71 protein-coding genes and 3 tRNA genes are annotated in these 107,042 nt (G+C 42.0%); 30 read left to right on the forward strand and 44 right to left on the reverse strand.

Features of this window, described 5'->3' with window-relative positions; all coding sequences use genetic code 11:
- Positions 1–116 precede the first annotated feature (116 nt).
- The 8 genes from ACRD7A_RS14140 to ACRD7A_RS14175 all read left to right on the forward strand — a co-directional run bounded on the left by ACRD7A_RS14140 (position 117) and on the right by ACRD7A_RS14175 (position 10,868).
- Positions 117–1,721: an amidohydrolase gene (locus ACRD7A_RS14140; RefSeq protein ID WP_430811900.1), complete on the forward strand. Its 1,605-nt coding sequence runs from the start codon at positions 117–119 to the stop codon at positions 1,719–1,721.
- A gap of 180 nt (positions 1,722–1,901) precedes the next feature.
- Positions 1,902–2,903 (forward strand): fibrobacter succinogenes major paralogous domain-containing protein, encoded by a 1,002-nt coding sequence (locus ACRD7A_RS14145; protein ID WP_430811899.1) that lies wholly within the window; start codon positions 1,902–1,904, stop codon positions 2,901–2,903.
- Positions 2,904–3,029: 126 nt separating this feature from the next.
- Complete coding sequence (locus tag ACRD7A_RS14150; protein WP_430811898.1) at positions 3,030–3,641, forward strand: WG repeat-containing protein; 612 nt, start codon at positions 3,030–3,032, stop codon at positions 3,639–3,641.
- Between the two features lie 42 nt (positions 3,642–3,683).
- Positions 3,684–4,256 (forward strand): hypothetical protein, encoded by a 573-nt coding sequence (locus ACRD7A_RS14155; protein ID WP_430811897.1) that lies wholly within the window; start codon positions 3,684–3,686, stop codon positions 4,254–4,256.
- 300 nt (positions 4,257–4,556) lie between these two features.
- Positions 4,557–5,531, forward strand: a complete 975-nt coding sequence (locus tag ACRD7A_RS14160) for an ROK family protein (RefSeq protein WP_430811896.1) — start codon at positions 4,557–4,559, stop codon at positions 5,529–5,531.
- 36 nt (positions 5,532–5,567) lie between these two features.
- On the forward strand, positions 5,568–7,826 hold the full coding sequence (locus tag ACRD7A_RS14165) for a GH92 family glycosyl hydrolase (protein ID WP_430811895.1): 2,259 nt from the start codon (positions 5,568–5,570) through the stop codon (positions 7,824–7,826).
- A 613-nt stretch (positions 7,827–8,439) separates the two neighbouring features.
- Positions 8,440–9,594: a 4Fe-4S binding protein gene (locus ACRD7A_RS14170; RefSeq protein WP_430811894.1), complete on the forward strand. Its 1,155-nt coding sequence runs from the start codon at positions 8,440–8,442 to the stop codon at positions 9,592–9,594.
- Between the two features lie 5 nt (positions 9,595–9,599).
- On the forward strand, positions 9,600–10,868 hold the full coding sequence (locus ACRD7A_RS14175) for a flavin reductase (RefSeq protein ID WP_430811893.1): 1,269 nt from the start codon (positions 9,600–9,602) through the stop codon (positions 10,866–10,868).
- Between the two features lie 13 nt (positions 10,869–10,881).
- Here ACRD7A_RS14175 and ACRD7A_RS14180 read toward each other — a convergent pair whose 3' ends face one another.
- Entirely contained in the window at positions 10,882–11,463 is a 582-nt protein-coding gene (locus tag ACRD7A_RS14180; RefSeq protein ID WP_430811892.1) for an RDD family protein, read from the reverse strand.
- A gap of 188 nt (positions 11,464–11,651) precedes the next feature.
- The gene (locus ACRD7A_RS14185; RefSeq protein WP_430811891.1) at positions 11,652–14,486 is read right to left on the reverse strand and encodes a lamin tail domain-containing protein; all 2,835 of its coding nucleotides are present in this window, start codon (positions 14,484–14,486) and stop codon (positions 11,652–11,654) included.
- A 177-nt stretch (positions 14,487–14,663) separates the two neighbouring features.
- On the opposite strand from ACRD7A_RS14185, the gene ACRD7A_RS14190 reads away from it, so the two are divergent.
- Complete coding sequence (locus tag ACRD7A_RS14190; RefSeq protein WP_430811890.1) at positions 14,664–15,674, forward strand: aspartate-semialdehyde dehydrogenase; 1,011 nt, start codon at positions 14,664–14,666, stop codon at positions 15,672–15,674.
- Positions 15,675–15,747: 73 nt separating this feature from the next.
- On the opposite strand, the gene ACRD7A_RS14195 is transcribed toward ACRD7A_RS14190, so the two are convergent.
- From ACRD7A_RS14195 to ACRD7A_RS14205, 3 genes are all read right to left on the reverse strand, one after another.
- Entirely contained in the window at positions 15,748–16,860 is a 1,113-nt protein-coding gene (locus tag ACRD7A_RS14195) for an adenylate/guanylate cyclase domain-containing protein (RefSeq protein ID WP_430811889.1), read from the reverse strand.
- Between the two features lie 117 nt (positions 16,861–16,977).
- A complete protein-coding gene (hflX, locus tag ACRD7A_RS14200; RefSeq protein WP_430811888.1) occupies positions 16,978–18,201 on the reverse strand; it encodes a GTPase HflX in 1,224 nt (407 codons plus the stop codon).
- 107 nt (positions 18,202–18,308) lie between these two features.
- Positions 18,309–18,992 (reverse strand): energy transducer TonB, encoded by a 684-nt coding sequence (locus tag ACRD7A_RS14205; protein WP_430811887.1) that lies wholly within the window; start codon positions 18,990–18,992, stop codon positions 18,309–18,311.
- 709 nt (positions 18,993–19,701) lie between these two features.
- Between ACRD7A_RS14205 and ACRD7A_RS14210 the strand changes: the two genes are divergently transcribed.
- Positions 19,702–19,775: transfer RNA gene (locus ACRD7A_RS14210), tRNA-Ala, on the forward strand.
- Positions 19,776–20,235: 460 nt separating this feature from the next.
- Here ACRD7A_RS14210 and ACRD7A_RS14215 read toward each other — a convergent pair.
- The 14 genes from ACRD7A_RS14215 to ACRD7A_RS14280 form a co-directional block, all read right to left on the reverse strand.
- On the reverse strand, positions 20,236–22,023 hold the full coding sequence (locus ACRD7A_RS14215; RefSeq protein WP_430811886.1) for a hypothetical protein: 1,788 nt from the start codon (positions 22,021–22,023) through the stop codon (positions 20,236–20,238).
- Positions 22,024–22,040: 17 nt separating this feature from the next.
- Positions 22,041–23,645, reverse strand: coding sequence for a sodium:solute symporter family transporter (locus ACRD7A_RS14220; RefSeq protein WP_430811885.1), 1,605 nt, complete (start codon positions 23,643–23,645; stop codon positions 22,041–22,043).
- A 7-nt stretch (positions 23,646–23,652) separates the two neighbouring features.
- Entirely contained in the window at positions 23,653–25,083 is a 1,431-nt protein-coding gene (locus tag ACRD7A_RS14225) for an arylsulfatase (protein ID WP_430811884.1), read from the reverse strand.
- A gap of 12 nt (positions 25,084–25,095) precedes the next feature.
- The gene (locus ACRD7A_RS14230) at positions 25,096–26,592 is read right to left on the reverse strand and encodes a sulfatase (protein WP_430811883.1); all 1,497 of its coding nucleotides are present in this window, start codon (positions 26,590–26,592) and stop codon (positions 25,096–25,098) included.
- Between the two features lie 3 nt (positions 26,593–26,595).
- Entirely contained in the window at positions 26,596–28,065 is a 1,470-nt protein-coding gene (locus ACRD7A_RS14235) for a sulfatase (protein ID WP_430811882.1), read from the reverse strand.
- Between the two features lie 75 nt (positions 28,066–28,140).
- Entirely contained in the window at positions 28,141–28,977 is an 837-nt protein-coding gene (locus tag ACRD7A_RS14240; protein WP_430811881.1) for a T9SS type A sorting domain-containing protein, read from the reverse strand.
- A gap of 45 nt (positions 28,978–29,022) precedes the next feature.
- Positions 29,023–29,544, reverse strand: coding sequence for a BT_3987 domain-containing protein (locus ACRD7A_RS14245; RefSeq protein ID WP_430811880.1), 522 nt, complete (start codon positions 29,542–29,544; stop codon positions 29,023–29,025).
- 93 nt (positions 29,545–29,637) lie between these two features.
- Complete coding sequence (locus ACRD7A_RS14250; RefSeq protein WP_430811879.1) at positions 29,638–31,299, reverse strand: RagB/SusD family nutrient uptake outer membrane protein; 1,662 nt, start codon at positions 31,297–31,299, stop codon at positions 29,638–29,640.
- A gap of 11 nt (positions 31,300–31,310) precedes the next feature.
- Complete coding sequence (locus ACRD7A_RS14255; RefSeq protein ID WP_430811878.1) at positions 31,311–34,136, reverse strand: SusC/RagA family TonB-linked outer membrane protein; 2,826 nt, start codon at positions 34,134–34,136, stop codon at positions 31,311–31,313.
- 23 nt (positions 34,137–34,159) lie between these two features.
- Positions 34,160–35,923 (reverse strand): RagB/SusD family nutrient uptake outer membrane protein, encoded by a 1,764-nt coding sequence (locus ACRD7A_RS14260; RefSeq protein WP_430811877.1) that lies wholly within the window; start codon positions 35,921–35,923, stop codon positions 34,160–34,162.
- An 11-nt stretch (positions 35,924–35,934) separates the two neighbouring features.
- Positions 35,935–39,231: a SusC/RagA family TonB-linked outer membrane protein gene (locus tag ACRD7A_RS14265; protein WP_430811876.1), complete on the reverse strand. Its 3,297-nt coding sequence runs from the start codon at positions 39,229–39,231 to the stop codon at positions 35,935–35,937.
- A 24-nt stretch (positions 39,232–39,255) separates the two neighbouring features.
- A complete protein-coding gene (locus ACRD7A_RS14270; RefSeq protein ID WP_430811875.1) occupies positions 39,256–40,668 on the reverse strand; it encodes a DUF4978 domain-containing protein in 1,413 nt (470 codons plus the stop codon).
- Position 40,669: 1 nt separating this feature from the next.
- The gene (locus ACRD7A_RS14275; RefSeq protein ID WP_430811874.1) at positions 40,670–41,653 is read right to left on the reverse strand and encodes a glycoside hydrolase family 130 protein; all 984 of its coding nucleotides are present in this window, start codon (positions 41,651–41,653) and stop codon (positions 40,670–40,672) included.
- A 202-nt stretch (positions 41,654–41,855) separates the two neighbouring features.
- Complete coding sequence (locus ACRD7A_RS14280; RefSeq protein WP_430811873.1) at positions 41,856–42,869, reverse strand: helix-turn-helix domain-containing protein; 1,014 nt, start codon at positions 42,867–42,869, stop codon at positions 41,856–41,858.
- Positions 42,870–43,167: 298 nt separating this feature from the next.
- Between ACRD7A_RS14280 and ACRD7A_RS14285 the strand changes: the two genes are divergently transcribed.
- The 3 genes from ACRD7A_RS14285 to lacZ all read left to right on the forward strand — a co-directional run bounded on the left by ACRD7A_RS14285 (position 43,168) and on the right by lacZ (position 49,049).
- Positions 43,168–44,010 (forward strand): alpha/beta hydrolase, encoded by an 843-nt coding sequence (locus tag ACRD7A_RS14285; protein WP_430811872.1) that lies wholly within the window; start codon positions 43,168–43,170, stop codon positions 44,008–44,010.
- Between the two features lie 217 nt (positions 44,011–44,227).
- Positions 44,228–45,832, forward strand: coding sequence for a T9SS type A sorting domain-containing protein (locus tag ACRD7A_RS14290; protein ID WP_430811871.1), 1,605 nt, complete (start codon positions 44,228–44,230; stop codon positions 45,830–45,832).
- 70 nt (positions 45,833–45,902) lie between these two features.
- Entirely contained in the window at positions 45,903–49,049 is a 3,147-nt protein-coding gene (gene lacZ / locus ACRD7A_RS14295) for a beta-galactosidase, LacZ type (protein WP_430811870.1), read from the forward strand.
- Between the two features lie 523 nt (positions 49,050–49,572).
- On the opposite strand, the gene ACRD7A_RS14300 is transcribed toward lacZ, so the two are convergent.
- From ACRD7A_RS14300 to ACRD7A_RS14330, 7 genes are all read right to left on the reverse strand, one after another.
- Complete coding sequence (locus tag ACRD7A_RS14300; protein ID WP_430811869.1) at positions 49,573–50,442, reverse strand: Abi family protein; 870 nt, start codon at positions 50,440–50,442, stop codon at positions 49,573–49,575.
- A 396-nt stretch (positions 50,443–50,838) separates the two neighbouring features.
- Complete coding sequence (locus tag ACRD7A_RS14305) at positions 50,839–51,549, reverse strand: hypothetical protein (protein WP_430811868.1); 711 nt, start codon at positions 51,547–51,549, stop codon at positions 50,839–50,841.
- A gap of 10 nt (positions 51,550–51,559) precedes the next feature.
- A complete protein-coding gene (locus tag ACRD7A_RS14310) occupies positions 51,560–52,576 on the reverse strand; it encodes a DUF6371 domain-containing protein (RefSeq protein WP_430811867.1) in 1,017 nt (338 codons plus the stop codon).
- Positions 52,577–52,638: 62 nt separating this feature from the next.
- Positions 52,639–53,685, reverse strand: a complete 1,047-nt coding sequence (locus ACRD7A_RS14315; RefSeq protein ID WP_430811866.1) for an AAA family ATPase — start codon at positions 53,683–53,685, stop codon at positions 52,639–52,641.
- Positions 53,675–54,076 carry a helix-turn-helix domain-containing protein gene (locus tag ACRD7A_RS14320; protein ID WP_430811865.1) on the reverse strand — a complete coding sequence of 134 codons (402 nt, stop codon included), beginning with the start codon at positions 54,074–54,076 and terminating at the stop codon, positions 53,675–53,677. Before ACRD7A_RS14320 ends, ACRD7A_RS14315 begins: the two co-directional genes overlap by 11 nt.
- A gap of 106 nt (positions 54,077–54,182) precedes the next feature.
- Positions 54,183–54,962, reverse strand: a complete 780-nt coding sequence (locus tag ACRD7A_RS14325) for a hypothetical protein (protein WP_430811864.1) — start codon at positions 54,960–54,962, stop codon at positions 54,183–54,185.
- Positions 54,955–56,205, reverse strand: coding sequence for a tyrosine-type recombinase/integrase (locus tag ACRD7A_RS14330; protein ID WP_430811863.1), 1,251 nt, complete (start codon positions 56,203–56,205; stop codon positions 54,955–54,957). Before ACRD7A_RS14330 ends, ACRD7A_RS14325 begins: the two co-directional genes overlap by 8 nt.
- A gap of 1,086 nt (positions 56,206–57,291) precedes the next feature.
- Here ACRD7A_RS14330 and ACRD7A_RS14335 point away from each other — a divergent pair.
- The 10 genes from ACRD7A_RS14335 (at position 57,292) to ACRD7A_RS14380 (ending at position 79,044) form a co-directional block, all read left to right on the forward strand.
- Positions 57,292–61,281 carry a hybrid sensor histidine kinase/response regulator transcription factor gene (locus tag ACRD7A_RS14335; RefSeq protein ID WP_430811862.1) on the forward strand — a complete coding sequence of 1,330 codons (3,990 nt, stop codon included), beginning with the start codon at positions 57,292–57,294 and terminating at the stop codon, positions 61,279–61,281.
- A gap of 386 nt (positions 61,282–61,667) precedes the next feature.
- Positions 61,668–63,635, forward strand: a complete 1,968-nt coding sequence (locus ACRD7A_RS14340) for a glycoside hydrolase family 97 protein (RefSeq protein WP_430811861.1) — start codon at positions 61,668–61,670, stop codon at positions 63,633–63,635.
- A 383-nt stretch (positions 63,636–64,018) separates the two neighbouring features.
- Positions 64,019–66,307, forward strand: a complete 2,289-nt coding sequence (locus tag ACRD7A_RS14345) for a family 20 glycosylhydrolase (RefSeq protein ID WP_430811860.1) — start codon at positions 64,019–64,021, stop codon at positions 66,305–66,307.
- Positions 66,308–66,624: 317 nt separating this feature from the next.
- Positions 66,625–69,000 (forward strand): beta-N-acetylhexosaminidase, encoded by a 2,376-nt coding sequence (locus ACRD7A_RS14350; protein ID WP_430811859.1) that lies wholly within the window; start codon positions 66,625–66,627, stop codon positions 68,998–69,000.
- 131 nt (positions 69,001–69,131) lie between these two features.
- Entirely contained in the window at positions 69,132–70,163 is a 1,032-nt protein-coding gene (locus ACRD7A_RS14355; protein ID WP_430811858.1) for an acyltransferase family protein, read from the forward strand.
- 134 nt (positions 70,164–70,297) lie between these two features.
- A complete protein-coding gene (locus ACRD7A_RS14360; RefSeq protein ID WP_430811857.1) occupies positions 70,298–71,470 on the forward strand; it encodes a DUF418 domain-containing protein in 1,173 nt (390 codons plus the stop codon).
- Positions 71,471–71,529: 59 nt separating this feature from the next.
- A complete protein-coding gene (locus ACRD7A_RS14365; RefSeq protein WP_430811856.1) occupies positions 71,530–73,737 on the forward strand; it encodes a beta-N-acetylhexosaminidase in 2,208 nt (735 codons plus the stop codon).
- A gap of 180 nt (positions 73,738–73,917) precedes the next feature.
- A complete protein-coding gene (locus tag ACRD7A_RS14370; RefSeq protein ID WP_430811855.1) occupies positions 73,918–74,988 on the forward strand; it encodes a lysylphosphatidylglycerol synthase transmembrane domain-containing protein in 1,071 nt (356 codons plus the stop codon).
- Between the two features lie 90 nt (positions 74,989–75,078).
- Positions 75,079–75,900, forward strand: coding sequence for a substrate-binding domain-containing protein (locus ACRD7A_RS14375; protein WP_430811854.1), 822 nt, complete (start codon positions 75,079–75,081; stop codon positions 75,898–75,900).
- Positions 75,901–75,939: 39 nt separating this feature from the next.
- Complete coding sequence (locus tag ACRD7A_RS14380; RefSeq protein WP_430811853.1) at positions 75,940–79,044, forward strand: PAS domain-containing hybrid sensor histidine kinase/response regulator; 3,105 nt, start codon at positions 75,940–75,942, stop codon at positions 79,042–79,044.
- On the opposite strand, the gene ACRD7A_RS14385 is transcribed toward ACRD7A_RS14380, so the two are convergent.
- From ACRD7A_RS14385 to ACRD7A_RS14415, 7 genes are all read right to left on the reverse strand, one after another.
- Positions 79,045–79,341 carry a hypothetical protein gene (locus ACRD7A_RS14385; protein WP_430811852.1) on the reverse strand — a complete coding sequence of 99 codons (297 nt, stop codon included), beginning with the start codon at positions 79,339–79,341 and terminating at the stop codon, positions 79,045–79,047.
- Positions 79,342–79,356: 15 nt separating this feature from the next.
- Complete coding sequence (locus tag ACRD7A_RS14390) at positions 79,357–81,012, reverse strand: carbamoyltransferase C-terminal domain-containing protein (RefSeq protein WP_430811851.1); 1,656 nt, start codon at positions 81,010–81,012, stop codon at positions 79,357–79,359.
- 6 nt (positions 81,013–81,018) lie between these two features.
- Complete coding sequence (locus tag ACRD7A_RS14395; protein ID WP_430811850.1) at positions 81,019–81,999, reverse strand: hypothetical protein; 981 nt, start codon at positions 81,997–81,999, stop codon at positions 81,019–81,021.
- 87 nt (positions 82,000–82,086) lie between these two features.
- Positions 82,087–83,355, reverse strand: a complete 1,269-nt coding sequence (purD, locus tag ACRD7A_RS14400) for a phosphoribosylamine--glycine ligase (protein ID WP_430811849.1) — start codon at positions 83,353–83,355, stop codon at positions 82,087–82,089.
- Between the two features lie 17 nt (positions 83,356–83,372).
- Positions 83,373–83,930 (reverse strand): polysaccharide deacetylase family protein, encoded by a 558-nt coding sequence (locus ACRD7A_RS14405; RefSeq protein WP_430811848.1) that lies wholly within the window; start codon positions 83,928–83,930, stop codon positions 83,373–83,375.
- A gap of 67 nt (positions 83,931–83,997) precedes the next feature.
- Complete coding sequence (locus ACRD7A_RS14410; RefSeq protein WP_430811847.1) at positions 83,998–87,072, reverse strand: glycosyltransferase family 117 protein; 3,075 nt, start codon at positions 87,070–87,072, stop codon at positions 83,998–84,000.
- Positions 87,073–87,231: 159 nt separating this feature from the next.
- Positions 87,232–90,171 (reverse strand): glycosyltransferase family 117 protein, encoded by a 2,940-nt coding sequence (locus tag ACRD7A_RS14415; protein ID WP_430811846.1) that lies wholly within the window; start codon positions 90,169–90,171, stop codon positions 87,232–87,234.
- 116 nt (positions 90,172–90,287) lie between these two features.
- Here ACRD7A_RS14415 and ACRD7A_RS14420 point away from each other — a divergent pair.
- Positions 90,288–90,358: transfer RNA gene (locus ACRD7A_RS14420), tRNA-Gln, on the forward strand.
- Positions 90,359–90,401: 43 nt separating this feature from the next.
- Positions 90,402–90,472 (forward strand) — tRNA-Gln (locus tag ACRD7A_RS14425).
- Positions 90,473–90,586: 114 nt separating this feature from the next.
- Here ACRD7A_RS14425 and ACRD7A_RS14430 read toward each other — a convergent pair.
- The 5 genes from ACRD7A_RS14430 to rplM all read right to left on the reverse strand — a co-directional run bounded on the left by ACRD7A_RS14430 (position 90,587) and on the right by rplM (position 93,897).
- A complete protein-coding gene (locus ACRD7A_RS14430) occupies positions 90,587–90,757 on the reverse strand; it encodes a transposase (protein ID WP_430811845.1) in 171 nt (56 codons plus the stop codon).
- Positions 90,758–91,174: 417 nt separating this feature from the next.
- Positions 91,175–91,999, reverse strand: a complete 825-nt coding sequence (tsf, locus tag ACRD7A_RS14435; RefSeq protein WP_430811844.1) for a translation elongation factor Ts — start codon at positions 91,997–91,999, stop codon at positions 91,175–91,177.
- Positions 92,000–92,038: 39 nt separating this feature from the next.
- Entirely contained in the window at positions 92,039–92,860 is an 822-nt protein-coding gene (rpsB, locus tag ACRD7A_RS14440) for a 30S ribosomal protein S2 (protein ID WP_430811843.1), read from the reverse strand.
- Positions 92,861–93,049: 189 nt separating this feature from the next.
- Entirely contained in the window at positions 93,050–93,436 is a 387-nt protein-coding gene (gene rpsI / locus ACRD7A_RS14445) for a 30S ribosomal protein S9 (RefSeq protein ID WP_430811842.1), read from the reverse strand.
- A 5-nt stretch (positions 93,437–93,441) separates the two neighbouring features.
- Positions 93,442–93,897 (reverse strand): 50S ribosomal protein L13, encoded by a 456-nt coding sequence (gene rplM / locus ACRD7A_RS14450; RefSeq protein WP_430811841.1) that lies wholly within the window; start codon positions 93,895–93,897, stop codon positions 93,442–93,444.
- A 245-nt stretch (positions 93,898–94,142) separates the two neighbouring features.
- On the opposite strand from rplM, the gene ACRD7A_RS14455 reads away from it, so the two are divergent.
- Positions 94,143–94,622 (forward strand): nucleoside deaminase, encoded by a 480-nt coding sequence (locus ACRD7A_RS14455; protein WP_430811840.1) that lies wholly within the window; start codon positions 94,143–94,145, stop codon positions 94,620–94,622.
- Between the two features lie 14 nt (positions 94,623–94,636).
- Here ACRD7A_RS14455 and ACRD7A_RS14460 read toward each other — a convergent pair whose 3' ends face one another.
- From ACRD7A_RS14460 to ACRD7A_RS14470, 3 genes are all read right to left on the reverse strand, one after another.
- Positions 94,637–95,770 (reverse strand): hypothetical protein, encoded by a 1,134-nt coding sequence (locus tag ACRD7A_RS14460; RefSeq protein ID WP_430811839.1) that lies wholly within the window; start codon positions 95,768–95,770, stop codon positions 94,637–94,639.
- A 230-nt stretch (positions 95,771–96,000) separates the two neighbouring features.
- A complete protein-coding gene (locus tag ACRD7A_RS14465; protein ID WP_430811838.1) occupies positions 96,001–96,756 on the reverse strand; it encodes a LytR/AlgR family response regulator transcription factor in 756 nt (251 codons plus the stop codon).
- A complete protein-coding gene (locus tag ACRD7A_RS14470; RefSeq protein ID WP_430811837.1) occupies positions 96,743–98,614 on the reverse strand; it encodes a tetratricopeptide repeat-containing sensor histidine kinase in 1,872 nt (623 codons plus the stop codon). Before ACRD7A_RS14470 ends, ACRD7A_RS14465 begins: the two co-directional genes overlap by 14 nt.
- Before the next feature lie 269 nt (positions 98,615–98,883).
- Between ACRD7A_RS14470 and dusB the strand changes: the two genes are divergently transcribed.
- Positions 98,884–99,882 carry a tRNA dihydrouridine synthase DusB gene (dusB, locus tag ACRD7A_RS14475; RefSeq protein ID WP_430811836.1) on the forward strand — a complete coding sequence of 333 codons (999 nt, stop codon included), beginning with the start codon at positions 98,884–98,886 and terminating at the stop codon, positions 99,880–99,882.
- Here the strand turns inward: dusB and ACRD7A_RS14480 are convergent.
- From ACRD7A_RS14480 to rbfA, 3 genes are read right to left on the reverse strand one after another with little or no spacing between them, the layout of a single operon-like run.
- Positions 99,858–101,096, reverse strand: a complete 1,239-nt coding sequence (locus ACRD7A_RS14480; RefSeq protein ID WP_430811835.1) for an FtsX-like permease family protein — start codon at positions 101,094–101,096, stop codon at positions 99,858–99,860. The two genes, dusB and ACRD7A_RS14480, sit on opposite strands and share 25 nt — an antisense overlap.
- Before the next feature lie 7 nt (positions 101,097–101,103).
- A complete protein-coding gene (locus ACRD7A_RS14485) occupies positions 101,104–101,928 on the reverse strand; it encodes a class I SAM-dependent methyltransferase (RefSeq protein WP_430811834.1) in 825 nt (274 codons plus the stop codon).
- A gap of 2 nt (positions 101,929–101,930) precedes the next feature.
- The gene (gene rbfA / locus ACRD7A_RS14490) at positions 101,931–102,269 is read right to left on the reverse strand and encodes a 30S ribosome-binding factor RbfA (RefSeq protein WP_430811833.1); all 339 of its coding nucleotides are present in this window, start codon (positions 102,267–102,269) and stop codon (positions 101,931–101,933) included.
- 733 nt (positions 102,270–103,002) lie between these two features.
- Between rbfA and ACRD7A_RS14495 the strand changes: the two genes are divergently transcribed.
- The 3 genes from ACRD7A_RS14495 (at position 103,003) to ACRD7A_RS14505 (ending at position 106,923) form a co-directional block, all read left to right on the forward strand.
- Entirely contained in the window at positions 103,003–104,949 is a 1,947-nt protein-coding gene (locus tag ACRD7A_RS14495; RefSeq protein ID WP_430811832.1) for a hypothetical protein, read from the forward strand.
- 107 nt (positions 104,950–105,056) lie between these two features.
- Entirely contained in the window at positions 105,057–105,608 is a 552-nt protein-coding gene (locus ACRD7A_RS14500) for an RNA polymerase sigma-70 factor (protein WP_430811831.1), read from the forward strand.
- Between the two features lie 139 nt (positions 105,609–105,747).
- Positions 105,748–106,923, forward strand: coding sequence for a FecR domain-containing protein (locus tag ACRD7A_RS14505; protein ID WP_430811830.1), 1,176 nt, complete (start codon positions 105,748–105,750; stop codon positions 106,921–106,923).
- The last annotated feature ends 119 nt before the right edge of the window (positions 106,924–107,042 follow it).

Here is a 107,042-nt window from a genome sequence, read left to right on the forward strand (position 1 = left end):
TAAGGAAAGGTTTTTGAAAATAGACCTATGTTATCAACAACTAATCGGTTTTACAACGCATTATTAAACTATAGCCTTCTGATTATACCATATATTTTAATGGTGATATTGTAACAATGGAGAGTGACCAACCACAGTATGTTGAAGCTGTAGTGCAGGAAAATGGGAAAATAGTATTTGTTGGAACTAAAAAGGAAGGCCTTAAAAAATATGGTGGAGCAATACCGGTTGATCTTCAGGGGAAAACGATGCTTCCTGCATTTTTGGATGGGCACGGACACTTTTTTAATGTTGGTTTTACAGCAATGTGTGCCAATCTTTTACCGCATCCTGATGGACCGGGTGCAGATGTCGCTTCTATTATAGAGACAATGAATACGTATATGGGTAGCGAAGATGAAAAATTTATGCTTGAAAAGCTTGGATGGATTATCGGTAATGGATACGATGATTCGCAACTTGCTGAAAAAAATCATCCCAAAGCCAGCGATTTGGATAAGATAAGTTCTGACATTCCTGTTATTATTCTTCATCAATCAGGTCATCTAGGGGTTGTTAACACTAAAGGTTTAGAGCTTGCGGGTTATACTTCTAAAACACCTGACCCCAATGGAGGCGTTATTCGAAGAGATGAAAAAGGAAATCCAAATGGCGTATTAGAGGAAGCGGGAATGTATAATATACTTTTCCCCTTACTAGGGAAAATGGATGCAGAACTAGCAGTTAAAGCCATAAATAAAGGACAGGAAGAATATGCTAAAAAAGGCTATTTAACGGCACAAGATGGCAGAACAACTATTGAACAATTAGCTGCCTTAAGACAAGCGGCTGATGGTGGTCTATACTATATCGATGTAGTTGCTTATCCAGATATGACCTTGGGAACCGACTTTATAACAGAGGGAACATATATCCCTTCGCACAATTATAAGAACAGATTTAGAGTAGGAGGTGTGAAACTTACATTGGATGGATCGCCGCAGGGTAAAACTGCTTGGCTGACTAAATGCTACCATGTTAATCCTGAAGGTCGTACGGGCTGCTACGAAGGTTATCCTATTATGAATGACGATAAAGCTACTGAATTTGTTAAAACAGCATTTAAAAATCATTGGCAGATATTGGCACATACCAATGGTGATGCAGCTATCGATCAATATATATCCGCAGTAAAAGAAGCTGAGAAGGAGAATGCTTACGCTGACCGTAGAACAGTTATGGTTCATGGGCAAACCTTGCGTAAAGATCAGATTCCTGAATTGGTTGATCTTAAAATTTTGCCATCTCTTTTTCCAATGCACACATTTTATTGGGGTGATTGGCATCGCGAATCAGTATTAGGTGAATCAAGAGCTGATTATATATCTCCCTGCAGAGATGTTATCGATGCCGGACTAACAATTACTTCGCATCATGATGCTCCAGTTACTTTTCCTAACTCAATGCGTGTTTTAGATGCTACGGTAAACAGGGTTACACGAAGTGGTAAAATATTGGGTGCAGACCAAAGGATTACGCCTTTCGAAGGACTAAAAGCTTTAACAGATTGGGCTGCTTATCAATATTTTGAAGAAGAAACAAAAGGTACGCTTACCGAAGGTAAACTTGCAGATTTTGTTATTCTGGATCAAAATCCGCTTAAAATAGATCCGATGGATATTCACAATATAGAAGTATTGGAATCGATAAAAGAAGGAAAAACTGTTTATAAAGCTAAATAACTGTTGTCAATATTTTGTACAAGTAATGGCAGGCGTGTGGTAAATATTAAGGTTTCTTATCCGTTTATTCGCGTGGCGGTTTGACAGGAAATCACAACGCAATCAGCCACTACTCATTCTATTTACAGTTAGCAACCTAAGTCAAATACAGATATTTCAAATCATACCAAAATCAGAGATATGAAACCAGAAAAGTACATTTTAATTTTATTTGCAGCTTTACTCATAATTAGTTGTGAAGAAGAAAGGCTTGCGAATCCGACAATATCAACAGTTAAGGTAAATAATATTGGAGCAAGTGAAGCCATAGGTGGCGGAACAATAGATGCTGATGGTATTTTACCCGTATTATCTCGTGGTGTCTGTTGGGGGCTTATTTCTAATCCAACCTTGGGCGACAGCTATACTATGGATGGTAAAGGAGTTGGGAGTTATGAAAGCATGCTTACTAACTTAAATGCAAATAGACAGTACTTTGTTAGGGCATACTACACGAATGAAAACGATACTGTATATGGTGACCAGTTGGAGTTTACAACAGTAGATTACATAATGTTTAATCCTGGCCTAAAGTATGGGAGTGTGGAGGATATAGATGGGAATGAGTATAAAACAATTCAAATTGGAGATCAAATTTGGATGGCGGAAAATTTAAAAACAACAAGATATCAGAATGGTGATCCAATTGATCATCTTACTGATATAAACAAATGGGGGCATTTTCAAATAAATACAGGCGCCTATATTTATTACGATAATGATATCATTAATAAAGATATTCATGGGGCTCTCTATAATTGGCATGCAGCCGCAGATACCAGAAATATAGCACCAGCTGGCTGGCGTGTTCCAAGCAAAGATGATTGGCAGAAATTAATAGATTATTTGAATTCCTATGCCAATGATAATTATGGATATAAATTACGTGAAACAACTTCAGCACACTGGTACTTTAATGCACAGATGAGAATGGTTTCAACCAATAGTACTGGTTTGACCAGCATACCTTCGGGTAAAGCTGTTGGTGGGAAATTTATGGATAAAGGTAATTCTTGTGCGTATTATTGGACCAGTACAGGTACTTTGGATGGTTCCAGTTGTATATACTTACACGATAATATTATAATTGATTATATGCAGCCTAATGCCAGAGGCTTCAGCATTAGATGCATAAAGAATTAAAGCAGCTGCTAACCCATTGCATAATGTATATGGGCGATGTGTTGCTTGCAAAGCCTCTACAGATAAGACAAGCGCCAAAGTGTTGGTCTGAATTTGATAATAAGCAGCTAAAACTTTATAATCGTTATGACTACCGAAAGAAACAAGATGAAGTGTCTGAAATTTATTATCGTAAGTTTTTTGGCAATCATATCATGCAAGCAGCATAGTGATAGTGAACATAGCAACTGTCAGTATTTTGACAAAACATCGGTCGATACAAGCGCAGCGGATATGTTAATCGCAATTACGGACGAAGACTATCTTCAATATGGTGCACGCATTGCGTTTGTCAATGCGGATAAGGATACCATAATTCCCTATGGTAAATATACATATTTGGGAAGTGATACATTAAAGCATTATGCAAATGTGATGGTATACAAAAATGATAGCCTACATGGAAGATTTGTGGCAATTGACAGAAATGAGAATATACTCTACGATATTGTTTTTTTCGATAATGGACCCGACTACTTTCATGAAGGTTTAGTACGAGTATTAAGAAATGGCAAGATGGGCTTTGCCAACAAATATGGACAAGTTGTTATACCCTGTGAATATGATTTTGCCAGGAGGTTTAAAAATGGAAAAGCTGAAGTTACTTATAGAGCAACTCAATTTTTGGATTCCGAAGAGCACAAACAAGTGCTTAGCGACGAGTGGTTCCAGATCGACAAAAGCGGTAACAAAATATGATAAGGGTGCATTGTACCCTGCAAAAGCCAAAAACTAAATAGTATGAGAGGAATTTTATTACTTACCCTGTTTCTGATCACTCTTTTATCCTGCGATAAAGAGCAAGATGGTGAAGTGACGAAGCTGAACGATTTATTTTTGGTTACGGGCATGCATGTTGTGGATGCTTACGGACATGTAATGCAGATCTATGGTAATCCCAACGACTCCAACAGGGAGAGTACTGTTGACAATGAAGGTGTTATAGGTGGTAGTAATTATAGCTACGCTTTTTATCCCAACCCGGTTTCCGATATATTGACGATTCAAACACCTGTGGAAAAAATAGAATCGCTTTGGGTTGTCAAAGGAAAAGTATCTTCCAATTATAGAAATATTGACTTCACAGATTACTTTACTACAGAGACCCTCGATACCGTTGATATAGATAGAAATAGCGTAGTAAAACTTAAAGACATTAACGCAACGAGGGTATTGAATATTAATCTATCTGAAGAAGTTGAAGATGGTTTCTATAAGGTGATTTTTAAGACAGAAAGCTCTGTGCATTGGTTTTCAATTATTAAAACCGGAGAAGACATCGAAACCGTCGAACAAAAATATTTTCCCTGGTAAGAGATACAAAACTGTACTTTCAATCAGACAACGGTGGTCTCTTGTTCAAATTATGCATTTCTCCTGTTAAAACCCCTGCATTGATGAGGATGCAAAGGGGTGGCTGCGTATTATTTATCTACATTTGAGTCGATGATTTTCGGGCTGGCCAGCCATGGTCATGTGCGAATCATTTAATTGAGGTATGAGTTTTTTCGATTAGTCTTATCTTTAGGGCTACTAAAAAGCAGGTGAGTCCTGTGTAATTAAGTGAAAACCAAAAAACAATATCTGTTAATTAAACAACTAAAGACATTTAAAATGAAGAAAGAAGTAGCAGTAGGAATTGATATCGGCGGTACAAATACAGTAATTGGAGTGGTAGATCGTAAAGGCAATTTATTGGCCGAAGCTTCTACACCCACCTTAACCAATACCGATGTAAAGAATTATCTGGATGTGTTGTCAGCCAAGATCAACGAGACTGTTTTTAATTTAGGCGAAGACGTTGAGGTGATGGGTATCGGTGTAGGTGCTCCCAGCAGTAACTATTACACGGGTGAAATTGTGGGTGCCTCCAATCTGGGATGGGGCGATGTGGTTCCTTTCGTGGAATTGCTACGCGGCTATTATGATTATCCGGCCATTGCTTTAACCAACGATGCCAACTCAGCAGCGCTGGGTGAAATGATGTACGGTGGAGCCCGCGGAATGAGTAACTTCTTTATGCTTACCTTGGGTACTGGTGTGGGAAGTGGTATTGTTATCAATAACGAATTGGTGCTCGGGCACGATGGTTTTGCCGGTGAGCTGGGCCATGTGATCACAGAGCGTAACGGACGCGAGTGTGGCTGTGGCCGCAAAGGCTGTCTGGAGACCTATGCATCGGCCACAGGTATCTGCCGTACTGTATCGGAATTGATGGCTACTACAAAGATACCAAGTGACTTGCGTAAGGTGCCATCAGGGCAGTTTACTTCAAAGATGATTTATGATGCAGCCGTAAAGGGCGATGAACTGGCCAAGGAGGCTTTTGAGCGTACCGGTGAGATGCTGGGGCGTGCCATCGCCGATTTTGTGGCTTTCTCAAGTCCCGAAGCCGTATTTCTGTTTGGTGGCCTGGCGCAGGCTGGCGATTATATTATGAAGCCTACCAAAAAGTATATGGAGGAGAATATGTGCTTCCTGTACAGCAACAAGGTAAAACTACTGCCCTCGGAGCTGGATGGTGCTAAGATTGCTGTGCTGGGTGCCAGTGCCGTAGTATGGAAAGAGTTGGAGCAGCTAGAGCAGTAACGAGTAATCGTATCAATCTACTTAAAATTAAGTAAAATGAAGTATAAAATTTTAGCAATAGTACTACTTGCCGGTGTCTTGGGTGCTTGTCAGGCTGATAATAACGAGGAGCAACTTGTTGATTACGTCGATCCCTTTATTGGCACCGGTGGCCATGGCCATGTATTCCCTGGTGCCACTACGCCCTTTGGCATGGTGCAGCTAAGCCCTGTTAACGGGGTGAGTGGCTGGGACTGGGTGAGTGGTTATCATACCTCGTCCAGCGAGCTCGTGGGTTTTGCCCATCAGTGCCTGAGTGGCACCGGTATAGGCGATCTGGCTGATCTGCTGATACTGCCCAGTAATAAAAGTGTAGCATCGGATACTATCGGTGGGGGAAAGAATTTTCTCCAAAATTATAAGGGTACTTATAGCCACGATAAAGAGTGGGCCCAGCCCGGTTATTATGCTGTTGATCTGCTTAATAGCGGGATTAAAGTTGAGCTCACGGCCAGCAAGCGCGTAGGGATGCACCGTTACACCTTTGGTTCCGGCGATGCACGTTCTGTGATTGTGGATCTGGGGCATGCCATCAACTGGGATAGGGCAACGGATACCTATATTGAGCAGGAGTCGCCAACGCGTTTTGTGGGTTACCGCATGTCTTCGGGATGGGCGAGTGAGCAAAATCTGTATTTCGTCATCGAGACCAGCGAGCCGGTCAGTGCTTTTCAGGTGATTAAGGGGGGTGCTCTGCTGGATCAAAGCAGCCTTAAAGGTACTGATGTAAGGGCCTCATTATCCTTTGATACTTCCAATGCTAAGCCTTTGTTGCTTAAAGTTGGGTTGTCATCGGCCAGTATTGATGGAGCGCGCATGAGTATTGAGAAGGAGATACCCGGTTGGGACTTTGATGCACAGCGTCAGCTGGCAGCTAATGTTTGGGAGGACGAGCTGCAGAAGATTAAAGTAACATCGCCCGAAGAAGATGTGAAAACCATCTTTTACACGGCCTTGTATCATAGTATGATTGCTCCTTTTACGCACAGCGATCATAATGGTGAATACAAAGGATTGAATGGTAAGGTGAATAAAGCCGAGGGCTTCGATCGTTACACGGTATTTTCACTGTGGGATACTTTCCGTGCCAGTCATCCTTTGTTTACTATTGTGCAACAGGATAAGGTGCGCGATTTTGTTGAATCGTTTATGGCCATCTATCGCGAAAGCGGACTGTTGCCCGTGTGGGAGCTGGTGGGCAACGAAACCAACTGCATGATTGGCTATCATGCCATTCCGGTAATTGCCGATGCCTGGCAAAAGGGTCTCATCAGCGATATGGATGGCGATGCCTTGCTGGAGGCCATGGTGACCAGCGCCAATTCTGATTTAGCCGGTCTTCCGCATTACAGAAAGCATGGATACCTGCCGGCCGATCTGGAGAATGAATCCGTGTCCAAGGCGCTTGAATATGCCTACGACGATTGGTGCATTGCACAGATGGCCAAGTCTCTGGGTAACGATGAGGTGTATAATACCTTTATGGAAAGGGCGGCCTTCTATCAGAATCATTTTGATGCCACCACTGGCTTTATGCGCGGTAAGCTGGCCAATGGCCAATGGAAAAAGGAATTTGATCCTTTGTTCTCATCACACCGTGAGGATGAGTATGTGGAAGGCAATGCCTGGCAATACTCATGGTTTGTGCCCCATGATATGAATGGCCTTGTGAAGCTACACGGCGGTAAAGATGCCTTCGTTACCAAGCTGGATTCACTGTTCACCATCGAGGCAGCGGTAAAGGGTGAAAATGCGTCGCCTGATATCAGCGGTTTGATAGGTCAGTATGCCCACGGTAACGAGCCCAGCCACCACGTGGCCTATGCTTATAACTATGTGGGCATGCCCTGGAAAACTGCAGAACGTGTGAATGAAATACTGCGCACCATGTATACTACGGAAGTAGACGGCCTCTGTGGTAATGAAGACTGCGGACAGATGTCGGCCTGGTATGTGCTCAGCTCCATGGGATTCTATCCGGTGAATCCGGCCGATGGCAACTACATACTGGGATCTCCACTGTTTGATGAGGTTAGCGTCAGCCTTGCAAACGGGAAGACTTTTACCATTACAGCTGAGAACAATTCGCCTGAGAATATCTACATTCAGTCGGCTACACTCAATGGTAAGGCCATGCAGCGTTCGTGGTTTTCCCATGCCGATCTGCTTCAGGGAGGTCAGCTTAAACTGGTGATGGGGAATCAACCCAATGATGCCTGGGGAACCTCTGATTTGCCACCCTCCATGACGCGCTAGAAGTACGATTAATAAATAACAGGAGGAAGTCCGAAGTTTAAGTATCACGATGATATTTGAGTTTTCGGACTTCCTTTTTTCGTTCAAGTTAGCCGGCGAAATTGATAAACCTAAGCGCTTATATTTTTCTCTTGAAGTCTGTGTGAATCTGTGGACAGTTATTCAATCCCCCCGAGTGTTATACCTTAAACAAGCTGATAAACCGGTTCCCCTTTTCTTTGGGGGACAAGTCTTTTATAAGTTATGCGAATCAATAGTCGAACCCACACCGGGGTTCTGTTTGTAACATATTTATTTACCATGGGTTGCCCCCATGGCTATTGAAATTAAATCCCTTCGGGCAAAAAAAATGTCCGTAGGACATTAACAATAATAGCCCTGTGCGAAGCGGGGGGTTATGAATAGGGTGAGAAAACAACCCTTATATGGGTTGAAGGTTTATATTAAGCAGGTTTCAACTATTGATTCGCATAAATTCTATGATGCTTATAATGCAGCGCATTACATCTTTCTGCCAAACAAAGGCAGAATATTACAGAAATGGTACTATTAACAGTTCCTATTTGCAAGGACACTCCGCTTCTGTTATTTTCGTCATTTAAAAATTAACAGGATGGATGGTGATAAAAGGCTGAAAAGTATTTACAACCTACTTATTATTGCGCTGCTCTTACTGGCAGTAGCCATACGAGGTGGCGCTACCTTCGAGTGGTTAAAACCCAATGAAGCACCTCTCTATACAATGACGGATGTTCAAACGGTATTTCCTAAGGCATCTGGTTTCGATAAAGAATCAGACAATAGCCTTTCTGTTTATGATAAGGATGATCGTTTATTGGGTTATGCACTTGTTTCGTCCGATTTTGAAGTAAGTGATCAGGGGTATGGCGGTGCGGTACCTATTCTCATCGCCTTAAACACGGACAAAATCGTGACCGCAGTACATCTATTAAAACACAATGAAACGGGTGATTTCATCAAGCATCTGCAAAAAAAAGGATTGCTGGATAGCTGGAATCAGCTACCTCTTGATACCTTGTTAAGCAGCTTTGAGGTAGATGCGGTTAGTGGTGCCACCAAAAGTAGTCAGGCCATTATCCGTACCTTTCGTAGCACGGTTAATGAGCATCTAAATACTGCATCGAGCGGTATGAACATCTCTGTGATGCGTGTGCTTCAGCTTTTTGCCATGCTGTTGCTGATTGCTTTTTCTTTACTGATGATGTTTCGTAAGCGCTTCCGGAAATTATACATCTACTATCTGGGCGGGGTTGTTCTGGTGATGGGGCTGTGGCTCAATAAGATGTTGTCACTGGAGTTGCTTCACGTATGGCTAAGCAGTAGCCTCTCGTGGCAAAGTAACTGGGAGCTTATCATCATCTTGTTGCTCACGCTTGTATTAGCCCTTCGAGGGTACAAAAATTATTATTGCACCTACTTGTGTCCCATGGGTGCTGTGCAGATACTCACCGCTCGTCTGTCACCCTTTAAAAAGCGAGCCTTAAATCTGAAAGTTTCGGTATTCAATATCCGACTCATATACTTGAGCCTGATTGCTGCCGGATTAATTATAGGCTACAGTTTGCCTTTGGCCCACCTGGAGCCGTTTATGGCATTTTCCTATCAGGTGGCTTCCGTATGGTTATTGGCAGCAGCTGCTCTGATTGTTATTCTGTCTTTGTTTTTTCACCGGCCCTGGTGTCAGCTATGCCCAACCGGATGTTTGTTAAATACGATACCTGCTTTGCACAAAAAGCGTAAAACATAAATGCTATGCGAAATAAATCAACGCTATTGAATGTTTTTTTGGCCGCTATCATCGTGGTACTGGTTTATCAGGTCAGTAATCAGAAAATACCTGCCCCCAAAGTACAATCTGCTAATGGCAGCAGCTATGTTTCGTTAGGCGATACCGTGGCTTCTGAAAAGCGCTCGCTGGGACCCAAAAGTTATATTATGCCCAAACCTGCGCTGGTAATTGGCTCCTATGGCAATGATGGTACGCCCAATATTATGACGGCTGCCTGGGCAGGTATTGTCAACTCCGACCCTTTGAGTGTTGGCGTTTCCATCCGAGCTTCGCGCAAGAGCTATGAGAATATTATGGCCACTAAAGCTTTTACCATTAATGTGCCATCGGCCAGCTATGTTGCAGAGATGGATTATGTAGGGACTGTGTCGGGCTACGATGAAGACAAATTTAAAAAATTAGGGCTCACAGCTGTTAAAGGAAGCCATGTTGACGCACCTTATATTGGTGAGTTTCCGCTTGTAATTGAATGTGAAGTTACCGAGGCCATTGATTTGGGCTCGCACACGCAGTTTATTGGAAGGATTATTGATACTAAGGTGGATGAGCATTTGATCAAACAAAATGGGCATATTGATATTGAGCAAATGCAACCTGTTATTTTCAGCCATGAATATTATTATGGCTATGGACAGCGCCTGGCTAAACCCTCGGATATTTATAAGGTTTTTAAAGATGATATGGAGCCTGATATGCCTGCTACCCGGTATGCTAATTCTACACTTTCAAGTATTTATAATCGAAAGAGTGTACGACATTATACTTCCAGAGTTGTGAGTAAGGGACAGCTGAATGAGTTGCTAAGGGCAGGCATGGCCGCACCCACAGCCATGGATAAGCGTCCCTGGGCTTTTGTGGTGGTGCAGGAGCGGGCACTGCTCGATAGCCTGGCGGCTGCTTTGCCTTATGGTAAAATGCTCTATCAGGCCACGGCGGCCATTGTGGTGTGCGGCGATCTGAACAAAACCCTGGATGGAGAAGTGCAGCAATATTGGATTCAGGATTGCTCAGCTGCCACCCAGAATATACTGTTGGCAGCCGAGAGCATGGGACTAGGTGCCGTATGGACAGGCGTTTACCCGCGTCAGGCGCGCATAGAAACGGTGACAGGTCTGTTAAATATTCCCGAGTCAGCCATTCCCCTTAATGTGATTGCCGTAGGATACCCAACCGGCGAGGATCAGCCCAAAGATAAATGGGATGAGACAACTATTCACTGGGAAAAGTGGTAACTTAATGTGCAAATTACTGATTGTCAACCACCCGGGTCTTGCTCCATGCGTCGTGCCAGCCTCTGATGTTAATCAGTAAGAAAGAGAAGGCATCGAAAGGCACAAAGCGCAAGAGGGTTCGCAAAGCGATGCTGCCTGCACCGGGTTTCTGTCCGCTCGCATTTACTACACGGGTATTGGTAATGAGTTTGCCCAGTGTGCGTCCGCTTGTTGCTTCAAAAATAAAATAGTAAAGATAGGTAGCCAGGTAGGCCCAGGCATAATGAAGCAACAGGTCCTCATCGGGGTATAGGCTGGCCGGCCATCCGCCAAATGTGGTTATTACTTCGTAAATATTAAGCAGAATAAGCAGGGTGAATGCACAGCCAATCACATCGATCAGGCGGTTCAGCAGACGCTTCATTTTGGGAGCCTCCTTCAGGCTTTGTCCCGATGGACGATGTTGTTTTACCAATTCAGGGTCTTCACGGTATAAAGTACAAGCCACGTCAAAGGCAGCCGGTGCATTGGTAAGACTACAAATAATGCCTTTTTCATCCGAAACACGACGGAGTTTGCAAACCTTACAGTACTTAAGCCGATCTTCTCTCTTCATGCCAATATTATTTATTTTTTGCAGGCGCAAAATACAAATAATTAACACGACTTGTATGAGCTGGTAGAACGTTCAAGATGTTTTATGGAACGGTTCTCAATCACAAGGCTCTTGTAAGGAACCGTTCCGTAAATAGTTAGTTAATATGGAACTTTCAGAGCTTAATGCTAATTGCGATGTCTGTTTTTTTATCGGGCATCAACCGCAATGACGCAGCTGAGCTTCTCACGCACTGTTTCACCGGAAGGATATACAAGGCTGCAATATACTATATAGATGCCCGGCGACAGCTGAGTACCCTTATTATTTAAACCGTCCCAGCGGAAATAGCCTGTAGCCGATAGGGTTTGGTTATTCACCAGGTAGCGTACTTCATGTCCCCGCGCATTGTAAATACGCACTGTGGCTGTGGCATCTGTTTCATCTGTATTGTAGTAAAGCATCAGAAAATCATCGTTGCCATCGCCATCGGGCGTAAAAACCTCGGGCGTAATGCTGAAGGTCTGTTTTCCCGAAGGTTCCTCGCCCGCTTGTTGGGAGTTGGCGTAGCCGGGTGTGGCGAAGCCCGCTGTGGAAGCTGCCGAATGCCAGTTGTTGGTTTCATGGGTGGGAGATTCCCAGCTAAGGCGCTCCAGCGAAACACCCTCGGTATCTTTGATCAACTCAAAATGCATCTTGTCGGTGTAGTGAAAGTCATCCATGATAAGGCCGGCCTTGTTGCAAAGAACAACGCGCCCCTCGTCATCAGGGTAGGATGGCATGGAAGCAGCTTCTGTCACTTGTGCTTGTTCGCAGTGGTAAAAAGTACATAGGGTCTCAATGTCGGTACTGATGGCGACGTAGTGTTTTGGCATGAGGAGATGTTGTTGGCCTGCTATCGCATGAAGCCTCGTTATGTTTTCGGCTTCTATCGTGGCCAGATATACTGTGGCCATATCAATAATTTTATCAGATGCATTGTAGAGTTCCACAAAATCGGCGCCATCAGGATAGGGGTTAAACAGTACTTCGTTAATGAATAAATCGCCGGGTGCCAGCGTGTCGGGCCTGCCAAAAGCCAGAGGGTCGTTTAATAATAGCTGCTTACCCGACACATCGCTGATGTTAAGCGCGCTTAGGAAGTAAACAGTATTAGGTGTCAAAGGCTTGTTAAAATGCATTTTGAGGGAGCGCAACAAGAGCGTATCGTAGGTGAGATGGCTTACGCCCGGGTCAGGGGTAATGGTATAATTTACGTTTTCAAAAAGCATACACTCGCTAAAGTCAATTTGCAGGCGCTGGTTTTCAAGGAGTTGAATGTTGCTGATTTGCGGGATTGTGGTATCGGGATTGGCGACTGCTGTTGAATTAAGCAGTGAGGGCGTACCGCCCCTTAAATCCATGCACCATCCGTAGTTGGATGGATGGCCGCTATGGTTGGTGGCGTCAGTGCGTTCAACCGACCATCCGCCTTCTTTTTTAAAACCCTCGCTTCCGATGGTGTTGGGCTCGTAACGAAAAGCGTCAATCACACGATTTTGAGGACTCAGAAGTGCCATGGTGAAGCCTGCGTTAATCAATGACGGCATGTCCGATACGAATACGGTTTGAGGAATGAGCCACTCATCCTGACGGCTTTCGTCTACCAGGCATAGATAGCTTTGAGCTTGAAGGATGCTGTCGGGCAGTGTGCAGGTCCTGTCATTGATCATCATCTGCCAATCTGCCAGAGGGATGGGGTAGTCAGTGTTGTTGACGATCTCAATATACTCCTCTTCGGGCAGATCCATGGGAGGCGTCGGATCGGCCATCCATTCGTTAAGCACCACATCGAAACGCTGAGGTGCGTGATAAAGGATTTGGGTATCCAGTGGTGGCAGTGTATCACCAACAGCATCAACGCAGCGCTCAACGGTTAGTTGGTGGTAGCTATTTTCCTGTAATGGTGTGGCTAAAATGAGGTGGTAGTGATACTCATCAAGCTCCCGGATCGTATCTATAAGCGGAGCTGTGTTATTAATCAGGAGGGTGGCTTTGCGTAGGTTCTCCATGGGAACATGCTTGGTGAAGCCTAGTTGCAGGGTGTTGCTGTTGATGAGGTGATGGCTGCGGTAGCGTACGCGTTCATAGCTGTAGGGAAGGGCAGCTCTTGGCATGGTGTTGCCCGCTTCATCGCTGATATTAATTATGATGAGGCTGTCCTTTTGTGTGTCGGCAAGCAGGGGCGAGAAATACAACTGTATATTATGCTCGTTGCTATTATAGCTTATAGCTGAAGGATGACGTCCGTTGGAGCTAATGCGGAAATTGTCGGATTCAACATGATTAGCGTCGAGGGCTTCATCGAACTTTATAAGCATATTGCTGCCATTGAGTACTTCAAAATGAGTGATGGAAGGTGCGTGTTGATCCTTGTAGGGCTGACCGCTCACCATCAGGTCGTCGAAATAGAATTTGTCGGCACGTGTGGTGGTGTATTGGCAGAAGATGCCAAAGTAATTAGATGAATGCAGAAAGGGGTACGAAGCGCTGCCTTCCTCATGCCATTCGTCTGCTATGTATGATTGTAGTTGCCAGTTATTACCCTCTCGACTGATGCGTACAAGGGCTTCGACATTGGATTGGTTGAGGCGACCCGGAAGTCCTTCAATAATTTTTGTATTTCTTCCGTTTTCAAGGGCATAGAGGCAGATATTATCATCGCTACTGCCCAGCTCAACATAAATGGCGCGGGTGGCATTAGGCAGATCTGCTATGTCACTAATCAGGTACACGCGTGCATAATTGCCCGACGAAGGGTTAAAGTTCATACGGATGCGAAACTCCCAAGTGGCCTCTTCGGAAATAGTGCTATGCGTTGACAGGAACGAGGTACCTGCCTCCTTGTTCATTAATTGCAGCTGCAGGTCGCTGTTAATGACAAAATGCGCTGTGTTGCCTTGCCAGGTGGGGTTGGCCGTGAAATCACCATCGTTAAATGACTCGTTGAGCTGTGCCATAAGTGAATAGGGCAGAAGTATTAAAAGAGTAAAAATTCGTTGCATTGGATTAAGGGTTAATGTAAATATTTCTATTTTTGTATTGAAACGTAAGCAAGTGATCAATCCACCAACACAAAACAATTTAACACAAATTGCTTACTAAGTAAAGTTATATCACCCTTGAGTGCGTGCCCCTTAATGTTTTTGCCGGGCGGGTGCTCTTAATTTAAATGTATCGAAATGAAGGTAGCAATCGTTGGTGCTAGTGGCGCTGTAGGACAAGAGTTTCTGAAGGTTTTGGAAGAACGTAACTTTCCGATGGATGAGTTGGTTTTATTCGGCTCGAAACGCAGTGCCGGAAAGAAAATTTCCTTTAAGGGAAAAGAATTAGTGGTAAAGGAGCTTCAGCATAATGATGACTTTAAGGATATTGATATTGCCTTAACATCGGCGGGTGGTGGTACCTCAAAAGAGTTTGCCGATACCATTACTAAGCATGGTACGCTGATGATCGATAATTCCAGTGCTTTCCGCATGGATGAAGATGTGCCCCTTGTGGTGCCCGAGGTAAATGCTGCGGACTGTAAGAATACGCCCCGCCGTATTATCGCCAACCCCAACTGCACCACCATACAGATGGTAGTGGCCTTACAGCCTTTGCACGCCCTGTCGCCCATCAAAAGGGTGCATGTATCCACTTATCAGGCGGCCAGCGGTGCGGGAGCCAGTGGTATGCAGGAGCTGGAAAAGCAAACCGAAGCCATTGTTAAAGGCGAGAAGATTGATGTGGAAGCTTTCCAGTACCAATTGGCCATGAACCTTATTCCTCAGGTGGATGTATTCACTGATAATGACTACACCAAGGAGGAGATGAAGATGTATAACGAAACACGCAAGATTATGCACAGCGATATTGCGGTTAGTGCTTTGTGTGTGCGAGTGCCTATCCTGCGGGCGCACTCCGAGGCGGTATGGGTAGAAACTGAGGAAGCCATTACTCCGCAGCAGGCCAAAGATGCCTTTGCCAAGGCCGAGGGGGTTGTGTTGATGGATGATCCTGCCAATAAAGATTACCCGATGCCTCTTTTTCTAGCCGGTAAAGATGAGGTGTTTGTAGGACGTGTGCGTCAGGATTTATCTAATCCGAAAGGCCTTAGCTTCTGGTGTGTTTCCGATCAGATAAAGAAAGGAGCCGCCCTTAATGCTGTGCAGATTGCCGAGTATATGATTAAAGAGGGACTCGTAAGATAAAACTGAACTCATTGGATGGCCGGGCTACTTATAGATATCCGGTCATCCGATGTGTATTTTGATAGGTGCCTGACTACTTGCGCTTCCGGCGCTTTTTCTTCTTCTCTTTCAGGGCCACCTTATAAATCTGGATGCCTTTTGATTTTCCTTTTAGCTTAATGGTGTCCAGCTCATCGATCTTAAATTCTTCGGGACGGCGCAACGATTCATACAAAACGCCTGATATCAGCAGGTTTTGTTTGTATTGATTACACATGGATTCAATGCGCGCTGTGGTATTCAGCGTATCGCCATTGTAGGAGATGTCGCGCTTAAACTGTCCCACTTGCAGCACCATGATTTCACCCACATGCAAACCGGCCTTAAACTCGGGCACAAGTCCGTATTGCATATCGTACAACAAGCGTCGGCGATGAATTACCTTCTGGAAAGCAAAGAAAGCCTTAAGGCAATTATTGTTGCGGATGCCCCGTTTCAGATCCCAGGAGATGATGGCACCGTCGCCTAGGTACTGATAGATGGCACCATGATAGTTTTCAACAATGGCCATGTCGCGAAAAACATCCTGTACCAGGTAACTGAATTTTTTATGCCCCAGCTTCTCAGCTATGGTAACCGAGGATTTCATATCAATAAACATGAAAATGCGTTTCTCAACTCGGGGTTTGTTAAGTGTGCCCGTTAGCCAATGAGTGAAGTTACCCACGCCTATTTTCCGAAAGATGCCACGAAATGTATTGTTGAGGATGCAGGCCAAGTAGAACCAGGCGATAAAGCGAAAGTGCTGAAGGGTGAGTGCTGGCATTTGAGCATAGAGTACGTCTATTTTGCTAAGGGCTTTTAGTGTTATGGTTTTATTGGCTGAGAAAAAGATAATGAGCAAGGCCAGCAATAGATAAAGCACAAAGCGAAAGAATACCAGGAAGCGAATGGGAGAGTAGCGCATCACCGTGTCGGAAGATACCAGATCGGGGATGGTAAAAAGCAAGGCCAGCAAGCCCGACAGTAGTACCGTATTGCCATAGATATCGTCCTTAATAAGCAGGCCGAAGTAATTAATAAAAAGTGAGTGATCGCCTGTGATAAAGATATAAAAGGCAAGTGCTGCCAGCCAGAATGCCAGATGATAGGTGAGGGAGGCAATTAAGTTGCGGGTCTGTATTTTTAGCTTATCAAATAAAAACATAGGGGCTTTAACGACGTGTGTGATGCATCATTAAGCTTTTTACATCCCAAGCACCCTTTATGTTTCGTTTGCTGCTCTTTAGTTATTAACAAAATGCACCCAGCTGAACAGCCCGAATTACTCTTCGGGCTGACCTTCCTGATTGTATGAATTATACAGGTAATCGTTAAAGGGAAAGCGTTGTGCATGAATCTTTTTTACCTCGTCGTAAATCATCTGTTTGAATTCAACAAAGTTCACCTTGTTTTTAGCCGATATGAAAATGCAGTTGGCCGGTTGCCCCATCCAGGTTTCCTTCAGGTCAGCTAGCGAGTAGTTTTCTTGTTTCTTGGGTGTCAGATCATCCTCGTCTTTGGGTGTGTATTCGTAGGCATCCACTTTGTTAAACACCAGGATATTGGGTTTTTCTGTTTTGTCAATCTCGGCAAGGGTGCGGTTCACCACTTCAATTTGCTGCTCAAATCCGGGATGTGATACATCTACCACATGTAGCAGTATATCGGCCTCACGCACCTCGTCCAGGGTCGATTTAAACGACTCTACCAGGTGATGAGGTAGCTTGCGGATAAAGCCTACTGTATCGGCCAACAGAAAGGGAATGTTATCAACTACTACTTTGCGAACGGTGGTATCCAGTGTGGCAAACAACTTGTTTTCGGCAAAAACCTCCGATTTGCTCAGTACATTCATCAGGGTGCTTTTGCCCACATTAGTATAGCCCACCAAAGCTACGCGTACCATCTTCCCACGATTTTGCCGTTGTGTGGCCATCTGACGGTCTATTTTTTGCAGATCAGTCTTTAACTTGGCAATCTTATCGCGTATGATACGGCGGTCTGTCTCAATCTCTTTCTCACCAGGTCCGCGCATGCCAATACCACCGCGCTGACGTTCCAGGTGGGTCCACATGCGAGTCAGGCGGGGTAGTAGATACTGGTACTGCGCCAGCTCAACCTGCGTTTTAGCGTGTGCTGTCTGAGCGCGGCGGGCAAAGATGTCGAGGATAAGATTGGTACGATCTAGCACCAATACTTTTAGTTCGCGCTCCAGGTTACGTAGTTGGGAGGGCGATAGTTCATCGTCGAAGATGATGGTTTTCACCTCATGCACCTTCATGAAATCAATGATCTCTTGCAGTTTGCCACGTCCCACAAAGGTTTTGGGGTCGGGCATGGTCAGGTTCTGAGTAAAGCGTTCGAAGGGTATAGCACCTGCTGTCTCGGCCAAAAATGCCAATTCATCCAAATACTCTTCAACTTGCCGCATAGACACCTCAGGTGTTTTAACGGCTACTAATACAACTTTTTCCAGTTCCTTTTTTGACGATGGGCTTTCTATCATTGATGATCTCTTTTATACGATGATTTAGGGAGCAAATATACGGCAATTTTAGAGCAACAAAAAACCCCGCATCAGCGGGGTTTTTTATATTGTTATTGTAGTAGTGACTACTGCAATACAAAGTTAATCGGTACAGTATAAGAAACTTTTACTGCTTTACCTCTTTGCTTACCCGGTTTCCACGCAGGCATGGCGTTCACCACGCGAATCGCTTCTTTGTCCAGGTTGGGGTCAACACCACGGGCAATCTTAACATCTGTTACTTTACCTTTGGTGTTCACAACGAAAGATACATAAACACGACCCTGAATTCCGTTTTCCTGAGCAATTACAGGATACTTAACTGATTGTGCAATGTACTTACGCAATGCCTCTTCTCCACCGGGGAACTCAGGCATGTCTTCTACAATAAAGAAGACCGGTGCATCTTCAGACTCTTCCTCTTCCATGGCCAAGTCAGAGAAGTCAATCTCTGTATCCTCATCCATTTCGGTGTCTTCGATGTCTAATTCTTCGTCCAGCTCCACGTCATCCTCTACAATGTTAAGCACGTCGGCTACCTTTGGTGGCGGCGGTGGTGGTGGCGGTTTTACTTCTTCCTGCCGTGTAATCGGCATGATTTCTTCCTCGGCTTCAAGCTCTTCTACCATCTCAAACTGAGACGCATCCACATCGGTTGTTGTCCACTCAAAAGCAATTAAAACAATTGCCAGAGTAACCACCAAACCGATCTGCATGAAGACGCTTTTCTTGTTCTCAAGATCTGCCTTCGGCGACTTTTTTACTTCCATAATAGATCAAAGTTTTGGTGCCTAAAGATAGCTATTATTACCAGTTATTCTCAATTTAAAGAGGACTTTTATAAACCCTCACCCAAATTTTCAGTGCATAAAAATAGAATTTTAAAATCAAATACAAGGCAAATTTCCATAGTTTTTCTATCAGCTGTCAAGAGGGTTATTAAAAATAGTGGGTTGATTCAATAACTTTCATTCATAATCAATGTCTGATTATCGCTTTGTATTCTTATTGAAATAATGAGAAGTGGGGTCTTTAGTATTATGGATTAGGTGCATCTCATCATCTGAGCCGGCAATGATAGATGGTAGTTACCTAAGCTGTACATGACCAAAAAATACAGTGTATCTAAGTTTAAGCATTGGGACTATTGGCAGCTTGCCTCTATTTCTGCCCAAAAACACCTGAATTTCGATTCTTCGACACGAGATTATTATGGAAGGGGCTTTCGCTTGTAGGGACGAGGATAGTCGAAGTATACTGCTGCAAAGAGGAGGGTCGGAGTATGATTGTGAATTTTTTTGTCTTTTTTTAGAATCGTGATATGGCTCATTTATAAGGTGTAATAAAATTGGGAATTCAGTGGGCGCCGCATTTTTTTTAAGTGACTATTGCGCTTTAGTAAAAAACATCTATATTTGCATCGCTGTTGAAAAAACAAGCACCTCAGAAAGACAAACGGTCTTGAGGAAAATACAAGATGGGGGATTAGCTCAGTTGGCTAGAGCGTTTGACTGGCAGTCAAAAGGTCAGCGGTTCGATTCCGCTATTCTCCACTGAAAATGAAAGAGTTACAAAATTTATTTTTGTAACTCTTTTTATTTGCATACTTTTTGCATACAAGAATGCCATACTCTGATTATAGAACAAGCACTTCAGTGGCATGTCGTCAATTATTATTCAAAGCATATCTTTTATAGAGAATGTGCGATAGTTCGGAATCAGTCTTATTTTATCTGAGTTTTGTGAGACTGGATAGCTAAAACCTGTCTTTTCTCAAGGCACAAATCACCAAGCATCCGTTTCTCTATTACTTCAATTTAATACACATTATTTTCATTTTGTCCTTTCGCCGGGAAGCAATTACCTCGCATAACTGAGCATATAAAGTAATACATTAGGACCAATCATTATACATATTCAAATCCTTACTTTTGTGAGTAAAAGCAATAATCATTAACTAAGTTTCTATTGAAAAAAACGACAGAATAACTGTGGTGGAAAGCTCGACATAGGTCACTTAAATTTAATTAGCTCGTAAGTCCCAGGCACTAATTGAAACTTTAAATCAGAACTTGACTGCCAAATTGGTGTAACCACCTGCTTTTCTGTATCCGTCAATCTATAGTTTAACCAATTGCGCACCTCTGAGCTTAACGAAAACTCATAAGGTGTGGTATAATCATAATCAAGCACACAATCCCCATTTGACAGACTCCATAAGTCCTTATTATATCTGACATTAGGCAGTATATTTACTTTAATCGTATCAGATTCATAATTGACACTGTAAATAGCATTACCGGAATAGGAAGCTTTTGCCGAATAACCGCACCCAATTATTTTTTTAGGTTCACGGTTGTATCCATCATTCAGACTTTGTTGAGACGTATTGGAGAAAACAACCAGTTCATTAGAATATGAATAACTGGCGTTTTGCTTAAAGGAGTACCCATAGTTCTGACTACAATTCTCCACAACTTTAGCTGGTTTTAATGGAGCGTATAATTCAGTATGTTTGAAAATCTCCCCTGCAACAATAAACGATGCAGCTTTGGAAGGTGTTGTTTTAACATTAAGCACATGAGACCCAATACGGTACGGAGCATATACAGGCAAACTATAATGCCACATTGTGGCTGCTTGCGCCCCAAGCGACCTGAATAGTCTGGCCATAGCCGGATACAAATATGAACTTTGATTATAAAATGTCTCAAACTCATATACCACTTTTGCTTTTGAGGCAAATTGCGGTAACAAAGTCCATCCATACCAATCAGGATTCTGATAACATTCAGTCAAGAAATCAGAATAATCAGTTTCTGTCAAATTAATCGGATTTTTATAATAAGGCCGTTTACAAAGATCCTGACCTGGATAACAGCAAAATGAAACAACTTCAATATTAGACTGTGCAACAGCTTCAAACACATCACGATGGTCAATCCTCATTTTATGCCAGTTACAGTTCCACACCAAAGGTTGAGGGGCATCACAATCTCTAACCCATTGATGCATTTCATTAATATAGTTCAAAACAAGCCCTTTACGATAATGATAATAGGCCTGTTCATTGTCTTCCAATGTAGTCTTTTCTAACCACATCTTATATTGCGGTACATATGCTGACTCCTTAAACGCCTCATAGGATAAATATCGGGGTTCATTTATTATTTCGTATAGGGCGATTCCTGTCTCAGAGGCATAAGTCACCCCGGTATATGGATTCACTCGATTTAGCAACTGCTTAATCCAGCGTTTTGACTTTACGACCACATCCGGGCTATAAATCCAGTCGTGATATTTCAAGGTTGTCATAAAAGAGTTGGGAACCAGATACTTCCCCTTAGGCAAGGGATTACTAACAGCTTGGGGGTTGTGTCCCATGTGATTAATAAGCGCTAGAGAAATATAAATACCCTTTGCTTTTGCTCTGGCTACCATATAATCTAAAATATCCAGAAAGATCGATTCAACTAGATTGCCGTCCTGGTCAGTAAAATCGACCGGTGTAAGATGACACCGTATCAAACCACAACGCATTTGTTCAAGCTCTTCTAATCCCCGGTCGGTAATATACTTCATGGTGTCAATAGCCAACGGAATAGTTCGGCTTCTGATTAAGTCACGATATTCCCAGGACAGATTAGGCTGAAAATTTACTCCCCAAAGAGAAAGTTCCTTTCCATTAGGAAAATATAAACGTCCATTATGCTGATAAACATAGTCATTTTGAGCCTCCACCTTGGTACAATCTAAAAAAAAAATTAAAAGCCCAACTATCCAAAGCATTACTTTTTTCATATGTATTCCAACTCTAATTAGCTTAAACGAATCATTAACTCCCAAATAAATGTCAGAGTGAACCAGGCTACAATAATACCCACAATCCACTTAAATAAACCGGGCCAGGCATGTAAGCCAACAAAAGGCCCTTTTACACCTGTGAGTGTATGTACTGTAAGATTTTCCAAAGATTTACCCTTTGGCATTTTCTCGAAGAAACTAATAAGAACAGTTGTTAAAATAACAACACTGAAACCTATAATACCCCTGTTAAGAAAGTTAATATCCGATGCGAAAAAGTAAATAACAAATGATACAAATGTGCCGGCCAGAGCTCCAATAAAAGCAGCCTTTGGAGTAGCTTTAGTACTGAATACTCCCATGATATACAAGGCAATCATTACACCTAAGGGAATGGATACCAAATCCTGAATTAAACGAGTAACCGTTTGCTCTTTGGCAGCTACCGGGATTATAAAAAATGCGATAGTCAGCACAATGGCTTGCACCACCCGGGCAAATGTTTTAATAGCCTTGTCTTTTGCCAACGGCTTAAAAAAACGTAAATAAATATCCTGAGTCATCAAAGTGCCAGAAGACGTTAGTAAACCATCGATGGTTGAAATTAAGGATGCAATCAATCCGGCAATTAAAAGTCCTCGTATGCCTACCGGAAAGAAGTTTAGAATAGCAAAAACATAGGATTCATCTGCTTTGGCAATCTCAGGCTTTAATAAATTAATACTTACCCCTACAGCATAAGCAAAGAAAAATGTAAAAACATGACCCGCACCAGTAAAAAGCATGGCCTTTTGTGCATGTCTTTCGTCCTTGGCTGCCAATAATCTTTGAACCATACCAAAATTACAGGCAATCCAAGCTGTTCCAGCCAATGCTCCCCAAATAAGTCCAGCGGGCATCGCATACCACATATCACTCATTGGACTTAAATCAAAAGGCAACAAACTACTGGCCATAGGATTACCTGCTTGACTGAGTTCGCTGGCACTCCATAAGGCCGAAAGGCCTCCAACCTTATAGATGCTCATTATACCTACCGCCATCAATGTTAGTGTAATAAACACAGCTTGGTAGATATTGATGGTCAATACAGTCTTCATACCTCCTAGCATCACATACAAACCAACAATTCCCATAATGACCAGACAAGCCCATAGCAAGCCCCAACCAAAAATTGTTTGCAGTATTAAACCGCCCAGATAGATAGATGTTCCAAGAACGATGATATTATATAAAGTCATTAACACCGAAAAGAGAGAACGACTATGCACGTTAAAGCGTTTTTCAAGCAGCTCAGGTGTCGTAACAATCTTAGAGCGCCAATATATCGGAATTAGAAACATGGCTGCTAACGGTGCAGCAATCCACAGGTTAATAGCATTGGGTTGAATCGCCAACCCCCAAACAAAACCAATACCTGCCACGCCCATTATGCCGGTGTCAATGGACATTGCAATTAATGTAAGACCCGTTTTTACCCAGTTTAATTCTTTACCTCCTGTTAAATAATCACTGGCGGAATCACCACTATGCTTTTTACTGACTAGAAAACCAGCACTTAGGATTATTATAAAATACAAAACAACGACCAACATGTCGTAATAAGTTCCATCAATCATATCTTTCTTATTTATTGCGTTCTTCTTTTAATAAGGGGAAACGTTCAGAAGGAAGATGTGCTTCCTGCATAGCTTTTCTTAACTCTTTCACTTTATCAGGGTGTAAATCTGTTAAATCTTTAGATTCAGCCTCATCATTCTCTAAGTCATATAGTTCAAACTTATCTTCATCAATATAATATATACCTTTCCACTTCCCTTTTCGGACTGCTTGTTTATATTGGTTTTTCTCATGATTAATATTTTCATTGAATTCCCAATACAGATATTTATGCTGTGGCTGGTCTTGCCCTAGCAGCGCAGGTAAAAAGGAGATACCATCTGTAAAATTTGGCTTTTGTGCGCCAGCAATATCACACAACGTAGGCACAACATCCCAGAAAGCAGAAATATGCTTAGATTCGGTTCCAGGTGCTACCAACTCCGGCCATCTAACAATCATCGGGGAACGAAATCCGCCTTCGTAGAATGAGCGTTTATATTCCCTGAATGATCCGTTTGAATTAAAGAACTCCACATCGTGACCTTCTTTATGTGCTCCATTATCTGAAGTGAAAATTACAACCGTGTTCCTATCAATCCCTGATTCTTTAAGTGCATTGGTAATTTTCCCGACATAAGCATCAAGAGCCGTTACCATACTGGCAAAAAATTGTTCTTCCTTTGGCCAATCAGTACTATCTGGCATATACTGTGTATGTTCTTCTAAAGGTGCATGCACCAGGCTATAAGCCACATATAAAAAGAATGGCTTTGTATGCGGTTTCTTGATAAAAGAAATGGCTTTATCAGTAACCAAGGCATCCATATTCACGGGGCGTTCCAATTGTTCTTTTTGTGACAGGTTATAATGCGTCCCATTCTCGTACATTGGCTCAATATTTATGGAAGAATATTCTTCGTACGATTTATGCACGCCATTTTCATCCCACAGTACGTCAATCATCACTCCTGCTTTATTAGGAAAATCGGCACTAAGCTTACCAAAATGATAATCGAATCCCCGGTGAAAAGGTGTTTGATCGGATAATTCACCACCCAAGTGCCATCGTCCGCACATGGACGTTACATAGTCTGTTCCATTTTTTAACGCCTCTGGTAAGGTGGGTATTGCTGGATCAAGTGGAGCCACGCCTACTTCTTTAATAAACTTATTGCCTCTTATTGGGCAATGCCCTGTATGTAGGCCAGTCATAAGTACAGCCCGAGAAGGGCCACACACTGGAGCTCCTGCATAATGATTGACAAATTTCATTCCATCGGCAGCTAGACGATCAATGTTTGGTGTTTTCAATTGGTCTTGTCCGAATGCTGACAAGTCACCATAGCCCAAATCATCGGCCAAAATATAAATAATATTGGGGCGTTGATTTGTATCTTCTGAAAATGTACATGCCATACTCCCTAATAGAACCAATATTAAAACAAAATATCTCATTCTTCCTTTTTATTACTTTTGTTTTCTTTGTTGATATTGTTGTATCGAACGTTTAGTAATTTGTTCTATATCCCATGTATTCCTATCGTAATACACAGGTAAAGTTGAACCTGGGTAATTATCTACACCACCAGTGGGTATATACTTACGAAGTTTCTGCACTACTTTACCATATTTCGGATTAGGAGCCAGGTTGTTCCACTCATGTGGATCTTCTTCAATTTGATAAAGCTCTTCATCTCCATTAAAATAACTGATATAGCGCCATTTGTCGGTGGAAATAGCATAATTATTTTTCCCAGCTACGGTAATTGCAGGGTGCTTCCAGTTTGCCTTTGGATTTCTCAACAATGGCTTTATATTGTTTCCTTCTTCGTGTCCAGCTAATGGCAAGCTGCATAAGGTATTAAGCGTAGGGTACAAGTCAATGAGTTGCACCGGTTGTTTACAAATACTGTTTTTGGACATTCCCGGGGCACTGATAATCAACGGTACCCTTGCTGATTCTCGCCACAACGTAAATTTACTCCAGGTTTGTTTTTCTCCAAGGTGAAAACCATGGTCGGTCCAAAGCACAATAATCGTATTATTGGCATACGGACTGTTTTCGAGCGCATCCAGCACCTTGCCAACTTGTTTGTCAGTAAATGCAACTGAAGCAAGATATGCCTGCAAAGCCTCCTGATGCCATTCTTTTTGAGTTATTTCAACGTCATAGGCATAACGGCCTACATGCATAAAATGTCCAAAAAATTCAGCTGCTGCAGGCACATCATTCAGGTCATTTTCTTTTTTTATTACAGGACTCAAACCATCAACCGGAAATTGCTCAAAGTACTTTTCGGGCACAAACCAAGGTAAATGAGGTCGGAAAAAACCTACTGCCATAAAAAATGGTTGGTTAAATCCTTTTTTCAGTCTATTAACGGCCCATTCCCCATGTCGGTGATCCCCTTCCGCTTCGTCTCCACTATCTGTAGGGCCAAATTTAAAATGCCCCCATGGCTGTTTAAATTCAGATTCTATAGGTTTACCATGAGAGCCATCACGTGGTGAGCTAACCGAAGGCCAATATTCATCCCATTCTTCCGGAGAACAACCGTGCCCGTCGTAATCGCTGCCATGGTGAATTTTACCTGTTCCGACAACATAATAGCCGTTGTTTTTAAAGTGTTCTGGCAAAGTAATTACATCCAAAGCGGGCATTTCCTTCCGTTTTTGAAAACCATAGGCTCCACTGTTAAACGGGTAGATACCCGTTAACAAACTATTACGGGAAGCAGCACACATCGGAGCCTGACAATAGGCATTTGTAAACGAAACACCCATCTTTGACAATCGGTCGATATTTGGGGTTCTAACCTTTGAAAAAGTTTTGGCATAACCTACATAATCCCGCAAATCGTCAATCGCAATGAACAGGACGTTGGGTTGGCTGTTTTGTGCCATGCTACTTCCCCAAAACATCCAGGAAAACAGTATTAAACTTGCTACTCTACCGATCATCATTATTTAGTCTATAGTTTCTCCTTGCCAGACAGTGGCATTGTTTCTATACTTCCTTATATATTTGGCCAGTTTCTTTTGGATCGATGGGTGTTGTTCCACTACATTGTTTCTCTCGTATTTATCACTGCCATTTAGTTGATACAATTCGTCTTCCAAAAGCTCGCCATTTTGTCGACTGACCCAACGAGTATAACGCCATTCTTCTGTTCGAATTGAGTAACCCATTACATTTTTGCCCCTAGGGAATTGCGACAAGGCAAATTTGCGCACCGTTTTTCTCTTTCCTTTTAAAACAGGCACTAGACTTACACCTTCGGCCTGAGCAGGTATGTCAATACCGTTTAGTTCGCATAAAGTAGGCATCAGGTCAACAAGTTCAACCATTGAGCAAGAAGCATTTCCAATATTGGATGCTTGTGGCACTTTTATGATCAGAGGTACCCGGGCATCCAGTTCAAGGTTGGTTGCTTTTGCCCATTCACTATAATCCCCTAGCTTAAAACCATGGTCACCCCAAAGTACAATAATAGTGTTATCGAGCATATCTTTTTCTTTCAACTTTTTTATTAAGCGCCCCACCAAGTGATCGACATAACTTACACACGCAAAATATCCATGCCTTAACTCTCTTGCCACTTCGGGGTTATTAGGCTCTTTTACGTCATAGTCAAATATCTCTTTATAAGGCGAAAGGGTATAAGAGGTATGACCAAGGGGAGGCTGTGTCACCTCCGGCATTGAAATCATTTCGCGATCGTATAAATCCCAGTACTTCTTGGGTGCCACAAAAGGCAAATGAGGTCGATTATAGCCAACTGCCAGAAAGAATGGCTTATCCCCTTGACAAGTATCCAAAAACTGTTCGGCTTTTTTTGTAATACTGCCATCGGTATAGAAGTCATCGTTCACTTCAAAACACTCCAAAGCAGGTTTTTTTTCAATTGGTTGCTGGCCGTTTTTGTAGGCCTTATTAATTCGCTGACTGATTGCCTGATTATTCGGATCTTTAAACATACTTCTCCATCCCTCATCGAAACTGTCCCACGAATAACCCTTATCTAAGCCCAAACGATTATCATATATCTTACCGAACCCGATGGCATAATAGCCATTATTGCGTAAATGTTCCGATAAACTGGTCAAACCTTTTCTAGTTTCCCGCCATTCTATAGGGTTTGAACCACTCATTCCATAAACTCCCAAACGGTCAGGGTGCACACCAGTCATCAGGCTCAAACGTGAAGGCCCACACAAAGCTTGTTGGCAATAGGCATTCTTAAAAACAACACCTGTTTCAGCCAATTTATCAATGTTCGGACTAATTATTTCACTCTCTCCATAGCAATTTAATTCAGGTCTTAAATCATCGATTGCTACAAATAGAATATTATATTTATTTTGCGCACTAGCCCCTAAAGACCAACATATTAAAAGGACAAAAACAACCTTAACAAACGCCCTTTTCTTATCCATTTTATTTAGCAATTAAAACGTAAAGCAAAGAAGAACGGACATACCCGCTCTTCTTTACAATATTTAAAATCCAGATTATCTTATTACAACTTTTGAGGTATAGTTACCTTTACTACTGCTAATCTTCATAACATATAAACCATCTCCAATGCCATCAACAGGAATAACCGAATTTCCATTTATATTCTTCGATAATACTTTTTGACCGGATAGGTTGAACAGCTCCACAACTCCAATTACGCCATCTTCAACCTGTACATTTAATACATCAGTTGCCGGATTTGGGTATATATTAACGTCCAACACCTCTGCATCATTAATCGATGTAGCAGTACCTTCAACAAGTTTAATATCGTCAAAGAATATTTTTGCATTTTGAGTACCGCCTACTGCAAAAGAAAATTTAATCTTAACCCATTCGTCCGTTGCAGCAACATCATCACCACTATAATCAAAGTCAAATGAAATATATTGCCAACTTCCACTATTTACGATTACTTCTTGTTGGTCAATAAGGTATGTCCAATTACCATCAATGTCTATAGCCTGCACTATGATCTTTTCAGAAGTGGTTGAGGGGCTATAAAGGTTTGCCCAAAATCCGAGTCCATAGCTTTTGCCATTTACTAATTGGACTTCCTGTTCAAACTTTGCTTGTGGCAAATTATCTGAACGCTGCAAATTTGCCCTTAGCATATATGACCCAGAATTTGGAGATATATCGTTTTCGTTATCTGTAACTTTAAACCAGACAGTACTATTCGCGCCGTCTACAGTCCATGCTGTGGCATTCCATGTGCTACCATCATCGGTTCCTTCTTCAAAACCCCAGTTGCTCAATAAATTTTGTTGGGCATAGCTAAAAGAGGAAGTTGCTACGGCCACCATTAACACTAGTAAAATTCTTTTCATAACAATAGATTTTTTTAGGTAATTATTAAAAAGAGAGTACCTCTGCTACTCTCCTGGATGGAAGAGTGCAGAGGTTGTAATTTTAATTTCAGCTACCGATAAATCGGAATTCAGTTCATATTTGCTGGGATTTTCTATACCTACAGCTATAGCATAATCTGTACCTATATTACTTTGTAAAAAGGCTAAATCAACTTTTAAGTAAAAAGAAGCATCACGTTCACCTGAAGGACATGTCACTTCTGATGGAACATCGTACATGCCATTAGGAAGAGGCGTTACTCCGTCCTGAGTACTAACACTGGTATAAACATCAACACTATAGGCATTCAAATCTTGTAAGCCAGATCTATATACTCCTAAGAATATTAATAATTTATTATTTTCCTCATCAATTTTACAAGTTGCACCTGGCTGTTGAAGTGTTGTAATGTAGGGTTCATAATTAGCTTGTGGCATATAGATTTTAGCTATTCCCCACTCTTCATCACCTGCTGATTTTTCACAAGCACCAAAAAACAAAGCAAGTATTAAGAGAACACCTATATTATTTATTAATCTTTTCATAAGTCTTAAATTTACTTTTCATTGCCATCGAAAACTTGCCATTTCGCTCTTATTGAACTAGTTATGTGGCAAACTTCGTCAACAACAATATTATTACCAGTTGGGATTTTGTTCCAAAACATAATCAGAGCGTACAATATTGCTTTCTAAAATTGGATAGAGATACATTTTTGAAGCATCGAAATATCGTTCGGCTACTTGAACAACTTCATAGCTCAATGGTGTACCCTCACCTTGTTTAACTCCGCTAACAGACTGATTCAATACTACCTCAGCATCTTTCCAACGTTTTAGATCCATGTAGCGGTGTCCTTCGAATGCCAATTCAATACGACGTTCATGTTTTATGGCTTCACGCAACGTATTCTGATCTTCACCATTATCAACAGCAGGCATTTCTACGCCAGGTCGTGCTCTTACAATATTAAGTGCTTCTCGAGCCGTATAGCGATAACCACTATTATTATCCGGTCCGTAGGCCTCGTTCATAGCCTCGGCATAAGTCAATAAAGTCTCGGCATACCTAAATAGTATCCAACTCCTTACGTCAGATGAATTAACCGTTAAGTCAAGATTTTCATTTAAAAACTTTTTAAGGTAATAACCAGTTGGAGATGCATTGTTGTTAGCTGGGTCATCAGTTCCTCCTTCATACACCTGTAGGGTACGTCCATTCCAGGTATCGCCATTTTTAAGTATGGTGGCATAGAAACGAGGATCCTTATTGCTCCACATATCGCCAGTAGGAGCACCTTTAAACTCATAGGCATCAACCAAATTATGACATGGGGCTATCCCTGTTTGCCCGCCAGGTGTTGCAATTGGGTAATTGCTCTTCTCTAACAAATTTGTTTGACCTAATCGTAATGCCCAAATAACCTCAGGGCTTGTACTTGTATTACTTCCTTTAAATAAACCCTCATAAGAATTATCTAGACTGTACAGATTTGTTTCAATAACATCATGAGCTGCTTTTGCGGCTTTCTGCCAACGCTCTGAATTATTGTCTGGATTAAACAGAGGGCTCGCATAATACAATAAAGCTCTTGCTTTAACAGATAGTGCAGCGCCTTGTGTCATCCGACCAGCCCGTGTTTTGAAACCAGTTGCATTCCAATCAGTCACTAAACTTCCACTCACCTCATCGATAAGCGAAACAATTTCACCAACTACCTCTGTAACAGATGCACGGGGTAAATTAATTGCTTCCGGATCCTGATCATTTGTTTCGTCAATCAGGGGGACTCCACCATAGCGTTGAAATAGTTCCAGATAGTAAAAGGCTTTCAAGGCTTTCATTTCTGCCCTTAACCAAGCCATATCTTCTACATCCAGTTCATAATTATCTTTTCCTTGAGTAGTTGTAGTATCACGTCCGATAAGCAATACATCTTTGTAGTCGCCAGTATTTTCCAAGGCATAGTTAACATCATGTATACCTTGATACATATAAGCAAATTTGTCGCCGGGGTTTTTATATTTACTCCAACTACCTTCATTAAATAACTGTGAATTGGAGGTTGTAGTAACATACTGCGCTTCATCGCTCACTGCCGCAAATAAGTTGTTATCTATTGCGTTAAAACCGTTTGGAACATAAGTATAAGCTCTATGGGTAAATCCAAACAAGTATCCATAAGTTGTGTGTAATGTTTCATCCGTATGAAAGAAATCATCTTTTGTATCTAACTCACAACTTACGAGTGAGGCCAATGCCAACACAAATCCAATGATATATTTAATTGATTGTTTCATGTTTTCACGTTTTAGAAAGTAAGCGAACATCCTAAGTTGTATGATTTAATGACCGGGTGTCCATCGGGCGCCGTTGGGTCAATATCAAACTCATCAAGTGATTTACTAATTGTCAATAGGTTCATACCTGTTAGTTCAAATCGCATTTTTGAGATGCCCCAACGTTGTGTAAGGCTTTCAGGAAGCGTATAGCCAATCACCAGGTTACGCATCCTCAAATAATCACCATCGGCCATCCACACTGTTGAATTCTGGTAATTGTGATTATTGTTATCTAATGACAAACGAGGAAATGTTGCAACGGATCTTGTATCTATTCCTGCTTCAGGATAATAAGCCCATCTGTTTTGCGCTATTGGGTATGCTGTTCCGAAATCCCGAAAAGCAATACTTTTTGAAGGAATATTCAGAAGATTGAACTCACTACCATTAGTTCCTTCAAATAAAACAAAAACATCAAAGCCTTTGTATGCTATGCCCGCATTGAAGCTATAAACCATTTCGGGAAAGATGGGATTACCAATAACCGATTTATCATTGTCGTCAATCACATTATCCTCTAAAAGATCGCGATATTTGATATCTCCTGGTTGTACCTGACCGAATGAAGGTCGGGGTAACTCAGGTTTCAACTGACCATTTTGGTCAAAATCATCCACATCATAAAAACCGATAGCTTCATAACCCATTACCACACCAATTTCTTTGTTGGTGCGAGCTAAGGCCGGTAAGGTTACCACTTCTGCCATCCGATCGATATTGTTTTTATAATACATAGCCATGGCTCCGACAGAGTATGAAAAATCATTGATAGTCTGACTCCAGTTAAGCTCCAGGTCAAATCCTTTATTGCTTACTTCACCAATATTAACATACTGGGGATTAGTGATACCTGCAGTTGGTGGCAGTGTCCAATCCTGGCTAACTATTCCCTTACGCTTTTCTACAAAAAGCGCTGCATTCAACTCAAAATGCTTGAACAAACCCAATTGAAGACCCAGATCATATTTCATACTTTCCTCGGGAGAAATACCTTCATTGGCAATGTACATAGGCATCATACCGGATACATGTGACGAATTAGGGTCGCCGAGTCGTATGCCACCCTGATTGTAATAATAGGATTTATACAGATTACGGTTTGCTTTCATTGGGTCAAAACCATTTTTTCCAGCTGATACCGTCAACTTAAGTAAATCAATGGACGACATATCTTTCAAAAATGTTTCGCTGGAAATATTCCATCCCAGTGCCAAAGCCGGATAAAGATGCCAGCGATTTGACTCGTGGTAATTATCGGAAGCGGCTGCAGCAAAAGACACAGAAGCAGAGTAACGACTGCCGTAAGCATAATTAGCTACTCCACTCCAATTCAGATAGTTATATTCAGTCCACTTACCAGCTGCGCCATTGGTGCTGATATCTGTATTATACGTGTTGTACAAGATATTTGTCAAGGCATCAAACGAATGTAAGCCCGTTTGTTTGGTATACCCAATTGATGCCGAAAAATGCTGCCAGTTCCATTGGTTCTGCCCACGATCTTCGTTACGCTCATAGGGTGTATCCTCATCAGTTGTCTGTTTAACCCCATCGAAATAACGGGCATAATTGCGCGTATTACTTGCTCCATCACGAGTCCAACTACTTAACGACACGGCCTGAGAAGCATATAAACCTTCCAAAATCATATCAAGCCGTTGCTTAAGTTCAAAGTTAAACTGAACGGTGCGTTCATGTGTTGAGCGACGACCAAGTGCATTTATCGAAGCCAGCGGATTGAAATTATGGATTGGTGTTCCTGGCCAAGTCCCGTCTTCATAACGTGCCGGATATACCATATTGGGATAGGTAGCCATCTCGTTCCAAAGGTTATTATAAGGGCGATTCGGTCTTTTCTTATCAACAATACGTCCTCCAACATCAATTTTAGCGTCCATAAATGGCAACAGTTGAACATCAACATTTGCCCGCATATTAAAACGCTGATAATTAGAGTTGGCTAGTGTATCATTCGTTGGAATATCATAGAATCCATTTTGACCTACATATCCAAAATTAATATAGTAGCGAGCTTTTTCAGTGCCTCCATTAACCGATACATTGGCATCATAATAGGAACTTGATTCTTTAAGCACCTCGTCAAACCAATCCACATCAGGCAAATTTGCCATATTTGTATTATCATATACCGGAGACCACACACGCCCGTTATCGTTGCTAAAAGCTTCGTTGTATAACGAGGCGTACTGCTCTCTACCAAGTGGTTTTAAAAGATAAGCTAATTGCTGCATCCCTCCCCGTAGGTTAACATTAAAGACAGGTTTTCCTATTTGTCCTCTTTTGGTTGTGACCCATAGCACTCCGTTGGCACCACGCATTCCAAAAGATGCTAATGAATGGCCATCTTTTAATACTTCAATGCACTCGATTTCCTGGGCTGTCATTTCTGAAAAGTAGTTCATGTCTACCTGAAAGCCATCGACGAAAACAACAATTTCATTTCGGCTAAATGACGCTTTCCCTCTTATTAGGAGCTGTGCAATATTATTACCAGGCTCACCATTCTGATCCACGGCAATTAAGCCAGGTACACGTCCGAAGAGCAAGTTATTAACCGATGTCTCGGGTAGCGATATTTCATTGCCTGGCACATTGGCAGTCAATTTTGGATTATTAACATCCTGTACAACAATTTGGTTGCCAGGAATTATTATGGAGCTACTTTTTACCTCAACTGAATCTTTTTCCTGAGCCTGTATAAAACAGGTCGAACCAAGAATCAGAGCAGCCGCCCATAATGCTTTTATCTTGTATTTAGTTATCACATTTATCATGACTGAAACTTGTTATTTTATAGTTAATAGCCTGGGTTTTGCGTGATATACCCTTTATTTACTTCCGATAGCGTTATCGGAGAAAGATGCATATTTGGGTTCCATGCATAGTTTCTTGTGAGTGAGAGCCAATAATCTCCATATTGTTCTGGTTTTTTAGGATCCCAGCTTACAAGTGCTTGAAATTTGAAGCTATGCTTAGGACCTCCAATCATCACATCTCCTTTTTTCCAATGGCGAGCATGTGCATAATGCTTGTTTTCCCCATAGAACTCGACAGCCCACTCGCGTTGAATCTCCTCTCTTAATGCAGTTTGATCTGATACAGCTATATAGCCCAAACCACCTCTGTCACGAATAGTATTAAGGTAATTGAGAGCCTCGCTCGAATTCCCTTGTTCGTTGTATGCTTCTGCTAAATTCAAATAAAACTGAGCCATCCGAAACAAAGGAAATTCAAACCAGGTACGACGACCTGCCTTATACCAGAATTTACAGTTTTTTGCACAACCACGCTGTAGTTTTCGGTTCCATACGAAAGCCCAGTTAGCGCTTCCTGACACAACATCCCAATCGGCATCATTTGGGTTATTTTTTGCATTTATGCCAAAGAAATAAAGCGATGCCAGTGCCCTGGTTTCCAATTCTTCTGAACGAGCTCTATAATGAGACGACGGCAACCTGTCACCTTCATTAAGCCAGACTTGATCTGTGCCATCAGCCGTCCTGAACTTTTGCAACATCTCAAAAGTTATGCCCCTATTGCGGTGCATATGTGGGGCAGCAGCAAAAGCAATTGGGTATTCTTTATACATCCCATTATCGTTGCCACCATGTTGTTGCTTGTAAGCTAACAATACTTCTTTGTTTGACATTGTTCCTACAGCAGTCGCATAATCATCGAAAGGGTTGTCGGTATCAATTAGTTCATAGCCATTAGCCATTCCCCATTCAATTACAGCTTTATTGGCATTGATGGCATCCTGCCAACGATCTGGATTTGCATTGCCAAAGCAAATTAGATTATTTTTAGCCGGATCTTCCATACTTAAATACGGTGTTGCCGCATTAAAAAGCGGACGGGCAGCAAACATCATTGCTTCTGCTTTAATTGCTAAGGCCACACCTTTATTTATTCGTCCATAATCTTCTCCAGACCAGGCTTTATTACCAAATGTTTCACTGGCCAAATCGCACAGCTCAACTATATAATCAAAGGTTTCTTGCAAGGTAGAGCGAGGAATTGATGCGTTATCTGCAGTTAGCGTTTCTTTAACAAGAGGTACACCACCGTAGGTTTTCATCATTTGTAAATAACGATACGCCACAAGCGTTTGCATCTCAGCTTCGACAATGGTTTTGTCAGCATCGCTCATATCTGTTGCTTTATAGATATTCTCGTAAACCAGCCATGCTTTTCTGATGAAAATATAATTATTAGGAAAATAATCATCGGTATAACCGGCACCACTATGTGCATCATTGGCGATCATCCCAACTTCGCACTGCGTATTCATTGGAACCCAACCAAGACCACAAACATCCTCGCCTCCCATAATCGCCATCGTAGTTGAATAAGGCAGGTACGGTGGTGCCCATCTGGCAACAGGCAAGCCAAAAGACAAATTGGCACCATAAGCTTCTGCAATAGCATGCCTTGCATTTCTTTCAGAGCTGAAAACTTCATCCAGGTTAATCCCGGTAACCGCAGGCTTTTCAATAAAATCATCGACACAACCTGTTATTAACAGATGTAATGTCACTAATATCATCAATAATTTTTTCATTGGACTCGGAATTAAAATTGAATATTAACACCAATATTATAAACTCGGGTTAGTGGGTAAATAACCCCCTGGGAGCTAACATAGCTTTGTAATAATTCTGGTTCAAAGCCATCTGGTAGATCACCAAATTTCCATGTATGCAGATTATTGGCATTACAAAATACTTTTAGAGACTCAATACCGATATTATTGCCTATGGCAATGCGCTTAAAGGTATAGGACAATTCAACAATCTTAACTTTCAGGTGATCGGTTGAACGAAGCCAAAATGAATTATCCATCGCATTGGGCGTATCCTGGAAGGCCATCGACATCCTTGGAAAGTTAATCGCTTCACCATTATCGTAACGCTCTTGCGTCCATCTTTCATTCATATATGCAAAAGGTGTACTTCCAATACTCTCGCTAAATGGTTTAGCTGCGTAGCCGTCCATTCGGAATGTACCCTGAGCTGTTCCTGTAAGTAAAGTGTAGATTTCAAAGCCTTTAAAACCAAAGCGAATATTACCACCAAAAGTAAAACGTGGAAGATTGGAATAGGCTGTCGGAACATAATCATTTTGGGTAATTTGCCCATCCCCATCTATATCTACAAGTCTCAAATCTCCTTTTTGTACGCGGTTACCATAGACTGCATTGTATGGATGGTTCATTACCTCCTCATCAGTATTGTAAAAACCCTCGGTGCGATACGCTTTGTTTTGCCCCAGTGCAAAACCGGTGTCATTCATCCAATCAAACTCATAAGGCGGTTCTGCCATGTAGTCGATTTTATTGACAGCATAAGATAATTGTAAACCTAGTTTGTAAAACCAATCTCCTCTTCCATCGTTCCAATCGGCTTGTACTTCGTAACCTTTATTGGTCATTTTACCAATATTTACCGGTGGTAATGTATTACTATCAAGCCCAACCGTTCCAGGAACAACCTGTAAGCGGGTCAGGATATTGTTTCGTTCTTCTTTAAAGAGGTCAACAACAACTGATAGCTTATCTTTGAAAAAACGCGATTCAATACCAAGGTTATAAGATGTTTTCTTTTCCCAAGTTACATCAGGGTTGCCGACGGTATTTTCATAAGCACCCGGCGTTACTACATTATTGTAGGTTCCATCTGAATCGCCGAATGAATATACTGTCGTCAGGTTACCATTGGCATCGCGAACACTCCACGTTCCAGGTAAGAATAGAAACCGGCTACCACCAATTCCACTGTTACCTGTTTGTCCGTATGAACCTCTGACTTTTAACCAGGTTATAATATCATTTTTAGGGAAGAACTTCTCATTACTAATGTTCCAACCCAATGAGAATGAAGGGAAATATCCAAAACGTTTATCTTCGGCAAAGTTTTCAGAACCATTGTAACCGATATTAAACTCAGCTAAATAGCGGTTATCGTAATTATACGTTGTCCGGCCAACAAGTCCGTAGAATCCTTTAGGTACGTTATAATACAAGCCATTGGCTACAAAACGTTCAGCAGTAAGTAAAGCTAAGCCTGTTACCTGATGTTTCCCAAACTGACGATTGTATTCAAGGCCAGTATCTAGATAGAATTTTCTATTCTTTGACCAACGCCCCTGATTCTCATTATAAACAGTGGGTTGATCGCCATAGGAGTAAAACAATCTTTCGGCAGGATTTGAAGGATTTAATGCCACCTGATATGTTCTTAACTGATGATCTCGTTCAGCATACTTAGACAAGTACTGATCGTATGAGAAGTTAGCTCGAACTTTAAGACCTTTAGTAATGTAATCGACCATATGGTCAACCATAAATGATGTATTAAGACTACTTTGTGTTAATTCGGCCATCTTTTGCGTCAAGAGAATCGCGTTGGGCGAACGCCAACCAATAACGCCATCGGGTATCAGCTTTTCGCCAGTAAAACCTGTGATAACCTTGCCATCAATAACTCCGTATCCACTAAATGGAGGCTGACTAATCGCATTCATTAAAAGTTGCCGATATCTCTCGCCTACATTGCCGGCATTTTCACCATTAGTTGCCAAGCTACCCTTTTTCATGGTGCCTGCAATTGAAATCGCAATCTTGGTATTTTTTATACTCTTGATATCGAAGTTAGAACGAAAATTAATTTTACGACTACCAACATTTGTTGGAGCATCATCAATACCAAAATCATTAGTAACACTTCTCTGATCGGTATATCCTAAAGATGAATAGTAGGAAATATCTTTTGTTCCTCCTGAAATATTAACATTATAACGCTGTTGAGGCGAAAGCTGACCGCGGAATATTTCATCCATGTAATTAGTGTTGGTATAGTATAAGGCAGGCGTATTATTTAGCACGGCTTTTTGCTCCTCACTTAAAAAGCTCATGTCTGCCACCTCATCCGGTGTATAGTCTCTGTTGTTTTGGAATTTCCACAACTCATCACCGGTGAAAATCAATGGGTCATCAACACGACCATCATTTATTAAAGCTTCATTTTTTAAATTTGCATACTGATAAGAGTTTACTAACTGCGGAATTTCGGTTGCTGTTACCAACCCAAAGTTGGCAGAAAAGTTCACTTTTGGTTTACCGGCATCATCACGACCTCGTTTGGTTGTAACAATAATAACACCGTTGGCACCACGCACGCCATAAACTGCAGTTGCCGACGCATCTTTTAATACGTTAATACCAGCAATATCATATGAATCAAGTGAATTAAACGATTCCTGATCTCGAATAATACCATCAATAATGATTAAGGGGTTTTGATCGCCGGCAAAAGTTCCGACACCCCTAATTCGAATGGTTGATTGTTCATTACCTATCTCACCCGATGCTTGTATCGCCGTTAATCCGGCTACCTGCCCAACCATAGCATTTGATACATTAACAACAGGCGTCGCCACCAAATCCTGACTTTTTACCTGGCCAATGGCGCCAACTACCGATTCTTTCTTTTGTGAACCATATGCTACTACAATTACATCATCAAGAGCAACGGCATCTTCAGTCAATTGTATATTTAACTCTGTTTGTTCAGTTATCGTAACCGATTGATTTTGATACCCAATAAAAGAAAAAATCAAAACCTGCCCTTTTTCAACCATAATATTATAGCTTCCGTCAGTAGAGCTGATGGTTCCCTGAGCCGTCCCTTCAATATAAATGGTGGCGCCAGGTATTGGCTCGTTGTTACTATCTGTAACTTTCCCAGAAACCGTTTTGGTTTCCTGTGCTATGGCTGATAGCATCAAGCTAAAGCTTAGCATAAGATACATACACACTCTGACCACCATCTTATTCCTGGCGCCATCTGTGCTTATCTGGATTTTATTCATAACAAATAGATTAGTTAATTTAATTTAAAAGCTGATTTGCACACAATCACCTTTGGTGTAACTAATTTCGTACAAGCCATTCTTCAAGCTTGTATCCAATTTAAAACCAGTCTTCCATTCATTTTTAATAAACTGACCGGCGACAGCCTCTATTGGTTCTTTAAATAAAAAAGTACAATCATTATCACTTACAACATACAGTTTATTGTCGTATAGCAGTGTAAAACCTATCCCTTCTTCATTCCACTTAGCAGATGAACGATAGCCAATCTCATGATTTCCTAAAATTTTAAAAACCTCGTACTTGGCCTGTGGCATCTTCGTTTCGGTATTAAATGTTACCATTAATTCAGGAGATGCTTGTGCAACCTGAGCTGCAATTTTATTCAACCCTTTATTTAACATACCTATATCGAAAGTTTGTGGAAGATATATCCAGTCGTCTCCATAAACGCCAGGTTTTTTCCATACGTAATCGTAATCGAGCCTGTAAATATTATAAAAACCACCTTGAGCAAAAGCCCTAGCCATTAAGGTAGATGAGTTGTCATAAGCAGCATTCTCGGCCACATGTGGCATACGTGTTTTATAGTTGATCGATCGATCAAGAATTTCTATTTCATCGGTATAAATATCAACCCCTTGACAATCGATAAACTGTAGCGAATCAATCAATGGCTCATAACTTTTTCCTGCCAGATTCATACGAGTGGCAATCCGATATGGTGCTTCTTTAACTACTTGTCCAATTCGGTCACAATAGTCAAGAACCACTTTTTTATCCTGCAAAGAAAAATCAAATAAATTGACTTCATTCTCAACCTGAAAAAATACTACCCGGTTAGTGGTGTCGCGTTTTAGTAAATAATCCATAAATGCTTTAACTGTCTCTTGCTCAATAGCTAGCAGTTTCTGACTTGAATAATCAGCCACAGGACATAAGCCCATATCAAATTTCTTCACATATTTGATTCGGCCATATTCATCTTTAACTGCAAAGTCAGGGTTATCCATAATAAAATCAGGTGCAAAACGCTTGTCGAGACCACCGCAGAAATTGCTTCCGCCCCAAACTATATCAAGGCGCATATCATACTTTTCGGCCATCTCAATCATATCATTGAGTACCGTCCAATTATATTCCCCTTTATTAGCTTCAATGCTCCTCCATGGAAACCAGAAAGTAAAAATCTGGTATCCAACCTCGTGAGCCTTTTGCATGAACACTTCATAATTCCCATCCTGAGGCAGCCAGGCTTGTACTCCATTGTAGAAAAATGGTTCTCCTTCCACCTCTAGATAAGTCTTACCCAGTTCATTGGTTACTAACTGCGAAACCAAACGTGGCTGTCCTATTGTCGTCTCTTTTTTTGCAGGTTGCCCACATGAAGACAATAAAAAAGACAGCATTAAACTATAATAAAGCACTTTCTCCATCTTACAAACCTTTTTTACAAGCCATCACTATCTCGCTCAACGAACCAACTGCTAAACAAATAGCAAAATCTGTGGCTCCATAGTATAAGTGCAGCTCATCTTTATCATATTTAGGAATCGCACCACAAGGAAATATCGTATTGTCGCAATTACCGTGTTGTTCAAATGGCTTTTCGGGCATCATCAGATAACTGTTTGTTTTTCCAATCACTTTCCAAGGTTCCTCCAGATCAAGTAAAACAGCACCTATATAATAGTAAGTACCTCCTGCCGGACTGAATACGCCATGAATAATATCTAACCAACCTTCATCTGTTTTAATTGGCGGTGTTGGTCCAATCTTCTGCACATTCCAAAAACGATAGCCGGCTGCAATTACCGGTTTAAACGAACCCCAGTGTACTAGGTCAGGCGATGAACTAATCCAGATATCACCATTACTTCCGTCACCACCACCCGGGCGATCTAACTTATAATATAAGCCATTGATTTTCTCAGGAAATAAAGAGGCGCCTCGATTTTTAGGTGCTGTAATTACATCAATCCGCTCATAAGACTTAAAATCCTTTGTACGACCAAGCATCCCTACAGGAGAATCATAACCCTGCACCATCACAGGCGTGATGATGTAATACCAGTCATCAATTTTCGTTACCCTGTTATCAATAAAATGATGATAAAGTGGGTAAGGATACTCTTCCGACTGCGTAGAAATAAAATCCTCGTCTGATAATGTAAAGTTGATTCCATCTTTACTACGTGCAACTCTTGTTTGTCCAACATCCCTTCCAAAGCCTTTCTGAGCAGCATGCTCTACTACTGAAACAAGCAGAATCGTTTCATCGCCAAACTGCACAGGTGCAGGATTATAGATTTGTGCTACCCCAGGATAATCATTAATGTGAATTAAAGGATTCTCGGGGTGTCTCTTCATGATTTTCGTAGCATCCTTCAATTGAGGCTTTACCGCATTTACTGTTCCCATACTATTTATTTCTTCAAATGTTTTTATTAAGCTTCCATCCAAAGCAACCAGCAGGCAACAATATCTTAGCAATACCCTTTTTTTCACAGAAGGAATACGTGGATTATGTTACGCTGCTTTTGATTAAATTACATTGCAAATGTATCATGTGTTAACAAGCGTTAATTATAAAAAAAAGTCAATATTATACATATTCTTGCCACTACCTGAATTTAGTAGGACTTTTGCCTGTCTTATCCTTCACTACCTTACTTAGGTGAAACTGCGACGAAAACCCGGTTAAATGAGCTATTTCCGATATCTTCATCGAAGTGTTGGCAATCAAATTTAAGGCTTTATCGATACGTATATTTAATATATATTTATGAGGGGTCAATTCTACTTCTTGTTTGATAAAACGGCACAAACTTCGTTCACTCATAAATACACTTTGCGCCAATTCTGGAATTGTAATGTTTTTTTGGATATTAGCATTGATATAGTCGTCAATCATTTGTAGACGTCGTTTAACATTATTCTGCGCAGGAACATAATATGATACTTCTTTTTTATCCCAGATATGTCGCGCAAAACTTATTATCAATTCCAGAAGTTTTTGCTTAATTTTAATAATATAGCCGGGCATCTTGTAATAGGCCTCCTCAAAAATAAGTTCAAAATGCCGCCTCACTGAATATTCATCTCTACCAAAAGCCTTTGTGCCTGCATGTAAGAGTCTGTTAATCATTATGTAATCCTCTATTAACCCTCCTGAATTCTCCTTTCCTGGCAGCGCATCAAAGCTACAGCGCAATGAAAATTCAACAATCGGATTTTCTTTACTAGATTTTTGCCAATGAAAATGTCCTGGACGGTTAATAAAGATATCACCAGCTTTAACCTCATACAATTCACAAGAAGACTCCAACTCCCTCTCATCCACAGCACTAAGATAATATTCCATTAAGTGCTCAACATTTTTACTATGAGATACGCCTGCTCGTTTAACGATACTTTCATCCTTAAACAGAGAATCAACATTAAGCAAACCTATTTTTCCACTACCAGAAGCAATATAATGAAACTCAAAGTTCGGATGCGCATGCAATCCAAATTTCTCCCCGGGTGAAAACTGATATATATGCAAATAATCTAAAAAAATACGGACGAAATCATTATCAAAATCAATATTGATCTTTTCAATTTCGCGTGCCCCTTCTATATGTACTCTATTCATCAGCCCTGATATTTAATTACAGTTTAATACATAGAAAACATTAACAAATGCTCATCTTATTCTTTTTTTCAAAAATACAAATTGGCAAATTGCGACACAAACATAGCAAATTCAAATCTGCAACAAGACCACTGCTATCAATTGTAATATAATATATTAAGAATTGATAAGATTATTCCTGTGAGTTCACAGTGATACTATTTTGGCATTTTTATATATATTTTTTACGAGCATATATATTCCATCATTCATCGATGCCATATATTTTTGCATACCAACTATTAAAAAATCAGATACCATGTATAGAAAACATATTTTGACCTTTTTGATTTCAGTAATAACTTATACATATAGCTATTCACAAAAAAAAATATTGTATAAACAGATTGATTCAACTAAATTATTTATGGAAGTCTACCATCCTGAATTAATTGACACGACAAAACAATACCCGGCGATGGTTTTCTTTTTTGGAGGTGGTTGGATTAACGGTTCAATCAAACAATTTGAACCACATGCCAACCATTTTTCAAGAAGAGGTATGATTTGTTTTCTCGTTGATTATAGAGTTAACGAAAGGCAACAAACCAGCCCATTTGAGTCACTAAAAGATGCTAAATCAGCTATTAGGTATATTAAAGAACAAGCAGACAAATTTCATATTGATACTTCAAAGATTGTTGCTGCTGGGGGTTCTGCAGGAGGACATCTAGCAGCAGCTACAGCATTAATTGATAGTTATAATGAAAATACTGATAATATGTTAGTAAGCTGTGTACCTAATGCTTTGGTTCTTTTTAACCCAGTATTTGACAATGGTCCAGGTGGATATGGTTATGATAGAATTGGAGCTGCCTATAAAGAGTTTTCACCTCTTCATAACCTTAAAAAAGGAGCACCTCCAACAATTGTACTTTTAGGCACAAATGATAGATTAATACCTGTAGAAACAGCTAAGTATTATGGAAAAGTCATGAAAAAAGTTGGAAGCAAATTCGATTTGAAACTTCATGAGGGAGAAGGTCATGGATTCTTCAACTATAAAAATTTTGAATATTACAAAAAAACACTAATTGAAGCAGACAAATTTTTAGTGTCTCTTGGGTATCTAAAAGCAGAACCTATCATTAAAATAGAGTAATAACAGTTGGTAACATTTTATATAAATAATGGCAGGAAAAGCGCTAAATATTAAGGTTTGCAGCCCGCTCAAACTACGTAGCGGTTTAACAGAAACCATCAAGTAATTTGCCACTACTCATTCAATTTACTGTCATGGATAGTTACACATTGCAAGCTCCCTGTAAGCATCTTTCAAAAACCATTCCCCATTAATTTATAAGCTAATTTCAATTCTTATGAACAAGATTAAATCACTATTCGCTTTCTTAATTATTTCAACTTCAGTTTATTGCCAAACGCATTTCACTGTTGAAATTGATTACAACAACTATGGCCCTACAAGTAAATACCGTTCAGGAGTAACACACACTCAAGAAACAGCAGACCCTTGGGGAAAAGAAGCTGCTTTGGTTAGTGCCAAAAATCTTTTAGAACAAAGTTGCCACTATCAGAACCAGCATATAATGGGATGGGGAGCTGGCAATCCCTGGCCTGATTCGACCGTGACAAATTCAGATAATTGGGATTGGAATTCTTTGGACAGACGAATTAATCTTATGCGGGAAACGAACGGAGAACTCATCATAACACTTTGTGGATGCCCAACCTGGATGCATTCTCCGGAAAAAAACGGCACAACAGATTGGAATGAACTTGAAGCAGCTCCTAAGCCAGAGCGCTATAAGAAATTTGCCCATTTATGTGCCGAAGTTGCACGTCGTTATCCCGATGTTGAAAACTTTCAGGTATGGAACGAAATGAAAGGTTTTTGGAATTCAAGCCTTAATAGATGGGATTATGAAGGATACACAAAAATGTATAACCTCGTATACGATTCGTTGATGATTGTTAATCCCAACCTTAAACTGGGAGGTCCATATCCTGTTGTCTCAACATATTCAACTAAAAAGAGTTTTACATCTAATATTGGTGGTACTTATGGATGGTTCGATCAACGCCCATTAGACGTTATTACCTATTGGCTTAACAACAAAAAAGGCGGTCATTTCATATGCATTGATGGTAATACCAAAAATAAAGATGACATATGGAACACAAATGCCATTGATGCAGCAGATAAGTTTAAAGACATTAGCGATTGGATACGCACACAACCTAACGGCGGTGCTGAACTTGACATCTGGTGGAGCGAGTGGTATGCCACCCCTTCACCAAGTGATGAGGCCGACAACCCCGATGCCCTTGATGCGATCATGAGCAGCTGCCTTATTAAAACAATTCAGGCAGGTGTAGCAAATGTGTTGATATGGCAACCTGAAGGCGATGCTGATGGCTTTTCACATCCCCTCGGTATTTGGACATCAACTAAGATTAATGGAGGTGGACAAGCAACGCCTTATTACGACTCCCACAAAATCTTAAATGACTACTTTGGTTCTGGAACTGAACTCGTCAATTATACTGTTGATAAAAAGGGACTTAATTTATTAGTTTCTCGTGACGATATTTTTGTTGTCAATGAATTGAACCAATCAATTACTGTATCACTTGATCAGCACGGTGACATATCACTTCTGCCCTATGAAACAAAACTGCTAGGAAACTATACTAATATCATCAATACATACTCACACAACCAACTGCAAGTTAGCTACTCGAGCGAAAATCAGCTACTCACTATCGATTGTAAGAAACAGCGTACCCAGGCTCTCCACGTTGAGATATATACTATTAATGGACGCTTGATATTTAAAGACAGATTGAATAAACCCAATGAGCGACAATCGATAAATATAAGCCACTTAAAAAATGGTATGTATATCTACCGCATTGTAGGTGAAAACCAATCACTTCTTAATGGTAAATTCATTAAGCAATAAACATCTTACAAAATCCCAAGGCTGTCTAATTACATATTGGACAGCCTTTTTTTTACCTAAACAGCTAAATATGTATTCAATAAAACTAGCTCTACACATTAGCTTATTATTTGTATTTATTACTTCATGCCAAACCAATACTAATTATAATACGGTTGATTGGGAGGAGATAAATCCTGTTGATTGGGAAAATCCCTTGATTAGCGAGGTAAACAGAGAAGCCCCGAGGGCGCATTTTATACCTTTTGCTTCAATAGAAGAAATCGATCGTGGTAATAAATGGGCATCATCCTATTTAAAATCCTTAAACGGAAATTGGTTGTTTCATCTAGCCAAGAACCCTGCGGAACGTCCCTACTATTTTTTTAAAGACGATTTTGATTGTAGTGAGTGGAAGGTAATTAAGGTGCCGGCAAACTGGGAGATACAAGGATATGAGTACCCCATCTACACAAACATTAAATATCCCCATGAAAACACCCCGCCAGTAATCCAGAAACATTATAATCCTGTAGGTTCATATAAAAGAACTTTTAATATACCGCCAGATTGGACAGACAAGGAAGTATTCTTGCACTTTGGAGCTGCCGGATCAGCTGTTAATGTTTGGGTTAACGAACAAAAAGTGGGCTATTTCGAAGATTCAAAAACGCCATCTGAATTTAATATTTCGAAATACCTCAAGCCAGAGGAAAACTCCCTTTCGGTTGAAATATTCAAATGGAGCAACGGCTCGTACCTTGAGGACCAAGACTTCTGGCGAATGGCAGGTATAACCAGAGATGTTTACCTAATAGCTCGCAACAAACAATATATTAGGGATTTTAAAATCACCTCTGACCTTGATAATAGTTATTCAACTGGTTTTTTTAATTTGTCTGTTGAAGTTGTCGGTAAAGCAAATTCAATTATCGAAGCTCGTCTGATGGAAGGAAATTCTTTAGTTAAAAAATTCGAATCAATGTGCACGAGCGGAAATACTACATTTAATGCCCAAATAACGAATGTCAAAAAATGGACGGCTGAAACACCAAATTTATATGAACTAATCATCAGCCTTAAAGATACAAGCAATAAGGTTCTTGAAATCCTTCGTCAGGATGTTGGTTTCAGGCGCATTGAAATCAAAAATGCGAATCTACTGGTAAATGGCCAATATGTATATATCAAAGGTGTAAACCTTCATGAACATCACGATGTAAATGGGCACGTTGTTGATGAGGAAACTATGTTGAAAGACATCCGCTTAATGAAGAGTCATAATATAAATGCAGTCCGCACATCCCACTATCCCCAACCTGAGCGTTGGTATGAACTATGTAATCGGTATGGTTTATACCTGATTGATGAAGCAAATATTGAATCGCACGGAATGGGAGCCACGCACCAAGGCGATTTTAATAAAGAGAAACACATCGCCTACCTTCCCGAATGGGCAGACGCGCACATGTACCGCATCAATAATATGTACGAACGTGACAAAAACCAACCTTCGGTTATTATTTGGTCAATGGGTAACGAATGTGGGAACGGAAAGGTTTTTTTCGATGCCTACGATATGTTGAAACAAAAAGATTCTTGCCGATTAGTACAATTTGAGCAAGCCGAATCGACAGAAAACACTGACATTTACTGTCCTATGTACCCAAAACTTGAACACATGGAGAGTTATGCCCGGAAAGGGAATCTTCAACCATTTATACCATGTGAGTATGCTCATGCCATGGGCAATAGTTTAGGAAATCTCCAAGATTATTGGGATTTAATAGAATCCGAATCCATTCTCCAGGGAGGGTTTATCTGGGACTGGGTAGACCAAGGCTTACTAACAACAAATGAGGACGGGGAAAAATATTGGGCTTATGGCGGTGATTTTGGCCCCGATACTGTGCCAAGTGATGGAAATTTCTGTATTAACGGACTGGTCAATCCCGACAGAGGAATTAAACCCCATCTTTTGGAATTAAAAAAAGTTTATCAATACATCAAATTCAAGCCTGTAGATATCAAAGCTGGAAAAATAAGGATAGAAAACAATTATGCGTTCATAAACACCAAAAAATTCAGGTTCAGGTATGAATTAAAAGCTAACGGTGAGCTTTTAAAGACTGGCGAAATAAAGGGCTTGAACCTAAATCCAGGCGAGTCAAAAGAAATCGAAATTGATGTAAATAATGAACTGCTTGAGGGTTATGAATACTTTTTAAATATTTATGCCGAGCTAAAAGCCAAAGAATGGCTGGTCGATGCCGGAACTGTACTAGCGAAAGAACAATTCAAGATTGGAGGAAAACAGCATTTAAAAAAAAGATTCAGTAGTGCCATTAAACGAAAAACATCAGACAAAAAAGTCTACTTCTTCGGTGATGGGTTCACCATCACTTTTGATACCCTGAAAGGTGTGCTTTCGTCTTTTACGTATGAAAACACAGAACTAATCAATGAAGGACCGGTTCCCAATTTCTACCGCGCACCAACCGACAATGATTTTGGTAACAATATGGATAAACGCTGTGAAGTTTGGCGAGATGCAGGACGTAATCGACAAATAACATCCTTTGACATAAAAGACGCAGGAATATCATTCCGATTTAATTTAAAGGATGGCGAGCAACAATTAGGAAGCTATCAGACAGACTACACAATAAGGAACGACGGCTCAATAGAAATATTCAACACATTTACTATGGTCGACGACAATCTTCCGGAAATACCTAAAATGGGGATGAACATCGTTGTACCTCGGGAATTTGAACAAATAAGTTGGTTTGGTCGGGGGCCTCATGAATCGTATTGGGATAGGAAAACCAGTGCCTTTGTAGACTTATATTCAGGTACCGTTTCTGAACAATATTGGGCGTATATACGCCCTCAGGAAAATGGAAACAAAACAGATGTACGTTGGATGTCACTATTAAATAAACAAGGTAAAGGCCTAAAGTTTGTCGCGAACGAATTATTAAATATTTCTGTGCATCACAATACACAGGAAGACTTTGAGTCTCCAGGTCGCACCGATGGTCGTCAGATTGATGGAATGCCCGTTTTAAACAGGCACACAACCGATGTCAAACCACGCAATCTCACATCGGTTAATATCGATTACAAACAAATGGGCGTTGGTGGAGATAATAGTTGGGGAGCAAGAACTCATGAGCAATATAGGTTAAGAGGAAAAAAGTTTTCATATGGATTTACAATCATCCCTATTCAATAAAGGGGTGTTTGCATTCTATCATTGGCGGGTGCTTAAAAACAACCTGAATTCTATATAAAAACTTTTTTTCACCTAAAGCAAGGTGGTTATGTATTATCTGCAATTAAACTATAAATAATCGTTGAAATTATCCGTTTGAGATTAAAACGGATAATAACAAGGCTTCATATTTCAATACTCATGCTTTGTAAAAGCGCAACTAATTTTGTAACTCTTTAATATTTGCACTGATTTCAAAACTTGGTTCTGAAGGGAATGTTATAAGAAGTTTTTTATTGGCAATTTCTAAGTCGTGTTTTTGAGTGACATCCTTAATTCGATTCCGTAATTAACAATCTCCACTCGTAATGTTGGATTAAACTTATTCGTTAAGTCAAGCTCTGATTTAAAACGGGTATGACCAAAAAAACAAAACCCGGAGCAAGTCCGGGTTTATCTTATTTTTTTATAGTGCAGCATTACAGCTTGTGTAATGGGGCACTGTATGGTACAAATATACGATATCTATTTGTTTTTGACAAGACTAAAATGAATAGCCTATTTTGTCTTCAATGATGGACTTTAAAGATTGATTTGCTGCGCATTTATCGAATAGCATCTTGATTTCATTATCTAAGTCGGCTGCTCGATTACTAGATATTTGAGACAGAATGTAATGTACGACCTTAATGGCAGAATCCAAAGAGTGTCGGTTGTTATTATTAAAAGTAATGGCCGGATGAGCTGAAATTCCTTTGGGCAATTGTAAATCAAAAAGAACGCCACCATGTGCACATATATTCCGAATATGAACAACTGTATTCATAAGGTTTTCGAACTTTTTAACGTTTCTTACATCATACAGACCAGCGATACGTTCTTTTATTTCATTATTCTTTACGGATTTATAAATCTTAAGAATTGTACCAAAAGTAAAAAACTCTAATGTTTTCCATGCCGGTGCATATTTATCATTGATGTTGTTGCGATGGTGTAGCTTAATGGTTTTGTTATTCTTAATAAATTCTTCATTATAGTGTTGGCTAATAGCTCCAATGAAGTCGTGAGTCATTACTTCCGGGTCGATAAACCAGGTAGGAGATTTTTTGTATTTATTCGACACATAATAAACCACCTTGGTTCTAAAGTTAATTTCTATTCGATTTAAGAGCCTCATCAGGAGATTTCTCAAATCAACATCCAGATAATAAAGCGCTAATGCATCTGAGAATTTAGCTTCAGGTCTAAAGTTATGCTCACCATCAATTTCAAAAGGATTCCAATAAAAACCCAAGCGATAATAACCAATGTCAAGCAATACTTCTTTGATTTTTTCTTCGCCAAGGTCAAGGTTTAAACCTCTCTCTTTTAGTTTTCCTATCTGAACAGATGTATTTGTTGCTATAATGCCCATTTAACAAAGCTAGTCTTTTAAAATTGATTTAATGCTGAAAGATTCAATTTTCAACGTTGTAACGCTAAACTGTTGACTTTTTTGTTTGTCATACTGCAAAACAAAAAAAGCGATTATAGAAAAGTATCCTGACTTCCTATAGTCAGGGCTATCTATAATCACCTTTGTAAATATAGAATTATTATAAAAATCTTATAAACTTCGCATTTTACAATATTAAGAAGCTGGTATTTTGCGCACAACTGCACGTTTTTACAGTAAAAAAGCGTATAAAAGTTTACTTTCAAGAGATCTTTTGTAGCGAAAATGATAATAATTGGCATATATATTAGCTATAAATGCACTTCTGCTTGCTTTTTTAAACGTATACTAAGCGTTAAAATTAACCGAATAAAGCTATACGGATAATAACAAGGCTTCATATTTTAATACACGTGCTTCATAAAATCGCAACTGATTATGTAACTCTTTAATCTTTGCGCTGATTTCTATGATTTGGTTCTGAAGGGAAGTTATTAGAAGTTGTTTATTGGCAATTTTCAAATCGTGTTTTTGAATGACATCTTGAATTCTATTCCGGTAATCATCAATCTCTACTCGTAACGTTGGATTAAACTTATTTGCCAAGTCAAGCTCAGATTTTAAACGGTTATAAGCAAATTCGTTACCATTCTTCTTTTCCGTTAAATATGCGCTATTAAGAAAATTGTTATAAAGAACTAAATCCGATAAGCTCATAAGTTTCATCAATTTGGCTTTGTCACCACTTTCAATTGATAAAACTTCTTCTTCAATAATTAATATTTGCGCAGAATGCTTACTTCTATCAGCTTCCAACTGTTCTATTTGGGCATTAATAGCTTCCAGCTTAGTTTCACACTCATTGCATTTTGCAATAAGATATTGTGTGTCTAATACTCCTTCAATAACAACATCATTTTCTTGTTGTTGCGCAATATTATCTATTTGGGATAAGTCCATATTGCCGTTTTTGCGCTGTTTCTTCTTGTAGTTATAGGCAGCACGGCACTTATCGGAACAGCATACTGCATCCGAACGTTTGGGAGTGAATGATTCTCCACAATTAAGGCATGTTTTGTTATTCATGTTTAAATATTTAATCGGTTATTACTAAATCAAATTTTTCGATGAGAAGAGTAAGGTTGGGATTTTTAGCAGTTAACGCATTTAATCGTTTTTGCTCTTCTGATATTGGCTCTGTTTCTTCTTGCCACTTGTGTCGAACAAGAAAATCAGCAAGGTCTAGCCCTTTTGTAATTTCTTCTTCACTGGCATGTTTTTGCAGTAAGTCAGATACTAAAAACTTTACGTTAATAGATTTCTCAATTTCGGCAGCTTTGATAGTCCAATCTTCAACTGCATTTAAGTCTGGGTAAAGAACAACGGTTTTGCCTTTGAGCACTTTACACCTTTCTGCGCTAAAGTTTTGCATTCCACCGGTAGCTAACCATGTGAATTTAGGTAGGTAGGCACTTGCTATGATAGCGGTCTTTTCACTCTCAACAAGTGCAATGGGCTTGTTTTCTTTTAATAGATGCTCTCCAAACAGACACATCTTATAATTGAAGTCTTTAAGATTAAGCTCGGTATGAACCACCGAGAAATAGTTTTTGGGTTTTTTAGTGCGTTTGCCTGTTGTAGAATTATAAAGCATTATCTTTCCTGACCTTGCTCTTCCATTAATGTCGGTTTGCCAAAATACAGTTGCACCATTCCATTTTTTAGATGTTCCAACAAAATATTTGCTGACTAATTCAAGGACTTTTTTGTTTCCAAAAATGCTATTAAGAAAAGTCACAAAGTTATTATCGTCATATCGTTGCAAAGACGCCTTAACTGTTTCTGAGGGAATGAATGATATTCTTTCTTCAATCTTTCTAGCTGAGGGGGTGTAGTTAATGTACTTAAGGTCAGAACAAGTTCTTTTGCTCTTGTATGTATGGAGTTGAATTACTTCTCCGCAATGTTGACACGTGCCTAATCCAGTTTTCCAGTCAAGCATCATACACTTTTCCTTGCTTTTTTTACGATGTTCAGAGCATATAGGACAAGTGCTATACAGCCTACCTTCAGGAAGATTATATTGATTATATTTCTCTATTTCAAAGTTCATAACTGAGAGATATCGTGTAACAATCTGTAACAAGTGTAACACTGTTACATCTGTTACACTTGTTACAGATTGTGCCTTTTTAATACTCTTCCAACTTGCATTGCATTAGTGCCAAGTTGCTCAGCAATCTTTCGATTACTTAAGCCTGAGTTTTCCTTTTTAAGTTGAAGTATGTTTTGTTCCAGTTCTGCTCTTTCTGACTTGTCAATCTGTTTAAGGTGTTCTATTTCAGAACCAAAATCGACAAAATGGAACTCCAAAAAGTTAGTTAGCTTATTAATTTCACAGATTATAATGTTTTCTGCATCATAGATTTGTTCAGAATTACGTTGTTTAATTTGCTTGATGTAGCGCAAACTTTTGTCTTTATGACTTAACCCAATAGCAAAACTGCTATCTGTAAAATTTGATAGCATTTTACTTCCTTGGATGTCATTAACAGTTATTGGTTTCGATGAATCTCTTTTAGGTGTATGCGCTAACACTAAAATAGATAGGTCGTATTTTTTCTTAAGAGCCTTAAGGTGCTTCATTAGCGGTAAGGCATCCTTTGCTTTTTCATTGTCATTGCCCAAAAAAGTAATATTGTCAATGATTAAAATACGTGCCTCCGTTTTTAATATGGCTTTCTCTAATGATTCGTTTAAAAAGTTCTCAAACGATACATTATCCGGTAATTCCGCATCTGTATTTATCTCCACTCTCAGAAAGAGTTCGTTAAAACGATAATGGTTTGTATAATTATCCGAATATCTTACTTCAAACTGCTTGTCTGATAGCTCAAAATCAAAGTATAAAACTTTTTGTTGCAAAGCTTCCAGCTTAAAACCTCTTATAGGCATGCCTTTTGAAATACTATTAGCAATTTGAACAGCTAAAATGCTTTTACCTAAGTTGGTGTCAGCAAACAATATGCACAATTCACTTTCGTGCCAAAATTCAGAAAAAAGCATTTTAGGTATTGGCCTGTTCTTGGCTTCATCAATCCACTTATTGGCTGATTTTACAATGAATAGCCCCTGAACTGCTTCTGCATCCTCAACTAGCTGTGATTGTTTTAATACATCTTGCTTTATAGCATCAAGGGATATTGAGTTGTTATCTTCCATCCGAATCACCTCCCTTCCTGATGTTCAAATAGTCCAGTGCACTGTCTGCCAACTCATCATTTGTCTTAACCCTGCCTGAGTTGATATATTCAAGAAGTGCTTCTCGTGAAAAATAAAGACGTTTACCTTTCTTCATATGCGGCAATTCGCCCCGACTGACTTTTGAGTAGACAGTTGGTTTTTCTAAAAGGAGAACTTCGCAAGCTTCGTCAATATTTAAAAGCTTGTCTTGAGGTTCGCACTTGCCAGTGTTTAATAATGGAGCTACTTGATTGGCAAGCTGGTTCGCTACTTGGTTGGCAATAGCTTTAGCAATGTTATTGATAAAAACATTGGTAGCTTGATTAACGGTTTCGTTTGTTTCTTTTTGTTGTAACGTGGAATTATCCATAAGTCTGTTTTTAAAATTCGAAACAAACTTATGGTTGGTTTGCACTGTGTATTGTGCTGTGTAAATACATGGATTTTTACATGTTGATAATGTGGTAGTTAAGATTTTAGGATTTTATGTATCTTATTAAATCCTTGTCTTCTGTCAATTCAATTAGTTTTTCTCTATAATCAGAACCAAATGAATTATTAATTACTTTTTCACTTACACCATAAAACTCCTTAAATGCTCTATAGAAACCCTGTCCATTTTTAACTGGGTATTTGTCTTCTGCGAATTGCTTTATGAATTTATAATCAAACTGGTCATTCACATTTAAAGGGAAAGCTATTTCAAAACCTGCATTGATTTTAAATATGTGCAATAAGGCGTACCATTTTGCAGGTATTTTTTTTATTTCATGAGCTTCTTTGGTTTGTTTAAAAAACGGAGCAATCTTATCAATAAAGATTTCTTCTTTCTCAAACCACTCTAACAAATAATCGATGTATTCATGTTTTTGGTATTTAGTTCTGCTCACCTGCGCTCTTATCTCAGTTTTTCGATTGTTAAGTATAATCTCCAACTTGTGTTTTTCAATGTTATCGATTTTACCATCCTCATATAATGATAAAGTATTAATGCTTCCTAGAATTGACATAGTTAGCTGTGACAAATACCTAAAAAAGGTTTTGGGAGAATAAAAGTTGATATGAAACTCGTTCAAATCTTTGTAATACAATACTTCATTGTTTTTTATGATAGGAAGGTCGTTTTGATACTTTTTCTTTAAGTGTTTAAACATATCTAGTTCGAAAGGAAAGATTTCTACCCACCCCTGATATATTTCATTCAATTCATTAATTATTTCATCAAGCTTTTTTATTTTAGTCTCTGTATCAGTCATTAAAATCCATCATTTTATTAGCTATATCTCTTTTCTGGTCATCGGCAAAACCAGCAAAATATGCCTTTGTCGTTTTAATATCGGTATGTCCAAGTGATTCTTGCGCAAGCTCCATTCCAGCACCTTTCCTAATGAGGTTTGTTGCAAAGGAGTGTCTGGCAATTTTACTATTAATTTTAATATCTAATTCAAGACTTTGCGCATATTTTTTCATGTGCTGACTAATAAAACGGTTGAAATTATTAACCGCTCTGTCCGTCTCCGCTTGACTGAATCCTTGGGATAATATTGGGAATAAGTATGTTTCGCTGTTGATTTTCTTATTTCCATATTTTTTAATTACCTCTTTCGTGAAAGGATTAAGATAAATTATAATTGGTTTGTGTTCTACATCAGTGTCTTTGATTTTATTTCGGTAATAATAGAAAGTGTCTTCGTCAATAAAATCTTTGTATTTAATATTGGCAATATCTTTAACATTCATGCCATTGCATGCGTAGGAAAAAAACCAAAAAGCTTTAGCTTTCTCTTGTTCCTCTGTTTGGGGTTGTCCTTTCATTAAGGATTTTAGTTCTTCTTCCGAAAGGGCTGTCTTTACCTTTTTTGAAGTTGGTATTTGATATTTTCCTTTTCCAAACGGATAAATCTCCTGTTTTATAACTCCATCGGAAATAGCGCTATTGAAAATAGCCTTTAGATTTCGCAAATACATGCCAATAGATGTGCGGCTTCGTCCTAACGATTCCATATGGAATTGATAATCTTTTAACCATTGTACAGTTATTGTTTTGAAGTGCAGGGTATCTGTACTCGAAAATTGAATAAGTGATTTTAAACTGTATTCATAGCTCGTTGCTGTGGTTAATTTATTGTTGTGGTTGTAATTATCAATTGCAGCTTTGTAGTATTCGTTAACAGTGCGTTTAACCTGAACCTTGTTGGGAGATATTAGTAATTCAAAGTCCTCAAAAGTAAACTCATCCAATGAATCCGCTTTTTCATAGGTAGCTGTTTCAAGTCCCTTTAAAAGTATTTTATAGTCCTTCCATTTGCCTCGTGGCTTGTCAATGTTCCATATTAGGTCGAATTCATCCTGAGTGAATTCAAACTTAGTTGGGTATAACTTTTGCTTTCGGGGATGAGCAGTAAACACCCTTAATTTAACCGGATATTTTCCATTCTTCTTCTCTCTGCGAGTGTCCAGATAAATGGATATTTGGTAATCTCTATTGATATTAGCCATGTGATAATTTGCATACTATTTGCATACTAAACTACAAAAAAACAATAAAATTCACAAAATTACACAAAGAGCAAAATGTTTATTAATCTTATAGACAGTGCATTACAAATTAATGCAAATCATCACAAATCAATATTATTTGACTGGCAGTCAAAAGGTCAGCGGTTCGATTCCGCTATTCTCCACATTGAAGATAAAGGCGTTCGGGAGCTTCCATCCTGGGCGCTTTTTTTTATTTGTATACCTAATTTCAACTTTCCTGTTTATTAGATTTGGTATATCGCTAGTTTTCGGTTACGCAGAATTTCTTTATTCTCAATACGGAGATTCATCTCTATACTCTCGTTTATTTCTGTGTTGATATCATTTTTCCAGATTGGTAATTATATCGTTAGTTAATTCAGTGTTTGTATAAACAATTGAATCATCAACGTAATAAAATGAATCACCTTTAAGTTTGCTGTTCTTGTGTTTGGCAATAATGGACATACAAATAGTTCCAAAAAATTAGGTCTGAGGAAGTCCTTGTCGTACGCCTATATTATAGGAAGAATTAACATTGGGACCATTTAAGCAATCCTTATCTTCTTTTATTGTAGTAACCAGCCACTTGTTTAGAATATAATTATAAATAAAGGTAGGATTAATTGTAGGGCAGAACCTTTCCAGGTCGAGGTTTATTTCATACTTGTATTCCTTACTATCGAGGTACTTTTTGTTCGTTTCAATAGCTTTAGCAGAATGCTCTTTGTGCCATGGTTAAAATAAGCCTTTCTCAACCATATGGGATCCAAAAGGGGAAATGGCACTGAATATATTTTTATTTGATATTATACTGTTGCAGAGTTTACCGGTTTTGCATGTGTGAAGATTAATAAGACTAACTGTGTACGCAATGTCTCTTTTCTATTCTTCGTTGTTCTAGGAAGATGTGCAAAAAATCCATAGCTTATTTAGCATAGGCAATTTCAAAGTCTCGTGGGGTTCAATTTAAAGCGATTGTCATGCAGGACTTCCCTTCAAGCATCTTCTTTCTTTGAAGCTTGCGCAAGCTTCATTAACTTGGAGCCGAAAAATATATGATGGATGCGACAACTACTGCTTTTCGTTTGCCTGATGGTATTTCAAGGGCTTTTTGCTAGTACTTCGAGTGAACCTGTCTTTTACCGGGCTAAATCTGTTTCGGGCAACTACGGACTTTCGCAGAATTCGGTGCACAGCATTGTGCGCGACCACGTAGGGTATATTTGGATGGGTACCGCTCATGGTCTGAACCGCTTTGACGGTAACCAGCTGAAGAAGTATTTTCATCATGCCGGTGATGCTTACTCTATCTCTTCAAATACCATCCATCGCATTCATGAAGATAGCAATGGTGATATTTGGGTACTCACCTCGGGGGGGATCAACCGTTATTTAAGAGCGGACGATCGTTTTGTACGCTATGTTTTCAGCAATACTTTGACTACAAGTTGTGTGTATGAAACAGAAAACGAACTATGGTTTCCCGACAGAGCATGGAAGATTCATGTATATAATAAAACAGATAGAACCTATTCCTTGCGCGAGATAAAGCCACAATTTACACCGCATAATAATGCTATTTATATCGAGCAGATTACTCCTTATGATCGTGGGCATCTGCTCATAGGTACTTATTATTCAGGTCTGTTTCTGTATGATATCCAAAGCGGAGCATTAACACGTTTTAGTTCCATCAGCGGTGTAGCTACGCAAGGTATGGTGAAATTGCATGATCGGATTTTCTGTGCCATGTACAGTCGTATCTTTCAGCTTTCTTCCGATGGCAAAGTACAGCGTGTGCTAAATAAGGACAATTCGGGCTTGCAGTCACACATTATACTCGATATGGAATGGAACCCGCAGGACAGTACCTTGTGGGTGGCTACCGACGGTGCTGGTATACAGGTTTTTGATACTGAGTTCAGACTGGTCAATACACTGCAAATTGGTCCGAAAGCATCCGATGTGCTCAATGATAACTCCATCAACGATATCACTTTCGGACCGGATGGGTTAATCCTGCTGGGGACAGTGCGTTCAGGCGGGCTTATGCTGTATCCATCCTACTTCGAGCAGTTTCCGTATGTCAACCAAAGTAAATACGGCCCTTCCAATAAAACCATTCTTTGCTTTTATCAAGACGACGAAAACAGAATATGGCTGGGTACTGACGGAGGCGGCTTAAACAGGTTTGATCCGGAAACCTCCACTTTTGATCACTACAGCATTCCCGATGCACTGAAGATTACTTCGGTGGCACAATTCAGCCCAGAGGTATTGCTGGTGGGTTCCTATACCCGGGGACTGTATTTTTTTAATAAGCGGAGCCATCGTTTTTCCGATGCGCACCAACATCCGCTCTTTGCGCCAATACAAAGAAACGTGATGCACAGCTTGTTTCTCGATTCGCAGGGCGATTTGTGGGTGTCAGATGGCCGTTTGAGTCGCATTGACCTTAAGAATAATCGTATGCAGGTACTCAGCGACTCAATACCCGCCTTCTTCCATGGCATGAGTCCGGCTTTTACCTCGGCGGTAGAAACACGTGATGGCCTTATCTGGTTTGCCACGCGTGGTGGCATGTTTGCCTGGTCTATCCAAGAGCAAAAATTAACCCAGCGTATTACCTTAAATAATTCGCCGGCCTCCTATGGAAGGTCGGTAAACTCCATTACCGAGGATCAGTATGGCAACCTGGTGTTCGGAACCAATAAAGGCCTGCTGTATTACGATTTTGATAAGAAGCAGTTAAGTAGCTACATAAGTGATGTAAATTATAAAAACCTCATGTTTCAGTCGGTTTATATGGATGCCAATAACCATCTGTGGGTAGGCGCTAACGAGGGGATTATCCGCATAAGCAAAACCGATAGCAATGAGCAAATTTTCATGTTTAACACCCTTGGCAATAAAAGTGGTCTCGAGTATTTTCAGGGTTCTCTGTTAAAATCTACCGATGGATTTTTAAATATGGGAAGCAACGAAGGGGTAACGCGCTTTAATCCGAATAATATTGAGCCTCATCTTGAAACTCCCAATACGGTGATTACCTCTCTTTCCATGCTTTCAACAGAGCAGGAGGAACTTAAAGATTCTCTTTTGGCTCTTAATGTAATTGAAAGCAGTAGTTTGACCATTCCTTATACGCCGGCCTCCTTTCAGTTTAATTTTAATGCTTTCGATATCCCTTTTTCCGAGTCTACGCAATACGCGTATCAATTGCATCCCTTCGAAAAAATATGGCATACCGGTAAAAGCAATGTGGCCATTTATTCTAACTTACCGCCTGGCAGTTATACTTTTAAGGTAAAGGCACAAAACCGCAACGGTATCTGGAGTCCCAAAGACACGCAAATACAACTAACTATTTTGCCTCCCTGGTATAAAACCTGGTGGTTTAGTACCCTGATGCTGTTGTTGTTGATGGCGCTGGCTTATGTAATATGGCGAGCCTCCTTGCAAAGGGCTAAGTTGCGTCAGGAGGTGAAGATTAAAGAAACGGAAAAGGAACGGCTGCATGAGATCAACCAGATGAAACTCCGCTTTTTCACTAATATCTCGCACGAACTGAAAACACCACTTACGCTTATCTACAATCCTTTGGATCATCTTGTTAAATCGGGTGGCAGCGAAAGTGAGTTTCGGACTATGCTACCCTTCCTGTACCGTAACGCCCAGCGCATGACCATGCTGATTGATCAGATTCTGGACTTCCGAAAAGCGGAGCTTTCTGTATTGCGCCTTGCTGTGAGCGAAGGCGATATTGTGGCTTCCTGTCGAAACATACTGACTTACTTTGCCCATCAGGCACGCATTGAGCATATTAAGCTGCATCTGTGGTGTCAGCCCGAAAAGATTGATGCCTGGTATGATGCCGATATGCTGTTTAAAATTATATCTAATCTGGTTTCTAATGCCCTGAAGAACACACCGGATGGCGGCGAGGTTAGCCTCAGGGTGTTTACCCGGGATAAGGAGGTGATCATCGAGGTGGAGGATACTGGTGATGGTATTCCGCCAGAAGAGCAGGAGTTGATTTTTGAGCGCTACTATCAGGTGGGCAACAAGGTAAAGGGCACGGGAATAGGTTTGGCACTGACGCATCGCCTGGTGCAGCTGCATCATGGCTATATAAAGGTGAGTAGTGCGGCCGTAAAGGGCGCCGTGTTTACCGTTGGCCTGCCCCTTGGAAACAGTCATTTTAATAAGGACGATTTTGCCATGGAGGGTGTTGTGCCCTTTGTAGAGCCGGAACCGCTGCTGGCCGATGCAGCGCCAACATGTCAACAGAGCATGCCACAGGGAAGAATTCTGATCGTGGAAGATGAGTGGGAGTTGCGCGAATATATTGCCGGATTATTAGAGAAATCCTTTAGTGTGCTGAAAGCTAAAAACGGAGAGGAGGCCTTGGAGATGTTGCATGGAAGTGAGCCCGATTTGATTATATCGGATGTGATGATGCCCCGGATGGACGGCATTACCTTCTGTAAAAAACTTAAGTCAGATATTCGCATCAGTCATATCCCTGTGCTGATGCTCACGGCTAAAACAGCCGTGGAAAACCAGATAGAAGGACTTAAGTCGGGCGCCGATGCCTATATGCCCAAGCCCTTTGATACACAGCTCCTGTTTAGCCAGATTCAGACCATACTCAACAATCGTAAAATTGTGAAAGAGCGTTTTGGTCACGATTTGGGTTTGCAAACAAGTGATGTTACGCAAAGTGAGGCGGATGAAAAATTTCTGCACAAGGCCATCAGCATTGTGGAACAAAATATGGATAACCCTGATTTTGATGTGACGGCCTTTGTGGAGCAGATGGCCATGAGCCGCACTCTGGTGTATAATAAGATTAAGGCCATTGCTGGCAAGCCTGTGAAAGACTTCATCATCAATATTAAACTTCGCAAGGCTGCCGGACTACTTAAAAATTCCCGCAAAAGTATTTCCGAAATTGCTATGAGCTGCGGCTTTGCCGATCCTTCTTACTTTTCTGTGGTGTTTAAACGACATTTTAAGCAATCGCCCACTAGCTATAGAAGCGGTGCATGATGCACTGTTTTAATAGTTTCTTGATAGCTTGTTTTTGTATGGCCTTGTTCTGTTTTCTTGGTATTGGGGTGCTTGGGTGATGTGCCCCAGTATGCATGACCTTAACTTTATTAGTGTTTTTTACTGAATTGATTTTGGTAAGAGCTAACTAGTCAGTAGAGATTTATGAGCTCTTGCTGATTTTCAATTTTCATGGGAATATATAGTGATAACTGCAGATCACACTATTTTTTTTATTACACATATAGTTATATTTTTATGCACAGTACAAATGGCGTTACACGTGTTCTGTAGCCTTCGTCATAATCGTCCGGCAATGATTTTGTTGCAGCGAAATCACCGGAAAGTACTTTTATAAAATACTGTTTAATAATAATTATCAACACATGAAAAGATCGTTTTACATTTTTATTTTTTTGCTCTTCTTAACTCAAAGGGGATACGCTCAAGAGTTTGAGATTAAATCGCCTGATCAGCATATTCAGCTTAATGTTACGGTTGACCACGCAATAAATTGGTCTGCATCACTTAATGGTAATGTTATGGTGAAAAATGCAAGCGTTAGTATGGATTTTTCATCTGGTCCGGATTTTGGCATTCATCCTAAGCTTACAAATCATAACGTGAAAGAGTTCTCGTCAATGATTTATCCGGCCGTGGCCCATAAAGATGCCGCGATCAAAGATGAGTATGTCCAATTGACGCTAAGTTTCAAGGGGCGTTATTTGTTGCATTTCAGAGCTTACAACGATGGTGTGGCGTATCAGTTCGAAGATAAGGGTTCGCACGGGCGTGAGGTGGTGAATGAGCAAATCTCGCTAACATTTCCGGCAGGTACCAGGTCGCTTTTTCCGCAGGAAACTTCCATGTACTCGCATAATGAGCGGTCGTATCAGGATAAAGCTTTGCTTGATATTGCGTCGGGTGAATTCTGCAGCTTACCGGTGGTGTTTACAACCGATCAGGGCAGGGTGTTACTTACCGAGACTGGACTTCACGATTACCCGGGTATGTACCTGAGTGGGAAAGGGAATGGCAAATTGCATGGTATCTTTCCAAAATATGTACTCGAGGCAGAGGATAGTAAACATGGTGCCGACCGTAATCAGCTTATTACTAAAGAAGCCGATTACATCGCGCGCGTATCCGGTAAACGGACTTATCCGTGGCGCGTTTTTATGATTAGCGATGATGATCGAACTTTTGTGGAGAGTAACCTCACTTATCAGTTGGCCCGACCGCAGGCAATCGAAAATACCGACTGGATTAAACCCGGTAAGGTGGCCTGGGACTGGTATAATGCCAATAATATTTATGGCGTGGATTTTAAGGCTGGGCTAAACACAGCCACTTATAAATACTACATCGATTTTGCGGCGGCTAATCAGATTGATTACGTTATACTGGATGAAGGTTGGACAAAATCTACGCTTGAAATCTTGGATTTTAATCCTGATATGGATGTGCCTGAACTGATCCGATACGGAAAAGAAAAAGGCGTTGAACTTATTTTGTGGGTATTATGGAAACCACTGGATGCTAATTTGGAGCAGATACTGGATACATATAAGGCATGGGGTGTAAAAGGTATAAAAGTGGATTTTATTCAGCGAAGCGATCAGTACGTGGTTAGTTCGTACGAGCGAATTGCCAGGGAATGTGCAGAGCGACAGTTACTGGTTGATTATCATGGCTGCTTTAAGCCGTCGGGCTTAAGAAGGGTTTATCCAAATGTTATCAATTACGAAGGGGTGAAAGGCAGTGAAAATAATAAATGGAGTAAAGATGCTTCTCCGGAATTGAATGTAACCATTCCTTTTATTCGAATGGCAGCAGGCCCAATGGATTATACCCCCGGTGCCATGTGTAACCGTCAGGCTGCTAATTTTGGCATTAGCTTCGAGCGTCCCATGAGTCTTGGTACCCGAGCGCATCAGGTGGCCATGTATGTTATTTACGAAGCGCCGCTTCAGATGCTTTGCGAGTCGCCATCGCGTTATTACGACGAGCAGGAGACCGTTGATTTTATGGCGCAGATACCCACTACATGGGATGAAACAATCGTATTGGAGGGTGCCATAGGCGACTATATTGCAATAGCCCGCAGAAAAGGAGATAAATGGTACCTGGGGGCCATGACTGATTGGACACCGAGAAGCCTCAAGCTGGATCTTTCTTTTTTAGGTGACGGAAGTTATTCAATGGAGGTTTTTAAGGACGGGGTTAATGCCAACCGATTTGCAGAAGACTATAAAACGGAGCGTCTGGAAGTAAGCAGAAACACAAAAATAAATGCTAATATGGCAGCAGGTGGTGGTTGGGCTGCTATCATATCAGTGCAAGACTCAAAATAGTCGACGGTTGTAGCATTGGATCTTAAATAAGATTATTTTACGATGCCAAATACAAAGGTTAATCATCTTTTTTTATAACCTGAAATGATAGGGATTTAGATCGAGCCCGGGCCAGTGGTCCGGGCTTCATCATTTATTGCTGTGTTATTATTGCCGATATGCATCCTAGCTATCTATTGTAGTTCGTGGAGTATCAAAAAAAGTCATGTTTTAAGTCAAACGCAAATCGCTGATTATCAGTAAGTGTACTAAATCACACGAAAGATGTATAAAATCAATACCCGGTTTGGACTTTATTCAACATTTTTGCTCTTCATAAAATATGCCCTCTTGTTTGAATGATAGGTGAATAGCATACAATAATAAGTTTTAAATAAGTATTTATGAAAATGTTTAGAAATGTAATCCTTGTTGCCATGGCCATACTTACAATGGTGTCGTGTGCCGCGAAAAAGGAGAAGTCGAGTGAACTGTCCATTGTGCCGCAGCCCAATGGGGTAGAGCAGCAGAATGGCTTTTTTACAGTAAGCGAGAAAACGGCCTTTGTAGTGCCCGAAAGTAAAAAGCTGAGAGAAGCGGCTGAACTAATTAACATGCGGTTTAAAAATGCGGCTGGCTTTGAGTTAAATGTATCGGCTGAAAAACCGGCCAAAAACTTTATCGCTATCGAACTAAATGAGGCCGCTGCCAAAGGCGACGAAGGCTATTCGTTAACGGTAAATAACCAGGGTGCTACCATAGTGGCTTCTACCGAGCGCGGTGCCTTTTATGGTCTGATGACCGTATTGCAGTTATTGCCGGCCGAGCTGGAAAGCAATACATTGGTTAATGATGTGGAGTGGTACATGCCTCACGTAACAATTGACGATGAACCTCGTTTTGTGTGGCGGGGTATGCACCTGGATGTGTGCCGCCATTTTGTGCCGGTAGAGTTTATTAAAAAGCAACTCGATGTGATGGCTTTGTTTAAGATGAATACCCTGCACTGGCACCTGACCGAAGATCAGGGATGGCGCATCGAGATTAAAAAATACCCCAAGCTCACCGTGGAAGGTGCTACTCGTATTGAGGGCGAAGGGCACGAGTACGGTGGTTTCTATACGCAGGAAGAAGTAAAAGAGATCGTGGCCTATGCTCAAAAGCGTTTTATCAACGTGGTGCCCGAAATAGAGCTGCCCGGACATGCACTGGGTGCACTTACCGCTTATCCGCATCTATCTTGTACTGGCGGCCCCTTTGAAGTGCGTAACATTTGGGGTGTTGAAGCCGATGTATATTGTGCCGGAAAAGAAGAGGCTTTCGAATTTCTGGAGGATGTAATTGACGAAGTGGTGGCTTTGTTTCCCTACAAGTATTTTCATATTGGTGGTGATGAGTGCCCCAAAGACCGTTGGAAGACCTGCCCCGACTGTCAGCGTAGGATGCGTAAAGAAGGACTGGCCGATGAGCACGAGCTGCAGAGCTATTTTATCAAACGCATCGAAAAAGTATTGTTGGCCCACGACCGCATTATGGTGGGATGGGACGAGATTCTTGAAGGTGGTTTAGCCGGATCGGCCGTTGTGATGTCGTGGCGTGGCGAAGAAGGAGGTATCACTGCTGCTGAGCAAGGGCACGATGTGGTGATGACGCCCGGTAACTGGGTTTACCTCGATCATTACCAGGGAAGCAGCAAAGTGGAGCCTGTGGCCATTGGTGGACACACTACTTTGGAAGAGTCCTATGGTTACGATCCTGTGCCCGCTGCCCTGAGCCCCGAAAAAGCCAAGCACGTGCTGGGTACGCAGGGTAATGTGTGGAGCGAGTACATGTACACCTCCGACCTGTTCGAATACTTCATCTATCCGCGTATTATTGCCCTGGCCGAAGTAGGTTGGACCCAAACGGCCAACAAAAGCTTTGACAGCTTTGTGAAACGCATGGATAAGCAGTTTGTGCGTCTCGATGAGCATGGTATCAATTATCATATTCCGCTGCCCGAAGGGCCTGTAAATGTGATGGCTTTCACCGATAAGGCTACCCTCGAATTTACTACCACCCGTCCGGTGAAAATGGTATATACTTTAGACGGAAGCGTGCCCAACGCCGACTCCAATGAATACACTCAGCCGCTTACCTTCACCGAAAATGCTACGGTAAAAATCCGTTCGGTACTCAACACTGGTCGCATGAGTGATGTACGCACCATTCAGGTTGAGAAGCAGGACTTACTGCCTGCTGCAGAGGTGCAAACTAAAGGTAGTGGCTTAAAGATGAAGTTGGCGCAAGGTACTTTTGTGAGGGTAGACGATCTGAAGAAAGCCGACAAATGGGCAGAGTCGGTGGTGAAGAATGCCGACTTTAAAGGTATGTTTAGTTACAAAAAGCCATCTGCTGCCATCATTACGGGTTACCTTGAGATACCCGAGGATGGCGTGTATGAGTTCGCTACCGATGTGGATCAGTTTTTTATTGGCGATAAACTGCTCATTAATAACGATGGTGAGGTAAAGCGCCATTCGCGTAACAATAGCACGATTGCCTTGAGCAAGGGTAAGCATGCCATTAAAATTGTTTTCCTCAACAATATTATTGGCGGATGGCCACAGTCGTGGAACGGACCCGTGGTGCGCTTTAAAAAGCAGGGTGATGAGAAGTTTACCACCGCCAATGGCGAGGTGTACTCGTATTAAGATTGACTTGATGACTTGTACCATGTAAATGAATCTTCTCTTTTAGCCCGGGCAAAAAGGAAAGTATAATATAAGGAGAAACTCATGGCTATACTGCCGGCGGGTTTCTCCTTTTTTTGTGCTTTTTGGATAGAATCAATGCCATTATGTACAAATTTACAGCTCTACAAACCGATGACACTGTATTTTTAGGCGTTCTTATTAAAAGGAATAAATACACTTTAATATAATGAAACGAGCCATAAGATAGATTCTCACACAGGAGGATGACTACTTTGGCGAGTTCCATGTGACCAATGAAAAACAAATTTAGACACATGAAGAAACAGAATTATTTATTTACCCTGTTACTGCTTTTGCTGGTATGTGCTTCGTCAGTATCTGCACAAAAAAGCAAGAGTAGTGACAAGGCAATGACGAAGATTGTGCAGTCCATACAAGGACCAGCCCCGCTAAAAAAAGGTGACACACATGTTCAGCATCCCGCTGCGCCGGAAGGTTATCAGCTGCAATTACGTGGCACCGACCGTCCGCAGGTAATCGATGCAGATGGCCGTATCACGCAACCTCTGGTGGATGTTGCTGTGGAATTATATTACCAGTTAATTCATACCGAAACTGGCAGTAAAGCCGATGTGCCCAACAAGCAGCTGAGTGTACCGGGTAATTATGCAGTCAACAAGGCTGGTAATGCATGTCCCAATGTAATACCTGCTCCCCGCGAATGGTATGGCCTTGAAGGAATGCATAACTTTTCAAATCGGGGTGACATTGTAGTGGCTTCAAAGGACTGGGATACCCTGAAAGCTTACATGGAAGCTTTTGCCGATGATATGGCTTTTTTTGGAGAGCGTGACTACGGCGTGAAGCAGGGTTCCCAGAAGGATGGGGATATTTATGTAGTGTTGAACAATGAAGAGAAGGCCCTGGGTAAAGAAGGTTACCGCCTGAGCATCGACGAGGGAATAGTGCTGGAGGCGTATACGCCGCAAGGTGCTTTTATGGGTACCCGCACCATTCTGCAACTCCTAAATGTATATAAGGGTGACCTCCCCAAAGGCATTATGCGTGATTACCCGAAATATGCACGTCGGGGAATGATGCTCGATGTAGGGCGTAAATTTTTCCGCCTGGAATTTCTGCGTGACTATATCCGTATCCTGTCGTATTATAAGATGAATGAGTTTCACCTGCACCTGAACGATAATGGTTTTAAGCAATTCTTTAATAATGATTGGGACAAGACTTATTCGGCTTTCCGCCTGGAGTGCGATACTTATCCCGGACTAACGGCTAACGATGGTTCCTATTCAAAGGCTGAGTTTACGGCTTTGCAGCAAATGGGTATGGATTATGGTGTTAATGTGATACCTGAAATTGATATTCCGGCTCACAGTCTGGCTTTTACCCAGTATAAGCCCTCGCTGGGCAGCGAGGAGTATGGCATGGATCATCTGGATATCACCAAGGAGGAGACTTATACTTTTTTTGATGCCTTGTTCGATGAGTACCTTGGTGGTGAAAATCTGGTTTTCATTGGTCCTGATGTGCATATTGGCACCGATGAATACTCCAAGGAAAAGGCCGAGGAGTTTCGTAAATTCACCGATCACTACCTTAAGCTGGTGCAGGGTTATGGCAAGCGTGCACGCCTGTGGGGTGCCCTCACTCATGCTCAGGGTGAAACTCCCGTTACCGCTGATAACGTGATTATGAATGCCTGGTACAATGGTTATGCCGATCCGGCTGATATGATGGAGCAGGGCTATGAGCTGATTTCCACTTCAGACCGGCACCTCTATATTGTTCCGGCTGCCGGTTATTATTACGACTATCTGAACCTCGACTTCCTTTTTAACAAGTGGGAGCCCAACCTGATTGGTGGCGATACCTTTCCCTTTGGACATCCACAAATAAGCGGCGGTATGTTTGCAGTGTGGAACGACCATGTGGGCAATGGCATCAGTGAAAAAGATGTGCATCACCGTGCCTTCCCGGCATTACAGGTGCTGGCGCAAAAAATGTGGACAGGAAAACAGGAAGACATTCAACTGACTGATTTTAAAAAGACCGCCGCCGGGTTGGTGGAAGCTCCTTATGTGAATGTGATGGCAAAAGTGCCAAGCGCTACGCCCGAAGTGCTGGATTATAACTTTGCTGTACAGCGAAAAAACGACCAAACCGCTAATGGCTATCACCTGGCAAGCGCCGAGAAAGTAAAGTGGAAGAAGCACAGTGGCTATCGCTTTAAGTCAAACAGTACGCTTACCACTCCTGTTGAGGAGATCGGCTATCCCTATCAGGTCGATTTTACCATTACGCTGAATACGGATATAAACCCGGAATCCGTATTGTTCTCTTCGGCCAATGCGCAGGTGGTGGCCTCACCTATAAATGGAAAAATACAATTGGGCTTCAAGCGCGATGGTTATTTTTATACGTTCAGTCACTTGATAGATGCCAATGCCAAGGTGAAGCTCTCTGTGCAGGGCGACCATAAAGGTACCTCCCTGCTGATCAATGGCAAAGAGGTGGAGCGTCTGCAGGGAAAAATTAAGGAGGGAAGAAAAGAAAACGGCGATATCAATAAAATGTATATCCAGCAAACCCTCGTGTTCCCACTGCGAACCATTGGTGATGCTCAAAAGGGTTTTTCAGGTACGCTGCATGAGTTAAAAGTGAAAAGCTTATAACAGATAGTTTAGCTTATCGGATGATTTGGTACCGGGTTGTATCGAATCATCCGATAGCTAATGTATTATAAATTAGTATGAGTAACGAAAAGTTATTGAACAGTAGGCCGCACTTCAAAATTTTAGATGGAATGCGTGGACTGGCCGCCCTTGTGGTAGTTATTTTTCACTTCATGGAAATAATTATTACCGATTTTAGTAAGATCTACATTGCACATGGCTTTTTGGCCGTGGACTTCTTTTTTTGTTTGTCGGGCTTTGTGTTGGCTTATGCATACGATAAGCGGATGCCCGGAATGGGTTTGTCAACATTTATTAAGTTAAGGCTTATTCGCCTGCAGTCATTGGTAATTATTGGCTCGGTACTTGGCTTATTAACTTTTTTATTCGACCCCTTCAGCAACCTATATGCGGAGTACGGATTCAAGCAGACCGCACTGCTTTTTATTACATCTGTTACCATGATTCCTTACCCCATCGTATCGGAACGTTATTTTAACTTATTTAATTTGAATGCACCCAGCTGGACCTTGTTTTGGGAGTACGTGGCTAATTTTATGTATGCCGTCATTCTGTTTAAAGTAGGTAAAAAAGTTCTTTCCGCAATGGCGATATTGGCCGCACTTGCCTTGTTTTATATCGGATGGCAATATGGAAACCTGCTTGGGGGGTGGAATGATGCTACTTTTTTCCATGGCTTGGCTCGCATCTCTTTTTCTTTTATAATGGGTATGTTGGTATTTCGATCAGGATGGATTATTAAAAATAAGCTGGGCTTATTGGGCATGTGTGCCTTGCTGATGCTAGCCTTTTTAATTCCTTACCGTGAAAGCTGGAGCGGCCTAGTAGAGCCCCTTATCGTTGTGTTTTATTTCCCTTTATTAGTTGCCTTGGGTGCAGGTGCCGAATTATCAGATAAGCATCATAAAATTAATAAACTGTCAGGAGATATTTCCTATCCTCTTTATATGACACATTATCCTTTTATGTGGGTGTTTGCCAACTACGTAGCTGTAAAAAGTCCGAATTGGGAGGAGCTGGCCTGGGTAATACCAGTTTCTGTGCTGCTTCTGGTAGGTTTTGCTTATTTAATTACCGAATTTGTTGATTTTCCAATTCGGCGATACCTTAAAAATAAACTGAAAGCCATTTTATTACAGTAATAGCATAATGTGAAACAATCCTGAAATTTTGACTATCCTAATTGACACACAGGCGAATCGTAAGATCGAAGGAGTCAATGATGAAATTTATTTGGGACTTCCATTTGACCATTGAAAAAATCAATTTTAAGCAGATGAAGAAAATTCGAACACGTATTGAGGCAGTTGACGCACTGCGTGGATTCGCCATTTTTAGTATACTGATTATACATTGCTCCAATTATTTTATGGATGGTTTAGAGATCGAGCGCCAAGGCACTCCGTTTTGGGAAGCCGTAAATTCGACAACCAAAAGCATGCTGTACTTCATGTTTGAAGGCAAGGCATATGGCCTGTTTGCATTGTTGTTCGGTTTTACATTTGGTATACAGTATTATAAAGCCGCAGGACAAAAGAAGCGTTTCACGATTCGCTTCCTGTGGCGAATGTTGCTGCTGGCCGGTTTTGGAGTACTTAATGCCGCCTTTTTTGCCGGTGGTGACCCCTTGATTTTTATGGCCATGGTAGCCATCATACTGCCTTTGACGGCTCGCCTTAGCAGCAAAGCACTGCTGATTATCGCTGCGGTTTTGTTTTTGCAGCCCTTAGAGTGGTTCAAGATTATTAGCCTTTGGCTTAACCCCAATACGAAATTAGTTTGGTATACGGGCGGTTTTTACGAGGCTGTGCGTCCGGCTGTTGCTAATGGTGAGTTTATACCCATGGTATGGAGTAATATTACAGTAGGTTTGCAGGCATGCTTGGCCTGGGCCTTTGAATACGGTCGTATATCCCAAACACCTGGTCTATACATCCTCGGGTTCTTAATGTACAGACACGGCTTGTTTAATCGTACTGATGCATCTTTTTGGGATCGTTTATGCTTTTTCACCCTTATCAGCACGCCGCTGCTATTTGTAGTGAAAGCAGTTCCACCCACAACGAGCTTAATCCAAGCGCCCTTGCAGGTTGTGTTTAGTATGTGGTATAACTTATCGTTTATGTTACTGATGGCTTCATTGTTTATTATTCTGTACCGATCGGAAGGTTTTAGGCGCCTCACGGTGCCCTTGAAGTGGTATGGAAAAATGAGTCTTACTAATTATATATTCCAATCAATTATTGCAACCGCTTTGTTCTATCCTTATGGTTTAAACATTGCAGCCTACGCCGGCGTTGCAGCTAGTGTGCTTATTGGGCTTGGGATAGCCGCTTTACAAATTGCCTTTAGTTATCTTTGGCTAAACCGATACAAACAAGGACCGTTTGAATTTATCTGGCATAAAGCAACTTATTTACAGGTAACTGTTCCGGTTCTCAATAGGTGATTCTAATTTCTGAGTTGCCGTTTTTTTCAAAAAATGTTATATCGCTAATTAATTATCAGATGAAGAACAGAGTTTTATTTATTTTCCTCTTATCGTTTGCAGTGCTATCGCTTATTGCTGGTCAAACGACAGATATTATTCCCCGTCCGCAGAAACTAAAAGAGAACGGGCAGGCTTTTGTATTAAACGAAAAAACGAAAATTATTTATACTAAGGGTTTACAGAAGCAGGCCGAACTGCTGGAGTGTGCCTTGTCGCCGGCCACGGGTTGGGATTTTGTGCTTAGCGAAGGAAATAAGGCTAAGATTAACAGTATTGTTTTGCAGCTAGATGCCCAAATTAACAATGCCGAAGGTTACCGTTTACATGTAGAGGATAAAAACATAAGGATTACCGGAGGCGATGCTGCAGGTATTTTTTACGGTGTGCAAACGCTGCTGCAATTATTGCCTGCCGAGGTGTACAGCAAACAACGTCAAAAGGAAGTTGCCTGGGCGGTACCCGGAGTAAGCATTGAAGATGCACCATCCTATCCGTGGCGGGGTATGATGCTCGATGTAAGTCGCTACTTCTTTGAAAAAGATTATGTGCTGCGTTTCATCGATATGATGGCCATGTATAAGCTTAATGTGCTGCATTTTCACCTGATTGATGATGCCGGTTGGCGACTTGAGATAAAAAAATACCCCAAGCTAACATCAGTAGGAGCCTGGCGCGGTGAAGGAAAAGACCGTATTGGCGGATTCTATACACAGGAGGATATCAAAGACATAGTGGCTTATGCCGCCGCCCGCAATGTGGAGGTGATACCAGAAATTGAACTACCAGCACACGTGTTGGCGGCCATCGTGGCTTATCCGCACCTCTCGTGTACAGGCAAGCAACACCAGGTGCCAACGCGCCACTTTATCAGTCGCGATTTATATTGCCCGGGCAAAGAATCTACCTTTGAGTTTCTAGAAGATGTGTTTGCCGAAACAGTAGCCCTGTTTCCCTCCCAATATGTTCACATAGGCGGCGATGAGGCGGTTTACGATCGTTGGAAGGAATGCCCGCATTGCCAACAACGAAAAGAGGAGCTGGGAATACAAACTGAAAAGGAATTGCGCACTTACATGAATAACCGCGTGCAAAAAATGCTGGCCGCCCACGGTAAAACTGTTGTAGGATGGGATGAGTTGATAGAGGAAGGACTCGCTGAAAAGGCGGTCGGAATGGTGTGGCACGACAAAAAGAAAGCGCTCACGGGAACCCGGGATGGCCATGATGTGGTGATGGCGCTAACAGGACATACTTATTTCGATTTCCCCGAGAGTAGCATTCCCGGCGAGGTGAAAGCAGCTACCTGGCTACCACCCATTTCGCTGCAAAAAGCCTATGAGTGGGATCCGATGCTGGATGGACTCGATGAAAAATACCGCGATCAGGTGCTGGGTGTTAATGGCTGCCTGTGGTCCGACCAGTTTATCCATGGCGATGAGTTGCCACGGATCAATGCCATCAACGAAAACCGAGCAGAGAAATACATGGATTACCTTACCTTTCCGCGAATGGCTGCCTTGGCCGAGGTGGGCTGGACGCCACAGGTGCTGCGCAGCTGGGAAAATTTTGAGGATAACATGGCAACCCACTACCGCCGCTACGACCAGGCCGGATATGGCTATCGCGTGCCACAACCTAAGCTGATTGCCAAAGAGGAGGAAAACGGCGGCTTTTTAATTACACTCGAAAACCCGGTGGAAGGTGCGCATATTCGTTATTCCACCGATGGCATACCCGCCAACGTACATTCAACAGTTTACACAGCGCCGGTGCAGGTGGAGGATATACACGATTTCCAGGCCATCACAGTCGTGAACCGACGTCAGTTTTCTTTACCTTTATATTTCCCAAAGAAATACGAGGGCTACGAAAAGTATGGTACGCTGCTGGCCGAATGGACGCCGAAAGCCATCAAAGCTAAAGTATTTGGTGCTTTTGAAATGAACGCCACGGGCAAGATCAATAAAAACGCAGCTTATGAGCTTACTTTTCTGTTTACCGGAGGGCAATATCGCCTGGATATTGAGTCGGTAGAGGTATTTAAAAACGGGCAGAAAATAGCCGAAGATCTCCATACCGGTTTTACTGGTGGAACTGCGCACAACAATGTGTATAAATTTACTATCGATGAGTATGAAACAGGTGCTGCATTTACCATAAAAGCCCGTGTAAGGGGCGACCTTGGTAACGACAGTAATGGTGCTGTATTTATCAAAGCGCTGTAATATTTGTTTAGGAAGTGAATTGGTGCCTGCCTTAAATCGTATATTTTACGAATTAGAGCCATCTACTCCGCCATAGCAAGTGGGGGAGATGGCTTTTTGCTAAAAGTAAAAGATATTCTTCTTCATTTTATTTGGCCAAGCATTTCTTATGCTGCGAGGATTACCATAACTTTACGGTTTATGGCTGATAACTCCGGTAAAATATTAAAAAGCATACAACCGAGTCGCATTACCCTACCCATTCTTATTGGGCTGGGAGTGACCGGTTATTTCCTGTACCAGGAATTTGATCCTTCGGTGCTAGATTATTTCTCCTTTACTTTTCAGTCTATATTCTGGTTTTTTATTTCCTTTCTGATGATGGCCATTCGCGATTTTGGCTATATGATACGTATTCGCCTGCTAACTGCGAAACAGTTGAGTTGGCGTTCTGCCTTTAGCACCATTATGCTGTGGGAGTTTACTTCAGCCATTACACCCTCGGCCATTGGCGGCACCAGTGTGGCCATCTTCTTTATCAATAAAGAGGGTGTTAAACTGGGGAGGAGCACCGCTGTTGTTATGGTCACTTCGTTTCTGGATGAGCTCTACTTCATTGTTACTTTTCCCTTGATTCTGTTGTTTATTGGTCGCACCGATATATTTTCCATGGGTGATAGTGTAATGGTCGGTATGCCCTGGTACAAGAATCAGTTTTTTATGTTTGCCTTCATCGGTTACCTGCTTAAGCTGGCCTATACAATTGTTATTACCTACGGTTTATTTATTAACCCAAGGGGTTTGAAGTGGTTGTTGCTGTGGGTGTTTAAATTACCCATTATTCGAAGGTGGCGACCACAGGCCAATGAGTCAGGCTCCGATCTGATCGCTACTTCCGATGAGTTTAAGCGCTGGCCTTTTAAAAACTGGCTGAAGGCTTTTGGTGCTACAGCTCTTAGCTGGACTGCACGCTATTGGATTGTTAATACCCTCATTCTGGCTTTCTTCGGTTTTCAGCTTTTGGGGTGGCATGATCATATTCTGATTTTTGGTAAGCAGTTGGTCATGTGGATTATGATGCTCGTAAGTCCTACTCCCGGAGGCAGCGGCTTTGCCGAATGGGTGTTTAAAGAGTTTTTATCGAGTATGGTACCCTTGGGAACAGGAATGGCCATGGCCTTCATGTGGCGATTGGTCAGTTACTATCCTTATCTGCTTATCGGTGCGTTTGTAGTGCCCAAGTGGGTGAAGAAGCACTTCGTTAATTCCTGATTCTATTTGATAAAATGCTGATTTTTAGTGATAAATAACTGTAATGGCGCTTTGCTATTCACTAACTTGCTTAGCGTTAAAAACATAGCTATGTCAGCGATCAAAAATATTTTCACCATATTACTTGTTGGGTTATTGTTATTTGGCGGATGTGGCCGCCGAAAGACAAAAAAAGTAAATCACGAGTCTACTCCACCTGTCGAGTTGGTTATTTATTGCGAGAATACCATGCTGAATATGGTTGTTGACTTGAAGGAGCGCTTTGAAAAGGAATATAACTGCACGATTACTTTGCACAATGATTGTGCAAAAAATCTTATGGGTATCATCAAATATTCGGCCAGGGGTGATTTATATATCCCTGCATCGGCACATAGTTTTCAACACTTTCATAATAATACGGGTTATCACCTGAAGGATTCTTTGTTTTTAGGTTATAATCATTTGGTTTACATGGTTAAAAAGGGAAATCCCAGGGGATTTGATGGGCATGTTTCTTCTTTAATGCAGAAGGGTGAGTATGCGCTTATGATGGCCAATGCAGAAACCAGTGCCTTGGGTTACGAAACAAAAGCTTTTCTGGAATATCAGGGAGCTTACGCTGAGGTGCTTCAAAGTGTAGTATCGCTCACATCCGACGCCAAAGGCCTGGCCGAAGGTCTGCAGGGCAATCAGGCTGATGTGGCCATTAACTGGGGCAGTAATATTTATGTTAATGGGAATAGGAATTATATTGATGTGGTTCGACCACAAACAGCTTACCAAACAGCCATACCCATGTATGCCGCGGTATTGTCCTGTACGACACAGGCTAACCTGGCCAGATCTTTTCTCGATATGGCTGCCAACGAATTGAATGAGTCATTTTTATCGCGTTATGGTTTTTCGAAAAGGGCGACTATTATTTTTTAAATTACGCTTAAAATTCTATTTTTAGAAAAATTCATTTCAGTGAGCAAAGGTAATCGTAACGGTAAGCTATCGTATTTTAAAGAGCCAATTATCAATAAGCTATATTTGTTATTGGCAATTTTTCTTTTGACGATTGCCACCATTTTAACCATCGAAAACTTTTTTGACCGATCCTATCAATCCCGATACAGCAGTACAATTGAGAATCAGGAGAAGCTGCTAAAGCTTGAGAACCTTCTTAATCAGAGTCTGCTGAAGCTCAATCTGGCCTTTAAATCTTATACCTCCATTACTCTCGTTAAAGCACTGGAAAATAATGATAGTAACATAGAACGGCTTACCCGCCAGAGTAAAGCCATTCTGAATGTGATTGATCAGGGCGGCGTGATTGAGGATATTCGTCCGGTAAAAGATTATTCCAAGGATTCCATTACCATGCGCATCAATTACCTAGCCGATAGTTTTACCGGTACTATATCCGAAGTGAGTGAGTTGGTGCCCATCATCGACGACTTATACAACAAATCACGGCGCATATCCGATCAGGTGCTTCAGAATATTACCGTGCATGGTGGCGAGAATGAGCATTTGAAGAGTAGTGTCGAACAGCTGGTAAAAGGTGCCGAGCCTGAGTTTGGTCGGATGCTTGAGATAGAGAATACTATCGCTTACGAAATTAATAAGCGATTGGTAACCCTTAATAATAAAGGGATTAGTGTACTGAGTCGCTATAATAAGTTGAAATATACATCGCTTATTTTCTTTACACTATTTGTAATTTTCCTGTCCTACTTTTTATTGTCGCAGATCCGTAGTGTTATTCTTAATCGGAAAAAGGCTGAGGAGAATAATATGAAGTTGATACAGGCAGTGGAGCAAAGCCCTATCTCTATTATGATTACCGATACACAAGGTAATGTGGAGTATGTCAACAAAGGGTTTAAGTCCCTCGATGGCTTTTCAAATAGTGAACTGGAAAAGGGAGAAGCTAATTTTTTTAAGATACAGAATAAAAAGAATGAGTTGGCCGATATGTTGTGGCAAACCATTCAGGAAGGGCGTGTTTGGCAAGGGGAGATATCGAGTACCAAAGAAGACGGTTCTATTTTCTGGGAAAAAGTGCTTATTTCCCCAGTGCTTAGCAAGGATAATACCATATCAAACTATGTGGCCATTAAAGAAGATACCACCGAGAAGAAACTTCTGACAGAGTCCTTGAAGGAATCGAACAAAGCCTTGAGTACCATCACCGATAATCTCCCGGTGGGTGTATTGATTGTTGATAAAGACAAGCGGATTATACAGATAAACAAGACGGCCGCCAAAATAATGGGCTTTGATAGCGGCGATCAGGCTTTGGAGCACCTGATCAATAGTTCGTATGACAAATTGTTTTTCACGGTTAAGAAAGATGCTTACAAAGATGAGCAAACCGGTGTGAATGTAGTAACCCTTGAAGAGCGACTGGTTATTAAGGAGAACAACATATCCCGTGAAATACTTAAAAATATCATTCCCATATCGCTGGATAAGAAAGAGGTGTTTCTCGAGGCTTTTATGGATATAAGCGCCCAAAAGGAAATACAGAAGAAGGAGGCCGATTCCAATCGTGCCAAATCTGAGTTTTTGGCCAATATGAGTCACGAGATACGCACGCCCATGAATGGGATAATTGGTGCCACTGAGTTGCTGGGTAAGACACGAATGTCGAAGGAGCAGAAGAATGTGGTCTCCATCATCGGCCGCTCTTGCGATAACCTGCTCAACATTATTAACGATATTCTCGATTTCTCTAAGATCGAAGCCGGCAAGATGAAGATCGAATCCTACTCGTTCAACCTGCGTTCTACCGTTGATTACCTAATGGATCAGATGTCGTTTCGTTCATTGGAGAAAGGCATTGAAATATTGAATGATGTAGAGGATACCATACCTCCGGTGTTGATTGGTGATGAGAGTCGTCTTATTCAGGTGTTAGTGAACCTGATGGGTAATGCTGTGAAATTTACTGCGGAGGGAGAGGTGGTGCTTAAGGTGGAAATCGAACAACAAAAGGGTACACATTTGGTGCTGCATTTCTCGGTGGAAGATTCGGGCATTGGCATACCTAAAAACAAACTGGAGAAAATTTTCGAGTCCTTTACTCAGGCTGATGGTTCTACCACGCGTAAATTTGGTGGCACAGGCTTGGGTACTAGTATCTCCAAAATGCTGGTTGAGTTAATGGGGGGTAAGATATGGGTGGAGAGCCCCAATCCGAATTTTATGTGGTCCAAAGAAAATCCCGGTTCTGTATTTCACTTTACCCTGCCTTTTGTAATCGACAAAGATCATAAGGCGCTTGAATTGAATACAGAGCAATTTGCCCATGTGAATGCGCTTATTGTCGATAACCATAAAACCAACTTGTTACTCCTTAAAAAAACACTTAACAATTGGCAAATCGAGTCTGATACGGTAAATGATGAGAAGTCGGCACTTCGTATGCTTGAGGAAGAGAAGGGCTTTAACCTGATGATTATCGACAGTCACCTGTTTAGTAAGACGGATGATAACTTTGTGCAAACTGTTAAGCAAAAGCAGCCCGGCATTCGTACCATTTTGTTCTCGTCGGAAAACCGTTGGAAGAATACAGATGGCTTCAAAGGGGTTGATATTGTATTGTACAAACCGGTTAAACATGCCGACCTGTTTTCAGCCATCGAAAAGCTGTTGGTGGCCGGTAAGGATGCAGTGAGCTCTGCCGAGGCACAGGTCGCAGAGTTTAAAGAGCGTATAAAGGGTAAACATATCTTGCTGGTGGAGGATAATATCATCAATCAGAAGATTGCCGAGAAAATGTTGTCCCGCTTGGGACTTCAAATTCACATATCAAAAAATGGACAAGAGGCAGTAGATATTTTAATCAATGAGAGTAATCAGGAAATTGACCTGGTGTTTATGGATGTACAAATGCCGGTGCTCAATGGCTTGGATGCCACGCGTAAATTGCGTGAGGAAGGCATCGATTTACCCATCATTGCCATGACAGCCAATGCGCTGAAGGGAGATCGTGAAGTATGCATTGAGGCCGGAATGAACGATTATATTGGCAAGCCGGTTAAGATGGATGACCTGGAAAGTATCATCGATCGTTGGTTGTAATCATGAGGAGTAGTACTCAATAATGAAGGGCAAATAATAAATAAATACGACAATTGCTACAGTAATAATGATCAAAGCAGCACTTCTGATCAGCCTTGCTTTTCTTTCTATTTTTGCCTTAGCTCTGATTAAATCAATGGTGTTTTTATCCGCAATTTTGTCGCTTGCAAATTTCCTGGAAAAATCACTTTTGGCATGTTTTGTTTGAAAGTGCCTGGCATTAATACCCTTTAGTATTCTCCTATTATTGCGTTGAGAATTCATACCATCTTTTACAAAGCCAAGTCCTCCTGTCATAATGCCTATTGGGGGTTACTTGTTCAAGTTACAGAATTTTCCGTTTAATACCACGGCATCCAGCTGCATGTTTTTGGCCGACAGAACAGCGCCTTCCTCATCGTGCACTATGGGTTCGCCACGTACGTTGAATGAGGTATTAATCAATGCTTTTATACCATAATTATCATCGAGGTACATCAATAAGGCATATATATACGGATTATCGTTCGCATTCACCGTTTGGATACGAGCCGTGCCATCCACATGGACTACACCCGCTATCTCCTCGCGTCTGTCGGCTAGTATTTCAAAGTCAAGCAACATATATTTAGCCAGATGATTGATGTTTTGCTTCCCTGTAAAATATCGGGCGTTATGCTCCAGCATAATGGGCGCCACGGGTCGGTACCACTCACGTTTTTTGTGGGTCATACTTACTTTATCAGCCAGTTTTTTATTATTGGCCAGTGACAGAATAGAACGATTACCAAGAGCGCGTGGGCCAATCTCTCCGGCATTATTGCAGATGGCGATCACCTTGTTTTGCATCAAAGCAGCAGCGCAGTTTTCAATATCTTGTGGGGTAAAGTAACAAGCCTTGTCATTTATCTGCCAGTTATTGAGATAAGGGTTGTGTAGCGGTAGGCTTCCATGCTTTATCCATTCGAAATATGCAGCTGCCCCAAGTGACAGGCCGCTGTCCTCGGTGCAGGGGGGTATGGATACATCCTTGAATAGGCCACTTTCAACAATGTTTGTATTAGCTACAATATTCAGTGCCGAACCACCTGCATAATACAGGTATTCATAGCCACCCTGTGCCTGTAGCTGCGTTATTTTTTTTAGCAATTCGCGTTGAAATATACCTTGCATGGTGGCGAGTATGTCCTGTAGAAAGGGATTATCTTGCTGCAGGTGTTTGATGTCGACTCCAAAATCGGCGCGGGCGGCTTCAAAAAATCTTTTTTTACTGGCCCATATGTCAGCGAAGTAATTATGCTGTACCAGCCAGTCTTCAATGTCTTGCCGGTATTGTCCGTATGCAGCCAGCCCCATCATTTTACCAGGCACACTATTTTGGGCATTAAATTTTGCTCCAATAATGCCAAAAACAAGAGCATTGGCATTAAACAAGGAGGATAAGTGTTTCATTTCCCAATGGTGCTCTATGGGTTTAATGACGCCTGCCTTGTGGCTAAAGGCCGAGAAGTTACTGACGCTGGCCCCTCCATCGAAATGAATGAGCAGGCTGTTGTCCTTGAAGTCACCGTAGAAAGGGAGGCTCGCCGCAATATGAGCCAGCTCATGGTTCAAGGCGTAGGCTTCTTTTTCGCAATCGAGCCACCAGCAGCGTCCGCGCTCTGGCTTTACGGAAAGATGAGTATTTAAGGGCGCCTCAAACCGAAAGCGCCCGCATGAGGATATAAAACTGCGCCCCACCACATTATCCACAAAAACAAGATCGTAATCCGTGTGCTTGAGCAAACCCTCGCTCTTCAGTAAGTCGTAAATTTGCTCGTGAAGCCGGTTATCATGTTTACGTCGGCTTAAGCGCTCCAGTGTAAGATGCTTCAATACCTTGCCTTTGTGCATCAGGCTAAGCGCATGATCGTGCACATAGAAAGGAGTGTTGCTGCTAATACGATCCTGTATGCCATAGATGGCCAGGGTGGGCTTCGAAGCGTTCATGTAATTTTAAATTAGAAATTGGCCGGCAAGGGTGATGGCCATTAGCATATATATAAATATCTCTTGCAGTGTACGGCGCTGAACTAGGGTAAAAAAGCGACCCACGATTATTGCTGTGCCAATGGCCCAGATGGGCATTACCTCTAGCGAGTAGTAAGGAGTGATGGCGGCAGCTACGCTCAGTACTACCAACCAAATAAACACTCTGAAATGTTTACGGTTGATGATTTTTAAGGCGGGCAGTATGCGCACTACAGAAATAATAGAGATAAATACCAATGCGATAATGATGCCATTGTAAATTTGTGAGTAGATGCTATGCTCGAAAAAGGCAATGGGCGAGATGAAGTTTTCGAATATGTCTGACAGAAACTGAGCTGACTGATCGTTCCAAAAGTAATAGGCGAAGGCAAACAGATAGGGCAGTATAAGTCCTAGTAGCGAGGCCAGGAAAGTACGCATGGTCATCAGCCGCATAATAAACATGACGGTCCATAGGAAGGCAATAAAATAAATGCCTTTCGCATAAAATAAGCTGCCTGTTGAAAGCCATAAAGCGGCTTCGAAACACCATTTCATGGGCTTACGTTGTCCGCTTGCTGCAAATAGTCGCTCTATGCCCAGCATTAACAAGGGGGTGAAAAACCATACCGGATGCAGCTTTTGTGCCATCAGGTAAGCGCTCACCAGCAGCAGATAAACAAAGCCGGGTAGGTTGGTCTGTCCGTTAAACAGGTTGTGGCGGTTCACAATGCGGTTGACCCCAAACATCATTAACAGAGCAATGAGCATGCTAATGAGGGAGGTAAGAAGGTGTTTGCTTTTCAGGGTGTTAATGAGCAACCCCCACAAGGGCATTGGGTTATGATCGTTGGGGAAGCTTGGACTTACATCAAAAAGAAGTGTATTTGCCCAAAAGGCGATGAGCAGTAAAGGCAGCAGCACCAAGGCAACAATGTCATTTCTGTTGAGGGCTCTAAAAAGCATAATTGGCAATTTAATGTATCTTGTTTTCCGCAGATAACACTGATATGCGTTATCTGCGGGAGATAGGATTCCGCTAGCGGAATAAAATTATAAATCAAATCCGATGTCGGAGCGGAAGTATTTTCCTTCGTAATCGATTGTACGGGCGTTCTCAAACGACTGCTTTAATGCCTCGTCCTTATTGCTGCCGAAAGCAGTTAAAGCAATAACACGACCGCCGGCTGTAAGAACTTTGCCATCGTCGCTGCTTGTGCCCGCATGAAAAACCAGACCGTCCTTTACCAGATCAAGCCCTGTTATCTCCTTGCCTTTCTCATAGCTGCCCGGATAGCCGCCCGATACGCACATTACAGTGGTGGCTGTTCGTTCGTCAATGGCAATGGTTTTCTTACGTAATTCACCGGCTGCCACTGCTTCAAACAGTTCTACCAAGTCCGATTTAATACGGGGGATCACTACTTCTGTCTCAGGGTCGCCCATGCGTACATTGTACTCAATTACAAAGGGTTCGCCATTTACACTTATCAGGCCAATAAAAACAAAGCCCTTGTAGGGTATATTATCTTTGGCCAGTCCGTCAATAGTGGGTTTTACAATGCGGTCGTGAACCTTTTTCATAAAAGTATCATCTGCAAATGGTACCGGCGATACGGCACCCATGCCGCCTGTGTTTAGTCCAGTGTCGCCTTCGCCAATTCGTTTGTAGTCTTTGGCTTCGGGCAGTATAACATAACCGTGTCCATCGGTGAGTACAAATACCGATAGTTCAATGCCACTTAAAAACTCCTCGATAACAACGGTGCTGGAGGCTTCTCCAAACTTACCACTCAGCATTTCTTTTAACTCTGCTTCTGCCTCGCTTTGATTATCCAGGATCAGCACACCTTTGCCGGCGGCCAGCCCGTCAGCCTTGAGCACATAGGGTGCCTGTAGTGTATTTAAAAAGGCCAGTCCTTCATCAAGGTTGTCCTGTGTTACGGATAGATAGGCGGCTGTGGGAATGTTATGGCGCATCATAAAGGCCTTGGCAAATTCTTTACTGCCTTCCAGCTTCGCCCCTTCTTTCCCGGGACCGATGACCGGCACATGAGCAATCTGGGGATCATTCAGCACAAAATCCTTCACACCCCTCACCAATGGTTCTTCCGGACCCACTACTATCATATTTACTGCATTATTCAGCACAAAAGACTTGATGGCTTCAAAGTTGTTAGGGTCAAGGTCGACATTGGTACCAACCTGAGCTGTGCCGGCATTGCCGGGAGCAATAAATAACTGGCTTAACTTGTTGCTTTGGGTCATCTTCCATGCCAGGGCATGCTCGCGACCGCCGGAACCTAGTAGTAAAATGTTCATGTTTGTTGTATTGATCGTTACATCTCTAATTTCTTAAACTGATAGCCTTCTTTTAGCAGTTGATCCAGGGCAGCGGGCAGGGCGTAATGCATGCGGGGCCACGCTTTCTTCGAATCATGAAAAAGCACGATAGAGCCGTTACGCGCATAGTTTAGCACGTTGGCCAGTACTTGCCCTTTCGACAGACGATGGTCGTAATCCATCGATAATACATCCCACATAACAATGTGTTTGAACTGTCGGCTTAGGGCTTTCATGTACCAGGGGTACAGCTGCCCGTGAGGTGGACGAAACAGTTGGCCGGGAATGTGATCAGCAGCTTTTTCAATGTTGTTAAAATAGGCACGGCGCGAACATTTCCACGCCGGCAGATGATTGTAGGCATGGTTACCCACGCTGTGCCCTCTTTGCAGCAGCTCTTGCACCATGCCTTCATTACGATGCGCATTTTCCCCCACACAGAAGAAAGTGGCTGGCAGATCATAACTGTCAAGCAAGTCCATCACCCAACCCGTTTCCTTCTCTACGGGACCATCGTCAAAAGTAAGGTACAGCGTTTTGTCTGTATTTTTCATGCGCCACAATGTATGTGGAAACAATGCCCTGAGGGGCGTAGGGGGCTGTACCTTCCAGTTCATCATTTTATTCGTTAAAGAAGCCCATGCGTTTCATGTTCTTCTCATAATCCTTCTCCAAATACTGCATTAATTCATCGCGCTTATATTTCTGCGCCATCTTTACAATCTCCATATAAATGGCCATGGCTGTTTCCGGATCACGACCCGCAGTGGCCCGCTTAAAGGCAGCCAGCGAATTGAAATAATCCAGCTCTTTCATTCGGTCAGCGGCCAGATCCTTAAGTATGGCTTCTCCTTTATCAAATTTGTTGATGCGGAAGTATCCTTCGGCCAGGAAGATGCTAAAATAGTTATGGGGCACGCGATCGCCGGATAGTACCTCCATGCTCTTATCCAGTATTGCTTCCGCCTTGGTTTCTTTACCCTCATCGATAAGAGCCAGGGCCAGTCGCGACATATTATTTCGTATGTTGGTGGCCATGCGCAAATGGTTTTCATCCAGATAAACATCCGGATTTTCAAAGCCACCCCAGGTAAACTCTTCCATCACATTCTGATACATACGTTCGGTATCTACCCGTCCGTATTGACCATCGTTATTAACCGTTTTGATGGGTACCACCTGATAGGCGAAACCTTCGAGCTGGAAGTAATCCTGTAAGCCGGCATAGTTATCAGCCCCCACCGTTACGGCATAGTATATTGGCCGCTCCCAGTCGTTGTTAGAGAGTAGATCCAGAATCATTAGCTCATTCTTCAGGATCATGTTTTTATTGATATTCAGGTTAAGATGATCCTGTATAAGGTGAGCTGCCTCATCCGATACAATGCCCCGTTGCAACACTTTCAGACTGTCAGCAGGTACGGTAAACTGTTTGGAAGGCAGGTATTCAATGTAACCTGCATACTCAGGGATCTGCTTGGTTTTAGGATTGTCGCTGGCCACAAATTTAATGGCTTCCTTCAGATCGACCGCTCCTTTAATCCGATCGACCAGATGCACTACATCGCGGGTGCCCGTAACATACTGATCGTGTTCTAACGAGAAAGGTAAGGGATCGGATTTGTAGGCTTTGCGCTTCATCTGATCGATGTACCAATCGGTTTGTAAATAGCTGAGGTTACACACGCGCACATCTGTGCGTATGCCTTCCACTTCCTGGGCATACCATAGGGGGAAGGTGTCGTTATCACCATTGGTAAATAAGATGGCATCTTCGGCGCAGCTATTGAGGTAGTTGTGAGCCAGGTCGCGCGCCACATAACGATCTGATCGATCATGATCGTCCCAGTTTTCGCTGGCCATAATACCCGGTACCAGTACCAAAGACAGCGTGGTGGCCAGGCTGGCAGCTACGGATCCGGGCATAAAACGCTTCACCCCATTGACAATGGCCAGCACACCCAAACCAATCCATATAGAGAAGGCATAAAAAGAGCCTGCATAAGCATAGTCACGTTCACGGGGCTGGAGGGGTGTCTGGTTCAGGTATAACACAATGGCCAAACCGGTCAGGAAGAAAAGCAGGGAGACAATCCAAAAGCCTTGTTTGCCATTTTTTCCGGCGTTATACTGAAAGAATAAACCAGCTAAGCCCAGTATTAGAGGTAGCATATAGTATTTGTTGCGAGCCGGGTTTTTGGAATACACATCGGGTAGCAATTCTTCTTTGCCCAGGCGAGCTTCGTCGAGTACCTTAATACCCGATATCCAGTTACCCTTGTGTATTTCGCCATGACCCTGGATGTCATTCTGACGCCCCGAGAAGTTCCACATGAAATAGCGGAAATACATGTGGTTTACCTGATAGTTGATGAAAAACTTAAAGTTATCCCACATGGTAGGCACCATAATGGAGGAGGGGCGTCCGCTCCCATCTTCCACGGTTACACGTTTGCCCTGCAGGTTAGTCCACTTTTTGTATTCGTTAATATGTCGTCCTTCGCGGCTGTACATACGTGGGAACAGGGTAGTAGTGCGGCTGTCAAATACGTATTCGGGTCGATGATCAACGGTTTTGTACTCACCATCTTTTTTGATGCGTACCGGTGCACCTTCTTTGTTGCGCATGGCCTCACGGTCCAGTGGCGAGTTATAGTTCTGTCCCAGAAATAGGGGACGGTCGCCATACTGCTCACGGTTGAGGTAAGACATCAACGAAAATACATCTTCCGGTGAATTCTGATCCATGGGAGGATTGGCAAAGGAACGAATAACAATCATGGCAAAGGATGAATAGCCAATCATAATTACGGTCACCGCCAGTATTATGGTGTTAGCAATTACCATTTTCTTCTTGTTGGTAATCCAGATGCCGGCCACCAGGGCTACCACAAGTAATAGCATGTAGAAGATGGCACCCGTATTAAAGGGCAGACCAAAGCCGTTGACAAAGGCAAGCTCAAACCAGCTGGCTACTTTGACAACACCCGGGATAATGCCATACAAAATACCGCCCAGTATAATGCCAGAGATGCCCAGTGCCTTGAGTGTATTATTACGATTTACCTCAAACATTTTGAAGTAATATACCATTACGATGGCTGGGATGGCCAGTAGGTTAAGCAAGTGGACGCCGATGGAAAGCCCCATCAGGTAGGCGATGAGTATTAACCAGCGGTTGGCATAGGGTTTGCCAGCCACATTCTCCCATTTTAGAATGGCCCAGAACACCACTGCAGTAAAAAGGGATGACATGGCATATACCTCGCCTTCAACAGCTGAAAACCAAAAAGTGTCGGAGAAGGTATAGGCAAGGGCACCTACCAAGCCAGCTCCCATCACAGCCCAGGTGCGCCAGATTGGAGGTTCCTCTTCAATGATGAAAACTTTTTTGGCCAGATGAGTAATGGTCCAGAATAGAAACATAATGGTGAAGGCGCTGGCCAAGGCCGACATCATGTTAATCATGAAAGCAACCGAAGCAGGGTCGGGTGCAAAAAGAGAGAAAAAACGTCCTACGATCATAAAAAACGGAGCCCCGGGAGGGTGCCCAACCAGCAGCTTGTAGGCAGTAGAAATAAATTCACCGCAATCCCAAAAGGAGGCAGTTGGTTCAATGGTCATCGCGTAGACGGTGGCTGAAATAAAAAATGTGAGCCAGCCGAGTAAGAGATTCAATCGTGTATATTGCTTCATAGTTACTTAATTTCAATACAATAGTGTGATGTGTAGACTCGGGTTTTCAATCCCATGACTACACAAGCTCCAAAAGTACAATTTTTTGTTTGTTTGGCCTTTACAATAAATGTAATAATGGTAATTGACAAGGTTTTAATAAAGCTTAAGGTTTATGGGCTATAGGGGCAGGTCTAATTGCCTATAAACAATTTTCAGCTGATCGCTTAGTGCTGTGTTGTCAATACTTTTTAAAAGGTTTTTGATGGATTGGCCTTTTTGTACTTCCCGGGCAAATGTGTTGTTGGCATATTGCTGCTGTTTGCGTGGCAATGAGGCGTACCACAGCAGATTATTAAGGTGACGCTGTAGGAGCATGTTGGCATCGGCATCTACGTTTGGTTGCCCACATTCATGTGCCAGTTGCAACAGTTCAATGTTGCCGTCATTATCGGGTGCCGCATCCAGTGGTAGCTCCTTCATACTCTTTGTAATTACCTGTATTGCTTCCGGTTTACGTCCCTGTGCCAGTAAATCATTCGCCAATAAAACACTCATCTGCCTGTATTTCATTACTTCAAAGGTGCGTCTGCAATAATGGTCATAGTAGCCCTGTGTAGCGTCGCCTAAATTGACTTTATGGAGGAAGATATTCAGCAGACTGTCACAGTTGTAATAAATAGGGTTGTTGCCTGTGTTGCGTTGCGGCACCAGTTTGTAAACCGGACCGTCGTAACGCAGATGTTCCTGTAGGCCTAAAAATATGTCAGGGTCGGCACCTGTGGTAAAGTAGATGGGGCGTTCCCAGTTGTTGCTCGCCAATATATCCAGCAGGGCAATGTCATTTTTGTAGAGTACTTTTTTAGGGCACTCCCATTTAAGCGTATCCTTGTCGTTGTAGGGTAGTGCGAATTGCCTTATGGGGGAGTAATCTATCTTTTTGCCATTTTGTAGTGGCAGCTTGCTATCTTCGTCGTTACTGGCAATAAAGCGCACAACATTCTTCAAGGGGGCATATTCGTTGCTCTGCTCCAGTAAAAGGGCATAATCAAGATCTCCGGTTTTATAGCGTTGAAGATCGATGCTAAGCGGAACACCGGCTGTTTCGTTCACAGCTTTGCTCAGCTGCCGTATGCACCAGTCAGCGCCCATCAGTCCATAGTTGATAACACGTATGTCGGTGCGGTAATCTTCCACTTCCTGCACATACCATAAGGGGTAGGTGTCGTTATCGCCATAAGTGAAAAGTATGGCGTTGCTGTCGCAGGCATCAAGGTAGCTTCGAGCCTGATTAAGAGCCAGGGTTCTTCCTGCACGATTGTGGTCGTTGTAGTTCTGACTGAGCATAAGTAGTGGAACGGCCACGGCTAGCAGCAGTATGCCAAGCCCTGTAGTTGGCAAACTTTTGGTTTTCTGCCATAGTAAATGCACAATGCCAAATGCACCATAGGCTATAAACAAGGCAAAGGCAAAGAAGGAACCCACAAAGGCGTAGTCACGCTCGCGGGGCTCAAAGGGTGTTTGATTGAGGTAAAGAATAATGGCCGGTCCTGTCATCAGAAATAGCAAAGCCGTTATAGCCAGGTATTTTTTTCTATTATGGCTACCTCGTGCAAAAAATAGTATACCCAGGAGACCTAGCAAAAAGGGCAATAGGAAATAGGTGTTGCGCGATGGATTGTGCAGGTAGCTGCTGTGCGGGTGTTGTCCTTCTAGTTTTTTGTCGATAAAAGGGATACCGCTTATCCAGTTGCCCTTGTGCAATTCCCCGTGTCCTTGCTCATCATTCTGCCGTCCGGCAAAGTTCCACATTAGATAGCGGAAGTACATGTGATTAATCTGGTAGTTGAAGAAAAAACGCAGATTGGTGATGAAGGCTGGTTTTTCAGTGCTGTTTATGTTGGCGCCAGCCCATTGCTGATAGCCGTATTTGTGCGACGGGTTGCTGCTGTGCATGCGCGGGAACAGTCCTTTGCCAGAGGTTTCGTAGGCATATTCGTCAGCTTTGCGATAGGGCTCGTAGCCTTCTTTGTTTCTTCGATAAGTTGTTTTGTATTGTAAGTCACCGCCTGGTGTATTAAAATATTGGCCATACAAAAGGGGGGCTTGTGCGTATTGCTCGCGGTTAAGGAAGCTGTCGAGGGAAAATACGTCAGACGGTGCATTCAGGTTAATGGGGGGATTGGCATCGGCCCGTATGATGATGAGGGCGTATGATGAATAACCAATCATAAAAACGAGGGTGATGACTGCCGCCAGGTGTTGCCAGTTGTTTTTAATACGCGTTTTAAACACCATGTAGAATAAGGTGCCAAAGAGTAGCAGTACAAAAAGAAGCAGTCCGCTGTTAAAAGGCAATCCGAGGGAGTTTACCATGAAGAGTTCAAGATGACTCGCCAGCCATAAGCCATTCTGGATAATGACAAAGAGGATAAGCGCCAGAATGCCGCCTCCAATAACAAGAGCTTGTGCAAAGCGCACCCAGCTAAAGGCATGGCGGCGCAGTAATATGAGAAGCACCAAAACGGGGATGATTAACAAGTTTAGCAGATGAACACCCACGGATAGCCCCATGAAATAGGCGATTAGTATCAGCCATTTGCTAGATGGAATTTCTTTTTGATCCTGTTCATCCCATTTTAAAAAGAGCCAAAAGCACAGGGCGGTGAAGAATACCGACAAGGCATATACCTCAGCTTCCACGGCGGAAAACCAGAAGGTGTCAGATGCGGCAAAGGCCATCGCAGCGATGGCACTGGGCGCAACAATAAGGATGTATTGACCAATGGACGTTGTGTATTTTTGAAAGCTATAGCGCAGTATGTGTTCAGCCGAAAAATAGAGCAGCATGACCGTTGCCGCAGAGGCCATCACCGATAATAAATTGGCGCTGTAAGCTATATTGGCTTGTGTTGTGGCGAAAAGTGTAAAAATACGGCCCAGGATTAAGTATAAGGGAGCACCGGGTGGGTGCCCTACTTCTAGCTTGGCCATACAAGCTATAAATTCTCCACAATCCCATAGGCTAACGGTGGGTGCCATGGTGTTCCAATATAAAAAAGCAGATAATAGGAATAAGGTCCAGCCAACCAGCTGATTGATTCTTTTTTGAGGCGTCATAGTGATTTTAGCATGTTCAGGTTTTAAAGTTAACAACTTATTTTTTGTCTTTTTTTCTTGCATTGAAAGAAAATCTATCTATCTTTGCATCGCTTTTGAAACAAAGGCATAGGTATTGTCTCATGGTGTAATGGTAGCACAACTGGTTTTGGTCCAGTTAGTCAGGGTTCGAATCCTTGTGAGACAACGACTAAACCTTCTGAAGAGGAAGGTTTATTTTTTGACTTGCTTGTCTCATGGTGTAATGGTAGCACAACTGGTTTTGGTCCAGTTAGTCAGGGTTCGAATCCTTGTGAGACAACACTTTATAACGCTTCTCAATAAATTGGGAGGCGTTTTTTTATTCCCGAAATCCTGATTTTTCAATTTCAGGATCAGGAGCAAATGGATCAGGGATCAGGTGCAAATTCTGGGTCTACGCATAAATTTTACAGAGACGGTAGAGGAAAAAGTTGACATCCTTAACACCTCTGAATTGTCTTCTGAAGTCTTTAATTTTAGCATTAAATGATTCAGCCGCCGCATTGGTGCTTCTTCTCAGATTAAGCTGCGATTCCTTGCTACAAAAGACCTTTGTGATCCCCATCCCACCGCCTATGGCAACGGACTTCCCCTTGCCTTCAAGGGCAAAGGGAAGAATGTGCACGGCGCTTATGAAGTAAATGCTTTCTTAGACCTCAAATGGCTTAAAAGTGAGTAAGGAACAGATCAAATATCAATGAATGAAAACCTTGAGTATGCGTCAGTTGATTTTAATTCTGAACCCGAAGGGTTCAAAGATCTATAGCCACAGGAGACAACCTGTGGTGTTCATCATACATTATTCACCAACCCCGGAGTGGGTTGAATATCAGGAATGGTTCCGTTATTTTCAGGATCCCATCTGATTTTCATTATGCAAGTAAAAGCTGCGATCCTTTACTTTGGCTTTGCTACTGATGTCGATTACGGCACAAAAAAAGGGAGCAAATTGCTCCCTTTTCTATATAGAGTAGATAATCTACTAGCTTAAAGCGTAACGCTTAAATTCAACAGCTTTCAAACCTTTGCTGGCACCATCAAGGTACTGCTTAATCGATTGCTTGTTGTCTTTTACAAACGCTTGTTCCATCAAAGTATTCTCTTTGAAGAACTTGTTCAGGCGACCCATTGCAATCTTCTCCAACATTGCTTCTGGCTTACCTTCGTTACGCGCCATGTCCTTACCAATTTCAAGTTCTTTTTCCTTTACATCGGCGGGTACACTGTCGGCATCAACAGCAATAGGAGCCATTGCAGCAGCTTGCATAGCAACGTCTTTTCCTACTTGCTCGTCCACATCAGCCTGGTTGAAGCCAACCAAAGTAGCTAATTTGTTACCGGCGTGAATATAAGCGGCAACTGAGTCAGCTGAAACAGTTTCGTAAGCAGCTAAATCTAGTTTTTCACCAATCACACCAGTTTGCTCAGCGATTAACTCAGCAACGGCACGACCGTTTAATTCTAACGCTTTTAAGGCTTCTAAGTCAGCTGGATTTTCAGCAATTGCCAGGTCAAGAATAGACATTGCAAAATCAACATAGCTTTCGTTTTTAGCAACGAAGTCAGTTTCGCAATTCAGTACAATTAAAGCACCTCTTTTCTTGTCAGCAGTAACTTTTGCTAAAACAACACCTTCAGTAGTCTCGCGGTCAGCACGCTTGTTAGCGATAGCCTGTCCTTTTTTGCGGATGATTTCAACGGCTTTGTCAAAATCTCCTTCAGCTTCTGTTAGTGCCTTTTTACAATCCATCATACCGGCACCGGTACTTTTTCTTAGTTTGCTTACGTCAGCAGCAGTAATAGCCATGTTATTGTATTTTAAAGTTGTTAGACAAAAATAATCGAATTACTCGTTAGCAGCTTCTTCTGATGATTTTTCCTCAGCAGGAGCATCCGCTTTCTTAGCTGCTTCCTTTGCAGGCTCAGCTTTTTTAGCACGAGTTTTTTTCTCTTTCGATCCTTCGCTATCTTTCTCTACCTTACGCTCGTTGATGCCTTCCTGGATGGCTTTGGTCATCACATCGGTAATCAGCTCGATTGACTTGGTTGCATCATCGTTAGCCGGAATGACATAGTCGATGGGTGCAGGGTCTGAGTTGGTATCAACAATACCAAAAACAGGGATATTCAAGCGGATAGCTTCTTTTACAGCGATGTGCTCTTTCATCACATCAACAACAAACATGGCTGCAGGAAGACGTGTTAAGTCAGCGATAGAACCTAATGTTTTGTCCAGTTTAGCGCGCTGACGGGTGATTTGAAGACGCTCACGCTTCGACAAGTTTTTCCACTGGCTTGGGTCAGCCATCATCTTGTCAATAGAAGTCATCTTCTTTACGGCTTTACGAATAGTGGGGAAGTTGGTTAACATACCACCTGGCCAACGCTCAGTTACATACGGCATGTTTACACCACCAACTTTATCGGCAATGATTTCTTTCGCTTGCTTTTTAGTAGCTACGAACAACACTTTCCGACCCGATTTTGCAATCTGTTTAAGTGCTGCGGCAGCTTCGTCAATCTTCACCGCTGTTTTGTGAAGGTCCAAAATGTGGATACCATTGCGTTCCATGAAAATATAGGGCGCCATGGCTGGGTTCCACTTTCTTTTCAGGTGACCAAAGTGTACACCTGCTTCTAATAATTCCTCGAAATTAACTCTTGGCATTTTAATTTTTTTAAGTTGTTTACGTTCTGTTTAAATCAATCTTTAAGTAGTTCTTCAGATAGACTTATAGATGATAGATCTTCAGATTATTAGATTGAGACTTAACTCAACGCTAACCGTCTTATGTCCAATAGTCTATTTTCTAAAAGGAGTCTTAAAGATTTAGATACTAAACACACCTGATAAATATTAACGTTTAGAGAACTGGAATCTCTTACGTGCTTTCGGACGACCTGGCTTCTTACGTTCAACAACACGTGAGTCACGTGTCATGAAACCTTCAGCTTTAAGAGCCGGCTTGTTTTCAGCATCAATTTTTACAAGTGCACGGGCAATGGCTAAGCGTACGGCTTCAGCCTGTCCCTTGAAACCACCACCGCAAAGGTTCACTTTGATGTCGTAGTTATCAGCAACACCAATGGTGTTTAATGGTTGTTTTACAATATACTGTAAGGTTGCAGCAGGAAAATACTTCGCTAACTCGCGCTTGTTAATGGTGATGTTACCACTTCCTTGGCTCAGGTAAATGCGAGCCACTGCTTCTTTTCTTCTACCAATAGCATTAATTACTTCCATAATAATTATTTAATGGCGTTAATATCAATTACTTTAGGTTGTTGAGCTTCGTGCTTGTGTTCAGTTCCAGTATAAACATATAAGTTTCTGAAAAGCTGACGGCCAAGACGATTCTTAGGTAGCATACCTTTGATTGCTCTTTCAACTAATCTCTCCGGCTTCTTAGCGAACATTTCCGCTGGCGTTACGTCGCGACGTCCGCCTGGGTAACCACTATGGTAGAAAAATAAACGCTGGTCCCACTTGTTACCGGTCATCTTAATTTTGTCTGCGTTTAAGATAATCACGTTATCTCCGCAGTCCACGTGAGGAGTATAATTTGGCTTATACTTGCCTCGGAGTAATTTAGCTACTTTGGTAGCTAAACGACCCAATACCATATCAGCAGCGTCAACCACAACCCACTCTTTGTTGGCAGTCGCATTGTTTGCTGAAATCGTTTTGTAACTTAACGTATCCACAGTCTTCCTTTTTAAAATTCGACTTATTAATAAAACAGTTTGCAAAGGCCTTCATAACGACAATTCGCCACCATCGGGTCCCACCCCGAGTGTTTTGAAACAGAAGTTATTGCCTTTCGGATCGGATAATAATCGGGCGCAAAAGTACTGCTTTTATTTTTAAAGTGCTAATGATTTGATTAAAAAAGCGATGAAGATTGTCTTAATCAAATAATTGAGCGAAATTAAGGGGGAAAACTCCGCTTATGTTAGCGCTCGAGAAACATCATCAATTTATGCGTGAAGCCATCCGTCTGTCGTATGAAAATATTTCGCATGGAGGCGGGCCTTTTGCTGCTGTTATTGTTAAGGATGATCGGGTAGTAGCACAGGGTGTTAATTCTGTTACGCGCGATAATGACCCTACGGCTCATGCTGAAATAAATGCCATAAGGAAGGCTTGTGCTGCTTTGGAGAGCTTTGATCTGTCAGGGTGTGTGATCTATTCTTCGTGTGAGCCCTGTCCTATGTGCCTGTCAGCTATCTACTGGGCGCATATTGAAGCCATTTATTATGGCAATACCAGGTACGGCGCTGCAGCTATTCATTTTGATGATGCCTTTCTGTACGATGAATTGGCACGTCCGCAGTATGACCGTACTATAAAAGCCACCCGCATGCTTGGAGAAGAAGCCTGGGAGGCCTTTATTCGCTGGATGAAATGTTCTGATAAAAAAGAATATTAACTCCGCATTGTTGCCTATTCAAAATTGATTTTGGAGATGAAGAAGTTGGGTGTGAACATCAGGTTGATGCCGTAGCTGTATTCAAGCTGCGCTGCCGGAAGATCGTAATACAGCTGAACAATGGCATTCAATTTTAATTGTTTCAATAGTGTTTTGCTGAAGTTTAGTTTAGCGCTTATCAGCTCTCTTGTTTTGCTGAAATAATCAGGCTGATAGTTGGAGGCCGACTGAAATAAGGGACTTCCCTTGGGTGCCAGAAAATTGGTGGCGTGCCAGTAGCCGGCCATCAGCGTGCCATACTTGTAGTTTGCTTCAGCTACGGGGTACCAGGCATTGCCAAAAGTAAAGTCGTAGCCCGATGCGTTGGTAAGGTCGTGGTAGGTGGCTGCGTAGGTGGCAAGTCCCAAGCTGCGGATAAAACCATCGCCCACGCGGTAGTTAAGTTTAAGTCCGGTGGCCAGGTTGGCCAGCGACTGCATGCGCTCTTCGTAGTCACTAATCTGTCCGCCCAGGTGGGTTACAAGCACTTGTGCCGGTATGCTCAGCTCCCAGTCGTTTCCGGGTTTGTTAAGTCGGTAGTTGGCACTAAAACCAGCTGTAAATTTTTCGGGTTTGGTGTCGCCCCATTTAATAAACTGTTCCCAGTCGATCCACAGATCGCCGCGGAAGCATGGTGCCTCATATACAAACTGAATACCGTTTTCGAAGGGGCGTGTGTATTGATTTTCCGGATTGAAAAGAGGTTCGAGCATGCGGTGATGCACATCGCCGCGCAACCGCCCCATAATCAGATCAAGACGATCGCTCAGGCGGGTGTGGATGGAGAAAGTAGGCAGTACTTTCTCAAACTCATCAATGCCGCTGAATTTGGTAAGGTAAACCCCTGCCTGAATGCGTACTCTTGGACTTGCGTAATAGATAAAGGAAGGGTGGGCCGTATAGCCAATCATAGTATAGCCTTCTATGTACTCGCCAAAATATTCATTGTTATCAAAGAAATTGTTATTCTCTAAACGGAAATACAGGTTTTTGTCAGCCTCCTGATTAAACTCGGGGTAATAATAGCGCCAGGGCATATCTAACTGCCCCCAGCTAACACCGCAAAATAAAATAAGTCCTAAGCTCGCAAATAGGCAACGCAACTTCATATCGTTATAATTTTTTCTAATCGTCAATAATGCCATCATGAATGTGTTAATACCCACCACTATTCTCAATTGTATGCCATACATTTTGTATGATGAAGTGGGGTGTTTGGGTGTCACAAAATTAACAAAAAGAGGCGAAGCCAAAGCCCCTGGTAGTTGTTTTATCTTTTCCTGTGGAGTGTTGATGCGTAGTGTTTAAAAAATAATTTGTGGACACCTATTTTTTGTATTTATGCATAGACTTTATTGTGATTAATGAGTTCGAGCAGTTGGGCATGCCGCCTTTGTTCGTAAATAATCTCATCACCGGTGGTCATTTTTAAGCATCCTCTCTCTCTGATAAGCTCTTGTATATGTTGGGGATTAATTAAGAAGCGGGGGTGACATCTAAAGAAGGAGAAGTCGTTGAGCATGGCTTCGTATCGTCGCAATGGCCGGTCAACAAAGAAACAGCTTTGATCGCTTAGGTGAAAATTGGCACCGCCCTGTACGGCCTTGGCCCATGCAATTTCATTAATTGAACAAGCCTTTACCTGATTGCTGCCCTGAAGTATGATTTTGCTATCGTATTGTTCAATATTATTGAACAGGGTTTTTATTTTAAGCGGGTAGTTTTTATCCCTCAGTTCATCGATAGCCTTGTCAATGGCGGTTATCATATCGTTGATATCAAAGGGTTTGAAGATGAATTCTATGGCTGAATATTGCAGCGCCTTTACCATATACTCGTGGTAGGCCGACATAAACACAATTTTATAATCCATATTTTCACAGCGCTTGATCACATCGAAAGAAGTACCATCAATCAGGTGGATATCGAGCATCAGCAGGTCGGGCTTATGGCATTTTATCTTTTGCACAGCTTCGTTCACGCGGGCAGCTGTGTCGATGATCCTTATTTCCGGGAAATGATTTTCAATAATCTTGGTGATGGCCGCAATATTGAAAGTGTCGTCTTCTACGATGATGGTTTTAAGCTGTTTCATTTTGCTTTTTTTTTGCTTTTTCCTGCATGGTAAGCGGCAATGTAATGCGGGCTATGGTGCCCCTTTGAAAAGGATCTTTTCTTTTTTTATCGAATAGTTCCAGTTGTGTTTTTTGCTTCGTATCTCGCTCCAGAATACTGAGGCGTTCCTGGGTTATTTTAATGGCCATAGATTCGTGGTTCCTCTCACATTTACTCAGGCGATGATTAAAGTCAATGCCCAGGCCGTTATCTTCCACTTCCACCACCATATTGCCTTTATCGCTTAATAGGCGAATGGTTATTTTCCCTTCATCCCCCAGGGGTTTCAGTCCGTGTTCAATGGCATTTTCAACAAAAGGTTGTATAAGCATAGGGGGGATTACAACCTTGTTATTTTTAATATCATCACTTACCGATATGTTGAATTCAAAGGGGGGTGAAAAGCGTAGCTGCTGTATCTTCAGGTAGTACTGTAGCATCTCAAGCTCTTCATCAATGGGTATAAATTCGTAGTTGCTGCTTCGCAATACATGGCGCATAAGTTTTGAGAAGTGGGCCAGAAACTCACTGGATTTATTCATGTCGTGTTCAAGGATGAATACCTGGATGGCACTTAGGGCGTTGAAGATAAAGTGAGGACTCATTTGCGAACGCAGTAGTTGTTGCTGAAAGCGCAGGTTGCGGTAGCGGTTGCGCAGTCGTCCTTGTACAATGATCAGGATGGCCACCACGGCCAGTATAATGACGACCAGAATGCTTGCTGCCAAAAGTGAACGTTGTTTCGACAGTACGGTCTTTTGAAGTAAAGCCTCTTTGTTCAGCTCTTCGATCTTTAGTTTTTGCAGGCGACTATTGTACTTGGCTTCTACCGAGGCAATATGAAAAATGTTTTTTTCATTCAGAATGCTGTCTCTAAGCTCGGTGGCCAGTTTGTAATATTTTAGCGAGGGATTATATTCTCGTTTCAGTTCGTAGGCCTGAGACAGTAAAGAGGCAGCCTCTTCAGCGGTATATTTCGATCCTATTTCCTCTGACAGATCCAGTCCTTTCTTAAGGTAGCGGATGGCCTCATCCGGATGTTTATCGTTCAGGTATGTGCGTCCTATTTGTGTGTAGCTGACAGAAGTATGCATGCGCTCTTCCAGCTCCAGATTAATTTCCAGCGCCTTCATCAGGTATTCCAGCGCCAGACGATTCTGTTGCTTGGCAATGTAAGCACTGCCAATGCTGTTGTAGCAAATGGCTTGCCCAATACGACTATTGATGAGTGTGTTATGTTCCAGTGAGCGGAGGTAATAGTGCATGGCAGAGTCTAGCTGATCCAGCTTCATATAGGCCTCACCCAGGTTATTAGTGTTAATTGCTTGTCCCAGTTGATTCCCCAGTTGGGTGGCAATAGACAGTCCGCGGCGGAAATATTCAATGGCCGAGTGGTAGCGTTCCATCGCTATGCTTACATTGCCCATTCCGTTAATGGCTTTGCTCAGGCTCAGCGAGTCGTTACACTCCTCGGCCAGTTGCAGGGCTTTCATGTGCATATCCAGCGCCTGTGGGTTTTCATCCACACGACGGTAGATGACTCCTATCTGGTTGTAGGCCCTGGTTTGGAAAAGGATATTATCCGAGGCTTCGGCTATCGCAAGGGCTTTTTGAAACATATCCATGGCCTCGGGGTAGTAAGACTTACTTCGCAGTCGTTGCCCCACAGTAATGTATATATCAAATAACTGGTGGTAAAGATTGTTTTTAAGTGCTACTTCTTCCGCTTCCTTAAGGTAATTATCGAAGGCGGGCAGTTTGCCTTTGTTGACCTCATATTGTTCTTCTGACTGTAGGATTAGTTGCTCAACCATTTCCAGGTCTTCATTGTTGGGCATTGCTTTTGGGCTTGACTGTTTAGCGTTCTGAGGGGCTTGTTGACAGCTAAACAGTGAGCAGACTATAAATAGTATGGCGAGCAGATTTTTCACAATTGGATTGGGTCTGTTATGTAAGATCTTAATAAATCCTTTTGATGCAAACTATGAAAAATAAAGGGAGAATAACAGTGATTGCTTTGAAAGTTATTAACGGAGTTATGAACAATAAATGCATGGAATTGCCTAAAAACAATATCTTTGCGACCTGAAAAATAAAGGAACTGTTTGTGAAGATTGGTAAGCTTGATTTGGGGAAATACCCCCTGCTTTTGGCACCCATGGAGGATGTGACGGATCCGTCCTTTCGAGTGTTTTGTAAGGCTCAGGGGGCTGATATGATGTACACTGAGTTTGTTTCGGCCGAGGCATTGGTGCGCAATGTTAATCGATCGTTGCGTAAGCTGGAGCTGGAGGAGACGGAGCGTCCGGTGGGTATCCAAATCTATGGGCGCGATGTGGAGAAGATGGTTGAAGCGGCGCGCATGGCGGCAGCGGCACGTCCCGAGGTAATTGATCTTAATTTTGGATGCCCTGTAAAAAAGATTGCGGGTAAGGGCAGTGGCTCAGGTTTGTTACTGGATATCCCCAGAATGCTGGCCATTACCGAGGCGGTGGTGAAAGCGGTGGATGTACCCGTTACGGCTAAAACAAGGCTGGGCTGGGATGATCAGTCGTTGGTGATTGAGCAGGTCGCAGAACAGCTTCAGGATGCCGGAGTGCAGGCTCTGTGTATTCATGGTCGCACCCGCGAACAGATGTACAATGGAGTGGCCGATTGGACGCTTATAGGAAAAGTAAAAGCTAATCCGCGTATGCGCATTCCCATTATTGGCAATGGCGATGTGGATAGCCCGTTAGCTGCTAAACGCTTCTTTGACGATTACGGAGTGGATGCCCTCATGATAGGACGAGCGGCCATTGGTAAGCCCTGGATATTTCGTGAGATACGCCATTACCTGAATACCGGCGAGTTGTTGCCACCCCTTACTATCGCCCAGCAGGCTTTGCTGATGGATGAGATTGTGCGTACCTCATGCACGATGCTGGGTGAGCGACGCGGTATTTTACACGCACGAAGACATCTGGCCATCCCGTTTAAAAATTTACCCGATATACGACCTTTGCGTATTCAGCTACTACGTGAAAATACCGTGGAGGGAATCTCTTCTGTATTGAAAGTGATTGGCGAGCAATACGCTAATTATACCTTGCCTGGCGTTGAGTAATATTTGCCAACAATAACGCGCACCGGATACCAGGCAGCCAGGGCGCTGATGATGGCTACGGTTATGATGACCAGTAGTACATCGGCAGCGCGCAGGGCAACGGGATAGGCGTCGGTGATATAGCTGCCGCCACCCACAAATTGGATGATGCCATACTGCTGTTGGATCAGTACGATGGCAACCCCCAATGCCGAGCCAACGAGAATACCGACAAGTGATATCAGCCATCCCTCCATCATAAAAATGCGTGTAATCAGCTGTTTGTTAGCTCCCATACTCTTTAGTGTGAAGATGCTTTCCTTCTTTTCGTATATGAGCATGGCCAGATTGGCAACAATGTTAAAGGCAGCAATGGCAATGATAAAGCTCAGAATCATGTAAGCCATAAGTTTTTCTACCTTCATTACCTTGTAAAAGGAGGCGTGTTGCTCTTGCTGGTTCAGTACTTTCACCCGATCGCCCAACAGTGTTTGAATATCTTTCTCCAGCTTTTTCAGGTCGGCTGTTTCTTTGCCTTTAACTGCCAGTGCCGATACAATGTTATCATCATATTCAAGCAATTTCCGCGCTTGTGCAATGTCCATAATTAAGTACTGTCCGTCGTATTCCGCTTGGTTAACGGCAAAAAAACCAGCGGGGCTTAAATATTCTTGTCGAAAGGCACTTTGAGGGGTCATCAGGTTGACTTTTCCTTTTCGTCGGGGTGCATAGATACTGAGTGGAGTAACAAAGTTAAGACGTATGGCTAATTGATCAGCCAGCTGCTTGCCAATGACACCCCGGTATTCCGATTTATATTTTAGTGCGTATTCGCCATCGATGATGATGGAGTCAATACGACTTACCTTGTTGAACATGGAATCAACCCCCAGGATGACACCGGGTATTTTACGGTTTCTGAATTTAAGCAGTGCCTGGTGTTCCAAGGTTTCTGAGATGTGCAAAATCTCATCGTTTTCAAGGAGAGCGTGGTAAGGAAGTGTGTCGAGGGAGATAACCTTACCCGACGTAGGTACAATTTTTAAATCCGGATCGAAGGCGGTATAGAGTTCACCCATTAATCCGTGGAGGCCATTGAATACCGATAGCACAATGACTAGTGCCATGCTGCCTGTGAGTACGCCAAAAACCGAAATCATCGATATGAGGTTGATGATATTTTGTGATTTCTTGGCGTAGAGGTATCGGCGTGCTATTTCAAAGGCCAGCTTCATGATTTATCTATTTTTGAGCAACCACCATCAGTCCGGTGCCTTTAGTGTGTTGTTGGCTAATGTCTACCCAGTTAAGTAAATAGGCAACGGGGTAAAAAAGTAAATAGTAAAAGGGCAGCAGAACGAAGAATAGCTTCGACGCATTCAGTGCTTTAATGGGATATTTCATGGATAGGCGCCATGACAAGTTGCCCGGTTTTCCGTAAGTGTATTGGGTACGTATGTTTTTAAAGCCGGCTCTTTCCAGTTTTTCTCTGATATCATCGGCATTATAGCCATCGCGTACGTGCTCATCAATAAATCCGTGTACCCCTTCCTCATCGTCATGATGATGATGTGCATCAGAGCCACCCTGGTCTGATGGGGTGGAGATGATGAGGGTGGCATTTTTCTTCATCGACTGATAAAAGTTATGAAATACCACTTCATCTTCCAGTATATGCTCCATCACATCTACTGATAGTATCAGGTCGTAACTTTCAGATTGTGTATAACGGGTAAGGTCGGCATATTCAAAATGAACCCGATCGCCTAGTTTAATACGGTTAAAAAAATGATTGCAGTCATCGATTTGCTCCTGCTTTACATCTACCGCGGTAATATTCCAGTTTTTAACAATGGATGCCATGTAGTAGTCGTACTGCCCAAATCCGCTTCCGGCATCGAGTACCTGAAGTGTGTTTTTATTTTCACGTGCAATTTTTCGCAGTTCACGGCGTATATACCAAGCCCTTAATAATAATAAGTCGAGCAGGCGGTAGAAGAAGATACGCAGCGCCGGCGATTGGTTAAATACCTTGCCGAGCGAGCGTTTTATGGGATCGTACTGCATGTTTATTTCTTTAGAAGGCGGTCGATGTTGTCCAGATAATCCAGGCTGTCGTCAATGAAAAAACGCAGCTCGGGGATAATGCGCATCTGCTTGCCAACGCGTTTGCCTAGGGCAAAACGTATTTGAGCCGTCTGGGCATTAATCTCGTTCATCACCTCGTCAATGTTATTGGTGGGGAAAATGCTCAGGTAGGCTTTGGCCTGACCTAAGTCAGGTGAAATTCTAACCACGGTAACCGATACCATGGTGCCCAGGCATACAGCCCGCATTTCACGCTGAAAGATTTCACTAATCTCCCGTTGTAATAACCTCGAAATTTTTTTTTGTCGTGTTGAATCCATAATTATTAATCCCTCAAATCAATATTTTACACCCTGTCAATTTACGCGACCGGCGAATGGGCGAAATTACAGTTTTTCGGCGGATTTACAGTTGTGACCGTGTGCCGAATTTAAAAGCCCTTTCTTTTTTAGCAAAAAAAACCTGCATTTCCTTTGAAGTGCAGGTCTCTCAAACCAAAACTTTTACCAATTATGAAAAAAATAGGGTGCTTTTTGCAATAATGTATTATGCACCCACTTTTCATGTTTTTCGGGCGCTGTAATGCGCCGCTATTTCATGTATGTGCTCTGTTTACTTACCTTAGAACACCTTGACTCTCTAAAACATTTTAAATGTACACATTTTATTTGAACATATTCACCATCAGGTATTAATATTTAAAGGTGGGCGCTTCTGTAAGTTACGCCGCCCTTAGCGAAGGCTGCTTTTTCAATGTTTTTCCTGTCTTTCCTCCGGTCAAAAAAAGTGTTCTCTAATCTTATACCCAATCTAAAACGGCAGCAGGACTTCTTTGTTCATTTGTATGGTAAGCTGACCATATTGCTCTGCTTTTCCTGCGCACTATAAGAATTGTGAGTATTGCAAAGTGCTTTTCGTTGTTTTTTGTTTTCATCAGCTGATGTAGTCAGCTCGTAAACAAAAATTAACAATAGCTCAAATCCAGCAAAAGTAATTGATTAATTTTAACTTATCTTTCCCCTTAAATTGCCATTGGTTGTTTTAATTGTTTGTATGGGGAATAAGTTTTACATCGCTCTTTTTATCACATTTTTTGTGCTTTCATCCGCTTGGTCGCAGCAAAGAAAGCAGAATCGGCAGGACAACAAAGCTTTTTTAAAAGCTTTCCAATACCTTAGATCCGATGATTATGAAAGGGCCATTACTGCCTTTCAGGATATTGTGGAGCGCTCCCCTGATTTTACAGAAGCTTATTTGCAGCTTGGACTAAGCTATTTAAATACCAATAAAGGGGCAGCGTTTGCTATTCCTGTTTTTAAACAAGGTATTGCACGTTTAAGTGCTGAAGAGCAGGAGAAGGCCTTGGGGCAGGATTTTCTGCTGGCTTTGGGGCAGGCTTATCAGGCACGGCTTATGCCTGATTCTGCACGGCAGGTTTATCAAATTTTGCTGACCCGCATTGCTGCCAACGATGATGCTTATCGAACCATGGTGGAACGAGAGCTGCGCAATTGTGAGTATGCTGAATTGTTCCTTGCCAATCCCATTGGTATTACAATTACCAATCTGGGTGAACGAGTGAACAGTCCGTATGACGACCATAGTCCGCTGATGAGTGTTTTTGAGGATCAGATTTTATTTACTTCAAGGCGAAAAGTATCGCGACTACCGCTGTTAGACGACGGGCAGGCACCCGAGAAAGTATATCGGTCTACTTTTAAACAGAATCAGTGGCAAGATGCTCAACTGCTGAATGTCTTTTTTAAGAATCAGGTGCATGAGTCGGGTTTGTCTTTATCGCCCGACGGAAAAACGCTTTTTATATACCGCAGCGATGTTGGGGGCAAAAGTATCTACATGAGTTTGCTGGAGAATAACCAATGGAGCGAACCTGTTAAGTTACCTTACCCCATTAATACGTCGGCCAATGAAACACACGCCTCCATATCGGCCGACCAGAGTACCTTGTTTTTTACCAGTGATCGTGCCGGAGGAAAGGGGGGACTCGATATTTACATGAGCAAAAAAAATGCTTACGGACAATGGGGGCCAGCCCGTAATTTAGGAGATGTCATCAATACACCCTATGATGAAGAAACATCCATGATGCATGTGGATGGTAAAACCCTTTATTTTGCTTCTGAGGGGCATAATTCCATGGGAAGACTCGACGTGTTTTATGCGCAGATGCGACCCGATAGTTCCTGGACATTCCCTGTCAATCTGGGATATCCCATTAACACTCCTGATGACGACTTTTTCTTTTTGCCTACCTTGGATAAAGGACATGCTTATTATGCTTCGTCGCGCTTCGATGACAACTATGGCGGATCGGATATTTACCGGGTGGAGTTTGCGGAAGGCTATTCAGGTGAAATGGCTGTGGTAGAGGGGAAAGTTGGCCGTCAGGGGATGGATAAGTCCCATTTGCGTATTCTGGTTACCCGTATGACTGACCGTCAGTTGGTTGGTGACTACCGACCTGATAAGCGCACGGGTGAATATACCTTATTTCTTGAGGCCGGACATGAGTACAAGATAGAAACCTGCCTTCCTGAAAAAGTAATAAGCGTAGCCGTGGTCGATGTAAAACCACTCATGACCTACCAACTGGAGCGTAAGGTGTATTCTTTTGAAGAAATAGAAATGACACCTCCCTTGCGTCAGCCCATTGTTCCAAAGAGTTTGGCGGAGCATAATAAGGAGGCCTTGGTTGCCATCAAGGAAGATATTAAGCAGCTGGAGGTGCTGCCTTTTTATACGATCCAGGTTTTGGCTTTACGCTATAAACCGCTTTTTGCCTCTATGTATCTAAAAGGCTTGGATGCTAATGATCTGAAGGAGGTACCCTGTAAAGATGGTTTTACCCGCTATTTGTATGGAGCTTTTAGAGATCTTGAAGCGGCACGCACGCATCGTCGTCACATTATGAAAATGGGTAAGTTCAATGACTCTTTTGTGCGTCGCATGGCAGATATTGATGTATTGAAAGTGCAATAATAAAGCCCTGTGCATAGTTTAAGAAAACGGTAAATTCTGTTGGTAGTGCTGATAGCTTGAATTGTGAATTTTAGCTGTTAACTTGAATTATTTATATTTGCGCGCGAATGGGGAACGATAAGTCAAATATAAATGTACAAGGGCAAGCCGCGCGGGAACAAGGATTTCGTGCCTTGTTTGATCAATACTATACTCCTTTGTGTGTTTTTGCTTTGAAGTACATTGATGCATTTGATGAGGTGGAGGACATTGTGCAGGAAGTTTTCATTCAGTTTTGGGATAAGCAGAGGGGTAATTATCACATATCCAATGTAAAAGGTTACCTATTTACGGCTGTGAAAAATAATGCTTTAAATCATTTGCGCCGCAGTAATAAATATCAATTGGAGGTGCTTGATGAACAGTTTGAGCGGATTGATGAAGAGTATGAAAATCCGGCTGCTATGGAGCGTAAAAAGCAACAGCTATATCGCGAGGTGGATAAGCTGTCGCCTCAGTCAAAAACTGTTTTTGAACGCATCGTTTTCGAAAATATGAAATATAAAGAGGTTGCCAACGAGCTTGGTGTCTCTGTTAATACGGTAAAAACAACTTTCTCCAGGTCGTTAAAACGGCTACGCTCATCCATTGATCTTATTGTGTATTTATTAATGGTGTAACTCATCCTCCCGGGAGAAGGTTTCTGAATTAAATTACATTCCGATTTGCTGATTTTTTTGAACCGGATTGTCACCCATTTTCTCTTTTTTGTATCTATATGATAGAATGTGTACACTGACAGTTTTAATTATATACTAAGTGAGCGTTATAAGTGAAGAAAAAATAATAGGGTGGGCCTTGGCTTATCATACTTGCGAAGCCTTGTCTCCGGAAGACAAAAAGGCATTTGAACAGTGGTTAAAAGAATCGCCGAAGCATGTTGAACAAATCAATGGCTATCGTCAGATGTATCTGACGGCGCGAAAATCTGCATTTGCCAAAGTAGTTGATGAAGAGGCTGCATGGGCTAAAATTAGTTGCCGTACCAAGGCCAAGCCTCCAAAACGGCGTCTGTGGACGCAACTATCTTCGGCAGCTGCCGTCCTTATGGTGGGTTTGTTAACTACCTGGTTTGTTTATGACGAGATATCGTCGGTTACGCAATCTGAACCGCGCCTTATTGTTGAGCAGGTGGAAGCTGGCAGTGCCAAAGCCAGACTGACCTTGGCCGATGGCTCGCAGGTAAACCTCACCGACAGTGTGGAGCAATCTTTTAATGAGGTGGACGGAACTGCCATTGTTAAAGATGAGGACAATAACCTGCGTTATAGTAGTGGTAATGTAAGCAATGAGCTCATTTACAATACTATTGAGGTGCCACGGGGTGGTGAGTTTGCCCTCACTTTGTCCGATGGTACTAAGGTGTGGATTAATGCTGAGTCGCAGCTGCGTTATCCGGTACGCTTTGGCGAAGAGAACCGTACTGTTTATCTTAACGGGGAAGCCTACTTTGAAGTGGCGCATCATGCTAAGCGGCCATTTATTGTGCATGCTAAGGATACAAAAGTAAAAGTATTGGGCACCCGTTTTAACATAAGTAGTTACGATGATGAAGCCATAGTAGCCACAACATTGGTAAGCGGAAAGGTAAAAGTTAATTATTTAGCTGATGAGGTACTCTTGCAGCCGGGGCAACAGTCGCGTGTTACCAAAGGGCGCGATGGCATTGGAGTGCAGGAAGTGGATTCCGGCGTGTATACAGCCTGGGTGCATGGCGTTTTTGAATTTGAGGATATGCCGCTGGAGCAGTTGTGTAAGCAGCTGGGACGCTGGTACGATGTTAACTTCTTTTTCACTCGACCGGCTGATAAAGGAATACGTTTCACGGGTGCCTTTAAGCGGAATCAGAACATTGGCCATGCCCTTGATTTAATCGAGCAGCTCACCAATGTGCAGTTTCAGACGCAGGGGAGAAACATAATAGTAGCAAATTAAAAAGCAGGAAATACTCGCAATATTTCCTGCTCTTGGTATAAATAGGGATATTCATAAGTTGACTTATATCTTTGATATCTAGATAATTATTACTATCTTAAAAGTATAACAAAACCCCG

Source organism: Carboxylicivirga longa (assembly GCF_050589825.1).
In the GTDB taxonomy this organism is placed as follows: domain Bacteria; phylum Bacteroidota; class Bacteroidia; order Bacteroidales; family Marinilabiliaceae; genus Carboxylicivirga; species Carboxylicivirga longa.

What these genes read in the sequence shown, in the direction of transcription:
- ACRD7A_RS14140 (WP_430811900.1), top strand. Translation starts at nt 117, where the DNA reads ATGGAGAGTGACCAACCACAGTATGTTGAAGCTGTAGTGCAGGAAAAT.
- ACRD7A_RS14145 (WP_430811899.1), top strand. Translation starts at nt 1,902, where the DNA reads ATGAAACCAGAAAAGTACATTTTAATTTTATTTGCAGCTTTACTCATA.
- ACRD7A_RS14150 (WP_430811898.1), top strand. Translation starts at nt 3,030, where the DNA reads ATGACTACCGAAAGAAACAAGATGAAGTGTCTGAAATTTATTATCGTA.
- ACRD7A_RS14155 (WP_430811897.1), top strand. Translation starts at nt 3,684, where the DNA reads ATGAGAGGAATTTTATTACTTACCCTGTTTCTGATCACTCTTTTATCC.
- ACRD7A_RS14160 (WP_430811896.1), top strand. Translation starts at nt 4,557, where the DNA reads ATGAAGAAAGAAGTAGCAGTAGGAATTGATATCGGCGGTACAAATACA.
- ACRD7A_RS14165 (WP_430811895.1), top strand. Translation starts at nt 5,568, where the DNA reads ATGAAGTATAAAATTTTAGCAATAGTACTACTTGCCGGTGTCTTGGGT.
- ACRD7A_RS14170 (WP_430811894.1), top strand. Translation starts at nt 8,440, where the DNA reads ATGGATGGTGATAAAAGGCTGAAAAGTATTTACAACCTACTTATTATT.
- ACRD7A_RS14175 (WP_430811893.1), top strand. Translation starts at nt 9,600, where the DNA reads ATGCGAAATAAATCAACGCTATTGAATGTTTTTTTGGCCGCTATCATC.
- ACRD7A_RS14180 (WP_430811892.1), bottom strand. Translation starts at nt 11,463, where the DNA reads ATGAAGAGAGAAGATCGGCTTAAGTACTGTAAGGTTTGCAAACTCCGT.
- ACRD7A_RS14185 (WP_430811891.1), bottom strand. Translation starts at nt 14,486, where the DNA reads ATGCAACGAATTTTTACTCTTTTAATACTTCTGCCCTATTCACTTATG.
- ACRD7A_RS14190 (WP_430811890.1), top strand. Translation starts at nt 14,664, where the DNA reads ATGAAGGTAGCAATCGTTGGTGCTAGTGGCGCTGTAGGACAAGAGTTT.
- ACRD7A_RS14195 (WP_430811889.1), bottom strand. Translation starts at nt 16,860, where the DNA reads ATGTTTTTATTTGATAAGCTAAAAATACAGACCCGCAACTTAATTGCC.
- hflX (WP_430811888.1), bottom strand. Translation starts at nt 18,201, where the DNA reads ATGATAGAAAGCCCATCGTCAAAAAAGGAACTGGAAAAAGTTGTATTA.
- ACRD7A_RS14205 (WP_430811887.1), bottom strand. Translation starts at nt 18,992, where the DNA reads ATGGAAGTAAAAAAGTCGCCGAAGGCAGATCTTGAGAACAAGAAAAGC.
- ACRD7A_RS14215 (WP_430811886.1), bottom strand. Translation starts at nt 22,023, where the DNA reads ATGAAAAAAGTAATGCTTTGGATAGTTGGGCTTTTAATTTTTTTTTTA.
- ACRD7A_RS14220 (WP_430811885.1), bottom strand. Translation starts at nt 23,645, where the DNA reads ATGATTGATGGAACTTATTACGACATGTTGGTCGTTGTTTTGTATTTT.
- ACRD7A_RS14225 (WP_430811884.1), bottom strand. Translation starts at nt 25,083, where the DNA reads ATGAGATATTTTGTTTTAATATTGGTTCTATTAGGGAGTATGGCATGT.
- ACRD7A_RS14230 (WP_430811883.1), bottom strand. Translation starts at nt 26,592, where the DNA reads ATGATGATCGGTAGAGTAGCAAGTTTAATACTGTTTTCCTGGATGTTT.
- ACRD7A_RS14235 (WP_430811882.1), bottom strand. Translation starts at nt 28,065, where the DNA reads ATGGATAAGAAAAGGGCGTTTGTTAAGGTTGTTTTTGTCCTTTTAATA.
- ACRD7A_RS14240 (WP_430811881.1), bottom strand. Translation starts at nt 28,977, where the DNA reads ATGAAAAGAATTTTACTAGTGTTAATGGTGGCCGTAGCAACTTCCTCT.
- ACRD7A_RS14245 (WP_430811880.1), bottom strand. Translation starts at nt 29,544, where the DNA reads ATGAAAAGATTAATAAATAATATAGGTGTTCTCTTAATACTTGCTTTG.
- ACRD7A_RS14250 (WP_430811879.1), bottom strand. Translation starts at nt 31,299, where the DNA reads ATGAAACAATCAATTAAATATATCATTGGATTTGTGTTGGCATTGGCC.
- ACRD7A_RS14255 (WP_430811878.1), bottom strand. Translation starts at nt 34,136, where the DNA reads ATGATAAATGTGATAACTAAATACAAGATAAAAGCATTATGGGCGGCT.
- ACRD7A_RS14260 (WP_430811877.1), bottom strand. Translation starts at nt 35,923, where the DNA reads ATGAAAAAATTATTGATGATATTAGTGACATTACATCTGTTAATAACA.
- ACRD7A_RS14265 (WP_430811876.1), bottom strand. Translation starts at nt 39,231, where the DNA reads ATGAATAAAATCCAGATAAGCACAGATGGCGCCAGGAATAAGATGGTG.
- ACRD7A_RS14270 (WP_430811875.1), bottom strand. Translation starts at nt 40,668, where the DNA reads ATGGAGAAAGTGCTTTATTATAGTTTAATGCTGTCTTTTTTATTGTCT.
- ACRD7A_RS14275 (WP_430811874.1), bottom strand. Translation starts at nt 41,653, where the DNA reads ATGGGAACAGTAAATGCGGTAAAGCCTCAATTGAAGGATGCTACGAAA.
- ACRD7A_RS14280 (WP_430811873.1), bottom strand. Translation starts at nt 42,869, where the DNA reads ATGAATAGAGTACATATAGAAGGGGCACGCGAAATTGAAAAGATCAAT.
- ACRD7A_RS14285 (WP_430811872.1), top strand. Translation starts at nt 43,168, where the DNA reads ATGTATAGAAAACATATTTTGACCTTTTTGATTTCAGTAATAACTTAT.
- ACRD7A_RS14290 (WP_430811871.1), top strand. Translation starts at nt 44,228, where the DNA reads ATGAACAAGATTAAATCACTATTCGCTTTCTTAATTATTTCAACTTCA.
- lacZ (WP_430811870.1), top strand. Translation starts at nt 45,903, where the DNA reads ATGTATTCAATAAAACTAGCTCTACACATTAGCTTATTATTTGTATTT.
- ACRD7A_RS14300 (WP_430811869.1), bottom strand. Translation starts at nt 50,442, where the DNA reads ATGGGCATTATAGCAACAAATACATCTGTTCAGATAGGAAAACTAAAA.
- ACRD7A_RS14305 (WP_430811868.1), bottom strand. Translation starts at nt 51,549, where the DNA reads ATGAATAACAAAACATGCCTTAATTGTGGAGAATCATTCACTCCCAAA.
- ACRD7A_RS14310 (WP_430811867.1), bottom strand. Translation starts at nt 52,576, where the DNA reads ATGAACTTTGAAATAGAGAAATATAATCAATATAATCTTCCTGAAGGT.
- ACRD7A_RS14315 (WP_430811866.1), bottom strand. Translation starts at nt 53,685, where the DNA reads ATGGAAGATAACAACTCAATATCCCTTGATGCTATAAAGCAAGATGTA.
- ACRD7A_RS14320 (WP_430811865.1), bottom strand. Translation starts at nt 54,076, where the DNA reads ATGGATAATTCCACGTTACAACAAAAAGAAACAAACGAAACCGTTAAT.
- ACRD7A_RS14325 (WP_430811864.1), bottom strand. Translation starts at nt 54,962, where the DNA reads ATGACTGATACAGAGACTAAAATAAAAAAGCTTGATGAAATAATTAAT.
- ACRD7A_RS14330 (WP_430811863.1), bottom strand. Translation starts at nt 56,205, where the DNA reads ATGGCTAATATCAATAGAGATTACCAAATATCCATTTATCTGGACACT.
- ACRD7A_RS14335 (WP_430811862.1), top strand. Translation starts at nt 57,292, where the DNA reads ATGCGACAACTACTGCTTTTCGTTTGCCTGATGGTATTTCAAGGGCTT.
- ACRD7A_RS14340 (WP_430811861.1), top strand. Translation starts at nt 61,668, where the DNA reads ATGAAAAGATCGTTTTACATTTTTATTTTTTTGCTCTTCTTAACTCAA.
- ACRD7A_RS14345 (WP_430811860.1), top strand. Translation starts at nt 64,019, where the DNA reads ATGAAAATGTTTAGAAATGTAATCCTTGTTGCCATGGCCATACTTACA.
- ACRD7A_RS14350 (WP_430811859.1), top strand. Translation starts at nt 66,625, where the DNA reads ATGAAGAAACAGAATTATTTATTTACCCTGTTACTGCTTTTGCTGGTA.
- ACRD7A_RS14355 (WP_430811858.1), top strand. Translation starts at nt 69,132, where the DNA reads ATGCGTGGACTGGCCGCCCTTGTGGTAGTTATTTTTCACTTCATGGAA.
- ACRD7A_RS14360 (WP_430811857.1), top strand. Translation starts at nt 70,298, where the DNA reads ATGAAGAAAATTCGAACACGTATTGAGGCAGTTGACGCACTGCGTGGA.
- ACRD7A_RS14365 (WP_430811856.1), top strand. Translation starts at nt 71,530, where the DNA reads ATGAAGAACAGAGTTTTATTTATTTTCCTCTTATCGTTTGCAGTGCTA.
- ACRD7A_RS14370 (WP_430811855.1), top strand. Translation starts at nt 73,918, where the DNA reads ATGGCTGATAACTCCGGTAAAATATTAAAAAGCATACAACCGAGTCGC.
- ACRD7A_RS14375 (WP_430811854.1), top strand. Translation starts at nt 75,079, where the DNA reads ATGTCAGCGATCAAAAATATTTTCACCATATTACTTGTTGGGTTATTG.
- ACRD7A_RS14385 (WP_430811852.1), bottom strand. Translation starts at nt 79,341, where the DNA reads ATGACAGGAGGACTTGGCTTTGTAAAAGATGGTATGAATTCTCAACGC.
- ACRD7A_RS14390 (WP_430811851.1), bottom strand. Translation starts at nt 81,012, where the DNA reads ATGAACGCTTCGAAGCCCACCCTGGCCATCTATGGCATACAGGATCGT.
- ACRD7A_RS14395 (WP_430811850.1), bottom strand. Translation starts at nt 81,999, where the DNA reads ATGCTTTTTAGAGCCCTCAACAGAAATGACATTGTTGCCTTGGTGCTG.
- purD (WP_430811849.1), bottom strand. Translation starts at nt 83,355, where the DNA reads ATGAACATTTTACTACTAGGTTCCGGCGGTCGCGAGCATGCCCTGGCA.
- ACRD7A_RS14405 (WP_430811848.1), bottom strand. Translation starts at nt 83,930, where the DNA reads ATGAAAAATACAGACAAAACGCTGTACCTTACTTTTGACGATGGTCCC.
- ACRD7A_RS14410 (WP_430811847.1), bottom strand. Translation starts at nt 87,072, where the DNA reads ATGAAGCAATATACACGATTGAATCTCTTACTCGGCTGGCTCACATTT.
- ACRD7A_RS14415 (WP_430811846.1), bottom strand. Translation starts at nt 90,171, where the DNA reads ATGACGCCTCAAAAAAGAATCAATCAGCTGGTTGGCTGGACCTTATTC.
- ACRD7A_RS14430 (WP_430811845.1), bottom strand. Translation starts at nt 90,757, where the DNA reads ATGGGGATCACAAAGGTCTTTTGTAGCAAGGAATCGCAGCTTAATCTG.
- tsf (WP_430811844.1), bottom strand. Translation starts at nt 91,999, where the DNA reads ATGGCTATTACTGCTGCTGACGTAAGCAAACTAAGAAAAAGTACCGGT.
- rpsB (WP_430811843.1), bottom strand. Translation starts at nt 92,860, where the DNA reads ATGCCAAGAGTTAATTTCGAGGAATTATTAGAAGCAGGTGTACACTTT.
- rpsI (WP_430811842.1), bottom strand. Translation starts at nt 93,436, where the DNA reads ATGGAAGTAATTAATGCTATTGGTAGAAGAAAAGAAGCAGTGGCTCGC.
- ACRD7A_RS14455 (WP_430811840.1), top strand. Translation starts at nt 94,143, where the DNA reads ATGTTAGCGCTCGAGAAACATCATCAATTTATGCGTGAAGCCATCCGT.
- ACRD7A_RS14460 (WP_430811839.1), bottom strand. Translation starts at nt 95,770, where the DNA reads ATGAAGTTGCGTTGCCTATTTGCGAGCTTAGGACTTATTTTATTTTGC.
- ACRD7A_RS14465 (WP_430811838.1), bottom strand. Translation starts at nt 96,756, where the DNA reads ATGAAACAGCTTAAAACCATCATCGTAGAAGACGACACTTTCAATATT.
- ACRD7A_RS14470 (WP_430811837.1), bottom strand. Translation starts at nt 98,614, where the DNA reads ATGCCCAACAATGAAGACCTGGAAATGGTTGAGCAACTAATCCTACAG.
- ACRD7A_RS14480 (WP_430811835.1), bottom strand. Translation starts at nt 101,096, where the DNA reads ATGAAGCTGGCCTTTGAAATAGCACGCCGATACCTCTACGCCAAGAAA.
- ACRD7A_RS14485 (WP_430811834.1), bottom strand. Translation starts at nt 101,928, where the DNA reads ATGCAGTACGATCCCATAAAACGCTCGCTCGGCAAGGTATTTAACCAA.
- rbfA (WP_430811833.1), bottom strand. Translation starts at nt 102,269, where the DNA reads ATGGATTCAACACGACAAAAAAAAATTTCGAGGTTATTACAACGGGAG.
- ACRD7A_RS14495 (WP_430811832.1), top strand. Translation starts at nt 103,003, where the DNA reads ATGGGGAATAAGTTTTACATCGCTCTTTTTATCACATTTTTTGTGCTT.
- ACRD7A_RS14500 (WP_430811831.1), top strand. Translation starts at nt 105,057, where the DNA reads ATGGGGAACGATAAGTCAAATATAAATGTACAAGGGCAAGCCGCGCGG.